Origin of the sequence: Qipengyuania sp., from assembly GCF_965277845.1 — a bacterium.
Classification (GTDB): Bacteria; Pseudomonadota; Alphaproteobacteria; order Sphingomonadales; family Sphingomonadaceae; genus Qipengyuania.
In genome coordinates this window covers 1,627,286-1,740,900 of record NZ_OZ255844.1, presented here as the reverse complement: position 1 = coordinate 1,740,900, position 113,615 = coordinate 1,627,286, and the positions used below count along the sequence as shown (strand labels likewise).

The 113,615-nt window shown below is 63.2% G+C and carries 107 protein-coding genes and 2 tRNA genes (2 of these 109 running past the window's edge); 62 read left to right on the top strand and 47 right to left on the bottom strand.

Annotated elements, in window-relative coordinates; translation table 11 throughout:
- The 6 genes from ACQY4G_RS08480 to ACQY4G_RS08455 all read right to left on the bottom strand — a co-directional run.
- Positions 1-226 carry the 5' portion of a hypothetical protein gene (locus tag ACQY4G_RS08480; protein ID WP_067696764.1) on the bottom strand. 212 nt of this gene lie to the left of the window's left edge, so 226 of the gene's 438 nt are visible here — the first part of the coding sequence; the start codon lies at positions 224-226; its stop codon lies off the left edge, out of view.
- 38 nt (positions 227-264) lie between these two features.
- Positions 265-600: a hypothetical protein gene (locus tag ACQY4G_RS08475; protein WP_421990227.1), complete on the bottom strand. Its 336-nt coding sequence runs from the start codon at positions 598-600 to the stop codon at positions 265-267.
- Positions 601-643: 43 nt separating this feature from the next.
- Entirely contained in the window at positions 644-1,147 is a 504-nt protein-coding gene (locus tag ACQY4G_RS08470; protein ID WP_421990225.1) for a helix-turn-helix domain-containing protein, read from the bottom strand.
- 208 nt (positions 1,148-1,355) lie between these two features.
- On the bottom strand, positions 1,356-2,006 hold the full coding sequence (locus tag ACQY4G_RS08465; protein ID WP_067696863.1) for an N-acetylmuramoyl-L-alanine amidase: 651 nt from the start codon (positions 2,004-2,006) through the stop codon (positions 1,356-1,358).
- A 95-nt stretch (positions 2,007-2,101) separates the two neighbouring features.
- A complete protein-coding gene (locus ACQY4G_RS08460) occupies positions 2,102-2,761 on the bottom strand; it encodes a histidine phosphotransferase family protein (RefSeq protein WP_067696755.1) in 660 nt (219 codons plus the stop codon).
- A 35-nt stretch (positions 2,762-2,796) separates the two neighbouring features.
- The gene (locus ACQY4G_RS08455; RefSeq protein WP_421990223.1) at positions 2,797-3,192 is read right to left on the bottom strand and encodes a M67 family metallopeptidase; all 396 of its coding nucleotides are present in this window, start codon (positions 3,190-3,192) and stop codon (positions 2,797-2,799) included.
- Positions 3,193-3,208: 16 nt separating this feature from the next.
- On the opposite strand from ACQY4G_RS08455, the gene ACQY4G_RS08450 reads away from it, so the two are divergent.
- Together ACQY4G_RS08450 and rpoH are read left to right on the top strand one after the other, a co-directional pair.
- A complete protein-coding gene (locus ACQY4G_RS08450; protein WP_421990221.1) occupies positions 3,209-4,153 on the top strand; it encodes an RluA family pseudouridine synthase in 945 nt (314 codons plus the stop codon).
- Between the two features lie 122 nt (positions 4,154-4,275).
- Positions 4,276-5,181, top strand: a complete 906-nt coding sequence (gene rpoH / locus ACQY4G_RS08445) for an RNA polymerase sigma factor RpoH (protein WP_198147747.1) — start codon at positions 4,276-4,278, stop codon at positions 5,179-5,181.
- A gap of 4 nt (positions 5,182-5,185) precedes the next feature.
- On the opposite strand, the gene ACQY4G_RS08440 is transcribed toward rpoH, so the two are convergent.
- Positions 5,186-5,902: a hypothetical protein gene (locus ACQY4G_RS08440; RefSeq protein WP_421990219.1), complete on the bottom strand. Its 717-nt coding sequence runs from the start codon at positions 5,900-5,902 to the stop codon at positions 5,186-5,188.
- Entirely contained in the window at positions 5,903-7,237 is a 1,335-nt protein-coding gene (locus ACQY4G_RS08435; RefSeq protein WP_421990217.1) for an amidohydrolase, read from the bottom strand.
- A 110-nt stretch (positions 7,238-7,347) separates the two neighbouring features.
- On the opposite strand from ACQY4G_RS08435, the gene mtgA reads away from it, so the two are divergent.
- The 5 genes from mtgA to ACQY4G_RS08410 all read left to right on the top strand — a co-directional run bounded on the left by mtgA (position 7,348) and on the right by ACQY4G_RS08410 (position 10,881).
- Positions 7,348-8,016 (top strand): monofunctional biosynthetic peptidoglycan transglycosylase, encoded by a 669-nt coding sequence (mtgA, locus tag ACQY4G_RS08430; RefSeq protein ID WP_421990215.1) that lies wholly within the window; start codon positions 7,348-7,350, stop codon positions 8,014-8,016.
- Positions 8,017-8,021: 5 nt separating this feature from the next.
- Complete coding sequence (locus ACQY4G_RS08425; protein WP_421990213.1) at positions 8,022-8,933, top strand: cation diffusion facilitator family transporter; 912 nt, start codon at positions 8,022-8,024, stop codon at positions 8,931-8,933.
- A complete protein-coding gene (locus ACQY4G_RS08420; RefSeq protein ID WP_421990211.1) occupies positions 8,933-9,502 on the top strand; it encodes a sigma-70 family RNA polymerase sigma factor in 570 nt (189 codons plus the stop codon). Before ACQY4G_RS08425 ends, ACQY4G_RS08420 begins: the two co-directional genes overlap by 1 nt.
- Complete coding sequence (locus tag ACQY4G_RS08415; protein WP_421990209.1) at positions 9,499-10,218, top strand: anti-sigma factor; 720 nt, start codon at positions 9,499-9,501, stop codon at positions 10,216-10,218. The genes ACQY4G_RS08420 and ACQY4G_RS08415 overlap by 4 nt, the downstream gene beginning before the upstream one ends.
- A gap of 93 nt (positions 10,219-10,311) precedes the next feature.
- Positions 10,312-10,881 (top strand): fasciclin domain-containing protein, encoded by a 570-nt coding sequence (locus ACQY4G_RS08410; protein WP_421990207.1) that lies wholly within the window; start codon positions 10,312-10,314, stop codon positions 10,879-10,881.
- Between the two features lie 177 nt (positions 10,882-11,058).
- Here ACQY4G_RS08410 and clpX read toward each other — a convergent pair whose 3' ends face one another.
- Both clpX and ACQY4G_RS08400 read right to left on the bottom strand, forming a co-directional pair.
- Positions 11,059-12,330 (bottom strand): ATP-dependent Clp protease ATP-binding subunit ClpX, encoded by a 1,272-nt coding sequence (gene clpX, locus ACQY4G_RS08405; protein WP_067696735.1) that lies wholly within the window; start codon positions 12,328-12,330, stop codon positions 11,059-11,061.
- A 187-nt stretch (positions 12,331-12,517) separates the two neighbouring features.
- Positions 12,518-13,213, bottom strand: coding sequence for an ATP-dependent Clp protease proteolytic subunit (locus tag ACQY4G_RS08400; protein WP_067696732.1), 696 nt, complete (start codon positions 13,211-13,213; stop codon positions 12,518-12,520).
- A 300-nt stretch (positions 13,214-13,513) separates the two neighbouring features.
- On the opposite strand from ACQY4G_RS08400, the gene ACQY4G_RS08395 reads away from it, so the two are divergent.
- From ACQY4G_RS08395 to ACQY4G_RS08385, 3 genes are read left to right on the top strand one after another with little or no spacing between them, the layout of a single operon-like run.
- Positions 13,514-15,571: a TonB-dependent receptor plug domain-containing protein gene (locus ACQY4G_RS08395; RefSeq protein ID WP_421990205.1), complete on the top strand. Its 2,058-nt coding sequence runs from the start codon at positions 13,514-13,516 to the stop codon at positions 15,569-15,571.
- A 44-nt stretch (positions 15,572-15,615) separates the two neighbouring features.
- The gene (locus tag ACQY4G_RS08390; RefSeq protein ID WP_421990203.1) at positions 15,616-17,184 is read left to right on the top strand and encodes an amidase; all 1,569 of its coding nucleotides are present in this window, start codon (positions 15,616-15,618) and stop codon (positions 17,182-17,184) included.
- 6 nt (positions 17,185-17,190) lie between these two features.
- A complete protein-coding gene (locus ACQY4G_RS08385) occupies positions 17,191-18,558 on the top strand; it encodes a cation:proton antiporter (protein WP_421990201.1) in 1,368 nt (455 codons plus the stop codon).
- 68 nt (positions 18,559-18,626) lie between these two features.
- Here ACQY4G_RS08385 and tig read toward each other — a convergent pair whose 3' ends face one another.
- On the bottom strand, positions 18,627-20,192 hold the full coding sequence (gene tig / locus ACQY4G_RS08380) for a trigger factor (protein WP_421990199.1): 1,566 nt from the start codon (positions 20,190-20,192) through the stop codon (positions 18,627-18,629).
- A 63-nt stretch (positions 20,193-20,255) separates the two neighbouring features.
- Positions 20,256-20,340, bottom strand: a tRNA-Leu gene (locus ACQY4G_RS08375).
- 164 nt (positions 20,341-20,504) lie between these two features.
- On the opposite strand from ACQY4G_RS08375, the gene ACQY4G_RS08370 reads away from it, so the two are divergent.
- Complete coding sequence (locus ACQY4G_RS08370; RefSeq protein ID WP_067696721.1) at positions 20,505-20,789, top strand: DUF3297 family protein; 285 nt, start codon at positions 20,505-20,507, stop codon at positions 20,787-20,789.
- Here ACQY4G_RS08370 and ACQY4G_RS08365 read toward each other — a convergent pair whose 3' ends face one another.
- Positions 20,790-21,368, bottom strand: a complete 579-nt coding sequence (locus ACQY4G_RS08365; protein WP_421990197.1) for a CHAP domain-containing protein — start codon at positions 21,366-21,368, stop codon at positions 20,790-20,792.
- A gap of 120 nt (positions 21,369-21,488) precedes the next feature.
- Here ACQY4G_RS08365 and der point away from each other — a divergent pair, with 120 nt between their 5' ends.
- From der to ACQY4G_RS08350, 3 genes are all read left to right on the top strand, one after another.
- Positions 21,489-22,922: a ribosome biogenesis GTPase Der gene (gene der, locus ACQY4G_RS08360; protein WP_067696718.1), complete on the top strand. Its 1,434-nt coding sequence runs from the start codon at positions 21,489-21,491 to the stop codon at positions 22,920-22,922.
- Positions 22,922-23,428 carry a DUF2721 domain-containing protein gene (locus ACQY4G_RS08355; RefSeq protein ID WP_067696715.1) on the top strand — a complete coding sequence of 169 codons (507 nt, stop codon included), beginning with the start codon at positions 22,922-22,924 and terminating at the stop codon, positions 23,426-23,428. The genes der and ACQY4G_RS08355 overlap by 1 nt, the downstream gene beginning before the upstream one ends.
- 106 nt (positions 23,429-23,534) lie before the next feature.
- On the top strand, positions 23,535-23,741 hold the full coding sequence (locus ACQY4G_RS08350) for a hypothetical protein (RefSeq protein ID WP_421990195.1): 207 nt from the start codon (positions 23,535-23,537) through the stop codon (positions 23,739-23,741).
- A 6-nt stretch (positions 23,742-23,747) separates the two neighbouring features.
- Here ACQY4G_RS08350 and bfr read toward each other — a convergent pair whose 3' ends face one another.
- From bfr to ACQY4G_RS08330, 4 genes are all read right to left on the bottom strand, one after another.
- Entirely contained in the window at positions 23,748-24,239 is a 492-nt protein-coding gene (gene bfr / locus ACQY4G_RS08345) for a bacterioferritin (RefSeq protein WP_067696711.1), read from the bottom strand.
- A 126-nt stretch (positions 24,240-24,365) separates the two neighbouring features.
- Positions 24,366-24,554: a (2Fe-2S)-binding protein gene (locus ACQY4G_RS08340; protein ID WP_291172810.1), complete on the bottom strand. Its 189-nt coding sequence runs from the start codon at positions 24,552-24,554 to the stop codon at positions 24,366-24,368.
- Positions 24,555-24,625: 71 nt separating this feature from the next.
- Positions 24,626-25,915, bottom strand: coding sequence for a DUF418 domain-containing protein (locus ACQY4G_RS08335; protein WP_421990193.1), 1,290 nt, complete (start codon positions 25,913-25,915; stop codon positions 24,626-24,628).
- Positions 25,916-25,975: 60 nt separating this feature from the next.
- On the bottom strand, positions 25,976-27,088 hold the full coding sequence (locus tag ACQY4G_RS08330; RefSeq protein WP_425061739.1) for an SPOR domain-containing protein: 1,113 nt from the start codon (positions 27,086-27,088) through the stop codon (positions 25,976-25,978).
- A gap of 232 nt (positions 27,089-27,320) precedes the next feature.
- Between ACQY4G_RS08330 and ACQY4G_RS08325 the strand changes: the two genes are divergently transcribed.
- Genes ACQY4G_RS08325 through ACQY4G_RS08315 form a run of 3 tightly spaced genes read left to right on the top strand, consistent with a single transcriptional unit; the run spans position 27,321 to position 29,925 of the window.
- Positions 27,321-28,037: a ParA family protein gene (locus ACQY4G_RS08325; protein ID WP_067696699.1), complete on the top strand. Its 717-nt coding sequence runs from the start codon at positions 27,321-27,323 to the stop codon at positions 28,035-28,037.
- Between the two features lie 24 nt (positions 28,038-28,061).
- Positions 28,062-28,574, top strand: a complete 513-nt coding sequence (locus ACQY4G_RS08320) for a hypothetical protein (protein WP_291167204.1) — start codon at positions 28,062-28,064, stop codon at positions 28,572-28,574.
- A gap of 37 nt (positions 28,575-28,611) precedes the next feature.
- Positions 28,612-29,925 carry an SPOR domain-containing protein gene (locus ACQY4G_RS08315; RefSeq protein ID WP_421990189.1) on the top strand — a complete coding sequence of 438 codons (1,314 nt, stop codon included), beginning with the start codon at positions 28,612-28,614 and terminating at the stop codon, positions 29,923-29,925.
- Between the two features lie 66 nt (positions 29,926-29,991).
- Here the strand turns inward: ACQY4G_RS08315 and ACQY4G_RS08310 are convergent, their stop codons facing one another.
- Complete coding sequence (locus ACQY4G_RS08310; RefSeq protein ID WP_421990187.1) at positions 29,992-31,221, bottom strand: dihydroorotase; 1,230 nt, start codon at positions 31,219-31,221, stop codon at positions 29,992-29,994.
- Positions 31,218-32,243, bottom strand: coding sequence for an aspartate carbamoyltransferase catalytic subunit (locus tag ACQY4G_RS08305; protein WP_067696692.1), 1,026 nt, complete (start codon positions 32,241-32,243; stop codon positions 31,218-31,220). The genes ACQY4G_RS08310 and ACQY4G_RS08305 overlap by 4 nt, the downstream gene beginning before the upstream one ends.
- Positions 32,244-32,345: 102 nt before the next feature.
- Here ACQY4G_RS08305 and sppA point away from each other — a divergent pair, with 102 nt between their 5' ends.
- Positions 32,346-34,226 (top strand): signal peptide peptidase SppA, encoded by a 1,881-nt coding sequence (gene sppA, locus ACQY4G_RS08300; protein WP_421990185.1) that lies wholly within the window; start codon positions 32,346-32,348, stop codon positions 34,224-34,226.
- Between the two features lie 77 nt (positions 34,227-34,303).
- Positions 34,304-34,378: transfer RNA gene (locus tag ACQY4G_RS08295), tRNA-Val, on the top strand.
- Positions 34,379-34,449: 71 nt separating this feature from the next.
- Here ACQY4G_RS08295 and ACQY4G_RS08290 read toward each other — a convergent pair.
- On the bottom strand, positions 34,450-34,713 hold the full coding sequence (locus tag ACQY4G_RS08290; RefSeq protein WP_421990183.1) for a hypothetical protein: 264 nt from the start codon (positions 34,711-34,713) through the stop codon (positions 34,450-34,452).
- A 53-nt stretch (positions 34,714-34,766) separates the two neighbouring features.
- A complete protein-coding gene (locus ACQY4G_RS08285) occupies positions 34,767-35,387 on the bottom strand; it encodes a TetR/AcrR family transcriptional regulator (RefSeq protein WP_421990181.1) in 621 nt (206 codons plus the stop codon).
- A gap of 127 nt (positions 35,388-35,514) precedes the next feature.
- Between ACQY4G_RS08285 and ACQY4G_RS08280 the strand changes: the two genes are divergently transcribed.
- On the top strand, positions 35,515-37,845 hold the full coding sequence (locus ACQY4G_RS08280) for a TonB-dependent receptor (RefSeq protein WP_421990179.1): 2,331 nt from the start codon (positions 35,515-35,517) through the stop codon (positions 37,843-37,845).
- Positions 37,846-37,893: 48 nt separating this feature from the next.
- Here the strand turns inward: ACQY4G_RS08280 and ACQY4G_RS08275 are convergent, their stop codons facing one another.
- A complete protein-coding gene (locus ACQY4G_RS08275; RefSeq protein WP_421990177.1) occupies positions 37,894-39,195 on the bottom strand; it encodes a sulfotransferase family protein in 1,302 nt (433 codons plus the stop codon).
- 131 nt (positions 39,196-39,326) lie between these two features.
- On the opposite strand from ACQY4G_RS08275, the gene serS reads away from it, so the two are divergent.
- The 3 genes from serS (at position 39,327) to ACQY4G_RS08260 (ending at position 42,660) form a co-directional block, all read left to right on the top strand.
- Positions 39,327-40,604, top strand: coding sequence for a serine--tRNA ligase (gene serS, locus ACQY4G_RS08270; RefSeq protein ID WP_421990175.1), 1,278 nt, complete (start codon positions 39,327-39,329; stop codon positions 40,602-40,604).
- A 114-nt stretch (positions 40,605-40,718) separates the two neighbouring features.
- A complete protein-coding gene (gene surE / locus ACQY4G_RS08265; protein ID WP_421990173.1) occupies positions 40,719-41,483 on the top strand; it encodes a 5'/3'-nucleotidase SurE in 765 nt (254 codons plus the stop codon).
- A gap of 52 nt (positions 41,484-41,535) precedes the next feature.
- Positions 41,536-42,660 carry a potassium channel family protein gene (locus tag ACQY4G_RS08260; protein ID WP_421990171.1) on the top strand — a complete coding sequence of 375 codons (1,125 nt, stop codon included), beginning with the start codon at positions 41,536-41,538 and terminating at the stop codon, positions 42,658-42,660.
- Here the strand turns inward: ACQY4G_RS08260 and ACQY4G_RS08255 are convergent.
- Entirely contained in the window at positions 42,657-43,055 is a 399-nt protein-coding gene (locus tag ACQY4G_RS08255; protein ID WP_421990169.1) for a DUF1761 domain-containing protein, read from the bottom strand. The genes ACQY4G_RS08260 and ACQY4G_RS08255 overlap by 4 nt on opposite strands.
- A 77-nt stretch (positions 43,056-43,132) precedes the next feature.
- On the opposite strand from ACQY4G_RS08255, the gene rimO reads away from it, so the two are divergent.
- From rimO to ACQY4G_RS08215, 8 genes are all read left to right on the top strand, one after another.
- On the top strand, positions 43,133-44,506 hold the full coding sequence (gene rimO, locus ACQY4G_RS08250) for a 30S ribosomal protein S12 methylthiotransferase RimO (protein ID WP_421990167.1): 1,374 nt from the start codon (positions 43,133-43,135) through the stop codon (positions 44,504-44,506).
- Positions 44,507-44,858: 352 nt separating this feature from the next.
- The gene (locus ACQY4G_RS08245) at positions 44,859-47,114 is read left to right on the top strand and encodes an EAL domain-containing protein (RefSeq protein WP_421990165.1); all 2,256 of its coding nucleotides are present in this window, start codon (positions 44,859-44,861) and stop codon (positions 47,112-47,114) included.
- A gap of 211 nt (positions 47,115-47,325) precedes the next feature.
- Entirely contained in the window at positions 47,326-48,123 is a 798-nt protein-coding gene (locus ACQY4G_RS08240) for a transglutaminase-like domain-containing protein (RefSeq protein ID WP_421990163.1), read from the top strand.
- 85 nt (positions 48,124-48,208) lie between these two features.
- Positions 48,209-49,651, top strand: coding sequence for a glucose-6-phosphate dehydrogenase (gene zwf, locus ACQY4G_RS08235; RefSeq protein ID WP_067690720.1), 1,443 nt, complete (start codon positions 48,209-48,211; stop codon positions 49,649-49,651).
- Positions 49,641-51,458, top strand: coding sequence for a phosphogluconate dehydratase (gene edd, locus ACQY4G_RS08230; RefSeq protein ID WP_421990161.1), 1,818 nt, complete (start codon positions 49,641-49,643; stop codon positions 51,456-51,458). The genes zwf and edd overlap by 11 nt, the downstream gene beginning before the upstream one ends.
- Positions 51,459-51,460: 2 nt before the next feature.
- Complete coding sequence (gene glk / locus ACQY4G_RS08225) at positions 51,461-52,432, top strand: glucokinase (protein WP_291175184.1); 972 nt, start codon at positions 51,461-51,463, stop codon at positions 52,430-52,432.
- The gene (gene eda / locus ACQY4G_RS08220; protein WP_421990159.1) at positions 52,429-53,040 is read left to right on the top strand and encodes a bifunctional 4-hydroxy-2-oxoglutarate aldolase/2-dehydro-3-deoxy-phosphogluconate aldolase; all 612 of its coding nucleotides are present in this window, start codon (positions 52,429-52,431) and stop codon (positions 53,038-53,040) included. Before glk ends, eda begins: the two co-directional genes overlap by 4 nt.
- An 84-nt stretch (positions 53,041-53,124) precedes the next feature.
- Positions 53,125-53,784: a L,D-transpeptidase family protein gene (locus tag ACQY4G_RS08215; protein ID WP_421990157.1), complete on the top strand. Its 660-nt coding sequence runs from the start codon at positions 53,125-53,127 to the stop codon at positions 53,782-53,784.
- Between the two features lie 6 nt (positions 53,785-53,790).
- Here ACQY4G_RS08215 and tilS read toward each other — a convergent pair whose 3' ends face one another.
- From tilS to ACQY4G_RS08190, 5 genes are all read right to left on the bottom strand, one after another.
- Positions 53,791-54,618 carry a tRNA lysidine(34) synthetase TilS gene (gene tilS, locus ACQY4G_RS08210; RefSeq protein WP_421990155.1) on the bottom strand — a complete coding sequence of 276 codons (828 nt, stop codon included), beginning with the start codon at positions 54,616-54,618 and terminating at the stop codon, positions 53,791-53,793.
- A 112-nt stretch (positions 54,619-54,730) separates the two neighbouring features.
- Positions 54,731-55,639, bottom strand: coding sequence for a tetratricopeptide repeat protein (locus ACQY4G_RS08205; RefSeq protein ID WP_291175175.1), 909 nt, complete (start codon positions 55,637-55,639; stop codon positions 54,731-54,733).
- A 102-nt stretch (positions 55,640-55,741) separates the two neighbouring features.
- Positions 55,742-56,575 (bottom strand): helix-turn-helix domain-containing protein, encoded by an 834-nt coding sequence (locus tag ACQY4G_RS08200; protein WP_421990153.1) that lies wholly within the window; start codon positions 56,573-56,575, stop codon positions 55,742-55,744.
- Positions 56,576-56,715: 140 nt separating this feature from the next.
- A complete protein-coding gene (gene ptsP, locus ACQY4G_RS08195; RefSeq protein WP_067690695.1) occupies positions 56,716-58,986 on the bottom strand; it encodes a phosphoenolpyruvate--protein phosphotransferase in 2,271 nt (756 codons plus the stop codon).
- A 71-nt stretch (positions 58,987-59,057) separates the two neighbouring features.
- Entirely contained in the window at positions 59,058-59,213 is a 156-nt protein-coding gene (locus tag ACQY4G_RS08190) for a YdcH family protein (protein ID WP_083508180.1), read from the bottom strand.
- Positions 59,214-59,378: 165 nt separating this feature from the next.
- Between ACQY4G_RS08190 and ACQY4G_RS08185 the strand changes: the two genes are divergently transcribed.
- Entirely contained in the window at positions 59,379-59,588 is a 210-nt protein-coding gene (locus tag ACQY4G_RS08185) for a YdcH family protein (RefSeq protein WP_067690758.1), read from the top strand.
- Positions 59,589-59,680: 92 nt separating this feature from the next.
- The gene (locus ACQY4G_RS08180) at positions 59,681-60,136 is read left to right on the top strand and encodes a DUF1465 family protein (RefSeq protein WP_421990151.1); all 456 of its coding nucleotides are present in this window, start codon (positions 59,681-59,683) and stop codon (positions 60,134-60,136) included.
- Here the strand turns inward: ACQY4G_RS08180 and ACQY4G_RS08175 are convergent, their stop codons facing one another.
- Positions 60,137-61,600 carry a glycerol kinase gene (locus ACQY4G_RS08175; RefSeq protein ID WP_421990149.1) on the bottom strand — a complete coding sequence of 488 codons (1,464 nt, stop codon included), beginning with the start codon at positions 61,598-61,600 and terminating at the stop codon, positions 60,137-60,139.
- Between the two features lie 62 nt (positions 61,601-61,662).
- Between ACQY4G_RS08175 and ACQY4G_RS08170 the strand changes: the two genes are divergently transcribed.
- From ACQY4G_RS08170 to ACQY4G_RS08145, 6 genes are all read left to right on the top strand, one after another.
- Positions 61,663-62,535, top strand: coding sequence for an MBL fold metallo-hydrolase (locus ACQY4G_RS08170; protein WP_421990147.1), 873 nt, complete (start codon positions 61,663-61,665; stop codon positions 62,533-62,535).
- Positions 62,520-63,203 (top strand): DUF4230 domain-containing protein, encoded by a 684-nt coding sequence (locus ACQY4G_RS08165; RefSeq protein ID WP_421990145.1) that lies wholly within the window; start codon positions 62,520-62,522, stop codon positions 63,201-63,203. The genes ACQY4G_RS08170 and ACQY4G_RS08165 overlap by 16 nt, the downstream gene beginning before the upstream one ends.
- A gap of 80 nt (positions 63,204-63,283) precedes the next feature.
- Complete coding sequence (locus tag ACQY4G_RS08160; protein ID WP_421990143.1) at positions 63,284-64,054, top strand: hypothetical protein; 771 nt, start codon at positions 63,284-63,286, stop codon at positions 64,052-64,054.
- A 69-nt stretch (positions 64,055-64,123) separates the two neighbouring features.
- Complete coding sequence (gene nadA / locus ACQY4G_RS08155; RefSeq protein WP_421990141.1) at positions 64,124-65,110, top strand: quinolinate synthase NadA; 987 nt, start codon at positions 64,124-64,126, stop codon at positions 65,108-65,110.
- Positions 65,111-65,135: 25 nt separating this feature from the next.
- Positions 65,136-67,256, top strand: coding sequence for a prolyl oligopeptidase family serine peptidase (locus tag ACQY4G_RS08150; RefSeq protein ID WP_421990139.1), 2,121 nt, complete (start codon positions 65,136-65,138; stop codon positions 67,254-67,256).
- A gap of 59 nt (positions 67,257-67,315) precedes the next feature.
- Positions 67,316-68,632 (top strand): DUF2254 domain-containing protein, encoded by a 1,317-nt coding sequence (locus tag ACQY4G_RS08145; protein WP_421990137.1) that lies wholly within the window; start codon positions 67,316-67,318, stop codon positions 68,630-68,632.
- Between the two features lie 3 nt (positions 68,633-68,635).
- Here the strand turns inward: ACQY4G_RS08145 and ACQY4G_RS08140 are convergent, their stop codons facing one another.
- Positions 68,636-69,544 carry a DMT family transporter gene (locus ACQY4G_RS08140; RefSeq protein ID WP_421990135.1) on the bottom strand — a complete coding sequence of 303 codons (909 nt, stop codon included), beginning with the start codon at positions 69,542-69,544 and terminating at the stop codon, positions 68,636-68,638.
- A 54-nt stretch (positions 69,545-69,598) separates the two neighbouring features.
- On the opposite strand from ACQY4G_RS08140, the gene ACQY4G_RS08135 reads away from it, so the two are divergent.
- Together ACQY4G_RS08135 and ACQY4G_RS08130 are read left to right on the top strand one after the other, a co-directional pair.
- A complete protein-coding gene (locus ACQY4G_RS08135) occupies positions 69,599-70,711 on the top strand; it encodes an alkene reductase (protein ID WP_421990133.1) in 1,113 nt (370 codons plus the stop codon).
- A 31-nt stretch (positions 70,712-70,742) separates the two neighbouring features.
- A complete protein-coding gene (locus ACQY4G_RS08130) occupies positions 70,743-71,618 on the top strand; it encodes an HpcH/HpaI aldolase/citrate lyase family protein (RefSeq protein WP_198147644.1) in 876 nt (291 codons plus the stop codon).
- Here the strand turns inward: ACQY4G_RS08130 and ACQY4G_RS08125 are convergent.
- Together ACQY4G_RS08125 and lipB are read right to left on the bottom strand one after the other, a co-directional pair.
- On the bottom strand, positions 71,615-71,929 hold the full coding sequence (locus ACQY4G_RS08125; RefSeq protein WP_421990131.1) for a hypothetical protein: 315 nt from the start codon (positions 71,927-71,929) through the stop codon (positions 71,615-71,617). The genes ACQY4G_RS08130 and ACQY4G_RS08125 overlap by 4 nt on opposite strands.
- The gene (lipB, locus tag ACQY4G_RS08120) at positions 71,926-72,597 is read right to left on the bottom strand and encodes a lipoyl(octanoyl) transferase LipB (RefSeq protein ID WP_291175136.1); all 672 of its coding nucleotides are present in this window, start codon (positions 72,595-72,597) and stop codon (positions 71,926-71,928) included. Before lipB ends, ACQY4G_RS08125 begins: the two co-directional genes overlap by 4 nt.
- 59 nt (positions 72,598-72,656) lie before the next feature.
- Between lipB and ACQY4G_RS08115 the strand changes: the two genes are divergently transcribed.
- The gene (locus tag ACQY4G_RS08115; protein WP_421990129.1) at positions 72,657-73,481 is read left to right on the top strand and encodes a glycerophosphoryl diester phosphodiesterase membrane domain-containing protein; all 825 of its coding nucleotides are present in this window, start codon (positions 72,657-72,659) and stop codon (positions 73,479-73,481) included.
- On the opposite strand, the gene ACQY4G_RS08110 is transcribed toward ACQY4G_RS08115, so the two are convergent.
- Entirely contained in the window at positions 73,478-74,086 is a 609-nt protein-coding gene (locus ACQY4G_RS08110) for a class I SAM-dependent methyltransferase (protein WP_421993590.1), read from the bottom strand. The genes ACQY4G_RS08115 and ACQY4G_RS08110 overlap by 4 nt on opposite strands.
- A gap of 121 nt (positions 74,087-74,207) precedes the next feature.
- Between ACQY4G_RS08110 and ACQY4G_RS08105 the strand changes: the two genes are divergently transcribed.
- Positions 74,208-75,554, top strand: a complete 1,347-nt coding sequence (locus tag ACQY4G_RS08105; RefSeq protein WP_421990127.1) for an MFS transporter — start codon at positions 74,208-74,210, stop codon at positions 75,552-75,554.
- A gap of 4 nt (positions 75,555-75,558) precedes the next feature.
- Here the strand turns inward: ACQY4G_RS08105 and ACQY4G_RS08100 are convergent, their stop codons facing one another.
- Positions 75,559-75,903 carry an arsenate reductase family protein gene (locus ACQY4G_RS08100; protein WP_421990125.1) on the bottom strand — a complete coding sequence of 115 codons (345 nt, stop codon included), beginning with the start codon at positions 75,901-75,903 and terminating at the stop codon, positions 75,559-75,561.
- Between the two features lie 162 nt (positions 75,904-76,065).
- Here ACQY4G_RS08100 and ACQY4G_RS08095 point away from each other — a divergent pair, with 162 nt between their 5' ends.
- Positions 76,066-78,183: a TonB-dependent receptor gene (locus ACQY4G_RS08095; RefSeq protein ID WP_421990123.1), complete on the top strand. Its 2,118-nt coding sequence runs from the start codon at positions 76,066-76,068 to the stop codon at positions 78,181-78,183.
- A 3-nt stretch (positions 78,184-78,186) separates the two neighbouring features.
- Here ACQY4G_RS08095 and ACQY4G_RS08090 read toward each other — a convergent pair whose 3' ends face one another.
- Positions 78,187-78,729 carry a (2Fe-2S)-binding protein gene (locus ACQY4G_RS08090; protein ID WP_421990121.1) on the bottom strand — a complete coding sequence of 181 codons (543 nt, stop codon included), beginning with the start codon at positions 78,727-78,729 and terminating at the stop codon, positions 78,187-78,189.
- 25 nt (positions 78,730-78,754) lie between these two features.
- Complete coding sequence (locus tag ACQY4G_RS08085; RefSeq protein WP_067690638.1) at positions 78,755-79,522, bottom strand: class II aldolase/adducin family protein; 768 nt, start codon at positions 79,520-79,522, stop codon at positions 78,755-78,757.
- 131 nt (positions 79,523-79,653) lie between these two features.
- Between ACQY4G_RS08085 and ACQY4G_RS08080 the strand changes: the two genes are divergently transcribed.
- From ACQY4G_RS08080 to ACQY4G_RS08040, 9 genes are all read left to right on the top strand, one after another.
- Positions 79,654-81,009: an MATE family efflux transporter gene (locus tag ACQY4G_RS08080; RefSeq protein ID WP_421990119.1), complete on the top strand. Its 1,356-nt coding sequence runs from the start codon at positions 79,654-79,656 to the stop codon at positions 81,007-81,009.
- A gap of 51 nt (positions 81,010-81,060) precedes the next feature.
- The gene (locus ACQY4G_RS08075) at positions 81,061-83,451 is read left to right on the top strand and encodes a chemotaxis protein CheA (RefSeq protein ID WP_421990117.1); all 2,391 of its coding nucleotides are present in this window, start codon (positions 81,061-81,063) and stop codon (positions 83,449-83,451) included.
- On the top strand, positions 83,448-83,882 hold the full coding sequence (locus ACQY4G_RS08070) for a chemotaxis protein CheW (RefSeq protein ID WP_421990115.1): 435 nt from the start codon (positions 83,448-83,450) through the stop codon (positions 83,880-83,882). The genes ACQY4G_RS08075 and ACQY4G_RS08070 overlap by 4 nt, the downstream gene beginning before the upstream one ends.
- 56 nt (positions 83,883-83,938) lie before the next feature.
- Positions 83,939-84,304, top strand: a complete 366-nt coding sequence (locus ACQY4G_RS08065) for a response regulator (protein ID WP_067690630.1) — start codon at positions 83,939-83,941, stop codon at positions 84,302-84,304.
- Positions 84,305-84,315: 11 nt separating this feature from the next.
- A complete protein-coding gene (gene cheB / locus ACQY4G_RS08060) occupies positions 84,316-85,413 on the top strand; it encodes a chemotaxis-specific protein-glutamate methyltransferase CheB (protein ID WP_421990113.1) in 1,098 nt (365 codons plus the stop codon).
- Complete coding sequence (locus tag ACQY4G_RS08055) at positions 85,404-86,267, top strand: CheR family methyltransferase (RefSeq protein WP_421990111.1); 864 nt, start codon at positions 85,404-85,406, stop codon at positions 86,265-86,267. The genes cheB and ACQY4G_RS08055 overlap by 10 nt, the downstream gene beginning before the upstream one ends.
- Before the next feature lie 106 nt (positions 86,268-86,373).
- Entirely contained in the window at positions 86,374-87,912 is a 1,539-nt protein-coding gene (locus ACQY4G_RS08050) for a putative bifunctional diguanylate cyclase/phosphodiesterase (RefSeq protein WP_421990109.1), read from the top strand.
- Positions 87,909-89,717 (top strand): methyl-accepting chemotaxis protein, encoded by a 1,809-nt coding sequence (locus ACQY4G_RS08045; RefSeq protein ID WP_421990107.1) that lies wholly within the window; start codon positions 87,909-87,911, stop codon positions 89,715-89,717. The genes ACQY4G_RS08050 and ACQY4G_RS08045 overlap by 4 nt, the downstream gene beginning before the upstream one ends.
- 56 nt (positions 89,718-89,773) lie before the next feature.
- Positions 89,774-91,117: a methyl-accepting chemotaxis protein gene (locus ACQY4G_RS08040; RefSeq protein WP_067690619.1), complete on the top strand. Its 1,344-nt coding sequence runs from the start codon at positions 89,774-89,776 to the stop codon at positions 91,115-91,117.
- A 68-nt stretch (positions 91,118-91,185) separates the two neighbouring features.
- Here ACQY4G_RS08040 and ACQY4G_RS08035 read toward each other — a convergent pair whose 3' ends face one another.
- Together ACQY4G_RS08035 and ACQY4G_RS08030 are read right to left on the bottom strand one after the other, a co-directional pair.
- Positions 91,186-94,509, bottom strand: coding sequence for an amidohydrolase family protein (locus ACQY4G_RS08035; protein ID WP_421990105.1), 3,324 nt, complete (start codon positions 94,507-94,509; stop codon positions 91,186-91,188).
- 29 nt (positions 94,510-94,538) lie between these two features.
- Positions 94,539-95,501 (bottom strand): substrate-binding domain-containing protein, encoded by a 963-nt coding sequence (locus tag ACQY4G_RS08030; RefSeq protein WP_421990103.1) that lies wholly within the window; start codon positions 95,499-95,501, stop codon positions 94,539-94,541.
- Positions 95,502-95,751: 250 nt separating this feature from the next.
- On the opposite strand from ACQY4G_RS08030, the gene ACQY4G_RS08025 reads away from it, so the two are divergent.
- Genes ACQY4G_RS08025 through ACQY4G_RS08010 form a run of 4 tightly spaced genes read left to right on the top strand, consistent with a single transcriptional unit; the run spans position 95,752 to position 99,993 of the window.
- A complete protein-coding gene (locus ACQY4G_RS08025) occupies positions 95,752-97,260 on the top strand; it encodes a flavin-containing monooxygenase (RefSeq protein WP_421990101.1) in 1,509 nt (502 codons plus the stop codon).
- Positions 97,261-97,293: 33 nt separating this feature from the next.
- Positions 97,294-98,052, top strand: a complete 759-nt coding sequence (locus tag ACQY4G_RS08020; RefSeq protein WP_421990099.1) for a competence/damage-inducible protein A — start codon at positions 97,294-97,296, stop codon at positions 98,050-98,052.
- A gap of 52 nt (positions 98,053-98,104) precedes the next feature.
- Positions 98,105-99,073, top strand: a complete 969-nt coding sequence (locus ACQY4G_RS08015; RefSeq protein ID WP_421990097.1) for a hypothetical protein — start codon at positions 98,105-98,107, stop codon at positions 99,071-99,073.
- Positions 99,074-99,084: 11 nt separating this feature from the next.
- Positions 99,085-99,993 carry a GNAT family N-acetyltransferase gene (locus tag ACQY4G_RS08010; RefSeq protein ID WP_421990095.1) on the top strand — a complete coding sequence of 303 codons (909 nt, stop codon included), beginning with the start codon at positions 99,085-99,087 and terminating at the stop codon, positions 99,991-99,993.
- On the opposite strand, the gene ACQY4G_RS08005 is transcribed toward ACQY4G_RS08010, so the two are convergent.
- The 3 genes from ACQY4G_RS08005 to rplK form a co-directional block, all read right to left on the bottom strand.
- Complete coding sequence (locus ACQY4G_RS08005; RefSeq protein WP_067690601.1) at positions 99,990-100,169, bottom strand: hypothetical protein; 180 nt, start codon at positions 100,167-100,169, stop codon at positions 99,990-99,992. The genes ACQY4G_RS08010 and ACQY4G_RS08005 overlap by 4 nt on opposite strands.
- Positions 100,170-100,330: 161 nt before the next feature.
- Positions 100,331-101,023, bottom strand: a complete 693-nt coding sequence (rplA, locus tag ACQY4G_RS08000) for a 50S ribosomal protein L1 (RefSeq protein WP_421990093.1) — start codon at positions 101,021-101,023, stop codon at positions 100,331-100,333.
- A 4-nt stretch (positions 101,024-101,027) separates the two neighbouring features.
- The gene (rplK, locus tag ACQY4G_RS07995; protein ID WP_067690596.1) at positions 101,028-101,459 is read right to left on the bottom strand and encodes a 50S ribosomal protein L11; all 432 of its coding nucleotides are present in this window, start codon (positions 101,457-101,459) and stop codon (positions 101,028-101,030) included.
- 306 nt (positions 101,460-101,765) lie between these two features.
- On the opposite strand from rplK, the gene ACQY4G_RS07990 reads away from it, so the two are divergent.
- Positions 101,766-102,992, top strand: coding sequence for a sensor histidine kinase (locus ACQY4G_RS07990; protein ID WP_421990091.1), 1,227 nt, complete (start codon positions 101,766-101,768; stop codon positions 102,990-102,992).
- Positions 102,993-103,203: 211 nt separating this feature from the next.
- Complete coding sequence (locus ACQY4G_RS07985) at positions 103,204-104,238, top strand: retroviral-like aspartic protease family protein (RefSeq protein WP_421990089.1); 1,035 nt, start codon at positions 103,204-103,206, stop codon at positions 104,236-104,238.
- Between the two features lie 182 nt (positions 104,239-104,420).
- Here the strand turns inward: ACQY4G_RS07985 and nusG are convergent, their stop codons facing one another.
- Both nusG and secE read right to left on the bottom strand, forming a co-directional pair.
- On the bottom strand, positions 104,421-104,957 hold the full coding sequence (gene nusG, locus ACQY4G_RS07980) for a transcription termination/antitermination protein NusG (protein ID WP_067690587.1): 537 nt from the start codon (positions 104,955-104,957) through the stop codon (positions 104,421-104,423).
- A gap of 43 nt (positions 104,958-105,000) precedes the next feature.
- On the bottom strand, positions 105,001-105,204 hold the full coding sequence (gene secE / locus ACQY4G_RS07975) for a preprotein translocase subunit SecE (RefSeq protein WP_291167400.1): 204 nt from the start codon (positions 105,202-105,204) through the stop codon (positions 105,001-105,003).
- Between the two features lie 252 nt (positions 105,205-105,456).
- Here secE and ACQY4G_RS07970 point away from each other — a divergent pair, with 252 nt between their 5' ends.
- Complete coding sequence (locus ACQY4G_RS07970; RefSeq protein WP_421990087.1) at positions 105,457-106,980, top strand: alanine/glycine:cation symporter family protein; 1,524 nt, start codon at positions 105,457-105,459, stop codon at positions 106,978-106,980.
- Between the two features lie 82 nt (positions 106,981-107,062).
- Here the strand turns inward: ACQY4G_RS07970 and ACQY4G_RS07965 are convergent, their stop codons facing one another.
- From ACQY4G_RS07965 to ACQY4G_RS07950, 4 genes are all read right to left on the bottom strand, one after another.
- Positions 107,063-107,212, bottom strand: a complete 150-nt coding sequence (locus ACQY4G_RS07965) for a hypothetical protein (RefSeq protein ID WP_421990085.1) — start codon at positions 107,210-107,212, stop codon at positions 107,063-107,065.
- A 47-nt stretch (positions 107,213-107,259) separates the two neighbouring features.
- Entirely contained in the window at positions 107,260-108,423 is a 1,164-nt protein-coding gene (locus tag ACQY4G_RS07960) for a glycosyltransferase family 87 protein (protein ID WP_421990083.1), read from the bottom strand.
- A gap of 104 nt (positions 108,424-108,527) precedes the next feature.
- On the bottom strand, positions 108,528-110,351 hold the full coding sequence (locus tag ACQY4G_RS07955) for a DUF885 domain-containing protein (RefSeq protein ID WP_421990081.1): 1,824 nt from the start codon (positions 110,349-110,351) through the stop codon (positions 108,528-108,530).
- Between the two features lie 121 nt (positions 110,352-110,472).
- Positions 110,473-111,312: a MipA/OmpV family protein gene (locus ACQY4G_RS07950; protein WP_421990079.1), complete on the bottom strand. Its 840-nt coding sequence runs from the start codon at positions 111,310-111,312 to the stop codon at positions 110,473-110,475.
- Positions 111,313-111,427: 115 nt separating this feature from the next.
- Between ACQY4G_RS07950 and crtY the strand changes: the two genes are divergently transcribed.
- Positions 111,428-112,615: a lycopene beta-cyclase CrtY gene (gene crtY, locus ACQY4G_RS07945; protein WP_421990077.1), complete on the top strand. Its 1,188-nt coding sequence runs from the start codon at positions 111,428-111,430 to the stop codon at positions 112,613-112,615.
- Positions 112,612-113,615: the 5' portion of a phytoene desaturase gene (locus ACQY4G_RS07940; protein WP_421990075.1), read on the top strand. It continues 547 nt past the right edge of the window; only the first 1,004 of its 1,551 coding nucleotides appear in the window; its start codon is at positions 112,612-112,614; its stop codon lies beyond the right edge, outside the window. The genes crtY and ACQY4G_RS07940 overlap by 4 nt, the downstream gene beginning before the upstream one ends.

Below are 113,615 nucleotides of genomic sequence, written 5' to 3'. Positions count from 1 at the left end.
CCGCGGTAACGCCAAGGAAGGCGCAAAGATCGACCGCGAAGCGGAAGGTCTGCAGCGAGGCGTAACCGGCCTCGCTCCAATGCCCGGTGACCAGCCAGCGGGCGATCCCCGAAAAGACCACCGCGAAATAGATTGTTGCGACATAGCGTTCAGGCTTTCCGCCTCTGCTCCAAGCAAAGGCGAGAACCGCAAGCGTCAGTGCCACCTGGATCAGGAACCGGGTCATCGCACACGCCCTTGGGCCCTCGCCGTTGCTAAGGCAAGTCAGGCTACGATGGTGGTTACATGCTCGGCGGAGGTGAAGCCGTCGTCGGGGCAGGTCGGTTCCTCGCCCGCGCCGGTTTCGATAGCGATCTTCCGCAATTGGCCGTGAGCGCGGTTGGCTTCGCCGCGAACATCGATGAGGCCGCCTACGATTCTCTGAAGCCGCATCAGCGCGCGCTGGCTTTCGAGATCGGGAGCTCCTGCGACGTCGCGGCTGGCAAGCGCAGCGCTGTGCAGCAGGGCGGTGCTCTTCGCCAACGCGTCGGCGATGGCGAATTCGGAATCGCTCAACTCGCGAGCGATGCGGGCGGTTGCGGTAGGCAGATCAAGCGACATTCACATTCTCCTCTGGCGAGTGGGCCGAGGAGTAGTTTGAACCCTACAGCATCGTGGCCAACGCGTTCGCAAAAGCCATCGAAAGCACGGCAACGGCCATGATAGCCACCGCGCCCAGCGCGATCAGCAGCAATTTGCCGCTAATTCCCAGGTCCGAAGGTCTGATCCTCGGCTGCAACCAGTCAGAGGACCTGTCCCAGGGAGCCCTTGCATCGAATGCGAGGGAATCTTCGAAGACAAAGGGTCGCTCTTGCGGCTGCGCGGTCGTAGATGCAGCGGAGGATGGAGGAGGGGTTAGTATGGTTGGATCATCTATGGTCCGATCATATGCTTCGGCCCAGGCGCGATAGTGCCGCAAGACCTCGACCCGCGACATGTGGCCCAGCTTGGCGCGCACCGCATCGATGCGCTTGTCGATTGTGACCGGTGCAACACCCAGTTCCTGCGCGATCTGCTTCGAGGTCAGGTGCTGACAGGCCAAGCGCAAGGCCTCCTCCTGCTTCTCGGTAAGCGATACGAATACGGAATGGATAGCGCCGTGATCCATCGGTCCTGTTTAAGCCATCAGGGCTGCAGGGGCAAACCGCGCGAACGAGCGGCGCGCCCGGGATGATACCGGCCTGACTTGGCAGGCAGGTTTTTCATATCCCTGCAAAGGCTTGGCAGCCCGCGGGGCTGGACCGCTCCGCATTCAGGCCACGCGAATTTCAGTATGGATTAGCCATTTTAGCCCTGATTCGCGGCGAAATGCGTGCCTAACGCGCATTGCCCCGGTCACGGTCGAGCAAGAGCTGGAACAGGATCGCGCGCACCTCGCCGTCGATCTCGCCATTGATCTTCTCCGGGCGCCAGCGGCGCTGGAAGGCTTCGACCGCCTTGTGCCCGTCGGTGATATCGTAGCCGAATCGCTCCAGCGCGAGATAGAAGCTTGCATCGTTGTCGAATGGGTCGCCCCGCTCGAGCTTCTGGGGGCGTGGGAGGCACAGGCCATACTCGGCCAGCCGGTCCCAGGGGAAAAGCTCGCCCGGGTCGATCTTTCGTGCCGGCGCGACGTCGGAATGGCCCACGACATTGGTTCGCGGAATATCGTAGCGTTTCACTATTCGCGCCAGCAGCGGCACGAGCGCCTCGAACTGCGCATCGTTGAACTCGCGATAACCATATTTATGGCCCGGGTGGTCGAGCTCGATCCCGATGCTCGCCGAGTTGACGTCCTTGTGCCCACGCCAATAGGACACGCCGGCATGCCAGGCGCGCTTTTCCTCCGGTACCAGCCGCACGACCTCTCCCTGTTCGCCGATCAGGTAATGCGCCGAAACCTTGGCCTCCGGATCGCATAGCCTTTCGATGGCGAAGCCTTTGTCCTCCATCTCGGTATAGTGGATCACCACCATTTCGATGGGCATAGTACGTTCGTCGTGATTGGGTGATAGGACCTCGCGGTCGACGAGTTCATCCTCGCTTACGGGCAGGCCCTGGCCAAGCTTGCCGAAATCCGAGCTCAACCGATCAGCCCTTCGCCTTGTGGCAAGACCGCGCCCAGCACCAGCGCATCCGCCCCCTTGTGGAACTGCAGCCCGCCGCCGCTTTCGGTGGCAAGCAGGTTGATCATATGCGCCGCCGCCGTGCGACTGGTCAGGTCGCTGCGATCGAGCGTGCCGTCGAGTGCCTTGCCGATGGTCTCGTCGAAGGCGATTTTCGGCCCCGCGGCGCGGACCACGATTTCGCAGGACCCGTCGCGCACTTCCGCCCCGATATCGAGCGTGCCGCCGCGCACCAGCGCGTCGATGGCGATCTGCGCGAAGTTGAGCAGTACCTTGACCGCAGGCTTGCCAAGGGTTGGCTCGGCCAGTGCCCAGTTTATCGAGATGTTCGGCTTGTCGGCGACAAGCGCCTCGATCAGCGCCTGCGGTTCGGCCACTTCGACACGTTCGCCGAAACCGCCCGCCGCACCGAAGGCGAGCCGAAAGAACTTGAGCTTATTGGTGCTGATATGCGCGCTCTGCTCGAGCAACTGCATCACATTCGTGCGCATTTCCGGATCGGTTTCCACCGCGAGCAGCTCGAGCCCATTGGACAGCGCACCGACGGGGCTAAGCATATCGTGGCACAGGCGCGAGCAGAGCATCGCTGCAAGATCGATCGATTGGCGGTCGTCCATTGGGGTCCCGAGTGGTGAATTATGCGGTAAGGGTCTTAGCGAGGGCGCGTTACATAGGGAAGCGCCTCGAACCCTGCATCCCCCGAACGCCAAAAGGTGATTCGCCCTGCCGCGATAATCGCCCAGATCGCCCCGTCGGGTGCAGCCATGGCGCGATCGGTAACCGATGGCTCGGCGAGGCCGTTGGGGTGCGAGTGGTAATAGCCGAGCACCTGGGCGCCACCGTTGCGAGCGGAGCGATGCGCGTCGATCAGAACTTGCGGGTCGATCTCGAAGTGCCGGGACGGTTCGGGATGGACATTGGCGGCGGGTCGAGCGGTAATGATTTTGTTATCGGTGCCCAACAGTACACCGCAGCATTCTAGCGGATGCGCCTCCTCGGCCTCGGCAAGTAGGCACTCGACGACATCGCTTGAGACTTCGGCCTGCATCGCGCATGGCCCTAGCATGGGTGACGGCGAAATCATCAGCGGAACGCTCCTCAGCGCGGGTCGCCTCGACAAGGCATTGGCCGAGGCGAGCGGGCTCTCGCGCGAGCGGGTGAAGGGGCTGATCGCGGAAGGTGCAGTCGAGATCGCTGGAACCTCTGCCAAGAGCGGGTCGGCAAAGGTCGAGGCTGGAACCGCCTTCTCCATTGCCCTGCCTGCTCCCGAGCCGCTTGCCGCCGAGCCGCAGGATATCCCGCTCGACGTCGTGTTCGAAGACGAGCACCTGATCGTGGTCGACAAGCCCGCCGGAATGGTGGTGCACCCGGCTGCGGGCAATCCGGATGGCACGCTCGTCAATGCGCTGCTCCATCACTGCAAGGGACAGCTCTCGGGCATCAACGGCGTGGCGCGTCCGGGGATCGTTCACCGGATCGACAAGGACACCTCCGGCCTGCTGGTCGTCGCCAAGTCGGATGCCGCGCACGAAGGCTTGGCGAGGCAGTTTGCCGATCACTCGATCATTCGTCGTTACCTCGCGGTGTGTGCAGGACACCCCAACCCGCCTTCAGGCACGATTTCGAGCCGCATCGGGCGGTCGGACCGCGACCGCAAGAAGATGGCGGTGCTGCCCGACGATTCGTCGCGCGGGAAGCATGCGGTAACGCATTACGAAACCGTGCGCCGCCTGAACCATGCCGCGCTGGTCGAATGTCGGCTCGAAACCGGGCGCACGCATCAGGTCCGCGTTCACTGTGCGTCAATCGGTCATGCGCTATTGGGAGACCCTGTCTATGGACGCACTCCCAAGGCCCTCAGGGCCCTTCTCGACGAGCTCGATTTCCGGCGTCAGGCGCTCCACGCCGCACGTCTCGGATTTAGTCATCCTATCAGCGGTGAAAGCCTGGATTTCCGCGCCGAACTGCCTGCCGATATGCGGGAACTCATCGACCAAACCGCTCGTTGAAATCGACGAAACGCGTGTGCAATTTGGGCTGCGTTCGCTATAAGTAACCATGGTGGCCCGAAAGACGGATGCCCAGCAGGGGTCCGCCAACCGAGGTCGACGCAAGAAAGGTCAGGGTACAAGTGAGCAATACCAAAACTTTGAGCGTTCCGGCGCTCGGCGGTGAGCAGAGCCTCAACCGCTATCTTTCCGAAATCAAGAAATTCCCCGTGCTGACGCAAGAGCAGGAATACATGCTCGCGAAGCGCTACGAGGAACATGACGATCCCGAAGCTGCCGCGCAGCTCGTCACCTCGCACCTGCGGTTGGTGGCCAAGATCGCCATGGGATACCGCGGCTACGGCCTGCCGGTGTCCGACCTCATCTCCGAAGGCAATGTCGGCCTGATGCAGGGCGTGAAGAAATTCGAAGCCGATCGCGGCTTCCGCCTTGCGACCTATGCCATGTGGTGGATCAAGGCGAGCATCCAGGAATACATCCTGCGTTCGTGGAGCCTCGTGAAGATGGGGACCACCGCCGCGCAGAAGAAGCTGTTCTTCAACCTGCGCCGGATGAAGAAGAACCTTGACGCCTACGAGGATACCGACCTCCATCCCGACGATGTGAACAAGATCGCAACCGACCTCGGCGTGCCCGAGCAGGAAGTGGTCAATATGAACCGCCGGATGATGATGGGCGGCGACGGTTCCCTGAACGTGCCGATGCGCAATGGCGAGGAAGGCTCGGGCGAATGGATGGACTGGCTCAAGGACGATGGTCCGCTGCAAGACGAGCTGGTCGCCGATGCGCAGGAATCCGAAGTGCGCCACGACATGCTGGTCGAGGCGATGGACAGCCTCAACGACCGCGAAAAGCACATTCTCACCGAGCGTCGCCTGACGGAAAATCCGCAGACCCTGGAAGAGCTTAGCCAGGTCTATGACGTCAGCCGCGAACGCATCCGCCAGATCGAGGTGCGCGCATTCGAGAAGCTGCAGAAGGCGATGAAGGCGATCGCTGGCGAAAGGCTGCTGCCGGGCGTCGCCTGATCAGTCAGTTCTTTGGATTATCGATAGGGTCGGGAGCTTCGGTTTCCGGCCCTTCTTCTACGCCTTCTATCAGTTCCAAAGTCCCATAGTCAGGTTCGCGCAGCATTCGGCGGGCAAAGCGTAAGAGCTGGTGACGGTCGTTGATCTTGCAATACCTCGTTTGCCAGACATCCAAATTGCGCGCTTTCAGCAGATTGGACTTCGGACAACGCGATTGGAGCACTCTGAAGGACCGGATAAGGTCGTCCTTACCTCCATTCCGGGCAAGAAGGGTGTATTCGCTTCCCGGGATCATGCCCTGCTGGAGGACCCAGATTTCGAACGTCCGGCCGTCCCGTCGACCTTCTCCGATCCGGGCGAAGAATCCCCGGGAGAAAGGACCCTCGTCAAGTTCGTCGCGTTTGGGAGCAGTTCGAATGTTGGTCGCACAATGGAAGGCGCCGTAACTCGACAGGTGATACCAGACAGGATCGTGGGGAAATTGATCTGCCGGATTTGGAGTGAATTGCAAGTCGCCAAAGGCGACGCGCGTTTCGCATCCAGCGATGATATCCTCGCCGACCATGCCCCTAGGCCAAAAGTCGTCCCACTCGAAATCATACAAGGGCAGGTCCGAGTGGATGAGAGTGTACTCCCACTCGTATACCTTCTCATCCTCGCCACCCACGGCCGGAACTGCGGATAGCAAGAGCAGAGCCGCCAGCCCGAGTGGTCTCAGCACCTACTGCGTTCCCGCCAAGTCGAGCACTGCCGCAATCATCGCCTCGGTACCCAGCGTCACCGATTCGCGCGGGGCGATCTTGAACAGCGGAGAATGGTGCGAGGGGACTGGCGGCCCGCCATTGGCCGCGGCATCGAAATCCGCTTGCGGCGTTCCGCCGACTGCGAAGTAATATCCCGGCACGCCGTGTTCATCGGCGACGAAATAGGCGAAATCCTCCGCTCCCATGCCGCGCTGTTCCCAAGGGATCAGCACCTCCTCGCCGAGATCGCGTTGCATCACCGCATTGAGGCGCCGCGCGAGCACAGGATCGTTATTCGTCACCGGGGTGCCTTCCGAAACGGTCACCTGGATTGGAAGCTCGTCCGGCAGGCCATGCGCCTTACCGATATTCACTGCGATCCGCTCGATCGCCGCGAGCAATTGCGCACGCGTGTCCTCGTCATTCGCGCGCACGGTCAATTGCAGGTCGGCGCGGTCGGAAATTATGTTGTGCTTGGTGCCCGAATGGAACGCGCCCACGGTGATGACGACCGGAGACAGCGGCATCACCTCGCGGCTGACGATCGACTGCATGGCGGTGACGATCTGCGACGCGATATAGACCGGATCGCGGCCCATATGCGGGCTGGCGCCATGCGCCCCGACGCCCGGCACCACAATGTCGACCGAATCCGCGCTGGAATACTGGATCGATTCAGAGGCGGAAATCTTGCCGGTGGGCAGGATCGAGGCGACATGGAATGCCAGCGCGTAATCCGGCGTGCCGAAGCGTTCGTAGAGCCCGTCTTCGAGCATGGCCTTCGCGCCGCCGACGCGCTCTTCGGCGGGCTGGACGACGAACATCAGGGTTCCCGACCACTCGTCTTTCATCGCCATCAGGCGCCGTGCGGTGCCGACCATCGAAGTAATGTGCACATCGTGGCCGCAGGCGTGCATGACCGGATATTCCTTCCCATCCAGTCCCACCTGCGTCGCGGTCGAGGCATAATCGAGCCCGGTCTTTTCCGGCATCGGCAGGCCGTCCATATCGGCGCGCAACAGGATCAACGGTCCCGCGCCGTTGCGTGCCATCCCGACGACGCCCGTGCCGCCCACGCCCTCGGTCACGTCGAGCCCTGCAGCCCGCAATTCGGCCGCCATCCGCCTGGCGGTTTCGGTCTCGAGGAAGGAGAGTTCAGGATTGGCATGGAAATGCTTGAATAGCTCTTCGAGATGGCTGTCGTAATCCGCTGCGACTGCCTGTTTCACTGTTGCGGGATCTGCGGTTGCAGGTGTGCTCGCCAGAGTGAGTGCCATGGCCGAAGCGGCCAGCCCGAATACGATCTTGCGCATAGTCCCTCCCTCGCGGCCATCCTTGGCCGAGGCGAAAGGTAAGCATGGCGAGGCGTCTGCGGCAAGCTGGCAGATTGCGCGGAGGCCATGCCCCCGCTAGACGCGCTGGAATGCGCTGGCTGGTCCGCTTTCTGTTCAAAGCCCTGATCGGCTTCGTCGGCCTCAGCCTCCTGCTCGTGCTGCTGTTTCGATTCGTTCCCGTACCGGTCACTGCGACCATGCTGATGGACGCCAACGGCATCACCAAGGACTGGACCAGCCTCAACAATATCGACCGCAATATGGTCCGTGCCGTGATCGCGGCGGAGGACGGAAAGTTCTGCACCCATGACGGGTTCGACCGCGAGGCAATCGAGCGGGCGATCGAGAGCAACGCCCGCGGTGGGCGCATTCGCGGCGGCTCGACGATCAGCCAGCAGACCGCGAAGAATGTCTTCCTGTGGCAGGGCGGCGGTTATGTCCGCAAAGGCTTCGAAGCCTGGTTCACCGTGCTGATCGAACAGATCTGGGGCAAGCGCCGGATCATGGAAGTCTATCTCAACGTGGCCGAGACGGGCATCGGCACCTATGGCGTGGAAGCCGGGGCGCGGCGCTATTTCGGTTCCTCCGCTGCTTCGCTCACTCCGCTGCAGGCAGCCCGGATGGCGGCGGCGCTGCCTTTGCCGAAAGAACGCTCGGTTAAGAACCCGCGCGGCTGGCTCGCGCGCCACGGCAACACCATTTCGGCGCGGATCGGCTCGGTTGCCCGTGACGGGCTCGATTCCTGCGTATATCAGTAGCTTTTATGGGATCGGGTCACAGCCATTCGCATGATCACGGGCACGGCCATGGCCATGCCCCGGCGGACTTCGGCAACGCATTTTTGATCGGGATCGTCCTCAATACAGGCTTCGTGATCGTCGAGGCGGTCTACGGCTGGATTTCGGGTTCCATGGCGCTTATCGCCGATGCCGGTCACAACCTCTCCGATGTCCTCGCGCTGCTGTTGGCATGGGCCGCAAGCGTCGCCGCCAGACGGCCACCGTCAGAGCGGTTCACCTATGGCTACAAGAGTTCGACCATACTGGCAGCGCTCGCCAATGCCGGCCTGCTGCTGGTCGCGATTGGCGCGATCCTCTTCGAAACGCTTCATCGGATCGCCGAACCCGCCCCCGTTCAGGGCGAAACGATGGTCGTGGTCGCCGGGATCGGTATACTAGTCAACGCCGGCACCGCAGCGCTGTTCATGCGCGGCCAGCACGATATCAATATTCGCGGCGCCTTCCTGCATATGGCAGCCGATGCGCTGGTTAGCCTCGGCGTGGTCTTGGCCGGCCTCGCGATCATCTGGAGCGGCGAGCAGTGGATCGACCCTGCAGTCAGCCTGGCAATCGTGCTGGTGATCGCCTGGGGCACTTGGGGCCTGCTCAAGGACAGCGTGGCGATGAGCATGCTCGGCGTGCCCAAGGGCGTTTCCGAAGCCAGGGTGCGGGCCTATCTGGCGGGGCTGCCTGGCGTCGAGGCGGTTCACGACCTGCATATCTGGCCGATGAGCACCACCGAAACCGCGCTGACGGCGCATCTGGTGATGCCGGGCGGGCATCCCGGAGATACCTTCCTGCGGGAACTTGCCGAAGGGCTTGAGCGGCACCACCGCATCGGCCATCCCACCGTGCAGATCGAAACCAGCCGCGCGGCATGCGCAGCGGGGTGCTGATGCAACCGGCAAGCAAGCAAGCACGCGAAAAGCTCAAGGCAGCCATGGTCCGGCTGGCGGGCGGCGATCGCGACGCTCTGGAGGAGATCTACCGCGCCACCTCGGCGAAACTATTCGGCATCTGCTACCGTATCTTGGGCGACGAAAAAGAAGCCGAGGACGCATTGCAGGACGTCTATCTCACCCTCTGGCGCCGCGCCGACCGCTATGACGCGGACCGCGCGAGCCCGATATCGTGGCTGGCGACGTTCGCGCGCAACCGCGCGATCGACAGGCTGCGCACGGGCAAGGTGCGCCGCGGGGCAGTGCCCGAGGACGAGGCTGCACCGATAGCCGACGAAACGCCGCTCGCGGACACAATGATGATCGACGCAGAGCGCGAGGCGCGCGTCCACACCTGCCTCGAAACGCTCGACGAAACGCCGCGCGGCGCCATCCGCACCGCCTTTTTCGAAGGCCGGACCTATGCCGAACTTGCCGAGCGCATGGACGTCCCGCTGGGCACGATGAAAAGCTGGATCCGCCGCGGCCTCGCCAAGCTCAAGACCTGCATGGAGGCGGGCGAATGACGTCAGACGAAACCCTCGCCGCAGAATATGCGCTCGGCCTGCTCGAGGGCGAGGACTTGCTCGCCGCGCGCGCGCGCGAGGTCCGCGATCCTGCATTCGCCGAAGAGGTCGCACGCTGGCAGGAACGCCTCGCCCCGCTTGCCGATGCCATCCACCCGCGCATGCCGCGCGAGGAAGTGTGGCAGCGCATCGAGGCAGAACTGGCCAGCGACAATGGCAGCGCAGACGTCGTATCGCTCCGCCGTAGCCTGCGCCGCTGGCAATGGGCGGGCGGACTGAGCGCCGCGGCGGCGGTTGCGTTGGCCTTCCTTGCCCTGCCGCAGCTCACGGGGCCGGGCGAGCCTGCCCCTGACATCGCGACGGCACCGGACAGCGATGCCCCGCTCCTTGCAGCCAATATGCCGATCGAAGGCACGCCGCTCAGCCTCGATTTCACTTATCTGCCCGAGAAAGACAGCCTGCTGGTTGGAGCGGTCGGGCTGACTGCCGATGGCGTCCACGACCATGAAATCTGGTTCGTGCCCGAGGAAGGCGATCTCGTTTCGCTCGGCATCGTGACCCCAGGCAAGGTCGTCGCGCATACCGTGCCCGAAGACGTCGCACGTGCGCTGGAGAACGGTTCGCAGCTGGTACTTACCCGCGAGCCGATCGGCGGAAAGCCGGAAGGCGTGGATGCTGGACCGGTCGTGGCTGAGGCACGCTTCACCACTATTTGACGTTTTTTCGCAGCCGCTCTGCATCCGGCGGACAGGAGCCCTCGTAACTCGATGCACAGGCAGGACGGGGCCTTGTGCAAAGGAGAGTTACGAATGACGTTTTCCAGCAAGCTCAAAGCCGCGGCCCTCGCCTCGGCCGCCACTCTCGGGACTTTCGCGCTCGCTGCCGGTTCCCCCGCTTTGGCGCATGATCATGGCATGAAGGCCGAGAAGAGCCAGCCCAATATCGTGGAAGCCGCGATGGGCACCGGCGTGCACGAGACGCTGGTCGCCGCAGTCAAGGCCGCCGGTCTTGTCGACACGCTGGCCTCGCCCGGCCCCTTTACCATATTCGCGCCCACCGACGACGCCTTCGGCAAACTGCCGGCCGGGACGGTCGACACACTGCTGCGACCGGACAACCGCGACGCTTTGCGCAACATCCTGACCTATCACGTCGTCCCGGGCAGCGTGACCGCAGCCGATCTGGTCGGGCTGATCGATCGGCATGGCGGGGCCGTGACGATTGAAACCGTCGCGGGCGAGGAACTCACCGCATCGCGTTTCGGCGACACGATTGCAGTTACCGACGCGGCAGGGCGCACGACAGTCGTGGCGACTGCCGACGTCGAGGTGTCGAACGGTATCATCCATGTGACGGACGGCGTGTTTCTTCCGGGATAGATTGTTCCCCGCGGGTGCCGACCGGGCCACCCCATCGCGGCTCGGCACTCGTACCGTCCCCGCCCGGCGCTCACCAGAGGCCGGGCGGGGATTTCGCTTGGTCGGGAATCGAAACGCGCCGCGTGACCGATAATCACGCGGCGCGCTTGAGTGGTTATCTTGCGTTGCGGCGCAGTGTCAGGCTGCCTCTTCCTTGTCCTCGGCCTTCTTGCCGCCGTGGACCTGGATCGGCTCCTTCTTGCCGTCGACAACATCCTTGTCGATCACGATCTCGGATACGCCCTCCATGTCGGGCAGGTCGAACATCGTATCGAGCAGGATCGCCTCGACGATCGAACGCAGGCCACGGGCTCCGGTCTTGCGCTTGATGGCCTTCTCGGCGATTTCCTTCAGCGCGTCGTCGGTGAAGGTGAGCTCGACATCTTCGAGCTCGAACAATTTGTGATACTGCTTAACGATCGCGTTTTTCGGTTCCTGGAGGATAGTCACCAGCGCATCGACGTCGAGATCGTGAAGCGTGGCGATGACCGGCAGGCGGCCGACAAATTCGGGGATCAGGCCGAACTTGAGCAAGTCTTCCGGCTCACTCTTTTCAAGCAGTTCGCCCACGCGGCGCTTGTCCGGGTCGGCAACATGCGCGCCGAAGCCGATCGAGCGCTTCTGCAGGCGATCGGCGATGATCTTGTCGAGGCCGGCAAAGGCACCGCCGCAGATGAACAGGATATTGGTCGTGTCGACCTGCAGGAATTCCTGCTGCGGATGCTTGCGTCCGCCCTGCGGCGGAACGGAAGCTGTCGTGCCTTCCATCAGCTTCAAGAGCGCTTGCTGCACGCCCTCGCCCGACACGTCGCGGGTGATCGATGGGTTTTCGGCCTTGCGGGTGATCTTGTCGATCTCGTCGATATAGACGATCCCGTGCTGCGCCTTCTCGACATTGTAGTCCGACGACTGAAGCAGTTTGAGGATGATGTTCTCGACGTCCTCGCCGACATAACCCGCTTCGGTCAGCGTGGTGGCATCGGCCATGGTGAAGGGCACGTCGAATGTGCGCGCCAGCGTCTGCGCGAGCAGAGTCTTGCCCGAACCGGTCGGGCCGACGAGCAGGATGTTCGACTTGGCCAGTTCGACGTCGCCAGCCTTCGCGCCATGCTTGAGCCGCTTGTAATGGTTGTGCACCGCAACCGAGAGGACGCGCTTGGCGCGGTCCTGCCCGATGACGTAATCCGCCAGCGTGGCGCAGATTTCGGCGGGCGAGGGTACGTCGCCTTCCTTCTTGCCGGTCAGCCCCGCCTTGGTCTCCTCGCGGATGATGTCGTTGCAAAGCTCGACGCATTCATCGCAGATGAACACGGTCGGGCCCGCGATGAGCTTCCTCACCTCGTGCTGCGACTTGCCGCAGAAGCTGCAATACAGGGTCGATTTGCTGTCGGTACCGCTCAACTTGGTCATATCCTAACGTCTTTCCCGCGTCGCCGTCGGCAGATTACCGACTGTAGGGGCCACGGGGTATGGGTCAATATCCTAGATAACACGGGCTCCTTGCAACAAGCTGAAGCGGCAAGGTTGCCCAATTCCTACGACATTCTTGCAACAGTCCCGCTGGGGAACAGCTCCCAAGGCGGAACCCGGTGCGAGTTTATTCCGGCGCGCCGCCCGATCCGTCGGCCTCGCCGCCTTCGGATTCGGGACGGGTCTCGAAGACTTTGTCGACGATGCCGAACTTCATGGCCTCGTCGGCTTCGAGGAAGGTGTCGCGATCCATCGCCTTCTCGATCTCTTCCAGGTTCTGGCCGGTGTATTTCACATAGAGATCGTTCATGCGCTTCTTGATCCGCAGGATCTCGCGCGCCTGAATTTCGATGTCCGAAGCCATGCCGCGCGCACCGCCCGATGGCTGGTGGACCATTATGCGCGCGTTGGGCAATGCGATGCGCATGCCCGGTTCACCCGCCGCGAGCAGGAACGAGCCCATCGAGGCCGCCTGCCCCATGCACACGGTCGAGACGCGCGGCTTGATGTATTGCATCGTATCGTGGATCGCCATGCCGGCCGTCACCACGCCGCCAGGCGAATTGATGTACATGCTGATCGGCTTGGAGGGGTTCTCGCTCTCGAGGAAGAGTAGCTGCGCCGTGATGAGCGACGCCATGCCGTCTTCCACCTGACCGGTGACGAACACGATGCGTTCGCGCAGCAGGCGGCTGAAGATGTCGAAGCTGCGTTCGCCGCGGCTGGTCTGTTCCACGACGACCGGGACGAGCGCGCCGGTTTCGGGGTCGGTGGTGAACTGGCCCTGGGCGCCGTGGGCGTCGCTGCCGAACAGGTCGATCATGAATAGTCCTCTTGTCGGGTCAATTGGCCGCCTATGTCGCCATGCATTCCCGGATGTTCAAGGGGCTTAACCTTGGAAAGCGGAGGATATGTCGCAAGCACCCGGGATCGGACCGAATTCGCGTTCTATCGGGACCAGCACGTCGTCCGTCCCGACCCGGAATCCGTTTGTCGGATGACAAACGTCATCGGTCGAAGCAGGATTGGCGTTATCGGCTACAACCGTAAACGGAATGGCGCGAAAACAACGAAAGATATAAATAACATGAACTTACGCTCTCTTGCCTATGCCGCTTCGTGTGTGGCACTTGCTGCGGGCGCGGTAGCTCCCGCCCATGCGCAGGGCGACGAGAGTGAGTCAAGTGCAAGCCAGCTCCCCGCAGCGACCGAAGGTGCCCAGGTGTTCGAACCCGCCTACTTCGCCCAGTTCGCGCCGCGCAACGCGTTCGACATGGTCAGCCGCATTCCTGGTTTCTCGATCAGCGGCGGGAACGACCAGGGGCAGCGCGGCCTTGGCCAGGCGACGCAGAACGTGATCGTCAATGGCGAGCGGCTGTCGAGCAAATCGGAAAGCGTGCGCGACCAGCTACGTCGCATTCCCGCTGCGGACATCATTCGCGTCGAGATCCTCGACGGCAATGCCACCGGCATTCCCGGCCTCACCGGTCAGGTCGCCAATGTGGTCTATACCAGCAACGGTCCGTCGGGGCAGTTTCGCTGGACCACCGGGTTTCGTCCGCACAACACCGAGGCCCAGCTTTATGGCGGCGAAATCTCGCTCACCGGAAGCAGCGGCGCGCTCGACTACACGGTCTCGCTGACCAACAGGAACAACCGCTTCGGCGCCGATGGTCCGGTCATCATCACCGATGCCGACGGAGCTTTGATCGAATCGCAGGACACCAAGTTTTCGGGCAAGTTCGACAATCCCAAGCTCGCCACCATTTTCGCCTACGACTTTGGCGGCGGCGTTCTCGCAAACCTCAACCTCAGCTACCGCGAGGACTACTTCAAGCGCCGTGAACCCGAGATCGCGACGCCGGTCAGCGGGCCTATCCGCACCCGCGATGCGCGTCGAGAGGAAGACGGCCCCGAATACGAGATCGGCGCCGATATCCAGTTCCCCTTCGGTCCGGGCACGCTCAAGCTCATCGGCCTCGAACGGTTCGAACGCGACAATTTCGTGTCCAGCGTGGTCGACAGCTTCTCCGACGGCAGCCAGTCGAAAGGCTTCCGCTTCGAACAGGTCAATGAAGCGGGTGAGAGGATCGGACGGTTGGAGTACAATTGGAACCTGTGGGATGCCGATTGGCAACTGTCGGGCGAAGCGGCCTTCAACCGCCTCAACCGCGCCTCGAAGCTGTTCGAACTGGCTCCCGGCGGCGACTTCGTGGAGCTTGCCTTCCCGCAAGGGACGGGCGGCGTGACCGAGGATCGCTACGAAACCAGCCTCAGCTTCTCGCGCGGGCTTTCGAACACGCTTTCGGTCCAACTGATCGGGGCAATGGAGTTCTCCAAGATCGAGCAGACCGGTGCGGCCGCCAATACCCGCAGCTTCAAGCGGCCCAAGGGGTCGTTCGCGGCGACATGGAAGCCCTCGGATGATTTCGATGTCTCGGTCACCCTGGCCCGTCGCGTCAGCCAGCTATCCTTCGGCGACTTTCTCGCCAGCGTGAACCTCAACAACGAGAACGCGAATGGCGGCAACAACGAGCTCGTGCCCTACCAGAGCTGGAATGTCGAAATCGAAGCCAACAAGACGCTGGGCCCCTGGGGTTCGATCCAGTTGCAGGCGCGCCAGGCCTGGTTCGAGGATTTCATCGACTGGTTCCCCCTCGCCAGCGGCGGCGAAGCACGCGGCAATATCGGCGATGCCGACCGTCTTCACCTGCAAGCCAATGCCACGATCAATCTCGACCCGATCGGGTTCAGAGGCGCCCGACTCGACATCGAAGCGGTCAAACGCTGGATGAGCGTGACCGACCCCTTTACCGGTCTCGACCGACCATTCTCCTTCGATCAGGAGGGCAGCTTCGAAATCGACTTCCGGCACGATATTCCGTCGACCGACTGGGCGTGGGGCGGCAGCCTCGAGCACTTCGACAACGCCCCCTACTCGCGCCGATTCGAGGAAGGCCGCGATTGGGAGGGGCCGGTGTGGGGATCGCTGTTTGTCGAGCACAAGGACGTGTTCGGTTTCACCATTCAGGCGCGCGCGAACAACCTGCTCGGCGCACGAAGTTTCTTCCGTCGCACCGTCTTCGACGGACCGCGTCCCGACAGCGACATCCTGTTCCAGGAATACCAGGATCGCCGCATCGGCCCGATCTTCCGGCTCACAATCAGCGGAGATTTCTAGCTAACGCCTTTGTTTTCGAACCGTCCGATGGCAGAACCTTGTGCATGCGCATGACATTGCCCTTGGCTGCTTCGCTCTGCTTCCTCACAACTCCGCTCGCAGCGCAGGGGGAAGAGAGCCCGACCGTCGCAATCGAGGCTCCCGAAGCGGAGCTCCCGGACGGCCTGGAACCCCCAACCAACGCGGCCGAAAAGGCTGCAGTCGCCCAAGTCTACCGGATCGCCCGCTACGATGGGGGCCCCGATGGCCTGAATGCCGTAATAGCGCTCGCGCCCGATATTACAGCGCAGATCCGTGCAGCACGCAGCCGGCACACGACCTTGGGAGGCCGCACGGTGTTGGTGAAAGACAACATCGAAACCCGCGAGCTACCGACCACAGCGGGCAGCCTCGCCCTTGCAAACAACTGGACCCGCCGCGACGCACCGCTGATCTCCAACCTTCGCCGCGCGGGCGGTGTCGTGCTGGGCAAGGCCAATCTTTCCGAATGGGCGAATATTCGTGATGAGAATTCAACCAGCGGATGGAGCGCGGTGGGAGGGCTGACCCGCAATCCGCACGCCATTGATCGAAACACCTGTGGCTCGTCCTCGGGAAGCGGTGCGGCTGTTGCTGCGGGCTTCGCCTGGGCCGCAATCGGGACGGAGACCGACGGCTCCATCACGTGCCCGGCCAGCATCAACGGCGTGGTCGGGTTCAAGCCGACTGTCGGCATGATCAGCCGCACGCATGTCGTACCGATCAGCCATTCGCAGGACACCGCAGGGCCGATGACGCGCAATGTCTTCGATGCCGCCTTGCTGCTTGGCGCGATCGCGGGAAGCGACCCGGCCGACCCTGCGACGGCGGAAGCGGATGCCCGCATGATCGACTTCACTGCAGGGCTAGAAGGTGCGACAATGAAAGGCGTTCGCATCGGCGTGCTCGTTAATCAAATCGGTAATCGCAAAGATGTCCGCAAGGTGTTCGACGCCGCGCTGGCCGACATGCAGCGAGCCGGAGCCGAGCTCGTGGAGATCGAATATGACGTGCCCGGCGAGATGTTCGGGGCTGAATTCACGGTGCTGCTTTACGAACTGCGCACAGACATGGCGGCTTATCTTGCGTCCTTGCCAGGCGAGGACATGCCGCGCGACCTCGCTGATCTGATCGCCTTCAATCTCGAGAACGCGCGCAACGAATTGCGCTGGTTCGGCCAATCGATTTTCGAACAAGCGCTCGAAGCGACGGATGAAGCCGCATACCGCGAAGCGCGAGCCATATCGCTGCGCCTGGCAGGGGAAGAGGGAATCGACCGGTTGATGCGCGAGCACAATGTTGATGTCCTCGTCGCCCCGACACGCGGTCCAGCCTGGACAAGCGACCTCGTCAATGGCGACAACTTCAACGGCAACATCGGTGCCGGATCGCTCGCGGCAATCGCCGGCTACCCGCATCTCACCGTTCCGATGGGCGCGGTCGAACGGCTACCAATCGGCATCAGTTTCATGGGTGGCGCCTGGCAGGATGCACGTGTTCTCGCAATAGGCGCGGCCTATGAGCGGGCGCGAACCACCGCGCTTCCCCAGCCTTCTTTCGAACGCTGGGAACCCGAGCCGCTACCCTTGGACTGATTTCCTGTGGAATTCGACCCGCGGATACTTCTGTTCGTCATCTTCGGCATCGGACTGACACTCGCCGTCACGCTCGAACGCTGGCTCGCGCGGTATTGGCTGTCGCTGCCGATCCTCTATGTCGCGGCTGGTTTCGTCACCTGGTCGTTGCCGCTGGGCCTGCCGCATTTCAATCCGACCGTGGACGGTTTCGATGCGATCACGCTCGAATATGCTACCGAGTTCATCGTCATCGCCTCGCTGATGGCCGCAGGCATCGCGATCGACCGGCCGGTGAGCTGGGCCAACTGGCGCCAGATCTGGCCGCTGCTGGTCGTCGCCATGCCGCTGACGATCACCGCGGTGGCGCTGCTCGGCTGGTGGGCGCTGGGGCTGGCTCCGGCGAGCGCGATTCTGCTGGGTGCGGCACTCGCTCCGACCGATCCGGTGCTTGCGCGCAGTGTGCAGGTCGGTCCCCCGGGGGAAGACCAGCGGCATGATGTGCGCTTCAGCCTGACGGTCGAGGCCGGGCTCAATGACGGGCTGGCCTTTCCCTTTACCTACCTTGCGATTGCCGCTGTGGGCATGACCGCCCTGGGTGGCTGGACGCTGGAATGGGCTGCCATGGACCTCGGCTGGCGGATCGTCGCGGGTTGCGCGGTTGGCTGGGCAGTGGGCAGGATCGGCGCATGGTACGTCTTCGAACGCGTTGCCGACCCGCCCATGAAGGATGACGGCGAGGCGAGCGAAGATCAGGGTCAACCGATCTATTCGACCAGTGAGGGCCTGATCGTGCTCGGCACGCTGCTTCTCGCCTATGGGCTGGCCGAACTCGTCGAAGGCTACGGGTTTCTGGCGGTATTTGTCGGTGCGGTAACCGCTCGCCAGCGCGAAAACCGCAGTCGTTATCACAAGATCAGCCATCATTTCATCGACCAGATCGAGCAAATCGTGCTCGTCGCGGTGCTATTCGGCTTTGGGGCGATGCTGGCGAGCGGCGTACTCGCAGCGCTTACCTGGCCTGCCGCTTTGGTCGGTTTGGCGCTGGTTTTCGTGATTCGGCCGATTTCGGGATTGCTTGCGGAGTTGAACTGCGACCTGCCGATGGTCGGCAAGCTGGCGGTTGCCTTCCTCGGCGTGCGCGGAATGGGGTCGATCTACTATCTCGCCTATGGCCAGAACCATGCGGATTTCGCGCAGATCGACCTGCTATGGGCGACCGTCAGCTTCGCGATCCTCGTGTCGATCCTGGTCCATGGCGTGGTGTCCGGCCCCTTCATCCGCCATGTCGAAGACCGCCGCGCGCATGTCCATGCCGGGCAGGATACGAGCATGGCCTCGCTCTCTCCCGACGGCCCTGAGCTCGAGGTGGAACGGCCCGCCAAGCCCGAATAGCCCTGCCCCAACGACAAGGGGCGGCCGACCGCAGTCCGCCGCCCCTCGCGCGTCCTAATCGATAGGATTCACTTCTTGGCGTCGGCCTTCTTGGCCGCTGGCTTCTTGGCAGGAGCCTTTTTCGCAGCAGGCTTCTTGGCCGGAGCCTTGGCGTCGGCCTTTTTAGCCGCCGGTTTCTTGGCGGCAGCCTTCTTGGCCGGGGCCTTCTTCGCGGCCGGCTTGTCGTCCGCCTTCTTCGAATCCGCCTTCTTCTTCGCCGGAGCTTTCTTGGCAGGCGCCTTCTTCTTCGGCTTCTCGTCCGTGCTTTCTTCCGCCTCGATCGCGGCTTCGAGTTCCTCGCGCGTCACTTCGCGGTCGGTGATTTCGGCCTTGTCGAAGAGGAAGTCGACGACCTTGTCTTCATAGAGCGGCGCGCGCAGCTGTGCGGCGGCCATCGGTTCCGACTGGACGTACTGGACGAACCGTTCGCGGTCTTCGGCGCGATATTGCTGGGCCGCCTGCTGGATGAGCATGTTCATCTCGTTGGCATTGACCTCGACGCCGTTCTTCTGGCCGATCTCCGACAGCAGCAGGCCGAGGCGGACGCGACGTTCGGCGATCTTGCGATAGTCGTCCTTCTCGTCTTCCATTTCCTTGAGCATGGCTTCGGCATCGTCGGACTGCGCGGCTTCCTGCTGCAGCTGCGCCCAGATCTGGTCGAATTCGGCATCGACCATGCCCTGCGGGACGGCAAAGTCGTGACCGGCGGCGAGCGTGTCGAGCAGCTGGCGCTTCATCTGCGTGCGGGTGAGACCCGAGGTCTCCTGCTCTAGCTGTCCGCGCAGCAGTTCCTTGAGCTTGTCGAGACTGTCGAGGCCGAGGTTCTTGGCGAACTCGTCGTCGATTTCGGTCTCGGACGGGACCTTCACCTGCTGAACGGTGACATCGAATTCGGCTTCCTTGCCCTTGAGGTTTTCGGCCGGATAATCCTCGGGGAAGGTGACCGTGATGGTCTTCGTGTCGCCAGTCTTCGCGCCGGTGAGCTGTTCCTCGAAGCCGGGAATGAACTGGCCCGAGCCGATTACCAGCGGGGTGTTCTCGGCCTTCCCACCTTCGAACTCGGTGCCGTCGACGCGGCCGACGAAATCGATGATCAGCTGGTCGCCATCGGCCGCTTTCTTCGTCTTCGCGGCGTCCTTGTAGCTCTTGTTGTTCGACGCGATACGCTCGACCGCTTCGGCGACCTGCTCGTCGGTGACCGGAACGGTCAGCCGCTCGAGCTCGAGGCCATCGGTATCGGGCGCTTCGATGTCCGGCAGCACTTCGACTTCGACGGTGAGCGAGGCATCCTTGCCTTCCTCATAGCCTTCGTCGAGCTCGACCTTGGGCTGCATCGCGGGGCGCAGCTTGTTTTCCGCCATCACCTTGTCGACCGATTCGCGGATCATGTCGTTGACCGTCTGCGCGTGCAGCTGCTCGCCATGCATCTTGCGCACGAGATTGGCGGGCACCTTGCCCGGGCGGAAGCCGGGCATCTTCACCTGCGGGGCGATCTTCTTGACTTCGCTGTTGACGCGCTCGTCGATTTCCTTGGCCGGAATCGTGACGGTATAGGCGCGCTTGAGGCCCTCGTTGGCGGTCTCTTTGATTTGCATGGGTTGAAACTCGTGACTTTCCAAATGCGACATGTGCGATGGGGTATCGCGCTGCGGCGGCACTGGTGCGGGCGAAGGGACTCGAACCCCCACATCTTTCGATACTGGTACCTAAAACCAGCGCGTCTACCAGTTCCGCCACGCCCGCAAACCCGAACGAAGCTGCGCGAAAGGCGCCAAGGTTCTCACCCGACCCTCCGCGTGTAGGCGCGTGCCTCTAGTAGAGAGCGAGGCATTGCGCAAGCGCGGCGGGTGCACCTCTCGTCCAATTGCTCTTGCGAGGCGCCGCGCCGCGGATTAGGGGCGCGCGCCATGAGCGACGAAACGAAGAGCCAGACCCCGCCCGACCGCCTTTCGGTCAATCCGAAGAGCGAGCATTTCCAGATGGAGGTACTCCAGCGCGGCGTGGGCATCCGCTTCAAGGGAAGGCAACGCACCGACATCGAGGAATATTCTATTTCCGAAGGCTGGGTGCGCGTTCAGGCTGGCAAGACCGTCGATCGCCACGGGAATCCGCTGACGCTCAAGCTCAGCGGCCCGGTCGAGGCCTGGTTCGAGGACCTGGGCGACGATCCGCCCGTCGCCAAGGCGGAATGATTACTCGGCGTAGGCAGCAAAGGCGCTGAGGAAGCGCTTCGATGTCTGCTTGCGGGCGGGAGCCATGGCGTATTGCGTGCGCGACTGCGCATTCCGATCCGAATAGATGAAGCCTTCGACCGGCCAGGCGGTGGTGCCGACCTTGCCCAGGGGAGCATACCAGACCCGCACCTCGCTCCAATCGTTTGCCTGAGACACGTCGATCGCCAGCACGTCCTTCTCGACCTGCCCGCGGCGCCCGTTGATCGGCGACCAATTGGCGTGGTCGAGCAGCACGCGGCGCGAATCGAGCACCCGGCTGACCGCGGCGACATGGCCTAGTTGCATGCTCCGATGCGGACGGAAGGCCATCACTGCGCCGGGACGCGGCGTGGTACCGGTAGCATAGCGCCCCTGGGCCTGTTCCCACCACGTATGCGCATCGCCGTAGATCTGGATTCCCGATACCTCGCGGGCATAGGGTACACATTGCAGGTAGGCTTCCAGCTCCGCTTTCCGATCGGCAAAACCATCGAAGTCTTCTGCCTGGGCGGGTGAGGTGCAGGCGAGCAGGGCGAAAGCGGCAAGATTCTTCCTCATGGCGGCACGATTATGCCGCTTGTCCTTGCCGCGAGCCTGCGGGTTACGGTTAATGCGAATTAACCCTGATGGCGCTGCCGCTTGCAAAGCGGCTCGCAAAGCGCCACTTGCCGCGCCATCATGGTGCCCTCCTCCTCCAAACCCACGGTAATCATCATCGGCCGACCGAACGTCGGAAAGTCGACGCTATTCAATCGTCTCGTGGGCAAGCGCCTGGCTTTGGTCGACGACCAGCCCGGTGTCACGCGCGACCGCCGCTTCGGCGATGCCGAGATTGCCGGGCTCGAATTTCAGATCGTCGATACCGCGGGCTGGGAAGACGAGGATGCCCAATCCCTCCCGGGGCGCATGCGCAGGCAGACCGAAGTCAGCCTGGAAGACGCGGACGCCGCGCTATTCGTATTCGATTCGCGCGTTGGCCTGACCCCCCTCGACGAGGAAATCGCGCGTTGGTTGCGCGAACAGGAAGTCCCGGTCGTTCTCGTCGCCAACAAGGCCGAGGGCACGCAGGGCGATGCCGGCATACTCGAAAGCTTCTCGCTCGGTTTCGGAGAACCGGCTGCCATTAGCGCCGAACATGGCGAAGGCATCGCCGACCTCTTCCACAATCTGTGGCCGATCATCGGCGCCAAGGCGGAAGCCGCCGAGATCGAGGCCGACATCGACGAGGAGGACGAGGAAGCACTGTTGGCAGGCCCGCTTAAGCTCGCCATCGTCGGCCGGCCCAATGCCGGCAAGTCGACGCTGATCAACCGCCTGGTGGGCGAGGACCGTCTGCTTACGGGACCGGAAGCCGGGATCACGCGCGACTCGATCGCGGTCGACTGGGAATGGAGAGATCCCAAGAGCGGTGAGACGCGCGAGATCAGGCTCATCGACACCGCCGGCATGCGCAAGAAGGCTCAGGTCACCGACAAGCTGGAACGTCTATCGGTCGCCGATGCGCGGCGCGCGGTCGACTTTGCAGAGGTCGTCGTGCTGTTGCTCGATGCGACGCGCGGGCTCGAATCGCAGGATCTCAAGATCGCCAATATGGTGCTCGAAGAAGGCCGTGCGTTGATGATCGCGATCAACAAATGGGACGTCGCCGAAGGAGCAAGCGCCTTGTTCAACGGCATCCGCAATGCGTTGAACGAAGGTCTCGCGCAGGTCCGCGGCGTGCCGCTGTTCGCGGTCAGTGCCAAAACCGGCAAAGGCCTCGACCAGATGCTCGGCGCCGCCTTCGAGCTGCGCGAGGCATGGAGCCGCCGCGTGCCCACCGCCGCGCTCAATCGGTGGTTCGACGATGCGCTAGAGGCCAATCCGCCGCCCGCTCCCGGTGGCCGTCGGATCAAGCTGCGGTATATCACGCAGGCCAGCATCCGCCCGCCGCGTTTCGTGGTTTTCGGCACGCGGCTCGATATGCTGCCCAAGAGTTACGAGCGCTATCTGGTCAACGGTATTCGCGACAAGCTGGGCTTTGAAGCGGTGCCCGTTCGCGTGGTGCTCAAGAGCCCGAAAAACCCCTACAATGCCAATAAGGGCGGTGGCGGCAATTACAGCGGGGAACGGTGATGCTGCTCGATATCCTGGCCCCTCTTCCCGGGATCGAGATCATCGAACGCACCAGCTCGACCCTGCGCGTTCAACAGGTCGTCCAGCTCAGCCTTGCTCCAGCCTTCCTGCTCGCGGGCATCGGTGCCGTCATGAACGTAATGACCAATCGGTTGATCTGGGTGGCCAACAAGATCGAACGCATCCTCAATGCCGGCGAGGAGGGCGACGTCGATGCACTGCGCGCCGAACTGCCGGCACTCGAAATGCGCCGCATCCACGCTCAGCGGGCGGTAATGTTCAGCACCGCCTCGGCGCTGGCCATCAGCGTGGTGATCGTCCTGCTGTTCGTCAGTGCCTTCGTGACCACGCCGCTCGGGACGCTGGTCGCCGCGACCTGGGTGATCAGCATGGGCTTGCTGGTGGCTGGCCTTGGATCATTCCTGAGGGAAACGCGCACCGCCGCCCGACGCAATCGCGAGCGCATGCGCGAACGCCGCAATGCGGCGAATTCCCAGGGCGACTAGCCCAACAGCGACACATGAAGTCATTTGCGCGACGAGTGACACGATCGTGTCGGCTGCGGTTCATCTAACTCTGCCATAAGCCGCTCTCGGGGCAAGGAGATGAGAGATGAACAAACTCCGCGTTTCGATTCACAGACAGGCAGGGCAAAATGACAAGCCCTTCGCCCTGGAAGCTCTCGACATCGCCACGGCATTGACCATCGCCGATATAAATGTCGGCAGGGGCGATGCGGAAATTTGGGACGGCGAGCAACGCCTCGCCCGCCTCTCCAAACATGGCGGTGTCCACGCGACATTCTGGCGCGTGAACTGAGAGAGGTCAGCCGTCCTCGCCCTCGCCGGCAGGCTTGCTGTTGAGCTGGACGTAGTTTTCCAGTCCCATGCGCGCGATCATGTCGAATTGCGTTTCGAGGAAGTCGACATGCTCTTCCTCGCTCTCGAGGATGCGTTCGAAGATTTCGCGCGTAGTATAATCGCGCACTTCTTCGCAATAGGCGATGGCGTCCTTGAGCAGCGGGATGGCTTCCATCTCCACCGCGAGGTCGGCCTTGAGGATTTCCTCGACCGTCTCGCCGACCTTGAGCTTGTGGATCGCCTGGAAATTGGGGAGGCCATTGAGAAACAGGATGCGCTCGGCGAGCACATCGGCATGCTTCATCTCGTCGATCGATTCGTGGCGTTCGTATTCGGCGAGCTTGGTGACGCCCCAATCGGCCAGCACGCGGTAGTGAAGCCAGTACTGGTTGATCGCGGTCAGTTCGTTGGTGAGCGCCTTGTTGAGGAACTCGATGACCTTTTGATCGCCTTTCACGGCCCTGACTCCTTGGCTGCTGAACAGGGCGCCCCTATGCGCCCTCAAGCGGCTGCTTGGCAAGGGTCAAGACGGTAAAAAATGGCGGAAATCCGCCAGTTGCGAGCGATTTGCGTTAGCGGCCACTCAGGCCGCGGCGGGGACGAAACCGAGCTCGCGCTCTTCCTGCAGGATGCCGTCGGCCTCGTCGAGGCAGGTTCCGCAGCAGGCTGGCTTGCCCAGCGCCGCGTAGCACGCCTCCGCGTCGCCCGAAACGTGGCGCGCGGCGCGGCGCAGCTCGGTCTCCCTGATGGCGTTGCAGATACAAACGTACACTCAAAAACTCCTGCGACCGATTCGCAAGTGCAGGTTTAGTGAGAGTCGTTCTCAATAGCAAGCCCCGAATGTCATCGCCTAAGCGCAAAAAGCTTTCTGTAAGTGAGGCAGCGCCAAAGCCACTCCAGCGGGCCGAAACGATAACGTTCCAGCCAGGGCTTGGACCACAGCAGCATCAACACCCAGGCGGCCAGCATGACGAGATACAGCTCGCTACGGCCCAATTCGCCGAACAATCCGCCCGCCCAGCCATGGAATACCAACAACATCACGACCGACGTGCCCAAGTAATTGGTAAAGGCTGCGCGACCAGCGGCGGCGATGCGCTCGGCCAGCCAGCCTCCGGCGCTCTGCCCCCACAGGGCCAGCAACGCGACGAGGCCGAGGATCACGAGCCCGCGCGGCAGCATCGAATAGCCGACCATTGCCGCCAGCGTGCCGTAATAGGTCAGCCCGCCATCCTTGGCCCACAGGGCCACCGGAACCGTCAGGGCCGTACCGATCACCAGCAGCCCCCAACCCCATCTGCGCTGGCGTCCGGGATCGACGCCGCCATCGAACAGGCCATAGCGATAGGCAGCCATGCCGATCAGCATCAGTGGCAAGGTCTCGAACCAGAAGAGAAAAAGAAAAAACGGCAAATCGCCGGCGTGTGCGGAAAAATTGTGCGATACCCAGCCAGCGTAGTCTCCACTCGAGATCAGCTCCGTTTCCAGTGCCCCATCGGCGAGGTCGGCCTGTTTCTCGGTCTCCAGATCCTCGGCCATTTGCGCATAAGCCGCACGCTCTCCGAGTTCGGTATCCGCAACAGCTGGAAGCAAGCCGACGAAACCGCCATAAAGCAAGACGCCGCCGAGATAACCGAGCAGGCCGAGGACAAGCTGCTTGCGCCGGGACAGCCCGACGAACAGCAGTGCCGCGAGTCCGGCGCATCCGTAAAGAAACAGGATATCGCCGCGCCAGATGAAGAAATAGTGCAACAGGCCGAACAGGCCGAGCCAGAACAGGCGCTGCGCCTGAAGCCAGCGGCCCTGCCCGCGCGCCCAGGCTTTCTCGAGGAACAGATACATCCCCGCGCCGAACAAAAGTGAGAAAAGCCCCCGCATTTTCCCGTCGATCAGGACGAATTGCGCAACCCACATCCAGTCTTCCGCCTCGCTGTGCGGGACGGTGAAGGCATCGGGATACATGTAAGCCGTCATCGGCTGCCCGAAGGCCACGATATTCGCTGCCAGGATACCCATGACGGCGAGCCCGCGGATAAAGTCGAGGCTGCCGATTCGACCGGTGCCCGATGCCGCGATCGGCGCAGCGGGTTTGGTATCCTTCATATCGGGCGTGATCGTGGCTTCAGCGCTCATGCGGACCTCCCTGCGTATCGCCGCACTAGCACAGCCAGTCACATTGCCAAGTGACTTGGCCTAACGTGTCACGATGCATTCCTGTCCACTGCGCTTGAGCGAGGCGCAGGCCGCGCTGGCCTCGTCGCGCGTGGCATAGCCGCCCGCCAGGAGCTTGGTCAGCCTGCCCGCCGGAACCAGCAGGCGCGTACGTCCGGCGATCTCGGCTCGATCCTCCAGCCGGCTCCACAGCCGCTGGGCATTGCCGGCAATACCGAAGGCGCCAAGCTGGACCTTCCACGGTCCCGTCGAAGCAGCAACGCGCGTTGCCGGTGCGGGCGCAGCGCTGACGGCGGGCGGCGAATTCGAAACCGCCACCGCCGCGCGCGAAAGCGCCTCCTCCTCACGCCGCGCCACGACCGTCGGGGCAGGCGTAGGGGTAGGGATGGTGAAGTCCGCCCCCGCAGTGCTCGCAGGCGGTGCATTGCCGGATACACGCGGCGTTCCCGCAGGCCGCGCCACGGGCGGCTGCTGCGGCGCAGTGACCACGGGCCCCGCCGGCGCGTCGGTGCCCAGCGCAAGGTCGACCGCGGCAAGCTGGCGCGCGCGCGCGGCTTCGGCTTCCGATTTGAGCGATGCGGCAAGCGGCTGGGCCGCCTGACGATCCTCGAGGGAAATATATTGGTCCATCTGTGCCAGCGCGCCGCGGGCCTGCGGCAGGCCCGCCGAATTGGCCAGTGTCAGCAAGGCATAGGCCCGTCGCCAGTCCTTCTCCACGAGATCGCCATTGAAATGCGCGATGCCGAGAAGATATTGCGCCCGCGGATCGCCGCGCGTGGCGGCTGCCGCAACATAAGGCATGGCCTCCTCGCGCGCGCCGCGCTGGAACAGCAGCAATCCGTAATTGTCGGCCGCCTTGACGTGCCCCTGTGCCGCTGCCCTGGCATAGAGTGCTTCGGCCTGCGCAAGGTCGGTATCGACCCCGCGTCCGAGGCGATAGGCCTGCGCCATGTTGAACTGTGCATCGGGATCGCCCTGCGCGGCCGGCCCCGCCCATTCGCGCACCGCAGTCGCGAAATCGCCATTCGTCCAGGCATCCACCCCTGCCTTGACGTCGGCCCGCGCCGGCGACGAGACAAGGCACAGTGACGCCATCGCGCCCGCCATCCATGCCGCTTTCGCCCATAGTCGCATTGCCATTCCTTCCCGTGCAGCGGCACGCCGGAGCGCGCCGGATTGGGTGCATCCTATAGTAAATCGGTCGTTAGCAAAGTGTTGCTGCCGTTCCGGCCCGATTCACACCGTCCCGAAGCCGCGCCGGATTAACCCTAAATTAGGGGTAGTCTGCGATTGCCATGGCAAGATCGCTGCATTCGCTTGCGGCGAAGATGAAATCGACTCCGGCGCAAACCAGGGGGACCAAGTCTTGCGTGTACTGGCATTGGCATCGCAGAAGGGTGGATCGGGCAAGACCACGCTCTCGGGACATCTGGCCGTCCAGGCGCAGCGCGCCGGCGCGGGGCCGGTCGTCCTTATCGACATCGATCCGCAGGGCTCGCTCGCCGACTGGTGGAACGAGCGCGAGGACGAGTATCCCGCTTTCGCCCAGACAACCGTTGCCCGCCTCGCCTCCGACCTTGCCATCCTGCGCCAGCAAGGATTCAAGCTGGCCGTCATCGATACGCCGCCCGCCATCACGATGGCGATCCAGTCGGTCATCTCGGTTGCCGAGCTGATCGTCGTCCCCACGCGCCCCAGCCCCCATGATTTGCGCGCCGTCGGCGCCACGGTCGATTTGTGCGAGAGGGCCGGAAAGCCGCTGGTGTTCGTCGTCAACGCCGCGACCCCGAAGGCCAAGATCACCTCGGAAGCCGCAGTCGCGCTGTCGCAGCATGGCACGGTCGCCCCGATCACGCTCCACCATCGCACCGATTTCGCCGCCTCGATGATCGATGGCCGCACGGTGATGGAAGTCGACCCCGAAAGCCGAAGCGCCGCCGAAGTCACCGCGCTGTGGAAATACATCGCCGACCGTCTGGAAAAGAATTTCCGTCGCACGGTCTTCGCCGCGCCCCAATCGCAATCCGCGATGCCGGGCGTCCATCGTCCCGCCGGTGGCTTCGGTCGCCGCGTGGCGCAGTAGTAGTGGAAGGGCGGAGACTGCCGAATGTCTGACGCCAATTTCGCCTCGCTTTCCTCGACCCTGCTCGCGCGCAAGGGCGGCGCGAAGCCTGCCATGCGCCCGCAGTCGGGTATCGTCGGCCCGGTCGATGGCAAGGAAGCGGCCGCCAATCTCGAGGACCTCGGCTGGAACGACATGGGCGACGACGAGCAAGGATCGCCAAAGCCGTCCGAGGAGAAAGTCGTGGCGCTCGCGCCGCCTGCGGCCAACGAGACCGCTGCACCCAACCAGGTGCGCGAATCGCTGACCAAGATTCAGGCACAACTCGAAAAGCCCGCCCAGTCGAAGCCGGTGGCGCGCAAGCCCGCTGCCGCGCAGGGCAAGCGGGCCGCCTTCACGCTGCGGCTCGATCAGGAACGCCATCTTATGCTGCGCCTCGCCTGTACCGTGCGTGGGCGCAGCGCACAGCAATTGGTGACCGACGCGCTGGACGCGCTGCTCGCCGAAATGCCGGAAATCGCCAGCCTCGCTGCCCAGGTCCAGCGCGGCAAGAACTAGACTTTAACGACGTGGGATCGCCTTCAAGGGGGTAAGAATGAGCACCGAGACGAAAGCAAGGAACAAGCGGTTCGTCCAGCTCGCCGTCACCACGGCGCTGGCGACCACCGCGCTTACCGCGTGCACCGGCAAGGTCGCGCCAAGCCATGCCTATTCGGCCGAGCACGCGGAGAAGGCGCTCGCCAAGGGCAAGGCGTCCAAAGCCGTGCAGCATGCCGAAGCAGCCGTGCTCGCCAACTCGCGGGATGCCTATACGCGCACGCTGCTGGGCAATGCCTATCTGGAGGATGGGCGCTTTGCTTCTGCAGCCACGACCTTCGCCGAAGCGATCGAACTGGGCGATACCGCGCCCCGAACCGTCATCAGCTATGCACTTGCGCAGATCGCGATCGGCGACCAACCCGGCGCTCTGGGCACGCTCGCAGAGTTCGAGACCGCGCTCGATCCGGCCGATTTCGGGCTCGCCATTGCCCTTGCCGGTCACCCCGACCGGGGCGTCCATGTCCTGAGCAATGCTCTTCGCGCAGGCCAGAACACCGCGAAAGTCCGCCAGAATCTCGCTTATGCCTACGCCCTGACGGGTAATTGGCGCGCCGCGCGCGTCATGGCGGCGGAAGACGTCCCGGCCGGCGAAGTCGGAAATCGCATGGCCGAATGGGCGGCGATGATCCGTCCGGAGGCTTTCACCAGACGCGTAGCCAGCCTCCTCGACGTCATGCCGCAAGTCGATCCGGGCCAGCCGCAGATGCTCGCCCTGTCCAACCATCCCAGCGTCGATATGCTCGCCGCGCAGGAAGTCGACGAACTTGCGCCGGCCGCCGAGGCGCGGATGACCGATTTCGCACTGGCGCAGGAGCTCCCGCCCGTGGCCACTGCCCCCGCCGCAGACGACAGCGCGGATGCGGCCCTGGCCGATGCGAGCATCGCCCCGGTCACCGGCAGCGTGCGTTTCGTGTCGAACGAAGTGGTCCAGGAAACCCCGGCCAAGGCACGCGAGCGGGTTGCCCCGCGCGTGGCCGGTGCGGCGACGCCAGCCAACCGCGCTCGCGGCGGCGACTACAATGTCCAGCTGGGCTCCTTCTTTTCGATGTCGGACGCCCACGAAGCCTGGAAGACATTCCGGAAGCGGTATCCCGAACTCGGCGATGCCGAGCGCGTGATCACCAAGGCGCGCGTCAACGGCAAGATCTATTACCGCGTGGCCGCAGCCGGCTACGCCAAGTCGGACGCGCAATCGATGTGTCGCTCGGTCAAGGGCAAGGGAGGCGGCTGCATCGCTTATGCCTCGTCGCGCCCGCTGCCGGGCGCCATCGACGTAGTCAGAAACGACGTACGGGTCGCAGCGCGCTAACAGGCGCACCTAACCGTACCATCGAGCGACCCCGTCCGGACGATCCGGGCGGGGTTTTTCGCTTCGCTAGGGGTTGATGCGCATGCCGCCCTTGTAGAGCTTCGTAACGCGTCCCTGGGTGGGCTGGCCATCGAACGGCGTATTGCCGGCAGTCGCTTCCATTCTGGCGCTCTGGATGACCCAGGGCTTGTCGGGATCGACGATGGCGATGTCCGCTTCGAAGCCGCTGGCGATCGCACCCGCCTCGACTCCGAGAATGCGCGCCGGGGCCGTCGCGACCAGTTCGAAGGCGCGCTGCACGTCGATCAGCTCGTCGCGCACCAGCGACAGGACCATGGCAAGCAGCGTTTCCGCTCCTGCCATGCCCGGCTGGGCATCGGAGAACGGCAAGCGCTTGTCCTCCGGCCCGCGCGGATCGTGGCCACTGGCGACGACATCGATCGTTCCATCGGCGATCGCCTCGCGTACTGCCTGCCGATCAGGCTCGCTGCGCAGCGGCGGAGACAGCCGCGCAAAGGTGCGGAAATCGACGGTAGCGAGATCGGACAGCATGAAATGCGCCGGGGTAATACCGCAGGTCACCTTTACGCCGCGCGCTTTTGCGCTCCGGACGATGTCCAGTCCCGCCCTCGTCGTTACCTGGCGAAAGTGAATGCGCGCCCCGGCCATTTCGGCAAGCGCGATATCGCGCGTCAGCGCGATCGCCTCGGCTTGGGCCGGGGCACTCGGCAGGCCCCTGCGCGTAGCAATCTCGCCCGCGGTGGCCACCGCACCGGCGACCAGCGTCGCGTCCTCCGCATGAGCGACGACGACAAGATCGAGCATCGCTGCATATTGCAAAAGACGCAGCATGACGCCCGAATCCGCAATCCATTGCCGCCCGGTGGCGATCCCGCGCGCACCGGCCTCGCGCATCAAGGCCAGTTCGGCGATCTCGCGCCCTTGCAAACCGCGCGATGCGGCAGCCAACGGATGGACCCAGAAATCGGGTTTGCCGCTCTTGGCGATATAGGAGACGCGGCTAGGCAGGTCCAAGGGCGGCGACTGGTCGGGCATCAGTGCCGCGCGTGTGATCCCGCCGAAATGGAAAGCAGGTTTGTCGATCGCGAATACGCCGAGATCGACGAGGCCCGGGGCGACAAGGAGGCCCTTGGCATCGACGATGTCATCGCCGTCTCGCGGTTCTTGCCCCAGAGCATCGATACGCCCGTCGACCAGCCGCAATGTCGCATCGCGCGGGCCGTCGGGCGTGATCAGTCTTCCGCCGGTAATCGCCAGGGGACGCTGCTGCTTCATGCCGCTGCTCCCCAGCCCTCGACACCGCGGGCGCGGCGAGTGAGGATATCGAGCGCCACCATGCGGATCGCCACTCCCATCTCGACCTGCCTCGTAATAATGGAACGGTCGATCATGTCGGCGACTTCGCTGTCGATCTCGACTCCGCGATTCATCGGGCCGGGGTGCATGACGAGCGCATCCTCGGCCGCTCTGTTCAGACGCTTTTTCGTTAGGCCGTAGAGGTGGTGATACTCGCGCGCCGAGGGAATGAACTGTCCGCTCATACGCTCGGTCTGCAAGCGCAGCATCATGACCACATCCGCGCCGTCGAGCGCGGCGTCGAAATCGTGGAATACCTCGGCGCCCATGGCTTCGATCCCAATAGGCATGAGCGCGGGCGGCGCACACAAACGAACGGTCGCACCGAGCGCCTGCAGGCACAGCAGGTTGGAACGCGCGACGCGGCTGTGCAGGATGTCGCCGCAGATCACGATTTTGAGGCCGGTAAAGTCCTCGGCCGCTTGCCCGCGATCGCGCAGGGCATGGCGCAATGCCAGCGCATCGAGCAACGCCTGCGTGGGGTGCTCGTGCTGGCCGTCGCCCGCATTGAGCACCGGGCAATCCACCTTGTCCGCGATCAGTTGCGTCGCGCCGCTCGACCCGTGGCGGATGACGATCGCATCGGCGCGCATGGCGTTGAGCGTTATCGCCGTGTCGATCAGCGTCTCGCCCTTCTTCACGCTCGATTGCGCGGCGTGCATGTTCACCACGTCCGCGCCCAGCCGCTTGCCCGCGATCTCGAAACTCAGCAGCGTGCGCGTCGAATTCTCGAAGAAGGCATTGATGACCGTAAGGCCGGAAAGCAGGTTCTCGTGCTTGTCGGCCTGGCGATTCAGGGCGACCCAGCGTTCCGCTTCGTCGAGCAGGAAGAGAATTTCATGCCGCTCGAGCTGGCCGATGCCAATCAGGTCGCGGTGCGGGAATGCGAGCGCACCCGCCGGATAACGGGCCGCATGGGGCGAGGATTCCGTCGATGTCATTGAGGCCACGCCCTTAGTCGACCCGGATGAGGCGCTCAAGCGCTTTCCAGTGGCAATGCGGTGCTTGCTTCCCTAACTCGGGAACAACAGGAGATTTGACGCATGAAATTCGCCGGGAAAGTGTGGCGCCTGCTCGTGGGCATCAAGGATGGGCTGGTGCTCGTCTTCATGCTGCTGTTCTTTGCCGCGCTGTTCGCCGTGCTGACCGCGCGGCCGAGCCCGGCGGCAGTTCGCGACGGGGCATTGCTGCTCGAACTCGACGGCATCGTAGTCGAAGAGCGTACCGAGATCGATCCCATCGAGGCCCTGCTGTCGCGGCAGACGCCGATGGGCGAATACCAGGCGCGCGACCTCGTCCATGCGCTCGACGAGGCGGCGAAGGACGAAAGAATTTCCGCGGTGGTGCTCGACCTCGATCGCTTTCTCGGCGGCGGGCAGGTCCATATGCAGGAAATCGGCGAAGCGCTCGACCGCGTACGGGCTGCCGAAAAGCCGGTGCTCGCCTATGCCACCGCCTATACCGACGATGGCATGCTGCTCGCCGCGCATGCAAGCGAGGTCTGGGTCAATCCCCTGGGCGGCGCGGTCGTCACAGGCCCTGGCGGTGAGCGGCTCTATTATGCCGGCCTGCTCGAGAAGCTGCAGGTCAATGCGCGCGTCTACAAGGTCGGCGAATACAAGAGCGCGGTCGAACCCTTCAGCCGCAGCGGCATGTCCGAAGCCGCGCGCGAAAACGCCCGTGCGCTCTACGACACGCTTTGGGAGGAGTATCGCGCGAACCTGAAGAAGGCCCGGCCCGCCGCGGATATCGAGCGTGTCACCACGCAACCGGTCGAGTGGGTTGCAGCTGCTCGCGGCGATCTTGCCAGCGCCGCCTTGCAAGCCGGGCTGGTCGACGAGCTGGGCACCCGTGCCGATTTCGAAAAGCGCGTGGTCGAGCTGGTCGGCGAGGACGATTGGAGCGAGGGCCCCAACGCCTATCCGCACACCGAATTGGCCGCCTGGCTGGAAGACAAGCCGCTCCCGACCTCGGGCAAGCCGATCGGCGTCATCACTGTGGCGGGCGAAATCGTCGATGGCGATGCCGGTCCGGGCGTCGCCGGGGGCGACCGCATTGCCGAATTGCTCGACGAAGCGCTCGACGACGACCTGGCGGGGCTGGTCGTGCGGGTCGATTCTCCCGGCGGCTCGGTTCTGGCGAGCGAGCTGATCCGCGAGGCGATCCTGCGGCACAAGGCACGCGATATCCCGGTGGCGGTCTCGATGGCCAATGTCGCGGCAAGCGGCGGCTATTGGGTGTCTACCCCCGCCGACCGCATCTTCGCCGAGCCCGAGACGATCACCGGTTCGATCGGCATTTTCGCGGTCATTCCGACGTTCGAGCAGACAGCCGCCATGGTGGGCGTGACCAGCGATGGCGTACGCACCACGCCGCTGTCGGGCCAGCCGGATCTCGTCGGTGGCTTGACCCCGGAAACCGACGCGCTGGTACAGGCTTTCATCGAGGACGGTTACGAGGATTTCCTCGTCCGCGTCGGCGCAGCGCGCGACATGACCCGTGCACAGGCCGATGCCGTGGCGCAGGGCCGCGTCTGGGATGGTGGCACTGCCCGCCAGCTGCGCCTGGTGGACGAATATGGCGGCATGGAAGAGGCACTCGCCTGGACCGCCGGACAGGCCGGGCTGGGTGCCGATTGGCACGTCCAATACCTTGGCACCCAGCCGTCGACTTACGATACGCTGCTGCGCCAATGGTTGATCGGTGATGGCGAGGAAGCCGGCTCCGGCGGCGATGTCATTGCGCATATGGCACGCGGGCAATCTGCAGTGGTCGCGCAAATCGCGTCGGATGCGGAGCGCTTGCTCGACGCGAAGGGAGCGCAGGCCTATTGCCTCGCCTGTCCTTCGCCGACGCCCTCCCGAGGACAGATGCCGGCACCGAATGGCTGGGTGGCCCGGATCGTCGCCCTGCTGTTCGGCTAGGGCGCTTGCCACGTCGCGATTCGCACAGTAAAGGCGCGCCCTGCCCTGCGGCTGCTTTGCAAGCCGCGACACCGGGCGGGCGCGTAGCTCAGTGGTAGAGCACACCCTTCACACGGGTGGGGTCGCAAGTTCAATCCTTGCCGCGCCCACCATGTCCTCCGATGCGGAACGACCAAGACCGCCCCTGGCGAGGCGGCCTTTCGTTCGCCTTATGCGAAAACGCTCAGGCGGCCTTCCTGCCGTTGTCTGTCTTGGGCGCGGTGGAGGTCTTGGACGGCGTCTGTTCCGGGCCTTCCGCCTGCTTCTTGTCGAGGACCTTCTTGGCGACATGGCCGCCGACGCCGAGCGCGACCATTGCTGGAAGGCTCATCCGGCGTAGCACGCTGGTCGCGATCACGCCCAGCGCGGCTCCGCTGGCGCCGCCCATGCCGCTGGTCCTGCGGGCGATCCGATCGCCCACGAATGCTCCGATTACCTTGCCGATCATGTCGAATTCTCCTTTGGGAGATCAACGACATCGCACACATGCGGTTCCGCCCGTCATGCGTTGCTTCCGGCTATTCCCCTGGCGAGAAATGCGTTTGCCCGGCGCGCGACCTCCGCAAAATCCGGGTCGCCTTCGCGCGCCCAGATGACGTAACGCAGCCCCAGAAATACGTTCATGCCCATCAGCGCCCACGCCTCGGGCGGGCCGAGATCGGGACGGTATTCACCACCCTCGGCCCCTACCCGCAACCGTTCCTCGATACGTGCTCCGATGGTTTCGTAATGCGCACGATAGCTCTCGGGATCGACGAATTCCGCCTCGTCGATGATGCGGTAAATTTCCTTGTGCTCGGCGGCGAATTCGAGAAAGGCGCACAGCGCGGCCCGTTCGACCTCGAGTGCGCCCATCGAGGGTTCGATCGCCTCGCGCGCCGCTTTGCCCACGCCCGCACTCATGTCCGAAACCAGCGCGCGGAAGATTGCATCCTTGCTGTCGAAATAGGTGTAGAAAGTCCCCAGGGCTACCCCGGCACTGCGCGTGATGCCGCTGATCGACGCCTCGTGAAAACCCTTCTCGGCAAATTCGGTAGCAGCCGCATCGAGCAGCTTGCGCAGCGTCCGTCTGCCCCGCTCCGTCCGCGGCGTCTTGTCGCTTGAAACGTCCGTCGCAGCCATTGGTCGATCCCCCCGCAAACTGCGCAAACCTACCAAAACCGACCTGCCGTGCAACAAGAAACTTGAAAGGTGGTTCAACTTTCAGTATTGCTCCTGGCAGATAACAGTTTGGGAGGGAGAAACCGCAATGCGTTCGATCAGGATTCTTGCCGCCAGCCTGCTGTGCGGTGCGGCCACGACGGCATTCATCGCCGCGCCGGCGCAGGCACAGTCGGATGACGATCCAATCGCCGAGGCAGCACCGGCCGACGATGACAACATCATCATCGTTACCGCACGGCGCCGCGAGGAACGCTTGCTCGACGTGCCCGTGGCCGTCAGCGCCCTCAGCGGCGAAGAACTGTCGCAGCGCGGGGCGCTCGACATTACCGATGTCGGCCAGACCGTGCCCAATGTGACGCTGGAAGCGAGCCGCGCGACCAATTCCACCCTTTCCGCCTTCATCCGCGGTATCGGCCAACAGGATCCGGTTTCCGGCTTCGAGCAGGGCGTCGGGATTTATCTCGACGATGTCTATCTCAACCGCCCGCAGGCCGCGGTACTCGACATTTACGACGTCGAACGGATCGAGGTGCTGCGCGGACCGCAGGGCACGCTTTACGGCCGCAACACGATCGGCGGCGCGGTCAAATACGTGACCCGGCGCCTGCCGCAGGAGACCGCGCTCAAGGTGCGCGCGACCTACGGCACGTACGACCAGGCGGAAGGCGTCATCACCGCTTCGACCCCGCTCGGCGACCTTGCCCGTATCGGGGGTTCGTTCGCACGACTCTCGCGAGGCGGCTTCGGTGACAATCTCACCACCGGTCTGGAGAATTACAACAAGGATATCTGGGCGGGCCGCGCAAGCCTCGAGCTTGGCGGCTATGGCGAGCCGGTCTTCATCCGCGTCCAGGGGGATTACACCAAGGACAAGAGCAATCCGCGCGGCGGCCATCGCCTGATCCCGGGCCTGAACTCCGGAGCACCGGTGCTCGACAATGTCTTCGATACGCGCGGCGGGCTCAACGACCCGGAACAGGACGTCGAGTCCTACGGCGTGTCGCTGCACGCCGAGGTCGAGCTCGGCGATGCCCTGACGTTCCGTTCGATTTCGGCCTGGCGCAAGGACGACAGCTTCACCCCGATCGATTTCGACGCGCTTCCGGCGGTCGATCTCGATGTGCCGGGCGCCTATTTCAACGAGCAGATCAGCCAGGAATTCCAGCTCGTCTGGGACGATGGCGGGCCCTTCAGCGGGCTGCTCGGCTTCTATTACCTCGACGCCAAGGCAGACACGCTGTTCGACGTACGCATCTTCACCACTTTCCCGGGCCTGACCGCCTTCACGCAGGCGAATGTCGACACCGAAACCTACGCAATCTTCGGCGATTTCACCTACGATCTGACCGAGCAGTTCAGCCTGTCGGTCGGCGGACGCTACACCTGGGACGAGCGCAGCGCGGAGATCCTGCGCCAGAACTTCTTAGGCGGGGGGTCACCGATATTCGGCGGAGCCGGCGTGCCCTTCGGCGGACCGAGCACCAATTTCGACGGCAGCCGCGAATTCAAGAAATTCACCCCGCGCGCCTCGATCAGTTTCAAACCGACGCCCGATCATAACATCTACGCAAGCTATTCGAAGGGCTTCAAGGGCGGCGGCTTCGATCCGCGCGGCGTGGGCGCCAACGCCCCGGCCGCCATACCCGGCGCACCCACCGATGCAGAGGTGGCCGATTTCCTCAGTTTCGCACCCGAGGAAGTCGACAGCTACGAGATCGGCTACAAGGGCAGTATCGGTATTCTCAACATTGCCGCGGCGGCTTTCTATGCGGACTATACCGATGTGCAGATCCCTGGCTCGGTCGCGTGCCAGGTTGCCGGGCTACCGACCTTCTGCGGCGTCGTGTCGAATGCCGGCAAGGCCACGTTCAAGGGGCTCGAACTCGAAGCGAATGCGCGCTTCCCCGGCGGGTTCGGCCTTGCCGGATCGCTCGGCTATATCGATGCCCAATATGACGAATACATCACCAATATCGGCAATACTCCGACCGACGTCGCGGACTTCCGCGTGGTGCAGAACACACCCGAATTCACCGGCAGCATCACTGCCAGCTATGAAACGCCCGTGGGTCCCGGCGACCTCTATTTCGGCACGACGCTGTCCTATCGCAGCAAGACCAGCCAATTCGAGATTCCCAACCCCTTCCTCGATCAGGACGGTTTCGCGCTGCTCGATGCCAGCGTGGTCTATACCGCGCCGGGCGATCGCTGGAGCGTGGGGGTTTACGGCAGGAACCTGTTCGACAAGGAATACAAGACCAGCGGCTATACCTTCGTAGCCACCGATCCGGTGACGGGTGCCATAGTCAACGGCGCGAACGGGTTCCCCATTCCGACCTTGGGCCCCGAAGGCACCTTGACGGCCTTCTACGGCAATCCGCGGCAGGTCTTCGCCACGGTTACCTTTACCTATTGATCTGGTAGAACGGCGCGCGGGGTCGGGAAGATTGCTCCCGACCCCTTGCTATTTGGCGGCGCGCTGGCGCGCAGGCAGCGCCTGGTTTTCGACCGGGATGCCGAATGTCTCGGTATAGTCGGCAAAGCGTTCGTTTACTTCGTCTTCGCCGAGGCCGAACTCGGCCAGGCTATAACGATGCGGGTTCCGCTTCAGCTGTGCCGAACGGTCGAGATAGCGCTGCATCCCCGGCACCGCCGGTTCCATGTCGAGACCCAGGAAGCGATAAACCCGCTCCATCGTCGCGCGCCAGTCCTGCTCCATGTCCTCATACTGCACATCGATCATCCGCTCGCGCGGAATGGCATCGCGCGCGCAGCGCATCTTCGCGATCATCTGGTCGGTCTTGTCGAGCCACTGCCGCCCGGTTTCCTGCGGCGAAACGTGATCGGTGTAGATCGTCGTCTGGTTCCACGCCAGCGAGGCCGCGCTGCCGACCACCTGCCGCGGATCGCGATGGGTGAAGATCAGCCGCGCATCGGGAAACACCTCGAGCAGCGCGGGCAGATCGAGCATGTGTTGCGGGGTCTTCAGTATCCACGGCCGCAGCGAGCTTTCCTGCTGCGACCAGCCTATCAGCCGCAGCAGATTGGCCATATGGCGATAGGCAGGCACGGCGGATTCGTCTGCGCACCAGGCGGCATATCCCGGCACATGCCACTGGGCCTCCCACTTCATCCCGTACATCGAGGCAGCAACCAGGCCGAGCTCCTCCTCGGGTTCGAACGCCCCTGTCGGGTGGATCGACAGCGTGCGCGGATTGGCCAGCCGTGCGACCTTGAGAATGCGGCTGGCGAGCTTGGGCCGGAAATCCTCCGCCTCGCCGGCCAGCACAGCCTCGAACTCGGGCCGTGGCACGGGGCTGATCGTCTCGAAGCTACGCAGATGGGCGAAACGCTTGTCGCTCGCCAGCAGCCGGTGAAGACGCGTAGTGCCCGACCGCATCGGGCCGACGATAACCACCGGGTTCTTGAGCGGCCGGGCAAGGATTTCGGGATGCCGCTTGAACCACATCTGCGTATAGAGCCGATCGCGCAGCACGTGATGGAACATCTTCATGGCGGAAAAATCGCCCGCCGCATTGAGCTGCGCTTCGCTTCCGACGCTGTCGAGCAGGACATCGAACGGGCGTTCGAACCAGCGGTCGCCGAAATCGTCGAGGCCGGTCGAATCGACCGCCTGTTCGAGCAGGAAACCTTTTTCGAGCCGCGCCGGGTCGATCACGCCAAGCCTGCGCCCACCCTGGATCACGCCGTCCGCGACATCGATGAAACGCGTTCGGCGCGGCGGCTGGATCGGCTGGTCGTGCAAGCTGGGTGGCCTTTCAAGCTCTTGGAATTGCCCCTCAACGTATGGACGCTAGAAGCGTGCCCGCAAAAGGACAAGGCGCGCCGGTCCGAAGTATCTGGCCAAGGCGAATGCGAAAAGGCATAGGCCCGGCCATGCACGATATCGCGTTTATCAGAGCCAATCCGTCCGACTTCGATGCCGCCCTCGCCCGCCGCGGAGCAGAGCCGGTGGCCGACCGCATCATCGCGCTCGACGCCAAGAAGCGCGAGGCCGCGACCAAGGTCCAGCAGGCGCAGAGCCGCCGCAACGAGGCCTCCAAGGCGATCGGTCAGGCAATGGGCCAGGGGGACAAGGACAAGGCCGCAGCGCTCAAGGCCGAAGTTGCCGAAATCAAGGCGAGCATGCCCGAATGGGAAGAGGCCGAGCGCGCTGCTGGGAAAGAACTGAAGGACCTGCTGGCTATCCTGCCCAACCTGCCTGCCGAAGACGTGCCGCAGGGTGCGGATGAGACCGACAATGTCGAGCAGCACCAGTGGGGCACGAAGCGCGAGTTCGATTTCGACCCGAAGGAACATGCCGACATCGGCCCCGCACTGGGGATGGAATTCGAAACCGGCGCCAAGCTCTCGGGCGCGCGCTTCACCTTCCTGCGCGGCGATATCGCCCGCCTCCACCGCGCGCTCGCCCAGTTCATGCTCGACAAGCAAACGCGTGAGAATGGCTATACCGAATGCAATCCGCCCGTGCTGGTGGGCAACGAGGCGATGTATGGTACCGACAAGCTGCCCAAATTCGCCGAGGACAGCTTCCGAACGACCGACGATCGCTGGCTTGTCCCGACCTCGGAAGTCCCGCTCACCTATTCGGTTGCGGGCGATATCCTGCCCGATTTGGCCGAGCCGATCCGCATGACGGCACACACCTTGTGTTTCCGCTCCGAAGCAGGCTCGGCCGGACGCGATACGCGCGGGTTCATTCGCCAGCACCAGTTCGAAAAGGTCGAGCTGGTCAGCGTCTGCCGCCCCGAGGACAGCGAGGCCGAGCACGAGCGCATGACGAAGTGCGCCGAAGGCGTCCTCGAAGCGCTGAACCTCCCCTATCGCCGCATGCTGCTGTGCACCGGCGATATGGGTTTCGGGGCGCGCAAGACCTACGATCTCGAAGTCTGGCTGCCCGGCCAGGGCGCCTGGCGCGAGATTTCGTCCTGCTCGAACACGGGCGACTTCCAGGCCCGCCGGATGAATGCGCGCTATCGCCCCGAAGGCGAGAAGAAGACCGCCTTCGTGCACACGCTGAACGGTTCGGGGCTTGCCGTCGGTCGGACGCTGGTCGCGGTGATGGAGAACTACCAAAACGCCGACGGTAGCGTCGAGGTGCCCGACGTGCTCGCGTCCTATATGGGCGGCATTTCGAAATTGGTACCACGCTAGAATTCCGTTCGCCCTGAGCTTGTCGAAGGGCTGTCCTTTTCTTTGAGTGCTGTGCCTGAAGTGAAGAACGGTGCTTCGACAAGCTCAGCACGAACGGATAGAGAGAGTGTCGCTTTGAGAATTCTCCTCACCAATGACGACGGCATCCACGCACCGGGCCTCGAAGTGCTCGAAGCGATTGCGCGCCAGTTTTCGGACGATATCTGGATCTGTGCGCCGGACGAGGAACAATCGGGCATGGGCCATGCGCTCACGCTCACCCGCCCTGTCCGCCTGCGCAAGCACGGCGAACGCCGCTTTTCCGTCACCGGAACACCCACCGACGCAGTCACCATGGGCCTGCGCAAGGTGATCGAGGCACAGCCCGATGTCATCCTGTCGGGCGTCAATCGCGGCGCAAACCTGGCCGACGACATCACCTATTCGGGCACCGTCTCAGCGGCCATCGAGGGAGCGCTGGCCGGGGTACGCTCGATCGCGCTGAGCCAGGTCTACTCCAAGGAAGTAATGGGCGAGGACGGCCCCTTCGCACCGGCCATCAAATGGGGCGCGAAAGTGCTGGCGCCCCTGCTCGACACTCCGCTTCCCAAGCGCACGCTGGTCAATGTCAACTTCCCGCCCGTGCCGCCGTCCGATGTGAAGGGCATCCGCGCCGTGCGGCAGGGATTTCACGACTATTCGCGCGGTACGGTGGTCGAAGGCCGCGATCCGCGCGGGTTCCAATATTACTGGTTCGGCCTCGAAGCGATCGAACACACGCTCGACCATGGCACCGACCTCGAGGCTATCGACGAAGGGTACATCTCGGTCACGCCGCTGCAGCTCGACCTGACGCATCACGCCTCGCTCGGCGCGCTGGCGGATCGCTACGAAGGGTGAACGACCGCATTCCTATTGACCCCAAGGGGTTGCGGGCGCACCAAGGCGCGCGATGAGCAGCGACAAGCAGGTCGACAGGATCGCTCCTTCCAATCCGCCCCGCACCTATCGCGGGCCGCGGTTCCAGCCGCTCAGGCGCGCGGTCAGGCTTCCGGTCTGGGGCGATCTCGGCATCCGGCTTGGCGCCGCGCTGTTCCTGATCTTCATCGTCATCATGGTCCACTGGTGGGACCGCGAGGGACTGGTCGACAATCTCGACGGCGAGGTCAGCTTTCTCGACGTCATCTATTTCACGATGATTTCGATCACCACCACCGGCTTTGGCGACATCGCACCGATTTCCGACCGCGCCCGCCTGGTCGAGGCCGTGATCGTTACGCCAATCCGCTTTGCCGTGTTCTTCATATTCGTCGGCACGGCCTATAACTTCATCATCAAGCGCAGCTGGGAGAAATGGCGCATGGCCCGCATCCAGGAACAGCTCTCCGATCACATCGTAGTGCTCGGCTACGGCATTTCCGGCTCCGAAGCGGTCAGCGAACTGATCGAACGGGGCACCGATCCTTCGTGCATCGTGGTGATCGATCCCAGCGAAGACCGCCTGCAAGAGGCCGAAGCGCTGGGCTGCAATGTCATGGCCGCCGATGCCACGCGCGACCAGACCTTGAAAGCGGTTCGCATCGCGCAGGCGCAGAACGTGCTCGTCTCCGCCGGGCGCGACGATACTACCATCCTCATCACGCTGACCGTGCGCGCGCTTGCCCCGCAAGTGCCGATCAGTGCGGTGGTTCGAGCAGACGACAACGAATCGCTCGCCCGGCAGGCGGGGGCGGACAATGTCATCAACCCGGTTCGGTTTACCGGCCTATTATTGGCCGGCAGCGCCAAGGGTGAGCACATCGCCGAATATCTCGCCGACCTCGCCAGCGTCACCGGCCGCGTGCAATTGGTCGAGCGCACGATCACTGAGGAGGAATGCGGTTGCGCGATCAGCGAATTGCGCACCGGTGGCAGGGGCCTGCGCATCTATCGCAACGGAAAGGCACTCGGCTTTTGGGAAGAGGAGTGCCAAAATCTGCAACCCGGGGACGTGGTCGTCGAGATCGTGCCTACCACCAATGGCGAAACCAAGGGCGACGGACATGACCGCGACGATCGCCTCGACGCCCAAGTCTAGCGGAAGTACAGGAATACACCGCCCATCGCGGCCATGCCGACGATGAAGTGCCCGGCATCGATCAGGAAATGTGCCAACGTCTTGCGCAGATAGAGATAATTGATGCCGATCGCCGGGACCATGATCGTGGCGCCAAAGCCGACCGCCATCATCATGACCGCCCGGTCGCTGGCCCCGGTACGCTGGATCGCATGCCACAGGGCCGAAGCGATGATCACTTCGGCCAAGAAAGTGAGAGCGAAAATCACCGCCATATTGCCGCCCTGAAGCTGTTCGTCACTCACTCCCGCCGCCTTTTGCCAGGCCTTCGCGAACAGTACCCCGTACCAGATCGACCCAACAAGGAAGAAGGCCAGCGCGCCGAGCAATACGGGCAACCAATTGATCTCGCCCATCTATGTTTCTCCCCGATCTTCTCGATACGTTCGACGCTAGCCTAAAGCCGCGCATAGGTGTAGAGGCGCGCGCAATCATGACTACCCAGACGACCCCGATCCCCGACCAGAAGAAGGTCGGCATGGTTTCCCTCGGCTGCCCCAAGGCGCTGGTCGACAGCGAGCGCATTCTCACGCGCCTGCGCGCCGACGGATATGCGATGAGTCCCGATTACGCCGGCGCCGACGTGGTGCTGGTCAACACCTGTGGCTTTCTCGACTCCGCCAAGGAAGAGAGCCTTCAGGCGATCGGCGAGGCGATCGCCGAAAATGGCCGAGTGATCGTGACCGGTTGCATGGGCGAAGAAGCCGATGCGATCCGCGCGGCGCACCCCAGCGTGCTCGCAGTGACTGGAGCGCATCAGTACGAGGCAGTCGTGGACGCGGTCCACGAGTACGCTCCGCCCTCGCAAGGCCCCTATATCGACCTGATTCCGCAGCCGGATGTCAAGCTGACGCCCCGTCACTACAGCTATCTGAAAATCTCCGAAGGCTGCAACCATTCCTGCGCCTTCTGCATCATTCCCGATCTGCGCGGGAAGCTCGCGAGCCGCCGGATCGATGCGGTGCTGCGCGAGGCAGAAAAACTGGTCGCCGCGGGCACCAAAGAACTGCTGGTCATAAGCCAGGACACCAGCGCCTATGGCGTCGACACACGTCATGAGGAACGCCTCTGGAAGGGCGAGCCGGTGCGCGCGCACATGACCGATCTGGCGCGTGAACTCGGCAAGCTCGACACCGGCGATGGCACGCCGCCGTGGGTGCGGCTGCATTATGTCTACCCCTACCCCCATGTCGATGCGGTCATCCCGTTGATGGCCGATGGGCTGCTGACGCCCTATCTCGACATCCCGTTCCAGCACGCCAGCCCCAAGGTACTGCGCGCCATGAAACGCCCGGCCAACGAGGCCAAGGTGCTCGAACGGCTCAAGCGCTGGCGCGAGATCTGTCCCGAGATCGCCATCCGCTCTAGCTTCGTGGTCGGCTTCCCCGGCGAAACCGAAGAGGATTTCCAATACCTGCTCGATTGGCTCGAGGAAGCGCAGCTCGACCGTGTGGGCGCGTTCCGCTTCGAGCCGGTGGAAGGTGCACAGGCAAACAGCCTCCCGGATCCGGTGAACGAAGAGGTCAAGGAGGAGCGCTACGCCCGGATCATGGAAGTGACCGAGCGGATCAGCGCGGCCAAGCTCGCCGACAAGGTGGGCTTGCAAATTCCGGTGATCATCGACGAAATCGGCGCTCCCGACGAGGATGGCGATGTCGGGGCCACCGGCCGCAGCCAGGCCGATGCACCCGAAATCGACGGCGCCGTCTACCTTCGCAACGTGCCAAAAGATCTCGCTCAGGGCGATATTTTAACTGTTTCGATCGAGGACAGCGATGCGCACGACCTCTACGGCGCGGTAGCCTGATACACCGGGGAAAACGGTTAACTGTGAACGCTCACTGCGTCATCCTGCAGCTATCCTCCTCAACCGTAACGGAAATTCGCGCGAAATGGCGCGAGTTTTTTTTGATCCCTGCCAATGCGCCTTTACCCAAAACCCTAAAGCACTGTTTACCTTCGCAAGCCGCAGCAGCCTTGGGCTGTGGGGTTCTTCCATTGCCGCCATCAAATCTTTCTTAAACTTAAGAGCGCCATAAGGGCGTTCGATGGGTGAGAAACGCATCTCGAAACTTGCCGGGCCGATACTCGGTAGCGGGCGCGCGCTGTTCGGCGGGCGCCTGTTCGAACGCTTGCGGCACGTGCTGTGGGCGGGGTTGTTGAGCCTTGCGATGTATGCAGGTCATTTCCTGGAACCTGCAGATCAGTTGCTCTGGCTGATCCAATCTCGGATTGCGGATCGGAGTCCGTCGGGCGACATTGTATTCGTGTCTTCGGACGAAGCATTGAATGATCCAAAAGCTCCGCAACGACGCTACGAACTCGCCGCCGCTCTAGACGAACTCGACCGGCAGGGAGTCGGGAAGGTGTTTCTCGACATTACCTTCGCGGAATCGAGCGACCCTCGAGCCGATGAGCGACTGGCGCAGTCGATTGCCGATTTGGGTCCACGGATTACCCTGGTCGACCGAATTGTCGAGGGAACCTCCGTCGAGGAAGTGCACCGTTCGACCTCCCCCGCTATAGCCGGGCGGGGAAACCGGGTGGTGGCGGACCAGACCGATCGCAACTGGGCGGGTTTCGCCTGGTCGTTGCCATATGCGTACGATATCGGCGGTAAACCCGTACAATCGCTTGGAGCTGCGATCGGAGGAGTGCAAGGACGCCCTGACGAGAGGTTCTCGGTAGACTACGGCTTTGGCCACGAACAAGTGTCGGTCGTTCCCGTTGCGGCTTTGGCCTTCGCCAATCCCGAATCGAGCGACATACCGATCGAAGTGACCGGCAAGACAGTAATTGTCGGCCACACCGGTAACGTTGCCAGAAGTCAGCGGACCATCCCGGGGAAGATCGACGCGCCAGCAAGCTACGTCGATATTTACGCGGGCGAGACGCTAAAGTCAGGTTCGACAAGTCACTTAAGCGGCCCAACCATCCTTTCTCTCTTCGTGGCGCTGATACTCATTGGCCTGACGCTGGGCACAACACGGAAGCGCCGTTACACCGCGTACGCGGGAATCGTGCTTCTTACGCCCGTCCTGCTAGTAGGTTTCGCAAAGGTCGGTGCACGAATAGATCTATCTTATGCGATCCTATTTCTGGCGGTCTATGCCGCGCTCCGTTCCCGGATGCGTTGGAAGCGACGCGTCGAAATGGTCAATCTGGAAACGGGATTGCCGAAGCTTCGCGCGCTCGAAGCGCGGCTTCTCCGCGATTCGATAGGCAATGGTCACATCGTCATCGCCAAGATCCAGAATTACGAACGCGTGTTGAAAACGCTCAGGTCGGACGAAAAGGGCAGCTATGTCCTAAAGCTCGTCGACCGGCTGCGCGCGGCGGATCCGCATCTGGCCGTCTACAGTGAAGGTCACCATCTCGGCTGGCACGTGGCGAGCGACGAAACCGACGCGGTCGTCGAACATCTCGAAGGTCTTCGCGCGATCTTTGCCGCTCCGGTCCAGGTCGGTGGGTTTTCGGTCGACGTGGGCATTACGTTCGGAATTGCTTCGATCGAGGGCGATCCTCCGGCACGCCTCGCCGCGGCAGTCGCTGCGGCAGAAGAAACTTCCGAGGCTCACAATCCCATAGCGATTGCCGAGACCGGATCGCAAAGCGACCTCCTCTGGGATATCTCGCTAAGAGCGCGCATCGACGAGGCGATGGAAGCGGGCGAAATCTACTGCGTCTACCAGCCCCAGATCGATCTGAACTCGAAATCGATCGTCGGGGTGGAGGCGCTGGTGCGTTGGCACGATCCCGCGCGCGGTTTCATTTCGCCCATGCATTTCATCCAGCAGTGCGAAAAGGCTGGGAGGATGGAGCATCTGACGCGCTACGTTCTCCAGAGTGCCTGTTCGGCCGGCCAGCTGCTGCATTTCCGCGGCCGGAAAATCTCGATGGCGGTGAACATCTCGGCCACTCTGCTCGGCGACATGCGGATTGCCGGAATCGTACGAAATGACCTTCAGGCGACACGCTTCGATCCACAGTGCCTCGTCCTCGAGATCACCGAAACGGCCCGTATCTCGGATCATACGGTAGCGGCGAGCATCATCGAGGAACTCAAGGCGATCGGCGTCAAGATCTCGATGGACGACTTCGGGATCGGCTCGTCCAGCTACGAGGCATTCTACGAACTGCCGTTCGACGAACTCAAGATCGACCGCTTATTCGTGACGAACATGGCACGCGACCCCAAGGCGCGGGCAATTGTCGCGAGCATTGCCGCGATGGGACGCGAGGCGCGAATCACCGTAGTCGCCGAGGGCCTCGAGAACCCCCAGGATATTGGTTTGCTGGAGGAAATCGGCTGCGAGCAGGTGCAGGGCTTCGCCTTTTCTAGGCCCGTTTCGCTATCTAACTTATTGGAATTGAAAGACTTTGATAAAAGCAGAGCGGCGGCAAACATGGTTTAGACTTTACAAACAGACATGGTTAATGAATAGTTACCTCCGCACTCAAAGGAGGTACGACCATGTGGAATTTCTGGGAATGGCTTATGGGCGACGGCTAAGCCTCGCTTAAGCTTAGAATGTAAAGGGCCCCTTTTGCGGGGCCCTTTCTCATTTCCGGCACATTCCCATTGCCTCCCGAAACGAACCTGCTCGTGCCTCGTTGACCGGCCATATGCCGATCTCGATCGAATCCCGCTTCGCCTTCCAACTCCCCTCCCCGACCGATGTGCTGCTTCAATTCGAGGCCGCATCGATCCCCGAACAGAATATTCTGTCGCATTCGACACGGCTGAGCCACAGCGATCACTGCGCCAGAGTGCCCGCGCAGGACGAAATCGGCGAACGGATCTGGATTCGCGCAGCGGGTGAATTCGAGGTCGATTATCAGGCACGTGTCCAAGTTGATCGCCAGCTCGGCAAGCTTGAGGAACTGGCCGCCCTTTCACCGCACGCCTTGCCTGGCGAAGCGGTCGAATACCTTTTCGACAGCCGCTATTGTCCCGCGGACAATTTCCAACCCTTCGTCGAGGCAGAGTTTTCGGGCACCGATGGCGGCGCCCGAGTTGCGGCGATCCGCGACTGGATCGCTGCGAATTTCAGTTACATTTCCGGCAGTTCGAATAACGAAACCGGTGCTGCCGAAAGTTTCATCGCCCGTCGGGGAATTTGCCGCGACTATGCGCATGTTCTGGTGACAATGGCCCGTGCCAGCACGATCCCTGCGCGCTACGTTGCCTGCTATGCCCCCGGGGTCGATCCGCCCGACTTCCATGCCGTCGCGGAAGTGTTCCTTGCCGATCCAGAATCCCGAAAGGGCGGCACGTGGCAATTGGTCGATGCAACCGGAATGGCCGACCCAGCCGAAACCGTAAAGATCGGCATCGGTCGGGATGCGGCCGATGTGAGCTTCCTGACGAGCTTCGGCCCCAGCACCTTCCGCTCGAGTGAGGTCAGAGTAAGGAAAGAATAGGAATGCAGCCGACTGGATTGCTTTCGTTCGCGCTGTTACCCGCTCTCGCGAGGAGACAGACAACGATGATGGCGCGGCCCCCGGCATGAGCGTTTCCGCAGACCGCCTGCTTCTGTTCGGCGCAACCGGCGACCTCGCCCAGCGTATGCTGCTTCCTTCGCTATGCGCACTGGATGCGGACGGGCTGTTGGAACCGGACCTCCGGATCGTCGGCACGGCGCGGTCGGAGATGACCACCAAGGCTTATCGCGATTTCGCGCGAGAGGCGCTGGAGAAATACCTTCCCGATCATCGCCGAGGAGGTGTCGCCGAATTTCTCAATCGGCTGAGTTATGTGCCCGTCGATGCAACGAAACTCGATGGCTATGACGAGCTGGCCAGGGAAGTCGGCGAATACACCAAGGGCTTGGCGATCTTTCTGTCGACCGCGCCCAGCCTGTTCGAAGCGACGATCGATGGCCTCGTCCATGCTGGACTGACCGAAGGCAATGTTCGCATCGGCCTCGAAAAGCCGCTCGGCACGGATCTCGCTTCGAGCGAAGAGATCAACACCGCCGTCGCCAAGGCGTTCAACGAAGACCGCATTTTCCGAATCGACCACTATCTCGGCAAGGAAACGGTCCAGAATCTTCTGGCCCTGCGCTTTGCCAATCTCCTGTTCGAGCCGGTCTGGAACGCGACCTATATCGATCATGTCCAGATTACCGTCGCCGAGACGGTCGGGCTGGAATCGCGCGTCGCCTATTACGATGACAGCGGGGCGCTGCGCGACATGGTCCAGAACCACATGCTCCAGCTGCTGGCGCTGGTCGCGATGGAGCCGCCCACCAGTTTCGATTCTACTGCCGTGCGCGACGAAAAGGTGAAGGTGCTGCGCGCCCTTCGCCCCATTTCCAGGGATGAGACAGTGACCGGCCAGTACCGCGCCGGTGCAGTGAACGGGCAAGCCGTGCCGGGCTACGATGACGAACTCGGCAAGGACAGCGATACCGAGACTTTCGTGGCGCTGAAAGCGCACGTCGACAATTGGCGCTGGAAGGGCGTTCCCTTCTATATGCGCACCGGCAAGCGCCTGCCCGAGCGCGTAACCGAGATCGTCGTGCAATTCCGCTGCATCCCCCACTCGATTTTCGAGGGTCGGGGCGCGAGCACGCAGCCCAACCGGCTCGTCATCGGCATCCAGCCGGAGGAAAACGTCCAGCTATCGATGATGGCCAAGGTACCCGGCCTCGATCGGGAAGGGATCCGCCTGCGGCAGATCCCGCTCGATATCGCGATGCCCGATGCCTTCACCGGCACGGTGCGGCGGATCGCCTACGAGCGCCTCCTGCTCGACCTGATCGAAGGAGACCAGACGCTTTTCGTGCGCCGCGACGAGGTCGAGGCGCAATGGGAATGGATCGACGCGATCCGTGCTTTGTGGGAGCAGGAAGACGTCAGGCCCAAAACCTATGGCGCAGGCAGCTGGGGGCCAAGCGCGGCCATCGCCCTCGCCGAACGCGACGGAGTGAGTTGGCATGACGAATAAGCCGCTGAACGACACGATCCACCGCGTAACCCAGCGGGTGATTGCCAAATCGCGCGATAGCCGCTCCGACTATCTCGACCTGATGGACCGGGAGGGCGAGCGGCAGGTCAATCGCGGTTCGCTGTCCTGCTCGAACCTCGCCCACGCGTTCGCGGGCGCGGAAGAGGATCAGGAAGCGATCAAGGCCGCCAAGGGACCCAACCTGGGCGTGGTCACCGCTTACAATGACATGCTCTCCGCGCATCAGCCCTATTACCGCTATCCCGAGCGGATGAAGATTTGGGCGCGCGAGGTCGGCGCCACCGTGCAGGTCGCGGGCGGCACGCCCGCCATGTGCGACGGAGTGACACAGGGCGAGGCGGGTATGGAGTTGTCGCTGTTCAGCCGCGACACCATCGCGCTGTCGACCATCGTCGCAATGAGCCATGCCATGTACGATGGCGTCGCGCTGCTCGGGATTTGCGACAAAATCGTGCCTGGATTGCTGATGGGCGCGCTGCGCTTCGGGCATCTTCCGGCCATTTTCGTCCCTTCCGGACCGATGGGGACCGGCATCTCGAACAAGGAAAAGCAGCGGACGCGCCAACTCTATGCCGAAGGCAAGGTCGGCCGCGAGGAATTGCTCGCCAGCGAGATGGGCAGCTACCATTCGCCCGGCACCTGTACCTTCTACGGCACCGCCAATTCCAATCAGATGATGATGGAGATGATGGGGCTCCACGTGCCCGGCGCGGCCTTCGTCCAGCCCGGTGCCAAGCTGCGGCAGGAGTTGAGCCGTGCGGCCACGCACCGTCTCGCCGCGATCGGCAAGTCGGGCGAGGATTTCCGCCCGCTGTCGCGCGTAGTCGACGAGAAGGCCATCGTGAACGCGGCCATCGGCCTGCTCGCGACCGGCGGGTCGACGAACCATGCGATCCATATCCCGGCCATGGCGCGCGCGGCGGGCATCCGGTTCGACTGGACCGACCTGTCCGAGCTGTCCAGCGCCGTACCGCTGATCGCGCGCGTCTATCCCAATGGTTCGGGCGACGTGAACCATTTCCACGAGGCGGGCGGCATGGGCTATGTCATCGGCACGCTGCTCGAAGAAGGTCTTGCGCATCCCGACATCCTGACGATCTGGGATGGCGGCTTCGAGAGCTATAGCCGAGAACCGGGCATGGATGGCGACGCGCTTGCCTGGCGTGATCCGGGTCCTTCGGGCGACACGGAGATGCTGCGCCCGGCGTCCGACCCGTTCCAGCCCGATGGTGGCATGCGGCTCGTCGAAGGCAATCTCGGTCGCGCGTGTTTCAAGTCCTCCGCCGTCAAGCGCGAACGCTGGACCGTCGAGGCCCCCTGTCGGGTATTCGAGACGCAGTCCGCCGTGAACGAGGCGTTCAAGAAGGGCGAACTCGACCGCGATGTGGTCGTCGTGGTCCGCTTCCAGGGCCCGCGTGCCAACGGCATGCCCGAACTGCACAAGCTCACCCCCGCCCTCGGCGTCCTGCAGGACCGCGGCTACAAGGTCGCGCTCGTCACTGATGGCCGCATGTCGGGCGCATCGGGCAAGGTGCCCGCAGCGATCCATTGCACGCCCGAAGCGCTGGGCGGCGGGCCACTGTCCAGGCTGCGCGACGGTGATGTAGTGCGGGTCTGCGCAGCGACAGGCGACCTGTCGTCCGACGTCGATCTCGATGCGCGCGATCCGGCGCTCGAGCCTGCGCCCGAAACCGGCATGGGCCGCGAACTCTTCGCCATGTTCCGCAGCAATGCGGACGGGGCGGAACGGGGAGCCTCCTCGATGATGGCGATGGCAGGGCTTTGAGCATGGATCTCGTCAGCGTCGATATCGGCGGCACCCACGCCCGTTTCGCTATCGCGACGGTGGCCGATGACGGCACGATCTCGCTGGGAGAGCCCGAAACGCTGCACACCGAGGATCACGCCAGTTTCCAGACCGCGTGGGAGGACTTCCGCGAGCGGATGGGTGGCAGCCTGCCCCCCCGCGTTTCGATGGCCATCGCAGGTCCTGTGGGCGGCGATGTCATCCGCTTCACCAACAACCCGTGGATTATCCGACCGGGCTTGGTGAAGGAGAAGTTGGGCGTCGAGCGTTACTGCATCGTCAATGATTTCGAGGCGGTGGCGCATGCCGTGGCCCGCGTTGGCGAGGATCAGTTCATTCACCTGACCGGACCCGATAAACCGCTGGCCCCGACCGGTCGCCTCAGCGTACTTGGCCCCGGCACCGGTCTCGGCGTCGCCCATCTATATCGCGAGCCCGACGGGACCTATCGCGTCTCGGCCACCGAAGGCGGCCATATCGACTTCGCCCCGCTCGACCAGATCGACGACGCCATTCTCGCACGCCTACGCAAACGCCATACGCGCGTTTCGGTCGAGCGCGTCGTCGCAGGACCCGCCATCTCCGACATCTATCAGACGCTCGCCGCCATGGAGGGCAAGCCGGTCGCCGAGGAAGACGACATCGCGATCTGGACGCGCGGGCAGGATGGCAGCGACAGCCTCGCCGCCGCGGCAGTCGATCGCTTCTGCATGTCGCTCGGCAGCGTGGCAGGCGATATTGCACTGGCCCAAGGCGGGTTCGGCGGCGTCGTGATTGCCGGCGGCCTCGGTTACCGTATTCGCGAGACGCTGCTGAAATCGGGATTTTCCGAACGCTTCAAGGCCAAGGGCCGTTTCCAGGAGCTGATGGCATCGATCCCGGTCAAACTCATTGTCCACCCGCAACCGGGGCTGTTCGGCGCCGCTGCCGCTTTCGTCAGGGAACACGGATGACCATCGCCGACATCATGCAGACTGCGCCGGTAATTCCGGTCATCGTCGTCGACCAACTGGAACAAGCCGAGCCGCTGGCTCGCGCCCTGGTGGCGGGCGGCCTGCCGGTACTCGAGGTAACGCTGCGCACGCCCGCTGCGCTCGACGCCATTCGCGCGATGCGTAAGGTCGAGGGCGCAATCGTCGGTGCAGGCACGGTCACCAACCAGCAGGATTTGGCCGATGCGATCGAGGCAGGCAGCCAGTTCATCGTTTCGCCCGGCCTGACCGAGCCGCTAGGCAGGGCGGCAATCCGTGAACGAATCCCGTTCCTGCCCGGCATCGCCAATGCGGGCGACATCATGCGCGGGCTCGATCTGGGTTTCACCCATTTCAAATTCTTCCCGGCCATGGCGTCAGGTGGGTTGCCGGCCTTGAAGGCACTTGCGGGCCCATTCGGCCAATGCCGCTTCTGCCCTACCGGTGGCGTTTCGCTTGCCAATGCCCCGGAATGGCTCGCATTCGATCCGGTTTTATGCGTCGGCGGCAGCTGGGTCGCCCCGAGCGGTGTTGTCGACGAACCTGCGGTTGAGGAACTGGCCAGAGAGGCGGCAGCGCTGGCCGGTTAGCAAACCCGCCTTACACTGTTCCTCCATGGGACGGATTCGGGACCCTTGCTGGAAAATTCATGGGTTTGGGCCCATAAGGCACTCATGGACGTGATTCTGAAGTGGATCGGCGGGGGGACCGTGGCGGCAGCGCTCGTTTTGGCGGGTGTCGCCATTGGCGGTCGCGCGACGGCGGAGAACCAGCTGCCGGAAACCGCATCCCTGGCCCAAGCCGCGCCCGCGCCCCAGCCCGTGTTTGCTCACGGCGCGATCGCTGCCAAGGCTGCTGCCGATGCCGAGCGCCTTTACACGGTGCGCCGGGTGCTGCCGATAGAGGGCCCGATCAAATATGGCGAATGGCATTGGGATGACGAGGGCGTGCCCGACGGCCCGCTCCTGGTCACCGTCGACTTGCAGGCACGCGTGATCTCCATTTTCCAGGGCGGCTACGAGATTGGTGCCGCGGCGGTCATGCTCGGCACCGACGAGCACCCGACCCCGACCGGCACTTTCCCGATACTGTGGAAGCAGCGGCACAACGTGTCGGAGAAATACGGCAATGCGCCGATGCCCTGGAGCATGTTCCTGACCACGGACGGCATTGCGATCCATGGCGGGAGCGAAGTCGAGAACGGTTATGCCAGTCACGGCTGCATCGGCGTGCCCGACGACATCGCCAAGCGCCTGTTCGCCATCGCGAAGAAGGGCGACAGGGTCGTAATCACCGATGGGAAGCGCATGGGCCTCGGCGACAGCATCATCTGATCGTCGCTAGCCGCTGCGTCGCGGCGGTTCAGGCGTGCAAACAAAGGTCTCCTCGCCGGCCTCGATCAGAACTCCGGCCAGATTGCCCCGTTGCACTCCGGTCTTGAGAAACGCCGCTACCTCGCCATGCGAGGTCCGGCCCCCGAGGACGCCCACGGCCCTGGCGACAAGGCGGGCCGACGTATCGAGCAGCGCCGCCTTCGGAACGGATACGCGCCCATCCTCAACCGACGCACGATCGTCCCAGAGCCGAAGCGCGAGACTTTCCAGAGCCTTCTCGGTCTCTTCGAGATGCCCGGCGGAACGCGCAATGGCCAGCGGATCGAGCCAGTCCGCATTCTCCAGCGCGCGCCTGATGCGGACGCGATCGTAACTCTCATCCCGATTGCTCGGGTCTTCCACGTGAGGCAAGCCTATCTGCTCGACAATGTCGCGCAACTCGCGCTTGCGGAATCCCAGTAACGGGCGGACCACTGGCACCGCCCCCCCTTCGATCAGTGTGCAAGAGCGGATGCCCGCAAGGCCCGCCAACCCGCTCCCGCGGTTGAGCCGCATAAGAACCGTTTCCGCCTGGTCGTCGGCATGATGCGCTGTGGCGATGGCTGCCAACCCACGCTCCAGCGCCCAGGCGCCCAGCGCGGTGTAGCGTGCTGCGCGGGCCCGGTCCTGCACGTTCCCCGCGCCGACGTTTACCCTGAGGATGTTGCATGGAATTCCGCGCTCTTCGCATACGCGTACAACCAAAGCACACTCCTCGGACGCTTCGGGTCGCAAGCCGTGATCGACAGTGGCGACCTCGACCTTCTCGCCAAGCAATTCGTGCGCAAGCGCCAAGAGCGCGATGCTGTCGCTACCACCGGAAACGGCCAGACCAAGCTTGTTGCCATGCCACAGGCTGCCAAGCGCAGCCTCGAAACGCGTCAGCAGCGCCGGGTCGATATCCCCATCAATTGCAATTCACCTTGCCGCGATTGGCTTCGTACTGGCTCTGCAGGCGTCCTGCAGCCAGCGCCGGATAGGTCTCGGAAAACTCGGCGAGCGCAATGCATGCCCGGCGCGTATCGTCGAGCGCGATCATCGCCTCGGCCAAGTAAAGAAGGCTGTCGCCTGCGCGCGCGCCAGTCTTGTCTTCCTGGTAGTTCTTGAGGAACCAGGGCGCGGCTTCCTTGGCCTTTCCGTCGTCGAGATAGGCCCGGCCCAGCAGGTTGCGTCCGTAGGTGGTGCGCCAGTGGTTGGGGTTCTGCTCGACGAACAGGGTCAGCTGTTGCTGCGCCTCGGGATAGAAGCCTGCATTCCAGAGGCGATAGCCATAGGAATATTCGTCGTCCGCCGGGTCTTCGGTTTGCGGCTTGGCGATCGACTGGACCGCGGCAAGGCGCTCGTCGCTCGGACCGGAAGGTTCAGCCGCCGCGACCGAACGCGCTGCGCCGCCCGCTGGTTGGGCGGCGGTTTCCGAAGCCGGTGCCGTCGCTGCGACCGCGCTCGCCGAGCTCTCCAGTGTTGCAACCCGCTCGGTCAGCAGGCGGATTGCATTCGCGCTTTCCTCATTCTGCGCGGTTTGCCGTTGCAGCTGCGCTTCGAGCGCGTCGAGCCGGGCGAGGATATCGGTAACCGCGCTCGTCGAGGGATTGGTCACCGTCGAATCGACCGAGGGCGGCGCGCTTATTTCAGGCTCGAAGAAGCGCCCGTCGCCGCCCGGGAAGACCCTGCGCTGCAACGCCCGCACCTCGGCTTCGAGGCGGCGCAGACGCGCCTCTTCATTTCCATCCTGCGGCAGCGCCGGGGCGGAAGTGGCGAGCAGGGCGAAACCGGCCCCGAGAAAGGACAGGTTGCGGGTGATCGATCCGAATGTCATCCGGTGGCTCCTCGTGGGATATCCGTAGGTTGCGAAAGTGCCCTAGCCCCGCGAATCTGTCGAGGCCATGAAGCGGGCTTATCCCCTTCCACAGGGTAAAAATCAGCCGCCGTTGGGAGGAGTGGCCCCATTTGGAGACGCAGGGCGATCGGCGCGGGCGAGCAGCGCCTCGGCGGTGATCGGAACGTCCTTCACCACCTCGTCTTCTTCCGAGAGCTTGGGCACGGCGCGACCGCCGATGGTTATCGCCAGTGCATATGGTCTCCCGGTCCAAACCTGTGGACCTTCGGCATCTGCGGGAACCGTGAAGCTGTCGCCCACCGCCATCTGGGCTTCATAGAGCCGTTCGCCATTGGCATCGTAGAACTTGACCCAGGTACCATCCATTTCGCTGGTGAAGACGACCGGACCGGTCGGCGCAGGTGCCGCTGCCTGTACCGGTTCCTCCCCGTTCTCCTCCACCTGCGCAGCCACCTCTTCGCGCGGATCCTGCAACGGCGCGGGCCCCAGGCCGGGCGCGAAATAGCTGTTGTAGAATGCGTAAATGCCACCGATGAGCAGTATGGCAGCGAACAACGCAAACCACGCCAAACCACGTCCCGGCACGCGCGCAGGATCGCCAGGTTCGAATTTCGCTGGCGCCGCGCCGTTCTCGTCTCCTTCGGCGAGTTCGTTGCGAACCTGCTCCACAATCTCCCGCTCATCGAGCCCGACCAGCCGGGCATAGGTTCGGGAAAATCCGACCGCATAGGTCCGGGCCGGCAGGTCGGCGAGCGAGCCGTTCTCGATCGTCAAAAGATGCCGCTGAGGAATGCGGGTTTCGGCCGCCACTTGCGCCAGTTCCAGGCCGGCGGCCTCACGGGCCTGCTTCAGCCGGGCGCCGACACTGCCGGATTCCTCGAGCTGTTCCTGATCAAGCGTTTCTTCGTTGCTCATGCGATCCCCGATAAAGCAGTCCCGCGGTTTTGCCGCATGTGGTCTTGACGCAGGAAAAGCGAACCGGCGGCATCCCTGTCAAGCACGCATCCTAACACAGGTGGTGCCTACCGATGAACAGAGGCGCTTTCGCGACGAAATCAGTCGCATTCGATTTCGCGCTCTGCGGCCCATCGTTGCAGTTCGCTGCGCATGTCGTCGGGCGGTGCAGCCAGCCAGCGGTCCATCTGTTCGGTCAATTCACCCAGATCGACCTTGCGCACCAGCTCCTTTATGGGCCCGACGGCCGCAGGCGTGATCGACAGACGCCGATAGCCGATGCCGAGCAGCGCCAGCGCCTCGAGCCTGCGTCCGCCCATCTCTCCGCAAACGCCGAGCCGCACGTCATGGCCGACCAGCGATCGCGACACCCGCGAAAGAAACCGCAGGATCGCAGGGCTCAGCCAGTCGTAGCGCTCCGCCAGCTTGGGATTGGCGCGATCGGCCGCGAAAAGGAACTGCGTCAGATCATTCGTCCCGACAGAGATGAACGACAGTTTCGGTGCGAGCAGATCGAGCATGTCGGCCAAGGACGGCACTTCGAGCATGCAGCCATATTCGATCGTCTCGGGCACGAGTTTGCGCCGCTTGCGCAGAAACGCGAGCTGGTCTTCGAACACCTGCTTGCCGGCATCGAATTCCCACGGTTCGCTGACCATGGGGAACATGACCGAGAGTGTCCGACCGGCCGCAGCTTCGAGCAGGGCCCGGGCTTGCGCCTTGAGCAATCCCTCGCGTTCGAGCGATAGCCGCAGGGCACGCCAACCCATTGCCGGGTTCTCGTCGCGATCGGCTTCCGCATCACCGATATAGGGCACCGCCTTGTCGCCGCCGATATCGACGGTGCGAAATATCACGGGCCTGTCACCCGCCGCGTCCAGCACGTCACGGTAGAGCCGCAACTGGCGATCGCGCTGCGGCAGTGTGGAAGACACGAGAAACTGGAATTCGGTGCGGAAGAGCCCGACCCCGTCCGCCCCGCTCATCGCCAGCGCGCTCATATCGTCGCGCAGCCCGGCATTCATCATGACCGTGATGCGCGTACCATCGCGGGTAAAGGGTTCGACCTCGCGCAGCTCGGCATAAGCGGCCTGCTTTTCGCGTGTTCGCGCAAAGCGGGTCTCGAATGCGTCCAGCACTTGCTGGTTGGGCCGGAGCGTGACCGTAGCGCTGTCGGCATCGAGGATCACCTCGTCGCCTTCGGCCACACGCGTACGGATTCCCGGGACGCGGCCCAGCACGGGTACACCCATCGCGCGGGCGACGATGACGACGTGCGCCGTGAGCGAACCTTCCTCGAGCACCACGCCCTTGAGCCGTCGCCGGTCGTATTCGAGAAGTTCCGCCGGGCCGAGATTGCGCGCGAACAGGATCGTGTCGCGCCTCAACCCCTGCGTCGCGGCGGTGCCGAGCTGGCCGGATACGATCCGCAACAGCCGGTTCGAAAGGTCCTCGAGATCGTGCATCCGATCCTGCAGCAGCGGATCGTCGATTTCGCGCATCCGCATGCGGGTGCGCTGCTGGACCCGTTCGATAGCGGCTTCCGCGGTGAGGCCGCTATCGATCGCCTCGTTGATCCGACGGCTCCAACCTTCGTCATAGGCGAACATCTTGTAGGTTTCGAGCACTTCGACATGCTCACCGCCCTTGCCGAACTCGGGTTCCTTGCCGAGTGCGTCGATCTGGTCGCGCATCTTGTCGAAGGCGCGATAGACACGCTGGCGCTCGGCCTCGATATCCTCGGCCACGACCTGGTCGATCTCGATGCGCGGCTGATGGAACACCGCCTGTCCGGCCGCGAGGCCTTTCACGAGGGTCAGACCTTCGAGCACGTCGTTTTCGACATGCGCGATCTCGAGATCGATCTGCTCCTCGTCGTCGACCAGCTCCTTGTGTGCGATCAGCTCCGAGAGAACCATCGCGGTGGTCTGCAGCGCTTCGATCTCGACATCTTCGTAGCGGCGCGGCTCGACATGCTGGACACACAGCACACCCACCGCGCGTTCGCGATAGACGATCGGCACGCCGGCAAAGGAATGAAACTTTTCCTCACCCGTTTCAGGGCGATAGGCGAAGTCGGGATGTGCCTTGGCCTCAGCGAGATTGAGCGTCTCGATATTGTTGGCGATCGTGCCGGTCAGACCCTCGCCCACCGCTAGACGGGTAAGGTGAACCGCCTCCGGGTTAAGACCTTGCGTGGCGTAGAGTTCCAGCGCACCTTCGCGCAGGAGGTAGATCGAGCAGACCTCGCTCGTCAGGCTTTCGGCGATGATTTCGACAACGCGGTCGAGCTTGTGCTGGGCATGCGTACGCCCAGCCATGATCTCGTGCAGGCGGGTGAGGATCTGGCGGGCAGAAGCTGCGGCTGACATGGCGGCAGCCTATAGCAAATTCATCGGAAGGCGGAAGCGGGACACGCGGCCCCGCCTCCTGATTGCCATTTTCAGCAGGAAGCGAGCTCTTCCTTGATGCGGAGCTTCTGCTTCTTGATCTGCTGGATCATCGCGATGTCGGGCGCCGGTCGGGTTTGCTCCTTGTGCAGGCGGGCCTCGAGACCGGCGTGCTTGGCTTTGAGCGCGTCGACATGGGATGATTGCATCGGGCTGTCTCCTTGACGGTTGTGCGACCCCAGGAGCGACTCGTGCCGATGTGCGGCACGGGCCGCAGATCTGGTATCAAACCACAGGATTGATAATTTACAAAGGGCGATCTTGAAGGCATGCGGCAAAACGGTCGCGAGAAGCGATTTTCCGGGAAGGTCGGCGTGAACGAACAGGAACTGCGCAAGAGACTGGCTCTGCTCCGCAGCGAACACCGCGATCTCGACGTCGCGATCGCCGCGCTGACCGAGGCGGGTGCGCAAAGCGGTTTCGTCGACCAGTTGCAGATGGCCCGGCTCAAGAAACGCAAGCTGGCGCTGAAGGACCGGATCGCTGCGATCGAAGATGTCCTGCTACCCGATATAATCGCCTGATATCGGCATCTTGGGTCAGGGCACGTGTCAGCGCGGGACAAGCATGGTTAATCCGCTGGCGGCATTCTGCCCCAAGGCGTATCCCCCGCGCCATGCCAGCTCGGGACATCAACGAAGAAATCATCGAGGATCTCTATTCCGAAGCACTGGTGCTCGCGGACGATGCGCGGGCGGCCTTCGATCTGCGTGTCCAGGACGCTCGGTCACACATGGGGGACCTGACCCGCGTGGCGCTGTCGATCGAAGGACTTCGTACGACGACGCGGCTGATGCATGTGCTCGCCTGGCTGCTCAACCAGCGCGCCTATCTTGCGGGCGAATTGTCCGAACGGCAGCTCAAACGTTGCGGCGCCCTTCCCGAAGAGCGCGAAGCCGATGCCGACAATCTCGGACGGCTCGAGTCCGAGACCCGCGCTCTGATCGAAGAGAGCGAGCGGCTTCACGCCAGGGTTGCCCGGCTCGATCGCGACTGGCGCTTGCAGCGGGATGAGGCAACGTCCGTGGCATCGCTGCAGGGCCGCATTGCGCAGGCATTCGCAACTGCCTGATCAGGCTGCGGAAAGTGCCTTGGCATAGCGGGCCAAGCGTGCCTCGCGTACCTCCTCTGCCATTCCCGGAGTGAACGTATTTGCACCGCCGCGCATGGCCAGCGCAGCGTCTTCGAGTGAGGCATGCAGTCCGCAACCGACCGCCGCGAGAATGGCGGCGCCCAGTGCCGTCGTCTCGATGAACTCGGGCCGCTCGACTTCGAGGTCGAGGATATCCGCCAGATCCTGTGCCATCCAGTCGTTGGCGCTCATGCCTCCATCGATCCGCAGATGCGACCACGGCGCGCCGTCGGCAGCGAAGGCGCTCGACAGGTCATGGGTCTGGTGTGCCATCGCCTCCAGTGCCGCCCGCGCGATCTGTGCTCGCCCGCTTGCGAAGCTGAGGCCCGAGATCACGCCGCGGGCATCGGGTTTCCAGTGCGGAGCGCCGAGTCCTGCAAGCGCCGGAACGATGACCACCTCGCCGCTATCCTCGATCGATCGGGCCAGTTCCTCGGTCTCTTCGGCGCTCCCGATCAAGCCCAGCTGATCGCGCAGATACTGGACGAGGCTGCCGGCGACGAAACACGCCCCCTCTATCGCATAGGTTCGCTCGCCGTTTTCCTGATACAGCACGGTGCCAAGCAGGCGATTGTCCGAACGCGGAATGTCTCGCCCCTTATTGGTCAGCACGAAGGCACCCGTACCGTAAGTGGCCTTGGTTTCGCCAAAGGACAGACAGCCCTGACCGATGGTGGCGGATTGCTGGTCGCCCGCCAGACCGCAGATTGGAATAGCGCTACCGAGCCATTGCGGGTCACATTCCGCCAGCGCTCCATGCGTATCGACCACCTCGGGCAAGGTCGCGCGCGGGACGCCGAACAGCTCGCACAAATCCTCGTCGAATTGCGCACCATCGAGTGCCAGCAAAAGGGTGCGGCTGGCGTTGCTTGCATCGCTCAGATGCGCCCCACCCGACAGTTTGTAGACCAGCCAGCTCTCGATCGTGCCGAAGGCGAGCGTGCCCGTGTCGGCAGCCGCCCGCACCGCTTCGTCATGATCGAGCATCCAGCGCATCTTGGTACCCGAAAAATAGGGATCGAGCAGCAGGCCCGTGCGCCGCTGCACTTCCGGCTCATGGCCGTAGTCTCTCATACCCGCACAGAACTGCGCCGTACGCCGGTCCTGCCAGACGATCGCGCGCGCCAGCAGCTCGCCCGAATTGCGATCCCAGGCGACCACCGTTTCGCGCTGGTTAGTGATACCGATAGCGGCGATCCGTCCTGTATCGTCACCGACTACCTCGCGCGCGCAGGACAGTGTCTTCTCCCAGATCTCGGCAGCATCGTGCTCGACCCAGCCCGGTCTGGGATAATGCTGCGTCAGCTCCGCCTGAGCCACCGCCTCCATCTTGCCGTCGGGAGCAAATATCATCGCTCTTGTCGATGTGGTTCCGGCATCGAGGACGAGGATACGATCGGCCATGCTTTCTCCCTGACAAGCGGCGGGACGTGACATGGCGCAGCCTTATCCCCATATGCAAGGGCATGGCTGGACCTCCTCCCAAACCGTGGCCGACCGGCAAGGCGATGCAAGTTGAACCGCTGGTGCGGCGCGTGCTCGCGCCGAACCCGTCGCCCTATACCTATACCGGCACGCAGACCTACATCGTCGGCCTCGGCGATGGCTGCGCAGTGATCGATCCCGGACCGGACGAGAAAGAGCACCTGCTCGCACTCGATGCCGCGATCGGCGAGGAACACGTCTGTGCGATCATGTGCACCCATACGCACCGCGACCATTCGCCCGCGGCAAGGACCCTGTCCGCCCGGACCGGCGCACCGGTCGTGGGCTGCGCTCCGCTGGTGATCGATAGCGACCTGCCGCGCTCGGACGAGGCATTCGACCCGACCTATGAGCCGGATCGGGTGATGGAAGACGGCGAGCAGATGACCGGCCCCGGCTGGACGCTCACCGCCATTGCCACGCCGGGCCATGTTTCCAATCATTTGTGCTTCGCTTTGGAAGAGAGCGGTGCGCTGTTCACCGGCGACCACGTGATGGGCTGGTCGACCAGCGTGGTGATCCCGCCCGATGGGGACATGAGCGATTACATGAAGAGCCTGGAGAAACTCCATGCGCGCGAGGACCGGGTCTATTACCCGGCGCATGGCGAAGCGGTCGACAAACCGCGCCAGCTCGTCCGCGGCATGCTCGGTCACCGGCGCCAGCGGGAAAACCAGATCGTTCGGCACCTGAGCGATGGCCCACATAAAGCCAGCGATTTCGTGCCCAAGATGTACAAGGGCCTCGATGCGAGATTGCACAAGGCGGCCGAAATGTCGGTCACCGCGCATCTCATCGATCTGGAACAGCGCGGCCTCGTCGCCCGTTCTGGCGATGTATGGCAAACGATCTGAAGACTGGCGCAACCACCATCCAATCCGATGTGCGGCGCGAGCAGCCGCTGGCGCGCATCCAGGCTGTGCCGTGGCTGATCGTGGTCGTCCTGCTGGCCGCCGTCGCATGGCTCGGCTGGCGCGCGTTCTTTTATCAGGAAGAGGGCGATCCGGTAGGCAGCGCGATGCTGGCCTTCGAGAAGCAGAATTCGCTCACCGTCTTCTCATCGCGGTTCGAAGTGGTTGCGGAAAGTGTCGACCGGCGCGGCGTGCTCAATCTCGACCTGCTTGAGAGCCGACAGGCGGCGATCATTCCCGCGACGGTCGAATACCGGCTCGATCTATCGAGCATGGACCGCGACCGCTTCGCCTGGGACGAGGAAGGCGAGGAACTGACCGTGACCCTGCCACCATTGCGCATTTCGCGGCCCAATCTCGACGAAGCAGCGCAGAAGACGTTTACCGAGGGCACTTATGTCAGCCGCGATGCGAGCGCGGACCTGGCCCGCAACAATTCGCAGCAGGCCGAGCGCAAGGCAGCCGAATTCGCGAAGAATCCCCAAGTCCTCGCGCTTGCGCGGCAGGCAGCGAAGGAAGCAGTTCGTCAGAACCTTGCCATTCCTTTGCAGGTAGCAGGCTATGGAGACGTCACGGTCGACGTGCGTTTCGACGGAGAAGCCGCCGGCTGATTTGACGACGCTCCCGGGAATTTTTATCCTCTGCAAAACGAAATCGATGGTCGCTTGGCTTTGAGGGGGGACTTGGGACCATGGCGACCATTGCCGATACACCGCCACGCACGGCAGCGGGCGAACACCGCTTTTTCCTGATTGCGACCTGGCTGCTCGCCGCGATGACGGTGGGTGGTTTCGCGCTCAATGCTGCGACAGGGCGGTCGAGTTTCGACGTTCCACTGGTCTACCACCTGCACGCATTCGTCTTCATGGGCTTCATCGGCCTCTACGCGCTGCAGGCGACGCTGGCAGCGAAGGGGAACACCGCGCTGCACATGCGCCTCGGGCAGGTCGCGGTCGCCTATATACCGCTCATGCTGATCATGGGCGTGTGGCTGACCTTTGCCACGCTGCAGTTTCTCGGCGGACCGCCGTTTTTCGCGCAGAGCGAGTTCCTCGTGGTCAACCTGTTTCACTTGGCCGCCTTCGCCGCGCTTGCCGTCGCCGCACTGTGGATGCGCAGGCGAAGCGACTGGCACAAGCGGCTGATGTTCGGCGCGATGGTCACCGTCAGCATTCCCGGCATTGCGCGCCTGCTGCCGCTGCCGTTCCTTATCCCCTGGGCATTCCCGATCATCTTCGGCGTCGCCTCGCTGTTTATCCTGGCGGGCATGATGATGGATCGCCGCGTCCGCGGCTCGGTACACGCGGCCTGGTGGTGGGCGCTGATCAGCCCGATCGCGGCCATGGGAATGGGTGAGGTCATCGGTGCGACAGGCTACGCCAAGACCTGGGTCGCGGGCCATGTCGCAGGCACGCCGGGAGGCGAGCGATCGCCCGATCCGTTTCTGCCTCCGGGTTTCTAGAACGGAACGCCCTCGCCTTCCCGTCCGTTCGGTCTATAGAGGCCCCACCAGGACCAGACGGGACACACAATGACCGCACAGACCGACCTGCCGACCGGACAGGATTTGCTCGCTGAGATCGATCGCCTCCGCAAGGAGAAGAACGCGATTATCCTGGCGCATTACTACCAGACCGCCGACATTCAGGACCTTGCCGATTTCGTCGGCGACAGCCTCGAGCTGTCGCGCAAGGCGGCGGAAACCGACGCCGATGTGATCGCCTTCTGCGGCGTGAAATTCATGGCCGACACGGCAAAGATCCTCAGCCCCGAAAAGATCGTCGTCCTGCCCGACATGGACGCCGGATGCAGTCTCGAAGACAGCTGCCCTCCCGAAAAATTCAAGGCGTTCCGCGAAGCGCACCCCGACCACATCGCGCTGACCTACATCAACTGCTCGACCGAGGTGAAAGCGCTCAGCGATATCATCGTCACCTCGTCGAGCGCCGAAACGATCATCAGCCAGATCCCCGAGGATCAGAAGATCATCTTCGGTCCCGACCGGCACCTCGGTGGCTACATGAGCCGCAAGTTCAACCGCGAGATGCTGCTGTGGCCGGGGGTTTGCATCGTCCACGAGGCCTTCAGCGAAACCGAGCTGCTCAAGCTCAAGGCGCAGCATCCCGATGCGCCGGTCGCCGCACACCCAGAATGCCCACCCACGATCGTCGACCATGCCGATTACGTCGGATCGACCAGCGGTATCCTGCAGTTCGCGCAGACCTTCGAAGGCGACACGCTGATCGTGGCGACCGAGCCGCATATCATCCACCAGATGGAAAAGGCGCTGCCCGAGAAGAATTTCATCGGCGCGCCCGGCGCAGACGGCAACTGCAGCTGCAACATCTGCCCCTACATGGCGCTCAACACGATGGAAAAGCTCTACGCCTGCCTGCGCGATCTCGAACCGCGGATCGAGATCGAGGAAGGCCTGCGCCTCAAGGCCAAGCAAAGTCTCGACCGCATGCTCGAAATGGCCAGCGGCACGATCGGCAAGGGCGATCTGGGCAAGGTCTAAGAAAACACTTCAGGGAGAGAGTATCATGGTCGCACGCTTGGCGTTTGCCGCTGCGCTTTGCTTCACCGCTGCACCGCTCGTCGCGCAGGAGACCGATGCGGACGACCCCTATATCTGGCTCGAGGAAATCCAGGGCGAGCGTGCGCTGGCCAAGATCGATCAGTGGAATGCCGATACGGAAACCGTGCTGACGGCGCAGCCCGAATATCCGCTCGCCAAGGCATGGGCGAAGCAGATCCTCGACGATACGCGCCAGATTGCGATGCCCGATGCAATCATGGGCGACCGTGTAACCAACCTGTGGCGCGATGCAGACAATCCGCGCGGGCTGTGGCGCATCGCGACGCTCGAAAGTTACCAAGCCGGCGCCCCCGAGTGGCGTGTGCTGATCGATGTCGACCAGCTCGGCCGTGATGAGGGCCAGAGCTGGATCTGGCACGGCGCCAATTGCCTGGCGCCCAAATACCGGCGTTGTCTCGTATCGCTCAGCCCGGGCGGGACCGATGCCGACATCGTGCGCGAGTTCGACGTGATCACCGGCGAATTCGTCGAGGATGGCTTCGCCCTGCCCGAGGCCAAGTCGAACGTCGCCTGGTTCGACGAGGACACACTGTTCGTGGGCACCGACGAGGGTGAAGGCTCGCTGACCGATTCCGGCTATCCACGGCTCGTCAAACTGTGGCAGCGTGGGACCGATTTCAGCGCGGCCGAGCTCGTCGCGGAAGGCGAGCAGACCGATATCAGCATGAACGGCTTTTCGGTGCTCGACGGCGACACGCGTTGGCGCTTCGTGCGCCGGGGTCCCGACTTCTGGACCGCCGAATACAAGCTCGTCCGTGATGACGGCACACTGGTCGAGCTGCCCCTGCCCCTGGACGCCGAATTCGAAGCCGTGCTCGACGGGTACGTTATCGCCAAGATGAATTCCGCCCAGGAACCGGGCCGGGGCTGGAGCGCTCCCGTCGGCTCGCTGGTCGCCTGGTCGCTCGAAGATATTGCGGCTGGCCGTGGCAGCACGCCCTCGGTCATCTTCGAGCCGAGCGAATCGCAGGCGATCGAAGAGGTGGCGTCCTCCGAAACCAAGCTCTGGGTCAAGGTGCTCGACGACGTATCGGGCAAGCTGATCGAGCTAGCGACCGGGGTCGATGGCTGGGCCGCGCGCATCATGGACCTGCCCAGCAACAGCACGATCCAGATCGCCGAAACCAGCGGCAAGGGCGACACCGCCTTCGTCACTGTCGAGAGCATGCTGACCCCGCCGACGCTGTGGGCTGTACCGAGCGACGGCGAGCCCGTCGCGATCGCCAGCGAGCCTGCGCAATTCGATGCGAGCAAGTTTGCGGTCGAACAGAAGTTCGCGACCTCGAAGGACGGAACGAAGGTTCCCTATTACCTCGTCCGCCCGAAGGGCGCGCAAGGTCCGCTTCCCACGCTGATCCATGCCTATGGCGGTTTCCGCGCGGCGCAGACGCCCAAATACCTCACCGCCGAACCCTATCGCAGCGGACCGCTGGGCCTGTTCTGGGTCGAGAGCGGCAATGCCTATGTGCTCGCCAACATCCGTGGCGGCGGCGAATACGGGCCGCGCTGGCACGAGGATGCGTTGCGCGAGAAGCGTCAGAACAGCTTCGACGATTTCCATGCCGTGGCCGACGATCTGGTCGCGAACCGTCTCGCCGATCCGGGGCGCATCGCTGCTTCGGGACGTTCGAACGGCGGCGTCCTAGTTGGCGCGGTCGCCAACCAGCGACCCGACCTTTACGGCGCGATCATTTCGGGCAGCCCGCTTATCGACATGCGGCGTTACAACAAGCTGCTCGCTGGCGCATCGTGGATGGCCGAATATGGCAATCCAGACGTGCCCGAAGACTGGGCCTTCATGCGCGAGTGGTCTCCCTATCAGAATATGAGCGACGCGCCCGATGTCCCGGCGGCCTTCTATTATCTCTCGACGCTAGACGACCGGGTGCACCCCGGCCATGCGCGCAAGGCGGCGGCCAAGCACGAAGCCTGGGGCCAGACCTTCTATTATCACGAGTATCGCGAGGGCGGGCATTCGGTCGGTTCCGACCACGAGGAGGACGCCAAACGCGCCGCCCTGTTGCTCGGCTATCTCAACCGAGAGATCGGTAGCGGAGCGGAGTAAGGCACCCAATCGCAATTCGCGCGTTCATCCCCTGACCGCAACTGGCAGGGGATGCGCGCTTGACCGCCGACATACGCTTTTTCTGGGCACGGCTTAACGCGAATTACTGGTTCTATCCGGCGCTGTTCTCGATCATCGCGGCAGTGCTGGCCTTCGGCATGGTCGGGCTGGACCGTGCCGGCTTCGCCGAGTTCCTGAACGACGTCGACTGGCTAGTACCGGCCCGACCCAAGGGTGCATCGGACATGCTGACCGTGATGGCGGCCAGCATGATCGGGGTGGCATCTACCGTATTTTCGATCACCATTGCCGCGGTCGCCTATGCCAGCGGGAATTACGGGCCGCGCCTGCTGACCAATTTCATGGAGGACCGCGGCAACCAGTTGAGTCTGGCGACCTTTATCGGCAGCTTCGTCTACGCGCTGATCGTATTGCGCGCGGTGCGGGCAGAGGACGAAACGCCTGCCGCTGCGACCGATGCAGCGGCCACGGCACTCCCGGGCTTTACACCGCAACTCTCGCTGCTTGTCGCCTATGCACTGATGGGCCTGTGCGTTGCGGTACTGGTATTCTTCCTCAACCACATTCCGTCCAGCATTCGCATCAACAAGGTGCTGGAGGGCATCGGCGAACGGCTGCTTCGCATCATTCGGGAAACCTATCCGGTCGAGGATGAATTCGGCGACGCGATCGAACCCCGCGGTGGCGAGGCGCTCACCGCCTGGGGGACGGGGTATGTTCAGCTGATCGACTTCGAGGAACTTGAGGCCATCGCCCGCGATTGCGGCTGCACTTTCTCGCTGCGCGTTCGCACAGGCGATTTCGTTCACCGCGACATGCCCTTGATGGATATCGATGGATGCACTCCCGACAGCATTGAGGGCAGGACACGCGATTGCTTTACGCTCGGCTCCACCCGCACGCCCGAACAGGACCCGCAATTCCTGATCGACGAACTGGTGGAGATCGGCTTGCGCGCGCTGTCGCCCGGGATAAACGATCCCTTCACCGCCATCACCGCGCTACACTGGCTCGGAGCGGCAACAGCGGAGATCGGGCGGCGCGACCTGCGCAAGGACATCTGCGGCAAAGATGCCGACGATTGCCCGGTGATCCCCCTGCCCGACAATTTCGATCATTACGTCAGCCGCGGCTTCGGCGCGATTCGCAGTGCAGTTGCCAGTTCGCCGACGGCAGCCGAGGTCATGCTCGATACGCTGGCCAATGCTGCCGTACCGATCCGCGACGCTCGGCGGCAGGCCGTGCTCAGGGAACAGGCGGAGAGCCTGGCCGATCAGGCGAGACTGGTCCTCATCGGACCCGATCTCGAGCGCTTCGAATCCCATGTGGCCCAGTTCAACAAGGCCTTCTGGTGATCGCTAGCGAACCCGCCCCGGCCTGCCCCGTGCTCGCGCGAGAACCAGCGCCGTACCTACAAGCACCATGCCGAGCACATCGAGCGGCACCAGCAGCTCATCGAATGCGAACCAGCCCACAAGAGCCGCTATCGCGGGCTGCGTCAGCAGCGCCATGCCGATGATAAGCGGCGAAAAGTGGCGCAAGGAGAAGACGAGCAGGCCCTGTCCGACGATCTGGCTGCTCAATGCGAGGACCAGCACCGGCGTCCACCCCGCCGCACCGGGCAGCACGGGCTCGCCGGCCGCCACCGCGATACCGAAAAGCAGCGGCGAGGCCGATAGGCTCACCAGCAGCAAGACCATCCACGGCCCGAGAACGGTCCGTGCGCGCTGGGCGGGCAGAAGGTAGCAAGCGTAGAACACCCCTGCGGCAAGACAGAACAGATCTCCGACGAATGTCGCTGCCGATATCTCAAGGCTACGGCCAAGCAGAATCGCAGCACCAGCCAGGGCCGCCAGCACGCCCCCGGCCTCTTGTCCCGTAGGTGCGCGGCGCGCTGCGACAAGCCCCCAGACCATCAGGATTACGCCTCCCGAATTGCCGAACAGTACTGCATTGGCGAGGCGTGTCCGCTCGATCCCGACATGCCAGCTGGCAAGATCGAGGGCAAAGAACCCGCCGGCAAACACGCACAGCAACGCGAGTTTCCGGTCCAACGGCGCCGCCGAGCGTGCCCGCCAAGCCAGCAAGGCCAGGATCGGCACCGGTAGCAGCAGGCGCCAGAATGCGGCCGCGACCGGTCCGGTATCGGCCAGGCGAACGAGCCACGGCCCCAGCGCCAGGGCGACGTTCCCGGCGATCAGCGCAGCAAAGTGCCATGCACCGGGCTGAAAGCCATTCTTGTCCGGCGTGGCGGTTGCGCTGCCCATGGCCCGCACCTAGCTCACTGGCCAAGCCGCGCCAGCAAAAAGGATTTGTCCCGCATGCACGATACTCTGTTCCAGCCGCTCACCATGGGTGCCCTCGAAGCCAAGAACCGCGTCTTCATGGCGCCACTTACGCGCGGTCGCTCGACCCAGCCGGGATCGGTGCCGAACGAGATGATGGCGACTTACTATCGCCAGCGGGCAAGCGCAGGGCTGATCATTTCCGAAGCCACCGGCATCAGCGTGGAAGGACTCGGCTGGCCCGCCGCCCCGGGTATCTGGAGCGAGGAACAAGTCGAAGGCTGGAAGCAGGTGACCGATGCCGTCCACGAGGAAGGCGGGCTGATCGTCCTTCAGCTGTGGCATATGGGCCGCCTGGTCCACCCGCTGTTCCTGGGCGGCAAACCGCCGGTCTCGGCCAGCGCGACAACCGCGCCCGGCCATGCGCACACTTTCGAAGGTCGCAAGGATTACGAACAGGCACGCGAGGCGAGTACCGAGGACATCAAGCGGATCGTCGAAGACTATCGCCACGCCGCCGAGAACGCGAAAAAGGCCGGCTTCGACGGCGTCCAGCTTCATGGCGCCAATGGCTATCTCGTCGACCAGTTTCTGCGCGACAGCACCAATCTTCGCACTGACGAGTATGGCGGTAGCCCGGAGAATCGGACGCGCTTCCTGCGCGAGGTACTGACCGCATTGATCGACGTCTGGGGGGCCGATCGCGTCGGAGTGCGCCTTTCGCCCAATGGCGAAACGCAGGGCTGCGACGACAGCAACCCGGCGGTCACCTTCGGCGCGGCGGCAAAGGTGATCGAGGAGCTGGGCGTGGCCTTCCTCGAACTGCGCGAGCCGGGGCCCGACGGAACCTTCGGCAGCACCGAGGTGCCCAAGCAGAGCCCACTCATCCGGCAGGTCTATTCAGGCGCCCTCATCCTCAACAGCGATTACTCACCCGAACAGGCCGTGTCGGATATCGAGGCCGGTCGGACCGACACGGTCAGTTGGGGCCGCGATTTTATCTCCAATCCAGACCTGCCCCGGCGATTCCGCTTCGGCGCCGAAATCGCACCCAATGTAAACGTTCCGCATAGCTGGTATGGTCAAGGTCCGGAGGGTTATATCGATTACCCGACGCTGACCGAACAAGAACCCGCTGCGGCCGAGTGATTCGCCCTGCGGCATTCGACTGGAGACGATGATGCGCTCGTGGATCCTGGTCCCGCCGGATAACGACAAGGCGCTCGACTCGATAGCCGGGTCGGGCGCCGATGCCGTGGTGCTGGATCTCGCGCGCGCAATGCCGCCCGCGCACCGGGCAAAGGCGCGGACCGAGGCGACAAACTGGTTGCGATCGCACCGTGAACAGGTCGTCGCTGCGCGCAAATTCGAGCGTTGGGTTCGGATCAGCGCGATGGATTCCGCCGACTGGCGCGAAGATCTCGATGCCGCAATGGAAGGTACCCCGCATGGCGTGGTTCTGTCGCATTGCCGTGGATCGGAGGACATTCGCCAACTCGCCTCGGTACTTTACGAGATCGAGGACCGCCACGGCATCGCGGCCAACATCACCTGCATTTTACCTGAACTGGGATCCACGCCGGCCAGCGCGCTCGCGATCGGGCGGTTGGCGGATGAGCTCCACCCCCGCGTCGCGGCGCTTACGTGGGATGCGGTGAGTCTGGCCCACACCTTCGGCGCACGGCGCTTGCGCGGTCCGGCGGGGCGCTGGAGCGACGCCTTGGCCTATGTCCGCGCGCAGGTGCTGCTCATCGCGCATGCCCGCGGGATCGGCGCAATCGAACACCCCTTTCGCGATATCCGCGATACCGACGCCGGGGTCCGCATTGCCGAGACCGCGCGTGCCGACGGCTTTACGGGAATGTTCGCCATTCATCCCTCGCAGCTCGCCGGGATCAATGCCGCCTTCGCTCCTCTCGAAAGCGAAGTTTCCGAAGCGCTCAAGATCGTCTCGGCCTTCGCCACCAATCCCGGCGCGACATCGCTGGCCATAGGCGACCGGCTCGTCGACCGGGCCGAACTGGAACGCGCCAAGCGCCTGATCGGCGAAGACTAGTCCGCGGCGGGTTCCACGCTCGCCCCATCCTCTGTATCGGAGAGGGAAAGGCTCTCGGGCTCCGGCTCGGGTGAAATCTGCTCGCTGCTCGTCGGCGCAGCGGATGACGATGATTGCTCTTGGCGCACCGGTGGCGACTGAGACCGCAACCGGTCGAGCGGGATCATTTCATCGCTGATCGTGCCGCCGATGACCTCACCCTTGGCGCCGCGCTCGGCCTCTGCCGCAGACTCCTCGGCAGGCCTGTCGCCTCCGCAGGCCGATAGCAGCAAAGCTCCTGCGAGGAGCACAGCGGTGGGTCTAGACATCATGGCAGTGCGCAGCCCTTTCCTTCAAGCGCCCCGAGGAAATCGCCGAAGCGGGCCTGCAATGCCTCATCGAATGCAGCGGGTGCAAGATCGATTCCGAGCCGCGCGAGGCTGGTGACGCCGAATTCCTCGATTCCGCACGGCACGATTCCCGCGAAATGCGCCAGATCTGGGGCTAGGTTCACCGAAAAGCCGTGCATCGTGACCCAGCGCCTCACGCGCACGCCGATCGCTCCGATCTTCGCTTCCCCTCCGTCGATATCGCGCGTCCAGATCCCGATCCGCCCCTCGCTGCGCCAGCTTTCGACGCCGATATCGGCGAGGGTCGCGATGACCCATCCCTCGAGCGAATGGACGAAACAGCGTACATCGCGGCCGCGTTCCTTGAGATCGAGCATCACATAGCCGACGCGCTGGCCCGGCCCATGATAGGTATAGCGCCCGCCACGCCCAGCCTTCACCACCTCGAAGCGAGGATCGAGCAATTCAGCCGCGTCGGCGCTGGTGCCGGCGGTATAAACAGGTGGGTGTTCCAGCAACCAGACCATTTCGCGCGCCTTGCCTTCGGCGATCGCGCGATTGCGGGCTGTCATTTCGTTCAGCGCATCGCGATAGCCGATCCGGCTCTGCTCGGCGCGCCACTCGATCGTTTCGGGAACATGGGGCGACATGCGCGATTGCGTGGCAACTGGCGAAGCGCTTATCAAGGGGCAAACGGGAGTACCACTGAATGAAATTCGATCTCGACACCGCCTGGAAGGATACAACCGGGCTTATGTCGCGCAATCTGGGACTGCTGGCGGTTATAGCCGGTGTCTTCATCTTCTTGCCCAACGCCGGGATTGCCATCGCGCTTCCCGAAATGGGAAATCTGGAAGATGCGCAGGCGAGCGGCAATTTCGATGCCATGATGGCCGCGATAAATGATCTTTACGCCAGCTACTGGTGGGTGTTCCTCATCCTTGCTCTGATACAAGGCGCAGGGCTCCTGGCCATGCTGGCGCTGGTACGGCGAAGGGCCAATCCAACCGTGGGCGAGGCCTTGTCGACGGGCGCGAAATCAGTGCCGTCTTATGTCGGCGCTCAACTGCTGCAAACGGCCCTCATCGCGATTGCCGTAACCCTACTCGTTGGCCTCGGCGCCGTTACGGGATTGCGCGCGCTGGCAGTGCTCGGGGCAGTGATCGCATTCGTGTTGGTCTGCTACATCGTGACAAAGCTCTCTCTCGCGGCGCCGGTGATCGCGATCGAGGGCGAACTCAATCCCATCAAGGCGTTACAAAGGTCATGGTCGTTGACCGGCGGCAACAGCCTAAGGCTGTTCTTCTTCTACCTGCTCTTGATCGTCGCGTTCATCGTGCTGTCGACGGTCATCTCGCTGGTGCTGGGGCTGATCTTCGCGCTTGCGGGTGAACAGGCGGCTTTGCTCGGCGAAGCAGTCATTTCGGGTCTGCTCAGCGCGGCGATGATCGTGGTGACTGCCTGCGTTCTCGCCGCGGCGCACACCCAATTCAACAGGCTGAAGGCCGCACCGCTTCCGCCGACCAACAACTAGCCCCGACGATCCTTCCAGCCCCAAAAAAGCTGGCAGGGGAGCACGTTCCACAGCTCGAATCCGCGATCGATCCGGCGGAAGTGCTTCGCCATGAGGTCGCGCGCCTTGGCCGAGAACTGGTAGACGAGAAATGCTCCGCCCGGGCGGATCACTTCGTGAGTCGCCTTGGCAATCGCCGGACCAACCCCTTCGGGCAGCGTCGAAAATGGCAATCCCGACAAGACATAATCCGCATGGTCATGGCCGTGCGCTTTGACGATCTCGACGACATCCGCCGCCGAGCCGTGGACCGCATGGAACCGGCTGTCGCGGAAATGTTTGCGCAGATAGTCGATGTAGAGCGGATTGGTATCGATCACGATCAGCGTTGCATCGCGCCGCATCCGATCGAGTACGGGCTGGCAGAAGGTACCCACGCCCGGCCCGTATTCGACGAAGATTTCGCACTGTTCCCAGTCGACCGGCGCCAGCATCTTGCGGATGGTGAACCGCGAGGAGGGCATGATCGAGCCGACCATGCGAGGCTCTTCGAGAAATCCGCGAAAGAACACGCCCCATTGGCCGAAAAAGCGTGCCGCGCGTTTGCGCAAACTTGTGCGCTCGATGACGCCAAGGCCCTGTTGTCCGGTCAAAATCGCAAACCCTGTGGTTGTTTCATTGGCCCGCCGGTCTGGCAGGCCCGCTGCGCCATTGCAAGCTGACGGGCACCGGCCTACCGCCGGTGCGATGGCCGATATCGACCCTACCAGCTCCGCAGCGCCGCCACGGGAAGGATCGAGAGCCATCCCGCGTGCGCGCATGGCGCTGCTCTTTGCGGTGATGCTGACCACTGCTGCGGGGAACACCGCGATGCAGTCGGTAATGCCATCGATCGGAACGTCGCTGGGGGTCGAGGACGTGTGGATCAGCCTCGCCTATAGCTGGTCGGCTCTGCTTTGGGTGATCTGCGCACCGATCTGGGCGCAGCGCTCGGACAGGCGCGGGCGCAAAGCGATGATGGCCCTCGGCATGCTCGGCTTCATCGCCAGTTTCCTGCTGTGCGGAATCATACTGTGGCTGGGCCTCGCCGGCTTCCTCGCGGCATTCTGGGCCTTGCTGCTCTTCGCTGCGGCAAGAAGCCTCTACGGCGGCTTCGGCAGCGCCGCACCGCCCGCGGTTCAGGCCTATGTCGCCAGCCGCACGCCGCGATCGGAACGTACGCAAGCCCTCTCGCTGATCGCGTCCAGCTTCGGCCTGGGGACGGTCATCGGACCTGCGCTCGCCCCGCTGATGGTGCTTCCGTTCTTCGGTCTTGCCGGCCCCTTCCTGATCTTTGCGCTGATCGGGACTGCCACCCTGGTCGCCCTGCGTCTGCGGCTGCCCAATGACGAGCCGCAATTCCCCGCCAGGGGCAGCGCCTTTGACGCGCCCTATTCCGGCAGTCCTACCGCCGAGGTTTCGAAGGACGAGCAGGAAGAGGACGAGAGCGCCCCGGCAAAATTGCGCTGGTTCGAACCGCGGCTGCGCCCATGGGTCGTATCGGGCCTAATCGGCGGGCACGCCCAGGCAATGATTCTCGGAATTGCCGGCTTCCTCGTGCTCGACCGGCTCGGATTGCGCGGCGATCCGACTGCCGGGGCAGGCCCGGTCGGGCTCGTCCTCATGTCCGGTGCCATTGCCACCCTGCTCGCCCAATGGGGGCTAATCCCGCGGCTCGATCTCGGCCCGCGCGCGGCATCGCTATGGGGCATTGCGATTGCGGCCCTCGGCACGATTGTGTTGGGCCTGGGGCAGAACCTGCACACGATCGCGCTCGGCTATTCGATCGCCTCGCTGGGATTCGGCCTGTTTCGCCCCGGCAATACGTCGGGCACATCGCTGGCGGTCACGCGCGCCGAGCAGGGGCAGGCCGGCGGCGTCACAGCCTCGGTCGCAGGGGCGAGTTTCATCTATGCCCCTGCGCTCGGCGTCTTGCTGTACAATGTCTCGGACTGGCTGGGCTTCGGCCTGATCGTCGCGCTTTGCGCAATCGTTTTCGCTTATGGGTGGAGCGCGCTCCAGGCCGACAGCATGCTGACGCGAGACAGGCGCTGACGCCTTAGATGATTTCCAAAACGCGATCCTGCGGGCGACACAGGCGAACGCCCTTTTCGGTTTCCACCAGCGGGCGTTCGATCAGGATCGGTTCTGCCGCCATTGCGGCGAGCACGGTTGCGTCATCTGCGTCAGGGAGGCCACGCTCCTCGGCATCGGTCCCGCGCATACGCAAGCCCTGCTGTGGCGTGATCCCCGCATCGGTATACAGCTGGGCGAGCTTTTCCGCGCTTGGCGGATCTTTGAGATATTCGACTATCGTCACATCCACCTTCGAAAGGTTTTCGAGAATCGCGAGCGTCTTGCGTGACGTGCCGCATTTGGGGTTGTGCCAGATGGTCGCTTTCATGAGCCTAATCTCCTCCGTGTCGGGCGACGACTAAGCGAGTGTTGCGATCAGTGAAAGTCACGCTTGCGATTTTTTCATGCAGACAAGACTTGCAAGTGCGAATGGCTCTCAATAGCAGGCCTGCATCGATTGAGAATCACTCACAACATAAGAAAGTCTTCCATGAGGGATCGTTTTTCGCGCGCCGCGCTCCTCGCAGGTGCCGCCTTCGTCTTCGCCGCAACCCCCGCTCACGCCGATGAGAGCGTGCAGCCCGAACGCGACTATCTGCCGACCGACATCGTGGTTACCGGCGATCGCGGCACGGGCTACGACAATGAGGACGGCTCCACCGCGACCAAGACGCCGACCCCGCTGATCGACGTTCCGCAGGGCGTCAGCTTCATCACCGAAGACCAGCTCGAGGATCAGTCGATCCGCCAGCTGAACGAAGCGCTGCGATATGTCCCGGGCATCAGCATGGAAACCGGCGAAGGGCACCGCGACGAGGTTTTCATTCGCGGCCAGGAAACCACCGCCGACTTCTATATCGACGGCCTGCGCGACGATGCGCAATATTACCGCTCGCTCTACAACATCGAGCGCGTCGAAGTGCTCAAGGGCGCCAATGCGCTGATCTTCGGTCGCGGTGCGGGCGGCGGCGCGATCAACCGAGTGTCCAAGCGCGCCGATCTTGCCGGTCAGGCGATTTCGGGCGAGGCCTCGGTCGACAGCTTCGGCGCCTTCGCGCTGCTCGGTGACGTCAACCAGCCGCTGTCCGACAGCGTAGCGCTGCGCGTCAACGGAACCTATGAAGAGTTCGACAGCCACCGCGACTTTTACGAAGGCCGGTTCATCGGCATTTCGCCGACCATCACCGCCCAGCTCGGTCCGCAGACCACGCTGATCGCCACTTACAGCTATGACGACGACCAGCGGGTCACCGATCGTGGCGTGCCCTCGGATGGCGGCACCGGCCCGCTGCGCGGCTTCGACGACACCTTCTTCGGCGATCGCGACTTTAACGAAGCCGAAGCGCAGGTCCATATCGGACGCATTCGTCTCGAACACGACTTCGGCAGCGGTCTGACCGCCAATGCCACAGTGCAATATGCCGATTACGACAAGGTCTATGCCAACATCCTGCCGACCGGCGTGGACACAGCCGCCAACACCGTCTTCCTCGGCGGCTATCGCGACTACACCGATCGCGAAAACTGGATCGGCCAGGGGAACCTCGTCTGGCAGACCGGAAGCGACACGATCGAATCGACCCTGCTGCTCGGCTTCGAGGCCAGCCGCCAGGACACCCTCAACGGTCGCGACACGGTCAGCTTCACCCGTGCGCCGGACCCGAATGGGCTGGATCCGAACGAAACGCCGCTGGCCGATACGATCTTCGTGCCCCCCTTCGCGCTCAACATCGGCGCGCGTGCGCGCGATTCGCAGCTCGAGACGCTCAGCTTCTACATCCAGGAGCAGCTCCAGATCGGCGATCACATCGAACTGGTCGGCGGCCTGCGCTGGGATCGCTTCGACCTCGAGACCGTCAATCTGAACACCAGGGTCAGCGGCGACCGCGTGGACGAAAAGGTCAGCCCGCGCCTCGGCCTGATCGTCAAGCCGAACGCGGACCTTTCGATCTACGCTTCCTATGCGGAGAGCTTCCTGCCACAGGCAGGCGACCAGTTCCTTCTGCTCAGCCCGACCTCAGCGCAGTTCGAACCGGAAAAGTTCACCAATTACGAGCTCGGTCTCAAGTGGGCGCCGCTCGACAAGGTGCTGGTGACGGCGGCGATCTTCCGCCTCGACCGCAGCAAGACGCCCTTCACCGACAGTCTCGGCAATACTACGCTGACGGGTGAGAGCCGCGTCGAGGGCTTCGAGATCGGCGCAGTCGGCGAGATCACCGACTTCTGGAAGGCCAATGTCGGCTATACCTATCTCGACGGCGAATTGCGCACGGCCAGCCGCTTCGGCCCCGCCGGTCAGCGCCTGCAGCAGACGCCAAAGCACCAGATCGCTGCCTGGAACCGCTTCGACGTGACCGAAGCGCTGGGCTTCGGCCTTGGGGTGATCCACCAGTCGGACCAGTTCGCGAGCTTCTCGAACACGGTCGAACTGCCGAGCTACTGGCGTGTCGATGCGGCGGCCTATTATACGGTCAGCGAGCGGCTCAGCGTGCAGCTCAACATCGAGAACCTGTTCGACGAGACCTACTATCCGAGCGCGCACGGCAACAACAATATCCAGCCCGCCGAACCCTTCAGCGCACGGATCGGTGTGCGGTTCGAAATCTAGCCGCTAATCGTCGGGGGCGCTGATTGCGGGAACTTCCCGCGCGGCGTCCCCGGCGCTTATTCCGGGTGCCGGCGCAGCGCTGATCGTCTCGCTGCGGCGCGCCACACGGGCTGCCCGCTGCACCGCACGGACCAGACGGGGATAGACGCCGCAGCGGCACAGGTTCGGGATCGCGGACTTGATCTCCTCGTCGGAGGGCGCCGCGGTCTTGGACAGCAGGGCGCTGGCAGCCATGACGATCCCCGGCGTGCAATAGCCGCACTGGATCGCCTGCTCAGCGACCATCGCCTGCTGCACCGGATGCGACCGGTCGCGGCTCAGCCCCTCGATCGTGGTGATGAACCGGCCCTCGGCTTCGGCGATGGTGATCAGGCAGGATCGCAGCGCCTCGCCATCGACATGGACCATGCAGGCCCCGCAATCGCCCTCGCCGCAGCCGTATTTCGTGCCCGTCAGATTGGCCGCATCACGCAGTGCCCACAGCAGCGGCGTGTCGGGGTCCATCAGGAAGCGCACCGGCTTCCCGTTGACGGTCATGCTGGTCATGCAGCGGGCGCCTTGGCGCTAGAGCTCAGTACTTCCAGCTGTCGTCGATCTTCGACACGCGGCGTTTCCACGCTTCGAAATCAAACACGCCGGCCCCGCCCTGCGACTGCATCACCGACAGGTCGCGCTGGTGCACGTCGACCACCTCCTGCGGGACGACATTGGCCGCGCCCTGACTGAGCGTGGCGATCTGGATCTCGCAGGCGCGCTGCAGCGCCCACATCTTCACGAACATACCGGGGATGGTTTTGTCCATCACCACCGGCCCATGATTGCGCAGCATCAGGATCGAGTGATCGCCAAGATTCTCGACCAGCCGCTCGCCCTCTTCCGGGCGAACCGTGACGCCTTCGAAATCGTGATAGCCGATCTGGTTCTGGAAATTGCAGGCGTAGAAATTGGTCGGCACCAGCCCGTCCTTGTGACTGCATACCGCCATGGTGGCAGTGGTGTGCACATGACAGATCGCATTGGCGCGTTCGCCCAGGTGCTTGTGGAAGTAGGCATGCTGGGTGAAGCCGGCCTTGTTGACCATATATTGCGACGGGCCGACATTGTTGCCCTCGACATCGATCTTGACCAGGTTCGAGGCCGTCACTTCGTCATAGAGCAGGCCGAATGGGTTGATGAGGAAGGTGTCGTCCTCGCCCGGCACGGCAACCGAGATGTGATTGTAGATGCTTTCGCCCCATCCGAGATGCTCGAAAATGCGATAGCATGCCGCCAGGTCCTGCCGCGCCTGCCACTCGGCATCGCTGCATTCGAAATCGCGGGACTTCATCTGGGTGGCCATGGCGTCGTCTCTCCGTAAGGGGTTTTGTTTCGAGACCTGTATCGCATGAGGACGCCGTGGTCCGCAAGCAGGCAGGACTTCATGCTAGGCAAGCTTGTCGTCGCCCGCTAACGCCCCGTCCGATGAGCGAGATGGCAAAACTCACCCGCGGCAGCATTCGCGGCCATCTCCTCGGCCAGACCATGCCCATGGTGTTCGGCGTCGCGGCGATCATGTCGGTCGGTCTGATCGATGCCTATTTCATCGGTCAGCTAGGGGCAAAGGAGCTGGCCGCGGTCAGCTTCATATTCCCGATTACGATTGCACTATCCAGCCTGGGCGTCGGCGTCATGGTCGGAATCAATTCGGTCATTGCCCGCGCGTTGGGCGAAGGCGATGTCGCACGTGCGGAGCGGCGAGCGAATTTCGGTGCGGTCTTCGCGCTGGGAACGGGCGTCGTCATGGGGCTGGCACTCTACGTCCTGCTCGACCCGCTGTTCCGGCTGATGCAAGCATCCGAGCAACTGCTCCCGCTGATCGGCGAGTACATGCGCCCCTATGCGCTGGGCCTTCCCGTCATGCTGTTGCAAATGGGGCTCAACGGCGTGCTGCGCGGGCAGGGAGAGGCACGGAAGACCAGTTACGTTTCGATCACCTATTCCCTTGCCAATTGGGTGCTCGATCCGATCCTGATCACCGGCGCCTTCGGTTTCGGCGGTTTCGGCGTAGCGGGCGCGGCCTATGCGACGATCGCGGGTTTCTTCATCGCGATCCTCGTCGCGCTGTGGCTGATCAAGGGCGCGCAACTGCAGATCCATCCCGCGGCGATCCGCGAATGCGATGTCGGCGCATCGAGCCAGGCGATCCTGTCGGTCGCCGGCCCCGCCGCCTTTTCCAATGCGATCAACCCGATAGGCCTTTCGGTGCTGACCGCCTTGCTCGCCAGCCAAGGCGAGGCTGCGGTGGCCGGGTTCGGCGCGGCAGGAAGGCTTCAGAGCTTCGCTGTCGTGCCGCTACTCGCGCTGTCCGGTTCGATCGGGGCGATCGTCGGCCAAAACTGGGGCGCGCGCCGGGCCGACCGGTCGCGCCGGGCAATGTGGTGGTCGGGCTTGTTCTGCATCGGATACGGCCTTGGCACGGCGGTCCTGCTCTATGCGACCGGGGGATGGTTCGCGCGCTTTTTTACCGAAGATCCCGCGGTCATCGAGCAGTTCACACGGTATCTCGAGATTTCGGTCTGGGGTTATACGGGTTTTGGCCTGCTGATCGTCGCCAACGGCGCGCTCAATGCGGTCGACAAGGCCAGCTTCGCCCTTGGCCAGAGCGCGGCGCGCGTGTTTCTCGTGATGCTCCCCTTCGGTTGGATCCTGCGCCCGGACTGGGGGCCGGACGCAATCTATGCGGCAGAACTCGTCGCCAACCTCGCGGGCGGGGTTTTGGCCGCTTTCGTTGTCTGGAAAGTCCTGCGTGCGGGGCCGGAAGATGCTCGCCCCCGGCCAAACCAATAGTTAACCATCTTGGTCCATAGCCTTTCGCGATCGTACGAGGGGCCTTGTATCATGGATGACCTGCTGGCGGATTTCGTCGCGGAAACCCGGGAAATGCTGGAAGCGAGCGGCGGCGAGATCGTCGCCTGGGAAGCCGATCCGACGGACAAGGCGCGGCTCGATACCATCTTCCGTTTCGTCCATACCGTGAAGGGCAATTGCGGCTTCTTCGATTTTCCGCGTCTGGAAAAACTCAGCCACGCAGCGGAAGACGCGCTGGCCGATTGCCGCGCCGGTCGCCGCGAGCCCGATGCCGCTCTGGTTTCCGCCGTTCTCGCGATTATCGACCGCATCAGTGAAATGACCGATTCGATCGAGGCCGGTGAAGACCACCCCGAAGGCGGAGACGAAGACCTGATCGCTGCGCTTCAGCCGGGCGAACCGGCTGCCGCAGAAGCCTGCGAAGCTCCCGGTTCACCTTCCCGGCAAACGACCTCGGATGCCGGCGAGGACGACGTCGCCGCTAAGCCAAACCGCAGCACTGCGGTCCAGCGCTCGATCCGCCTCCCGACCGAACTGCTCGACGAGGTCATGAAGGGCGTGTCCGACATGGTTCTTGCCCGCAACGACCTGGCGCGGCGACTGCGCGAGGCCGGGGAACAGCCCACCATCGACGGCCCCTTCGATCGCCTGAGCACCATCCTCGCCGATGTCCGTAGTGCCATCACGCGTATGCGCATGCAGCGGCTCGAACATCTGTTCAGCTCGCTACCGCGCCTCGTTCGCGACCTTTCGAACGAGCTCGGCAAACAGGTCACGGTCGAATTCGAAGGCGGCGAGGTCGAACTCGATCGCGAAATGGTCGAAATGGTCCGCGACCCGCTGACACATATCATCCGCAACGCCCTCGACCACGGCCTCGAGGGTCCCGGCGAGAGGATCAAGGCGGACAAGCACGAGAGCGGCTTGCTCAAATTCGCGGCGCGGCAGGCAGGCAACCAGATCACCCTGGTGATCAGCGACGACGGGCGAGGCATCGACACGGCTCGGCTTGCGGCCAAGGCGGTTGCAGCGGGCATCTACAGCCAGTCGGAAATCGACGAAATGTCGGAGCGCCGCAGGCTTTACCTCATCTTCGAACCGGGCCTTTCGACCGCCGATGCGGTCAGCGCGGTTTCCGGACGCGGCGTCGGCATGGATGTGGTGCGTGCCAATATCGAACGCGTCGGCGGATCGATCGATGTGACCAGCAAGCCCGGGGAAGGCACCAGCTTTCATCTCAAGTTACCGCTCACGCTCAGCATCATCGCCGCGCTGACGGTGGGGAGCGACGGCCAGCGCTATGCAATTCCGCGCAGCTATGTCGAGGAAATCGTTTTCGGTTCGAGCGACCATGTCGAATTCGCTCAAGCCGGCGAGCGTCGTCTCGTGACATTCCGCGGCATGCGCGTGCCGTGCCTTGCTCTGGGCGAGATACTGGGCACCGAAACGAACGCCGAAGTCGTCTGGGAAAGCAAGACACTGGTCCTGGTCCGCCTCGCCTCGAACGATGTATTCGCGCTCGCGGTGGACCGGGTCTTCGACCACGAGGATGTCGTCGTCAAACCCATCGCGCCGGCGATCATGGAAACCGGCTTCTATGCCGGCACCACCCTGCTCGACGATGGACGCCCCATGATGCTGCTCGACCTGCCGAGCATCGCGCAGAAGCACCAGCTCGCGAACGAAATGCGCAGCGCCACGCGGGTTGTCGAAGAAGATACGGTCGAAGAACGCAAGACGCATCCGATCATGCTCTTCACCGGCCTCGATGGTCGCCGCCGCGCAGTCCGACTGGACCTGGTCCGCCGGATCGATACGATCGCCCGCGACGCCATCGACATCGAGGGCACACGCACTCAGGCCGTGATCGACGGCGAGATATTCTCGCTCGTCGGGCTCGAATATGGCGAGCTGCCCGAAGAGAAATGCCGCTTGCTGCGTCTCTCCGATGGCGATTGCGAGGTCGTCTATGCCGTGCGCGAAGTCCTCGACGCCGCCGAAATGGACGGCGAGATCGTTCCGTCGAGCGCCGATCCCCACGCCGAAGGCGTCGCGCTGATCGGCGGTCAGCCGGTTCCGGTGATCGACGGGCACGCGCTGTTCGCCAGCCACCGCAAGCCGAACGCGCACGCCCGACCGGTTTCTTGCCGCCTGCCGTCCGATAGCGATTGGGCGCGCACGATCCTCGAGCCGCTGGTCGCGGCGGCCGGCTACAAGGTGTCGACCGACAAGGATGAAGAAACCGACGTGGCGATCGAACTCGTCGAGAGCGAGACGCCCCTCGCTGCCCGCGCTCGTCATGTCATACGCCTGCGCTCCGATCCCGAAGCGGATGGAAGCGGGAACGACAGCATTTATCGTTACGATCGAGAGGGGCTGCTCGACGCGCTCAAGCAAGCCCGCATGGGGAAGACCGCATGAACGAACTTCTTCTCATGTGCCTGATCGCCGGGCGTCGTGCCGCAATTCCCGCGGCCGAAGTTCAGTCGGTCATCGAAATCGACGAGATCACGCCCATACCCGGTGTAGCCCCGTTCATCCTCGGCCTCACCGCTCTGCGCAGCCAGGCGCTGACCGTGATCGACTGTCAGGTCGCCCTCGGCTTCGATAGCCGGCAGGATGTACGCGGCCAGCGCGCTGCCGTGGTGCAGGTCGACGGCCATCCCTATGCCTTGCTGGTAGATGCAGCCTACGATGTCGGCGAGGCCCGAAGCGAACCGATCGCCGTTCCCGGCGGTTTCGGCGCCGGATGGCAGACCGCCGCGCGTGGAGTGGTGGAAACGGACGGCGGCCCCACTCTCATCATCGATGTCGAAGCGTTGGTATCGGGGCCCATCGCACGGGCAGCTTAAGCGATTAGTTACCTAACGCCGATAGACGATACTCGAAAACACCAGAGGTCATTGCAATGAAATCCTGCCTTATCGTCGATGATTCGCGCGTCATCCGGAAGGTTTCGCGCCACATTCTCGAAACGCTCGGCTTCAGTGTCGAGGAAGCCGAGAATGGCCGCGAAGGCCTTGAAAAATGTGCCGAAGACATGCCCGACGTTATCCTTCTCGACTGGAACATGCCGGTCATGACGGGGATCGAGTTCATCACGCAGCTGCGCCAGCGCGACGGCGGCGACAAGCCTAAGGTCGTGTTCTGCACCACCGAAAACGACGTCGCGCACATTCGCGAGGCGATTAGCGCGGGTGCGGACGAATACGTCATGAAGCCGTTCGATCACGAAACCTTGCAGATCAAGCTCCAGCTTGTCGGCATGGCCTGAGGAGGCGTGACATGGGCGCACTCCTCCGTTCCGAACCCTTAGAATCGGGTACTGACACCCGACCATGCAGCGATCCCGTGCGGGTGATGATCGTCGACGATTCACTGACCGTGCGCACCGTTTTCTCGCGCATGATCGAGCAGGAACCCGATATGCGGATCGTCGCGACCGCCAATTCGGCGGAATGCGGCCTTGCCGAACTCGCCACGGCCACGCCCGATGTCATGCTTCTCGACCTCGAGATGCCGGGCATGGGCGGTTTGGCGGCCTTGCCCAAAATCATGCAATCGGCGCCCGATACGCAGGTGTTGGTGATTTCCTCACTGACCGCCGATGGAGCCGAGGCGACGGTCACTGCGCTGTCGCTGGGGGCCGCCGACACCATGCTCAAGCCGCGCCCGGGCGGCTTCAACGACGACTATCGCTCCACCCTTCTTGGCAAGATTCGTGCGCTCAGGGGTGACACGGCGGACGATGCCGCAGGCCTCGCGGTAGCGAAAACCGCCGCCGATCGCATTGGCAAGCCGCCGCAGCTCGTCGCCATCGGCGCGTCGACCGGCGGGATTCACGCGCTCAACCTTTTCCTGCGTCAGGTGCCGAAGAATTTCGACCTGCCGATCCTGATCACGCAACATCTGCCTGCCAGTTTCATCCCCGTTTTCGCACAGCAAATGGAGATGGCTGCGGGCCGTGAAGCGGTCCTTGCCGACGATGGCATTCAGATCGAGCGCGGCAAGATCTATATCGCGCCGGGGCATGGTCACATGGTGGTGCGCAAATCGGGCGGACACCATGTTCTCGGACTGGCCTATCATCCGGTAAAAAGCGGATGTACGCCTTCAGTCGACCCGATGTTCGAAACTCTTGCCGAGGCGTATGACGGGCACGTCGCCGGCGTGCTGCTGTCGGGCATGGGGCGCGATGGTACCGACGGAGCCCAGTCGGTGGTGTCAGCGGGCGGCACGATATACGCGCAGAATGCCGAGACCTGCGCGGTATGGGGGATGCCGCGTGCCGTTACCGAGTTGGGGCTGGCTGCGGCCGTTCTGCCACCGGCCGAACTGGCGGACCGCCTCCTTGCAAACGCAGGAGCCGCCGCATGGCGGTAGATGACGCGTCGCACCGCATCATCGGTGACCTTCTTGCGCAGCGAACAGGGCAGCAGCTTACCGAAGGCCGTCGCTGGCGTGTCTCCGGCGCATTGTCCGGCCTCTTCCGCGAATTCGGTATCGAGAATGTCGATCAGCTCGCCTGCATGCTCGAGCGCCCCAGTGAGCATCGCCTCGCCACGCGGGTGGTCGAGGCGCTGCTCAATAACGAAACCTATTTCTTTCGCGATCATTCCTATTTCTCGGCTCTGTCGAACCAGGTCCTGCCCGATCTCGCACGCAAGCGCGAAAGCACGAAGCGGCTGCGGATCTGGTCGGCTGGCTGTTCGACCGGCCAGGAAGCACTCAGCCTTGCAATGATCTTTGCCGAGCAACCCAATCGGTGGAAGGACTGGCGAATCGAAATCCTCGGCACCGACGTGTCGAACAAGGCGATCGAGACCGCACGCAACGGACGCTATACCCAGTTCGAAATTCAGCGCGGGATCAGCGTCGCGCAGATGTTGAACTTCTTCACCGAGGACAAGGGACACTGGCAGGCGGCGGACAGGATTCGTGCCATGATCCGCTTCCAGCAGCACAACATTCTCGACTATCCGCCCGCGCCGGGCCGGTTCGACCTGGTCATGTGTCGCAACGTACTGCTCTATTTCGACCCGGAGACGAGGGCCAAAGCCTTCGACAGGCTAGCCAGCGGGATCGCTGCCGACGGGTGGCTCATGCTGGGTGCCGGCGAGACGGTGGTTGGGCAGACCGACAAGTTCAAACCTTCCGAGTTCGGATCCTCGCTCTACTCTCCGATCATGGGTAATGTTTCGCGCGCCGAACAGCGATTGCGGGCTGCAGCCTGCTGAATCGTCCTTGGCAGCTGCGGGACAAGGTAAACCGCCGATTTACGCTTCTTTAGCGAATGCGCTCTAGTCCGACATGAAGGGTCGCAAAGAGGGGCGTGTGTCGAAAATGACTGTGGGTACGTATACGTCTCACGAAAGCGGCAGCACGCGGACCATCCTCTTCGGGCCGATGGCTGCGCTAGGCGGGAGTTTCATCCTGACCTGGTCGATCGCCGTTGCCAATCGCTTCCTCGACTTCGCAACGTCTTCCACGATCCTCGTCATCGGTGCCATCCTGTTCAGCTTGGCGGCGGCGATCTGCGCCCATCTGACCGTCCGCCATTTGCGCCGCATCGAACAACTCTCGCGCAGCGACAGCCTGACACTGCTGCCCAATCGCCGCGCGCTCCATTTCGACATCCGTCACGAATACCGGCAGGGCCACGAAGTGGCATTGGCGATGATCGACCTCGACGGTTTCAAGCTGATCAACGATCACTACGGCCATTTCGTCGGCGATGTCGCAATTCGCGAATGCGCTGATATTTTCAAGCAGGTCAGCGATGGCGAAGCCAAAGTGTATCGGCTGGGGGGCGACGAATATGCAATGATGATCGGCGGGCCGGTTGCCGGCACGCTGCTGGAAGGGCTCTGCCGGCGCATCATCGAACGGCTTGCCAAACCCGTTCACGTCGAAGACCGGCGCCTCACGCTGGGGGCAAGCATCGGCCTCGCTCGCCGGGCTGCGCAGGACGATGTCAGTTCCTCCGAGCTGCTGCGCCGCGCAGACATTGCGATGTATGCCTCCAAGCGCGGCGGCAAGATGCGCTGTACTTGGTTCAGCAAGACGTTCGACAAGAGCCGCGAGCAGCTCAAGGAAATGGACGACGATTTGCGCAATGCGCTCGCCAAGGACGAATTCCGGCTCAATTACCAGCCACTGGTGGACAGCAACACGCGCATGATCGTCGCGGTCGAATGCCTGCTTCGCTGGGATCGCCCGGACGGCAAACAGGTCGGCCCGAACATCTTCATTCCCGTTGCGGAAGAGAGCGGGCTGATCAATTCGATCGGCTTGTGGGTGCTGCGCCAGGCTTGCTGCGACGCCCTCGATTGGGACGGCATCACGCTGTCGGTCAACATTTCGGCGGCGCAATTGCGCAACCCCGAATTCCCAATCCAGCTGGGCCACATTCTAGAGGAAACGCAATTCGACCCCGAGCGACTCGAGCTCGAAATCACCGAAACCTGCCTGGTTCTCGATCCGCTGGTTGCAGAACGCAGCCTCGCGGTGATCCGCGGTTTCGGGGTCAGGATTTCGCTTGACGATTTCGGTACGGGTTACGCTTCCATCGGCTTCCTGCGGCAATTCCGCTTCGAAAAGCTCAAGCTCGATCGAAGCCTTGTGGTCCAGGCGAGCGAAGACGACGGCAGCCGCGCCATGATGCTGTCCAGCATCACGGTGGCGCGCGCCATGAAAATGGCTGTGACCGCAGAAGGCGTCGAAACGGAGGAGCAGGCCGCCATGGTCCGCGCTGCCGGTTGCGACCAGATCCAGGGCTGGCTGTATTTCAAGGCAATGCCAGCCGAAGAAATCGCCCAACATCTCGGCAAGCCCATCGGCTTGTCATCAGAAGAAGCAAACGAGGATAGCCAAGTCGCATGAGCGCGCTCCAGGATATGGTCAACGGCATGGTTGCCGAACACGAAGCCTCGCCCCCCGACCATACGGTGGAGGCGCCCGAGGGGCCGTTCGTTACCGATCCAATCGAAGCCGACCCCGCCGAGAGTGAGGCCCCGGGAGGGCTCAAGGGCTGGCTGGACAACAAGTCGGTCGGTGAGAAGCTGAATGCAATCTCGCTTGCCAGTATCGCCGTTGTGGTGCTCAGCCTCTTGGGTACACTTGTCGGAGGCTATTTCGCGCTCGAGGCGCGTTCGGAACGCATGGCCATCTCCGCCGCAGCGGTGACGGCCGAGCGAATGGTCGCCGATATCGATGGCGGACGCCTGTTCGTCCAGCGCTACGCGGTTACGGGCGATCCGAACGATCTGACTTCGGCCCTCGAAGCCTTCGCGGATACCGACCGGGACCTCAGCCGGCTGGAAGACGAGGTTGTCGGCGTCGCGCCTAGCGTTTTGCCCAGGATCGAGGACCTCAACAGCAAGCTCTCGCGAATTAGAATGCGTGTGACCGAGGCCCAACGCGCCCGCGGTACTCAAGCGCAGTGGCAGGACTTTTCGGACAGCGTCTATGTCGAAGGGCGCAGCTTCGTGGAAACGGCCGTGGCGACCCGGGAGGAGATCGAGCGGATGGGCGAGACTTCAGATGTCGCCTCGCAAACCATGATCATGTGGCTGTTCGTCGCCTTTTTCGGTGTTGCAGGCGTGGGAATCGCGGTTGCATGGATGACAGCGCGATATCTCGGACGCGATGTGTCATCCACGCTCAAGCGCATGACCGCGGTGGCAACGCGGCTGGCCGAGGGCGACAAGGACGTTCACATCCCGGCGACTCGCCGGCACGATGAAATCGGCGATCTCGCCCGTGCGCTCGAGGTCTTTCTGCAGGCTGCCCGTCAGTTCGAAAACGTTGCGCAGGAACGCGAGGCGCTGCGACGGGAACGCGGTCAGGAAATGGTCCGTTTCGCTCAGCGCTTCGAGACGACCGTCGGGGAAGTGGTCAATGGCGTGGCTTCGGCGTCCGCGCAGCTCAAGACGACCGCAGGCTCGATGGCCGCGGCCGCCGAACAGGCTTCGACCCAGACATCCAGCGTGACTGCCGCCATGGGTCAGGCCTCGAACGGCGTGACCGCCGCCGCCGCCGCTTCGGACGAATTTGCCATGTCGATCGGCGAGATCAGTCGCCAGGCGTCTCATTCGGCTCAGTTGGCACGAAAGGCGACGGATGCCGCAAGCGGCGCCGACGAGACCATATCGGCACTTGCCGTTTCGGCGGAACAGGTGGGGCAGATCGTCGAGCTCATCCAGTCGATCGCGCAGCGTACCAACCTGCTTGCGCTCAACGCCTCGATCGAGGCGGCCCGTGGCGGTGAAGCCGGACGCGGCTTCGCGGTGGTTGCCAGCGAGGTCAAGGAACTGGCCGCGCAGACCAGCCGCGCGACCGAGGAGGTCGCCGAGCAGATTCGCGCGATGCAGGATTCGACCGGTGCCAGCGTCGGCGCGCTGCGTTCGATCGCGGACCAGATCAAGGAACTCGAATCAACTGCCACCTCCATCGCCAGCGCTGTCGACCAGCAATCGGTCGCCGGACAGGATCTTGCACGCAGCATCGACCTTGCCGCGCGGTCGACCGACGAGGTCTCGGCCAATATCGTACAGGTTCGCGAAACCAGCCTGGCCACCGGAGCAGCCGCCAGCCAGGTGCTCAACTCCTCGACGGAGCTCGAGGCGCAGGCCAGCACGCTCAAATCGCAGGTCGCGCAATTCCTGCTGCACGTGCGCGCGGCTTAACGCGATCTCAAGCAATCGCCCTTACGGTTGCCACAACCTTAAGGGGGTGCTTGGGGATGAACGCACACAGTTCGATCATGGCCGACGAATTGGTCCGCGAAATCGCGGAAGTCGAGGTCATGAAAGCCGAGAACGGTCCGCAACTTACCGGACTGAACAAATGGTTCATGAAGCAATCGCTCGCCTCCAAAGCGAAGATTGCGTCGATATTCTCGCTCGGCGGGCTCGCTCTTGTCACCCTGATCGCGCAGATCGGTTTCTTCATCCCGTCCTTTGCCCCGATCGCGCAAGTGCTCACGCTGGTCATCCTCGGCATAGCGCTGCTGGGCGGTATTTCGAGCCTGCGCTTCGTGCTCAAGCATATCATCGAGCCCTATCTGAAGATCAACGAGGACATGTCCCGTCTCGCGCGGGGCGAACGCGATATCGAGGTATCGAATACCCATCGGCCGGATGAGATCGGCGATCTCGCCCGGACCTTCGCGGTCTTTCTCCGCTCGGGCCACAAGCTCGACGAGCTATTTGCGGGGCGCAAGCGCGCGGCCGAGGAACGCGAGGCCGAGCTGATGCGCATGGCGCGCGATTTCGAGACCGGAGTAGGCGATGTGGTAAGCGGGGTTGCCGCGGCTGCGACCCAACTCAACGCCACCGCATCCGGAATGGCGTCTACGGCCGAACAGGCCTCGAGCCAGTCCAGCCTGGTAACAGCTTCGATGGAGCAGGCGAATAGCGGCGCAACTGCGGCAGCAGCTGCATCCGATGAATTCGCCATGTCGATCGGGGAGATCAGCCGCCAGGCGGCCCATTCGGCGGAACTCGCCCGCAAGGCGACCGATACGGCGAGCGGTGCCGACGAGACGATTTCCGCACTCGCGTCGTCCGCCGAGCAGGTCGGTCAGATCGTCGAGTTGATCCAATCGATCGCCCAGCGCACAAATCTCCTCGCGCTCAACGCCTCGATAGAGGCCGCACGCGGTGGCGAGGCAGGGCGCGGCTTTGCCGTGGTAGCCAGCGAGGTGAAAGAGCTGGCCGCACAGACCAGCCGGGCAACCGAGGAGGTTGCCGAGCAGATCCGCGCAATGCAGGATTCAACCGGTGCCAGCGTGGGCGCGCTGCGCTCGATCGCGGGCCAGATCAAGGAGCTGGAGTCGACCTCGGTCTCGATCGCCAGCGCGGTCGACCAGCAATCGGTCGCCGGGCAGGACCTTGCGCGGAGCATCGACCTCGCCGCGCGGTCGACCGACGAGGTTTCCGCGCATATCGAGCAATTCCGCGAGACCAGTCTCGCCACCGGCACGGCAGCGAGCCAGGTGCTCAACTCGGCCAGCGAACTGGAAGATCAGGCCGGTGCACTCAAGAGCCGCGTCGACGCCTTCCTCCAGCAAATCCGCGCAGCCTGACGGCAACAGCGCATGTGCATTGGAGAGGACGCCGCGGCGAAGTGTTCTCCGCGCCCCCTCCCCTCAGTCTATTCCCACCAATAAGGCAGGCGGCGGGCGTTGCCCGTTTCAACCTCGTTCATCGTTCGTGCATCGTACAGCCGCCCGCCAAGCATGACACGGTCGATCCTGTCCGAATTGCGGATGCTCTCGCTCGGATCGGCGTCGAGGACGATAAGGTCAGCCAGCTTGCCGACCTCGAGGCTGCCGATATCGCGTTCCATACCGAGTGACTTCGCCGGTTCGATGGTGCCGGCTCGCAGCGCCTCGACCGCCGACATACCGCCACGGGCAAAGCTCCACAGTTCCCAATGCGCCGCGATGCCAGCCTGCTGGCCATGCGCACCGATACTGACCTTGACCCCACGATCGGCAAGCTTCTTGGCCTCGCGCGCGGCATCGTCATCGACGAAAGCCCATTCGGGCGCCTTCACTCGCCGCGCGGTCTGCGCGATCAGCTGGCGCGGCGGCGTGTGGATCATCAGCGGATTGTCGAACACGTCGGTCGCCTGCCGCCAGTAGGGATCGCCGGCAAGGCCGCCATAAGTAACGGTCAGCGTCGGCGTATAGTTCGACTGCGAGCCCGCCCAGAACTGCAGCACATCCTCGTAGAGAACTTCGCCGGGCACATTGTGTTCGATGGTCGAATTGCCATCGGCGATGAGGTTCATATCCATGCCGAACAGCGACCCGCCTTCGGCAACCACCAGCATGTTCTCCTCGCGCGCGGCAGCGACAACCTGCTGGCGCTGGTCGCGCCGCGGTTGGTTGTAGTTCTTGATCGAGATACCGCCCTGGGCCTTGATCCGCTGGATATGCGCGAGCGCATCTTCATAGCTGTCGATCCGCGCATAGACGCTAGGCGCCTTGGCGCCATAGACGATCTCGGCGGTCGAGAAGATGCGTGGGGCGAGCAGCGTGCCGGCTCGCTGACGCTCGGCAGCGGCGAATATCATGCTGGCGCGCGACGAAGGATCGTGGATCGTCGTCGTTCCCATCGCGAGGTTCTGCACCAGCGACCAGTTCTGTTGCGGGACCAGATCGCCCGTGCCCTGCGGTCCGTGCGCATGCGCATCGACAAGTCCCGGCATGATAGTCTTGCCGGCGGCGTCAATCACCGTGGCGCCCTGAGGCACTTCAATCGACGAAGCCGGGCCGACAGCGGCGATGCGGTCGCCGGTGATGACGATGGTGCCGTCTTCGATCGCGCCCGCGCCGTCACCTGCCATGGTCAGGATCTTTGCACCGGTGATCGCCACCGTGCCGCGTGGCTTGTCGGCGGCAATAGTCCGCTCGAGCGACGTCCCGCTCGTCGGGGGCACGAATTTGGGTGCATTCTTGTCCTTGGGCGCATCGGCGAACATCGAGGCCACGCTGGCGCGATAGAGCACTGGCCCCATCGTCCAGGTCAGCATGTCGCCGCCCTGCGTCCAGCCGATGTAATCGGCCCCACCCTTCGATGCGCGCACCACGGGCAGCGAGCTAGCCTTCTCGCCCACGGTCACCGCCTGTCCACCGGGCATCAGCGGCGTGACGAAGACCTCGTAATTCTCGCGGAAGGCGACGAAATCGCCGCGCGGGCTGACATGGTATTCGGTCGCAAGCTCGCCTTCGGCATGCACCTGCCGCGCCTCGCCATCGAGGTCGGCAGACAGCAGCTGCAGCTTGCCGTCCTTGCGACCGAGCATAAACACGCGGTCGCTGTCGGCACCGAACTGCGGGTTCGTCGTATCGCGCGACACCAGCTCGGCTTCGCCGCCTGCTGCGCTGACTTGGAAGATGCCTTCGTTCTCGGAAAACTCGGGCGATGTCAGGTATCCGCCCGAACGCTTCTCGAACACGATCGTGCGGCCATCGGGCGAGAATTTCGGATTGGCGTAGTGGCCGCGCATTTGCGTGACCGCGCGCGCGCCGGAGCCGTTGGCATTGGCAGTCATGACCTGACCGAGTTCGCCATCGGTCCAGCGGACATAGGTAATCCGGCGTCCGTCGCGCGACCAGGACGGCCACAATTCGAGCGCCCTGTCATCGCTCGAGGTGAAGCGGCGTGCGGTTCCGCCGGCAACCGGCTTGGAATAGAGCTTCCCGAGGCTTTCGAACACCACGGTGCGTCCGTCCGGCGATACGCTGGCGAAGCGCGGGATCTTTGCCGTGAAGTTGTCAGGCGCAACCGGGATCACCGGATGCGGCGCATGGGCAACGCCGCGCGTGTCGTTCACGGTGAACGGAATGACGCTGGCCCCACTGCCATCGGCGGCCACGCGTTTCAGCTTGCCGCCCGCCCAGAGCACGATCGAGCTGCCGTCGGGCGTCCAGTCCATCAGCGGATAGAAACCATAAACCGCCCAGGTTTCCTGCATGTCCATGTCGAGATCGCCATAGATCATGCGCTGCTCGCCCGTCGCGAGATCCTTGACCCACAGTTCGGTCTGGTCCTTGTCACGGCGGATGAACGCTATGCTCCTGCCATCGGGCGAAGGCTGCGGGCGCACTGCCCCGCCATATCCGCTGACCGCCGTAGTCACCTCGCCCGTCGCCAGCTCGTAGCGTTCGATCGCGAATGTGCCTTGCGTCGAATCCTGCGCATATTCGAAAATCGGACCCGGCGTGACATTGCGCGAATAATAGACCGCTTCACCGTCTGGCGAGTAGACAGGCTCGCCCAGCTCCTTCTGCAGCGCCTCGCTGGCGCGTGCGACCAGTTTGACGCCGCCACCGCCCGACACGTGGTAGAGCCAGATTTCGCCGGTGCCGAGCGAACGCTGGGTGGTGAAATGCTTCTTGGCTACGATGTAATTGCCATCCGGCGACCAGCTGGGCTGGTTCAGGAGACGAAAATCTTCCTTGGTCAGCTGGCGCTTGTCCGAACCGTTCGCATTCATGATCCAGATATTGTCGCCGCCGCCGCGGTCGCTGGTAAAGGCGATGCGGCGTCCGTCGGGTGAAAAGCGCGGCTGCACTTCCCAGGCGAGCCCTTCGGCGATGCGCGTAGGGGCGCCGCCCGCGATCGGCATGGTGTAGATGTCGCCGAGCAGCGCAAAGGCGAGCATGCGTCCGTCCGGCGAGACGTCGACATCCATCCACGTGCCCTCGTCGGTGCGGATCGGGACCTGTCGGATCGTCGCACCGCGCGGGGCGGAGATGTCCCACTTCTCATCTCCCTTTGCGGCTCCGGGGTTGGCGGAGGCCGGTGCCGCTTCGACTGCCATGCCGCTGCCTTCGGCGGGACCTTCCTCGGCGGAAGCATCGACTTCTTGTTCCTCGACCGGGTTTGGACTTGGCTGCGGATCCTGCGCAAGAGCCGCTTGGCCAGCGAACAGCACAGCAAGGACGGAGGCAAGGCTGGTCTTCATGGGTTTCTCCGGAATGGGAATCGGTACGGTCAGCGCACGCTGGCGCGTTCGACGAGATGGACGGCGACGCGCCGTTCCGGCCGCTCGTCTTCGGAAGCGAGCGCAGTATCGACAAGCAGCGAGCCCGCCAACGCAAAGTCGGGTTCGACCGTCGTCAGCGGCGGAGAACTGAATTCTCCCGAACCGAGCCCGTCGAAGCCGATCACGCCGACATCGTCCGGGACGGCAATGTCGCGCGCCGCGAGTTCCTCCAAAGCGCCGAGTGCCATCGCATCGCAGGCGAAGAAAAGGCCGTCGAAACTGGCACCGTCCTCGACCAGGCGGGCAATTGCATTGCGGCCCTGAGAAACGCGATCCTCGCCATCGCTCACCAGAGCATCGACGGACTTCAGGCCCGCTGCCTCCATCGCGCTACGGTAACCTTCGTAACGCTCGCGGAACTGATGCTGTGACGAGGCGGTATCACCGACGAACACAACCCGTCTCGCGCCGCTCCGCACGAGCCGCTCTACGGCAATGCGCCCGCCGTCGCGATTGTCCGACCGCACCCAGACGCTATCGTCGAAAGGCGAACCCCAGAACGCCATGCCGCTGGATTCCTCGGCACATTTGCGAAAATAGTCCCATGCGCCCTCGTTGGTCGCGGTGCCGATCACCACCACGCCATCGGCCTGGCGCCGCGCGACATAATGGCCGAACAACTCATCGGGCTTGGCCTGAAACGACACCAGCGCCTCGTACCCCCGCTCGGCGGCAGCCGCGCAGGTGCTGCCCAGCAGACTGTAATAGAACGGGTTGATCGCCGCCGGCCCCTGCCCTTCGCGACCGATGACGACGATGGCGATCGTTCCGGTCTCGCCCCGCCGCAGGCCCGCTGCGCGCGTGTTGACGTGGTAACCCAGTTCCTCCGCCGCCATTTCGACGCGGCGACGGGTCGCTTCGGTTATCGTTTCCGATCCCGCCAAAGCGCGACTGACGGTCGATTGGCTCACTCCGGCTCTCTCGGCAACGTCGATCGACGTAACACGACGCGGTCTGGGCTTCTCGCTGTTAGGCATCCTTCAAACGCACTCCCTGTGCAGCCGCACTAACGCAGGCTTTTACCGAAAGCGAGACCCAAGCCCGAATGCCAGATGGAGGCTCTTTCAAATGCGCCTACCGGATAAAGTAGGTTGCGCACTGCAACCGAGGCTGGCGCTGACACGCAAGCTGCGTTAGGTTCTCTTCACTTGGGAGAGACAGATGAACAATACGGCGACCGATTTCGATGTGATGATCGTGGGTGCGGGAATTTCCGGCATCGGCATGGCGGCGCATATGAAGGAGAAGGCGCCGGATCACGGCTTCGTCATCGTGGAGCGCCGCGAGGACCTCGGCGGGACCTGGGACCTGTTCCGTTATCCCGGCATCCGGTCGGACAGCGACATGCATACGCTCGGCTTCGATTTCGAACCATGGAAGCACGAGAAATCGATCGCCGATGGTCCCGCGATTCTCGAATATCTCGATCAGATCGTCGATGAGCGCGACATCCGCAAGCACATCCGCTTCGGCCACAAGGTGCTGGCCGCCGACTGGCGCGAAAGCGAGGCGCGTTGGCACGTGACGCTCGAGACCGAGCAGGGTGAGAAGAGGCACCTGACCGCCAACTGGCTCTATCTCGGCTCGGGCTATTACGATTACGACGAGCCCTACGACCCAGGTTTCGAGCTGGGCGAGTTCGAGGGCCAGGTAATCCACCCGCAATTCTGGCCCGAAGACCTTGACTATGCGGACAAGAACGTCGTCGTGATCGGCTCGGGCGCGACCGCAGTCACCATCGTCCCCTCGATGAGTGAGAAGGCCGCCAAGGTCACCATGCTCCAGCGCACACCTACATGGATGTTCAGTCGCCCGGCCAAGGATGCCCTGGCCAATTTCCTGCGTAAGATTCTGCCCGAAAAACTGGCCTACCGGATCACCCGGTGGAAGAACATCAAGCTACAGGATTACGGCTTCAAACGCGCACGCACGAAGCCGGAGAAGATGGCTGCGGACCTGCACAAGCGTATCCGCAAATCGATGGGCGAGGACTATGATCTTGCGCCCTTCACCCCGCCCTACAATCCGTGGGAGCAGCGGCTGTGCCTGGTGCCCGACGACGATCTGTTCGATGCGATCAAGAGCGGCAAGGCCGATGTGGTCACCGGCCATATAAAGGCCTTCGAGAAGGGCGGCGTGCGTTTGGCCGACGATCGTTTCCTTCCTGCCGACATCGTGATCACCGCTACCGGCCTCAAGCTCGCGGTGGCGGGCAAGATCGCGCTGTCGAAGGAAGGCCAGCCGATCGATCTGTCCGAACACTTCTACTACAAGGGCTGCATGTTCTCGAACGTGCCGAACCTGGCCGTGGTGTTCGGCTATCTCAACGCCAGCTGGACCCTGCGCGCGGATATCAATTCGGATTATATCTGCCGCGTGCTCAACGAGACCCGCCGCAGGGGTGTCGATGTCGCCGAACCGGTGCTGACGCCTCAGGCGGAAGCGCAGATCGAGGAGGACGATATTTTCGACTTCTCCTCCGGCTACATCCAGCGCGCCAAATCGATCATGCCAAAGAATGCGGTCGAGTATCCCTGGCGGCTCAACCAGGAATACGTCGTTGATCGCAAGCGCATGAAGGAAGACCCGGTCGACGATGGTCTGCTGCAGTTTCGTCGCCACGGGGCCAACACGCGCCGCGCCGACGAACAACTCGAAGCGGCGGAGTAGCATTCGCGCGCAACCCGCGTTACGCAATCCGTCATGACTGAACGCATCTATACTGCGGGACTTGTCGTGATCGGCGACGAGATCCTGTCCGGGCGCACGCATGACAAGAACATCGCCCAAGTCGCCAGCTGGCTGCAGGTTCAAGGAATACGCCTGTCCGAAGTGCGCGTGGTCCCCGATGTGATCGAACGCATCGTCGAGGCGGTGAATGCGTTGCGCGAAGCCTACGATTACCTGTTCACCACCGGCGGCATCGGGCCGACGCATGACGATATTACCGTCGACGCGGTGGCCGAGGCGCTGGGCGTCCCGGTCGTAATCCACCCCCAGGCTCGGGCTCTCCTCGAGAAGTACTATTCCGGCAAGCCCGGTGGGCTCAACGAATCGCGGCTGCGCATGGCGCGCGTGCCCGAGGGCGCGGAACTGATACCCAACCACATGTCGGGGGCTCCGGGGATCAAGCTGGGCAATATCCACCTCATGGCGGGAGTGCCGCATATCACCGCCGGCATGCTCGATGCGCTCACAGGGACGCTCGAGGGAGGGGCTCCCCTGCTATCGGAAACGGTCGGATGCTGGACCCCCGAAAGCGAGGTCGCCGACATCCTGCGGCAGGTGGAGCAGGCGCACCTGGAATGTCAGCTCGGCAGTTACCCCTTCTTTCGCGATGGCCGGGTCGGTGCCAATTTCGTCGTCCGTTCGACCAGCGAGGGGGAACTGAGGAGCTGCGTCGACAGCCTGTGCGACGGGCTGGCGACCGCCGGTTTCGACTTCACGCCCGGCGGAATCTGACCGGTCGGGATGGTCATCGCTCCGTTAACCCTCGCATGTTAGGGTCCGGGGCATGACGGCGGTCTATATCACCATCGATACCGAGTATTCTGCCGGGCTCGCGGCACGCCTCGGCGCCAGCGCGCGCGAGGAGGTATTCGAGCGTTCGATTACATGTCGAACGCCCGATGGCGATGTGGGCATCCTCCACCAGATGGCGGTGATGGACGCACACGGGATCAAGGGGGTTTTCTTCGTCGATCCCATGCCGGCACTGATTTGGGGCACACGCGCGGTAGCCGAAGTGGTCGAGCCGATCCTCGAGCGCGGACACGAGGTACAGTTGCACCTGCATCCCGAATGGCTTGAACTGGCCGGCGATGCCAATCCCTTGTCCGGCCGCACCGGGCGCAACATGCACGCGTTCACCGAGGAAGAGCAGGTTGAACTGCTTGCCTTCGCCCGAGACCAACTGATGCGCGCAGGCGCCCCTTCTCCCACGGCGTTTCGCGCCGGCAATTACGGTGCCGACGATGCCACGCTGCGTGCACTGGCACGTCTCGGGATCCGCTACGACAGCAGCCATGTGCCCGGCATTTTCAGCTCCGAGTGCCGCATCTCTCTTTCCGCCGAAGACCGGCAAGTCGTCCGTCACGAGGGCACGATCGAAGTGCCCGTCGGTTCGATTCGCAGCCATCGCGGCCAGCGGCATGCACAGATCACCGCGCTGTCGTCTTGGGAATTGGCAGCCGCGCTGCGCTTTAGCGTACGCGAGGGTGCGGCGATGCTCAATATCGTCAGCCACAGCTTCGAGCTGATGAGCCGCGACCGAATGCGGATCAATACGATCGTGCGCGACCGCTTCTCCCGCTTCTGTGCGAGTGTCGCGGCGACGCAAGGCGCACACAGCGCCACCTTCGGCAGCCGCCCGCCCCGGATCGGCGACGAGACCGGAGCTGCGACCATGCCGCGGAACGAAATCCGCACCGTTGCGCGGGTTGTCGAACAGCTGGTCTCGAACGCGCTCTACGGGGCCTCGTGAAAGAGGGCCTCATGCCAGCGAGTTCACACCGCATCCCGTTCACGGTCGGATCGCGCCGCCTGCTGACGATCGAGCGCGAGGTCGCCACGTTGGCGCTCTCACTCCAAGACATCCTATCCAAGCGTATCCCACCGGTGCCCGTTCTGAACAATGTCGAGGGATTACGCGTACTGTCTGTGCCACCTGTCGCCGAAACCCGCCTGCGCGAAGCCATGCCCGGCTTCCTCGTCGGCGCGCGCGAGGAGTATGCGCGCTATTACATCGACATGGCGGGAACCTTTGAGGAATACCTCGCGCGCTTTTCGGGCAAGACACGCTCGACCCTGCGGCGCAAGCGCCGTAGACTGGAGAAAGCAAGCGGGGGCGCGCTCGACCTGCGCGCCTACCGCACGCCCGAAGAGATCGATACGTTCTCGCAGCTCGCCCTGCCGCTTTCGCGCAAGACATACCAGGCGCGCCTGCTCGATGCCGGGCTTCCCGACAATGATGCGGAGCGCGCCGAAAGACGCGCCCTTGCCGGAAATGACCAGGTGCGCGCCTTCCTCTTATTTCTCGAGGGTGTGCCGGTAGCCTATCTCTACCTGCCGGTCGTGCGGGACACTCTGGTCTATGCCTACCTCGGCTTCGACCCCGAGCATGCCAGCCTGTCGCCGGGCACGGTACTACAGATGGCGGCGCTGGAGGTTCTCTTCGAAGAGGACCGGTTCCGCTATTTCGATTTCACCGAAGGCGAGGGCGCGCATAAGGCGTTGTTCGGTTCGGCCAGCGTGCGGTGCGCCAGCTTCGTGATGCTCCGCCCGACCTTAGCCAATCGCGCCCTGCTCGCCAGTCTAAAGGGTTTCGACCACGCGATCGGCTCTGCCAAACGGATCGCGCAGCGAACGGGGGCCGAGGGCCCGATCAGGCGGCTCTTGCGCTAGAGATCGACCTTGCGCTCCTGCTCTTCCTCGAGGTCGCGGCGCAGCTCGCGCGCACCGCGTTCCGCCTTCCGGTCGAGCCTGTCACTCGTCTTGCGATTGCGCGCCCACGCGTAGACGATCACGGCCAGTAGGATAAACGGACCGACAACCGTGGCAATCGGGAGAATGGCTTCCATGGAATACTCCTGCGTTCTTTGCCCTTTCAACGCATTGCGGGGCTGATCTTTCCGCCGGGCAAGGAAAAGGGCCGGCGGGTCTGCACCCACCGGCCCTTTCGCATTTTCATTCCAGAGCAGGAAAGCCTAGCCACGCCGAGGCGCGGCAAGGACCCCCGCGATCAGGCGCCTTCGACTTCGGCCAGGTCGACCTTGAGGCCCGGGCCCATCGACGAGGTCAGCGTGACCTTGCGGACGTACTTGCCCTTGGCACCCGACGGCTTCGCCTTGACGATAGCGTCGGTCATGGCCTTGAAATTGGCCTTGAGGTCCTCGTCCTTGAACGAGAGCTTGCCGATGCCCGAGTGGATGATGCCCTGCTTCTCGACGCGGAATTCGACCTGGCCGCCCTTGGCGTCCTTAACGGCCTGTTCCACGTTCGGGGTCACGGTGCCGAGCTTCGGGTTCGGCATCAGGCCCTTGGGACCCAGCACCTTACCGAGACGGCCGACAACGCCCATCATGTCAGGCGTGGCGATAACGCGGTCATAGTCGAGATTGCCGTTCTGCATGTCTTCCATGAGGTCTTCCGCACCGACCTTGTCGGCGCCGGCGGCCTTGGCCTTCTCGGCATTGTCGCCCTTTGCGAACACGGCGACCTTGACGTCCTTGCCGGTGCCGCTCGGGAGCGAAACCATGCCGCGGACCATCTGGTCGGCGTGGCGCGGGTCGACGCCGAGGTTCATCGCGACTTCGACGGTCTCGTCGAACTTCGCCTTGTGCTCGCGCAGCGTGGCGATCGCTTCGTCCACACTGTAGAGCTTCTCGCTGTCGAGCTTGGCGACGAGCTGCTGCTTTTTGGTCTGCTTAGCCATTATCTTAGCCCTCCACCACGTCGAGGCCCATCGAACGCGCGCTGCCTTCGATGATCTTGGTGGCCTGTTCGATGTCGTTCGCGTTCAGGTCCTTCATCTTCTGCTCGGCGATTTCCGCCAGAGCCGAACGCTTGATGCTCCCGGCCGAAACCTTGCCCGGCTCTTTCGAACCCGACTTCAGTTTGGCAGCCTTCTTGATGAGGAAGCTGGCCGGCGGGGTCTTGGTCACGAAGGTGAACGAACGGTCGGCATAGACCGTGATGGTGGTCGGAATAGGCATGCCCTTTTCCATGTCGCCGGTGGCGGCATTGAAGGCCTTGCAGAATTCCATGATGTTCACGCCGCGCTGACCCAGCGCAGGGCCGATGGGCGGCGAGGGGTTGGCGGTGCCGGCAGGCACCTGCAGCTTGATATAGCCGTCGATCTTCTTGGCCATGATTGGCCTCCTTTCTCACTGTCGCCACGGCACTCTCGAACCGGGGCTCATGGTAAGCGGTCACGCGGTCTGACGGATCAGACCTCCCGCACGGGTTCCCGAGGATGCCTTGGGAAGGCGCGCACATAGCGTTCTTGCGCGGAATTGCAAGCGATTCGCTAGGGCCGAGCCGCATGCGCCGCATGTCGAGAACACCCCCTATGATATTCTTGCATGCGGCTTCTCCCCAGTGACCTGGTAATAGCGCTGTTCACCTATCGCTTTGCAACGGATGTGCTAGGACCGAGCGCCACAGAAGGAGCGCACATGCAGAGTTTCGTCGATATCTGGCAATACATGCCACATGGGATGTGCCTGCTCTGGCAACCGTGGCTGGTCACGCTGTGGGCTGGCAGCGATCTGATCATCTTCCTTTCCTATACGGCCATTCCGATTGCGTTGCTGACGGTGCTGCGCAAGCGTCAAGACATCCCCTTTTCCGGCCTGGTGGTGCTGTTCTCCAGTTTTATTCTGCTGTGCGGCCTTACCCACCTGATGGGCATCGTCACGCTTTGGTATCCCATCTATCCGTGGGTTGGCATGTTGAAGCTGGCGACCGGTCTCGTTTCGGCGGCGACCGCCGTGGTCCTGTTCCGCTTGATCCCGACGCTGGTTGCCCTGCCGTCTCCGGCACAGCTATCGGAAGCGAACAGCAAGCTACAGGCTGAAGCCGACGCGCATCAGGACACTCTTGCCAAGCTGAAGGGTCTTGTGGCCGATTTGCAGGCCGAAGCGGCAGCGCATGAGGCGACACTGGCGAAACTCGAAGACTTGGTGGCGGAGCGGACCGAGGAGTTGCACGAGGCCAATACCAGGCTTGCCGTGCAAACTCGCGAAGCGGTGCACCGCAGTGCCAACCTGCTGTCGGTCGTAACCTCGCTCACCCGGCAGACGGCGCGGGGCCACGAGCGGACTGAGGATTTCATCGAGGCCCTACTCGGACGCATTCACTCGCTGGCAATGGCCACATCGACCGTCGTGCGTGGCGACGATCATCTTTCCGGCGACCTGGCGACCATTATGCGCCAGCAGCTCGATCCCGTATTGCTGACATACGGCAAGCGGGTCAATCTGGATGGGCCGCCGACCCAGATTGTCAGCGAAGCTGCGCAGCAGATCTCGCTCGCCGTTCACGAACTCGCCACCAATGCGCAAAAATACTCTCTCTCGCAGGATGCGGATTCCCAGGTCACCATCAGCTGGGGTGTCGAGGGAGCCGATGAAGACCAGCGGTTCGTTCTCGTCTGGCGCGAAACTCACCCGACGGGCGAGACGGTAAGCGACACGCCGGCAGGAGAAGGTGGTTTCGGCACGAAGCTGCTCACCCGCATCGTGCCCCAGGTGCTGCGCGGTAAAGCGACGCGCTCAATCGAAGACGGCGTGCTCGAATATCGCCTTGAGGCACCGGCCTCTGCCGTGCTGGCCAATCCCGAGGATACCGATACCGCAACGCTCGCGGCCCGCTTGGTCGATGAGAATTTCGGCTTGAAATAGCCACGACAGGTCCTGGGCGATCTAGATGACCGCGCGTCCGATACCGAACGTGAAGGTACCGAACGGACTAGCCCAGAGCCTTCGATCGCACCCGACACTGGCAAGGCTCATTCCACGAAGCGCCTTGCCGCATGGCTCGCCCGTCGAGTGCCGGCTGCTATCGGTCGACTTTCGATGACGAAGGCCGACCAGTAGTGTACGTTATTGTATTGTGATCAAAGAAGTGATCTCGACCGCTCTTGGTGCACTCTTGTGCACCGCGACCGTCGCCTCCGCGCAGGAGGCACCCGGTTCGGGAGACTCCGGTTTGCGAATCCCCGAGATATCGCCGGCGGAGTTCGATGAAAACCTCGCCATAGAGGGTGAGGAAATCGGTGCACGGAAACTGCGCAGCCGCATGACGGTGGATGTCATGGTCAATGGCACCGGCCCTTACAAGTTCGTCGTCGACAGCGGAGCGGACACATCGGTCGTCGGCGCAAGGCTGGCTGGCGAACTCGCCATGCCGCCGGGTACGCCGGCGATGTTGCACGGCGTTACCGAAAGCAAGGTGGTCGATCGCGTTCTGGTCGACGAGATCATGCTCGGCCCCACCGCGACCACCGAACTCGAATTACCCGTGCTCGACGAGCGCGACTTGGGCGGTGATGGCATGATTGGCCTCGACGCGCTGGTCGAACAGCGTTTGCTGATCGATTTCGATGAACGTCACATCAGCGTCGACGATGGATTTACTCCGGCCCCGCTGATGGACGGAATGATCATCGTGAAGGGCCGGCTGCAGCGAGGCCAATTGATCCTGACCGAAGTGACCGCGGGCAAACAAAAGCTCGATGCGGTGGTGGATACCGGCTCCGAAATCACCATCGGCAACATTGCTCTGCGCGACAAGCTGGCGCTCAGGCGTATGAGCGACCTTCGCAAGATCAAGGTTTATGGGGTTACCGGCAAGGAACTGGAATTTGACTTTCTTGTGGTCAGGGAATTGAAACTGGGCCCTGTCCTTTTGCGCAATGTTCCCATCGCCTTTGCCGACATTCCTCCGTTCGAGGTCCTAGGAATTGCTGACCAGCCATCGCTTTTGCTGGGCACCGACCTGATGGAGAACTTTCGCCGAGTGTCGCTCGACTTCAAGGACCGCAAGGTGCGCTTTCAACTCAGAAAGTGCCACAAGTCTTTGATTCAACTACGCACGGCCAGGTATGCATCGCGAATCAATGCGGACCGGCCGAGCGCCTGTAGCTGAGCCATGCGAGCGAATTGCGCGGGTGTGGATCCCTAGCAGGACTCGCGCGAAAGGCCTGGAGCAGTTGCAAGCGCTGTGTTTATGACGGCCATTTCCGCCTACAGAGCCGCGTCGAGCGAAATGCGAGGCCCCGCCCGGACCGCTCCGAGCGGGGCTTCCCGAAAAGGTACGATTTCCGTGGGTTATTTGACCAGTTCGACCTGTTCGAAATCGAGTTCGACCGGCGTCGCGCGGCCGAAGATCGAGACCGAAACCTTGACCTTCTGCTTGTCGAAATCGAGTTCCTCGACGAGGCCGTTGAAGCTGGCGAAGGGGCCGTCGAGCACCTTGACCTGGTCGCCGATTTCGTAATCGACGCTGATTTCCTTCTTGGGCGCCGCACGGGCCTCTTCCACACCGCCGAAGTAGCGCGCCGCTTCCTTCTCGGAAATCGGCTGCGGCTTGTTGTTGGTGCCGAGGAAGCCGGTCACCTTCGGGGTATTCTTGACGAGGTGGTAGACGTCGTCGGTCATGTTCAGCTTGGCCAGCACGTAGCCGGGCATGAACTTGCGCTCGACCTGGACCTTCTTGCCGCGCTTGACCTCGGTAACGGTTTCGGTCGGGACCTCGACCTCTTCAACGCCCTCGGACAGGCCGAGGCGCTCGGCCTCGGCGATGATCGAATCGCGAACCTTGTTCTCGAATCCGGAATAGGCGTGGATGATGTACCAGCGTGCCATGTGTTCTCGTTACCCTGTCGAAATGCGGCTTTGGCCAGGAAAATCAGGCCAGCGTCAGCAGCCAGCGCACCACGGCGCTGAACAGCGAATCGATGCCGAGGAAGAAGAGCGAAAGAATGACCATCATGATGAACACGAAGATTGCCGTGCGCACCGTTTCCTCGCGCGTCGGCCACACGACCTTGCGTCCTTCGGTCTGCACCTGTCGGAGGAACTCCGCCGGGCTGGTCTTCTTTTCGTCTGCCATCGCTCACGTCTCTCGCGTAAAAATCGTGCCGCCTTCCGCCACGTCCCTTTCAGGTAGGGTCTCTCGCCGCCCCGGTTCAAGTCCGGGAGGGGCTTTTATCGGGTCCCAATGTCGGAAGACGGCGCAGCGTCTACTCTCGCGCGCGGCAAAAGGCAAGCCGGGGACTCGGCGGAATCGCCTCTTTGCAAGCGCTCCGAGCGCGACTAGCGTGCGCGCTTTCCAGTTCAGGGACGCATGAGGGGAATTTTTGCAATGGCAACAAGCCAGGCACCAAGTCTGGGCGAGCGGCTGATCGAGCCGGTCACCAACCTATCCGATTTCATCTGGGGCGGAACATGGAACGGGGTCGAAGTGCTCCCCTTCCCGCCCATGACCATCATCCTCTTGGGAATCGGCCTGTGGATCATGGTCGGCCTCAAATTCTACCCGATCATCAAGCTGGGCAGTGCGTTCAAAGGTCTGTTCGCAGGTCGCAAGAGCCAGGGCGAAGGCGAAATCTCGCCTTTCGCGGCGCTCTCCACGGCGCTTTCGGGACAAGTCGGCACGGGCAATCTCGCCGGTGTCGCCACCGCGATCGCGCTGGGCGGCCCGGGAGCGATCTTCTGGATGTGGGTCACCGCACTGTTCGGCATGGCGCTGGCCTTCGCCGAAGGCTCGCTCGCCATCCGCTACCGCGAACGCACCAGCGACGGCGTGTTGCGCGGCGGCCCGATGACCTACATCATGATGGGCCTGGGCAAGAAATGGACCTGGCTTGCCATCGTCTTCTGTATCGGCACACTGTTCTCGGCGCTGGTGACGGGCAATTCGATCCAGGCGAATGCGGTAGCCGACGGCCTCAACGAACTGTTCGGCATCGAAGAGTGGCTCGGCGGCCTGATCGTCGCCTTCCTCGTTTTCATCGTCATCATCGGCGGCATCAAATCGATCGGTAGCGTGGCAGAGAGGATCGTGCCTTTCATGGCCGCCACCTATATCGTGATGGCGGTAATCGCGCTGATCCTGAATTTCGGCGATCTGGGCGAGACCTTCGGGCTGATCTTCCATGGCGCGTTCAATCCGCAGGCGGCCAGTGGCGGCTTCGTCGGCGCGGCCATCATCCTGGCGATCCGTGCCGGTGTTGCGCGCGGCCTGTTCTCGAACGAGGCAGGCCAGGGTTCGACCGCGATCGCGCATGCGGTGGCGCAGACCAACGATCCGGAAACGCAGGGCCGCATGGCCATGCTCGGCACCTTCATCGATACTATCGTGATCTGCACCATGACCGCGCTGGTGATCCTGACCGTGCGCGGCGATTTCACCGCCAGCGGCGAAGTTGTGGCCCATGCCTGGCAATCGGACCGGGTCGGTTTCGAAATGACCAGCGGCGCCTTCGCCGCGGCCTTCCCGATCGAGATTGCCGCGATCCCCATCGGTACGCTGGTCGCTTCGGTCGCGCTGATCCTGTTCGTCTTTACCACACTGCTGACGTGGAGTTATTACGGCGAACGCGCGATCACCTTCATTTACGACCGGCTGAAGGGCTCGACCCGTGCAGGCGAGAAGAAGCTGCACATGGCTTGGCGCGTGCTGTGGTGCGTGGTGATCTTCATCGGCGCGGCACAGCCGAGCGAACTGGTCTGGCGTCTGGGCGACATTTCCAACGCCGCGATGGCACTGCCCAACCTGCTCGCGCTGGCACTGCTGAGCGGAGTGGTCTTCAAGCTGGCGCAGGGTCAGAAGGACGCCGGCCCGACCCACACCGCCGATACGCCGGAAGAACCCGAGGAGTACTGAGCCTGAGTGCCTTGATGGGCTAACAAAAAAGGGCCGGGGGTCTATCCGACCGCCGGCCCTTTTCCTTGGTACGACTGAACCCTCAGCGCAACCCGAACAGACGTGCCAGAAAGCCCGGCTGTTCCATCGGCTGGATCTTGCCGTGTGTCTTATAGCGCAGCGAACTGTCGCTATAGGGCTTCGGCTGCACCCAGCCATCGGGGCGGCTGCTGTGGAAGGACAAACTAGACATGGTATACCTCCATGAAATTCTGCCCTCCGTCCTGATCAGTAAAAACACTAGGTCGACAGGGAGGTTCCCGCTTTGCGAACCCCGCCACGCGTCCAGACCAGGGCCAGCAGGGCCAGCGCGGCGAGAGACATAAGATTGATCCCGAGCGGAAAGGCCAAAGCACGGGTGGCGTAGGGCGCGAGATAGAGCAGGACGAGGCCGAGCTTTTCATAGGGCCGGAAACCGTGATCGAGCCCCTGTGCGACGAGCCATAATGTCGGGAAAATCAGGAAGGGCAGATCGTAATTGAACAGATAGGGCGAAGCGAGCGCGGTAGCTGCCAACACCGCTGCTCCCGTCGCCCCCGCATCGTAACCGAAGCGCCGCCAAGCGAGCATGGCTACCGCGAGTGCTGCGAACCCGGAGATGACCGCCAGCGCCACTGCCACGCCGTCTCCCGCCCACAGGCGCGCCTGCGCATAAAACGTCGTCATTCGCAGCAGGAAGTCGGGATTGATCCCCTCCATCAGCGCTTCGCTCGCACGCCAGCTGGTGGAATACGCGGCCAGTGTCTCCCCGCCGAAGACAAGCCACGACAGGGCAAGCAGTCCGATGGCAGCGACGCCGGCCGCAAGGAAAGCGCGCCATTTTCCGCCTGTCGCCAGCCAGAAGGGCGCCAGCACTGCCAGATGCGGTTTGATTACCAGAACCCCGATGGCCGCACCTGAAAGCAGCGGTCGCTTGCCCAGCTCGTGCGCCGCCAATACCAGCAGGGCGCCGGTCAACAGCCCGGTCTGCGCATGGCCCGCCGCGATCAGAGCGCCGGGATAGGCCACCACAAGCGGCCACAGCCTTGGGAAAGCACGAATGCTCACCCAGGCCCATAGACCCCACGTAATCGCCACCCAAGCAATCCAGGCCAGTGGGAAGGGCAGCGATCCGAAGGGCGCAAGGACGAACAGGAAGGGCGGCGGATTGACGAAGGCGAACCACCCCTCGCTTCCCGTACCGGTCTGGACGCCTTGCTGAACCGCCAAGTCGTAGGCCGCCTTCGGATCGCCCGCTGCAGCTACATGGCCCGCGCCCCAAAAGGCCAGGAAATCGGTTCCCGCCGGCCCCATGGCCTTGAGGTACGAATTGACCAGCAATCCGAGGCCGGCGAGCGCCAGCAGTAACGCGTAGCCGCGTACCCGCTCGCGCGTCAGCCAGTCCGCCTGGCGCAGCCAGTCCATCGCCGCCCGTCCCCTCGATCGCGAGAATACATGCTCGCAGGGTTAGCGCGGCGACCAGACTGTCGCCAGTTCAGCCTGGCGGCAATCCCCGCCCGCGCCAGGTTCTAGCTGGCCTTGGAGGCGATCCAGCGGTCGATCTTGGACTCCAGCACCGGCATCGGCAGTGCGCCGGTATCGAGCACCTGGGCATGGAATTCGCGAATGTCGAAATCGTCGCCCAATTGCTCTTCCGCCTTCTTGCGCAGCTCCTGGATCTTCAGCGCGCCGACCTTGTAGGCGAGTGCCTGGCTGGGGATGGCGATGTAACGCTCGACCTCGGCCACGACTTCGGTTTCGGTCATGCCGCTGTTTTCCAGCATGAAATCGATCGCCTGTTGGCGGCTCCAGCCTTTCGCATGAAGGCCCGTGTCGACGACCAGGCGCATCGCGCGCAGCTGCTCGTCCTGCAGTGTGCCATAGCGGTTCCACGGATCGTCGAAGAAGCCCATCTCGTAGCCCAGCGTCTCCGAATAGAGCGCCCAACCTTCGACATAGGCAGTGTTGCCGCCGAAACGCATGAAGGCGGGAAGATCGTCGTTTTCCCGCGCAAGGCTGATCTGGAAGTGATGTCCCGGCGCGCCTTCGTGGAGGTAGAGCGTGACGTTACCGGTCGTCAGGCGGCTCGGCAGGTCGTAGGCGTTGAAATAGAAGGTTCCCGGACGCGACCCATCGGGCGCGCCCGACTGGTAGGACCCGCCCGCCGAAAACTGCTCGATTGATTCGTCATAGGGCTTGATCTCGAGCGGGGTCTTGGGAACCAGCGAGAAGTACTCGCCGATCTTCGCATCGACCTCTTCGCCGATATCGTAATAGGTTTGCGTCAGCGCCTCGCGGCTCTCCGGCTTGAACTGCTCATCGGTACGCACGAAATCGAAAAACTCGGTGAGCGTGCCGGTGAAGCCGACCTCTGCCTTGATTTCTTCGAGGTCGTTCTTGATCCTTGCAACCTCGGCCAGGCCGAGATCGTGCAGATAGTCCGCCGTCAGCGGCAGCGTGGTGGTGCTCTCGATCATCTGCGCATAGAGCTTTTCGCCGCCCTTCATGTCGCTCAGACCGACGCTGTCGCGTGCGACGGGCAAGTATTCGTCGCGCAGGAAGTCGCGCATGCGTTCATCCGCAGCGTAGATTTCCGCGGTCTTGGCTTCGTAGGCCGCCGTCAGGCGCGCCTTGTCTTCCTCCGAAAAGTCCTCAGGGAAGTTTGTCACCGGCTTCATATATTGCGATTCCGCGATCGGGATCGCCAGCATGGTGTCCAGCTGCTTGACGACGTTTTCGATAGTCAGCCTGGTCTCGAGGACGCCGCTTTCCATGCCTTCGCGGAATCTCTCGATCGCGCGGCCGGAAATCTCGATGTAGTCATCATGGCGCGAGAGGTTGTCTTCGTAATTCTCCAGCGTCTTGAACTGCGCCGCCGCATCGCCGCTGGCGAAGTTCGGATAGAAAGTGTGAAAGCCCGAGAAATGGTTGACCGGGCGCACTTCGGTAAGCGCGCGGATTTCATCGGTCTGTCCGCGCAGTGCGGACTCCTGGTTGTACTTGAACACGTCGTAGGCGAGCTGATCGGTCTCGCTCAGCTTGCTGCGGTCGATCAGCTCCAGCTTGGCGAGGTTGAGCTGCGTGTTCAGGCGGCTGGCGTAGAACGACGAGTCGGTCAGAAAGTCACCCAGCCGATCGGCGTTCCTGTCGTCGCCGCGAAACAGCCGACCGAGCGGATTCAGCTCGAGCCCGCGTTCGTCGGCATCGGCGAAGAGCGCAAAGAGCCGGTCGTGCTCGCTCAGTTCGGCGGCAGCTTCCGAGTCTTCGTGACGATCGCGAGCAAGCGCCGGATTGGCGGTGATGATAAGAGCAAGAGCAGCGCTCGAGGCGAGCGCATGGCGGACGATTTTCATGGCATTTCCCCTGGGACCTGTGTTGCCGGCTTAGAACACATGCGCGGACAGCAGGGCAAGCGCATCGTCCGACGACGGTGCGACAGAAATCGACGAGCGGTACGTTCGACTGGAGTGGGGGCTAGAAGGTGTAGCCGATCCCCAGGGCCCCCAACCACTGGTCGGCATCGCCGCGAACCGACGTGAAGGGCGTGCGCTTGGCATCGCCGAGCATCCGGGAATAGCCGCCCAACACGATGAGCGCGAGGCCGCCATTGGCGAGGTCCCCGTCGAGATCGATGCCGGTGAGCAGGTTTACGCCGACGCTTTCCCAGCCGCCATCGGCCCGGAAGGGTGCCAGCGGCCCGCCTGCGGGAACCGAATAGTAATAGTCGGCATAATCGTCGTCGACGTAATCGCCGCCGACCGACAGCGAGATCGCCATACCGCGGCTCAGCGGCGTGAAATAGGTCACGCTGGGGCTGACGATCACCCCGTCATGGGCTCCGGCGACATCCCACAACGCGTCGACATTCACGCTGAGGCTGTCGAACTGGTTGAGCACGCCCGGAAAGCTGATACCGATGGTGGGGCCGACTTCGAATGCCGTGTCGAGCTCGCCATAGGTGAGAACCACCGGATCTTCGATCTGGACCGCTCGATTGCGATTGAGCCGCGCCGAAATCCCGCCGGATATAGTCGCACCCTCGCTATCGTCGTTGACGAAATCAAGCGCGACCCCGGCCGGTCGCGGCGAAATGCCCACCGTGCCGAGCTGGCCCTGAACGATGGGTACCGGGGAAAAGACGTAATCGTCCGAACCGTTGTAACTCGGTGAATAGATCGCACCCAGACCGATCGAAATCCAATTCTCGTCGAACACCGTTTCTTCGTCCGTGGGCAGGCTTTCGACATCCTGGGCGAGAGCGGGCGCGCCGCTCAGAAGCAGTGCAAGGCCGGAGGCGGCAACGATCGATTTCATGCAGATTCCCTCGATTTTCCTGTTTTCTATCCAACTCCTGCCATACCGCCACGTTCCCGTCATGCCCAGCAAAGCGATTGCCGCGATCACGCTTCGGCCCTAAGCCCTGCTGCCAATGAGCGGGCGCACCATCGATATGGCCATCGTCGGAGGCGGGTTGGCCGGCGGGCTGGCGGCGCTGGCCGTGCACCGCGCGCATCCCGACTTGTCCATCGCATTGTTCGAAGCGGGTGAGAGCTATGGCGGCAACCACCGCTGGAGCTGGTTCACCTGCGACGTCGACGAGGCCGGTGCCGATCTTCTCGCGGCGTTCCCAAAGGCCGAATGGGCCCCGGGCTACGATGTGCTCTTCCCCGGCTATACGCGCACGCTGTCGGCGGCCTATCGGTCTCTGGCCAGCGCGGATTTCGATGCGACCTTGCGGCGCGCATTGCCGCAAGCAGCCATCCGGACGGGCTCGCGCGTGGCCGATCTGCGTCCCGATTGCGTGGTGCTCGATAGCGGGGAGCGCATTGCAGCAAAAGTGGTGGTCGACTGTCGCGACTTCCGCGCCTCACCCCATTTGCGTGGCGGCTGGCAAGTCTTCATGGGCCGGCACTTGCGCACCAGCGCGCCGCATGACGTCGCGCACCCGATCGTCATGGACGCCCGGGTCACGCAACATGACGGCTACCGTTTCGTCTACACGCTTCCGCTCGCCGCCGACGAGCTGTTTGTCGAAGATACCTATTATGCCGACAGTCCCGTGCTCGATCGCAGGGTGCTGGCGGGGCGGATCGACCGCTATTGCGACGAAATGGGCTGGTGGGGCGAGACCATCGGCGGAGAAACCGGCGTGCTTCCCGTCATCACCGGCGGCGATTTTTCCGCCTTCCGCCGCGAACTCGGTGCGCCAGGCGTTGTGCGGGCCGGCGCCCGGGGGGGCTTCGTCCACCCGCTGACGAGTTACACGCTGCCCTTTGCCGTTGCCAATGCGCTGGTACTGGCGCGCAAGGCACAGCTTCCCGGCGAGCGGCTGGCCGAACTGTTCGAACGACGCGCGCACCGGCACTGGCGCAAGACGCGGTTCTATCGCGCGCTCGGGCGGATGCTGTTCGACGCCGCGAAACCCGATAAGCGCTATCGCGTTTTCCAACGTTTCTACCGCCTGCGCGAACCCTTGGTCGAACGCTTCTACGCCGGGCACCCGACCCGCGCCGACAAACTGCGCATCCTGACCGGCAAGCCGCCCGTAGCTATACCCTCAGCCATCCGCGCGCTGCTTGGCAAGGGCAGCCCGCTCGTCCATGAAAGATCGCCATGAACGCCGAAACGACTACTCCCGCCAGGCCCGCCGATGCGGGCGAGGCCGTGGGGCCGATCCCCAGCGGCAAGACCGCCTGCGTGATCGGCGCCGGGTTCGGCGGATTGGCACTGGCCATTCGCCTGCAATCGGCGGGTATCCAGACGACCGTCGTCGAAGCGCGCGACAAGCCCGGTGGGCGCGCCTATTTCTGGGAACGGGACGGCTTCACTTTCGACGCCGGTCCCACCGTGATCACCGACCCCGACTGTCTGAAGGAACTGTGGGCACTGTCGGGCCACGATCTCGCCGAAGACGTCGAATTGATGCCGGTGATGCCCTTTTACCGCCTGCACTGGCCCGACGGTACGCAGTTCGACTATTCGAACGACGAAGAGCAGCTATTCCGCGAAATCGCGCAGCTCAATCCCGCAGACGTCGCCGGTTACCAGCGCTTCCTCGAATATTCGGAAGCCGTCTACGAAGAAGGCTACGTCAAGCTCGGCCATAAGCCGTTCCTCGATTTCAAGTCGATGCTCAAGGCGGCGCCGGCGCTAGCCAAGCAGCAGGCCTGGCGCAGCGTTTATTCGATGGTTTCGAGCTATGTCGAGAACGAGAAACTGCGTGAGGCGCTGAGCTTCCATACGCTTCTGGTCGGCGGCAATCCTATGAAGACCAGCAGTATCTACGCGCTGATCCACAAGCTGGAAAAGGACGGCGGCGTGTGGTGGGCCAAGGGCGGCACCAACCGGCTGATCGCGGGCATGGTCAGGCATTTCGAACGGATCGGCGGCACCGTGCGGCTGCACGATCCGGTCGTTCACCTCCATACGCTGGGCAAACACGTCACCGAAGTGGAAACGCACTCGGGCTGGCGCGAGCGGTTCGACGCCATCGCCAGCAATGCCGACATCATGCACAGCTACAAGGATTTGCTGGCCGGATCCAAGCGCGGCGCGGACTATGCCCGGAGCCTGTCGCGCAAGAGCTTCAGCCCGAGCCTGTTCGTGGTCCATTTCGG

Coding starts and splice junctions, on each gene's coding strand:
- ACQY4G_RS08115 (WP_421990129.1), top strand. CDS start 72,657: ATGAAATTCGATCTCGACACCGCCTGGAAGGATACAACCGGGCTTATG.
- nusG (WP_067690587.1), bottom strand. CDS start 104,957: ATGGCACGCTGGTACATCATCCACGCCTATTCCGGATTCGAGAACAAG.
- ACQY4G_RS08240 (WP_421990163.1), top strand. CDS start 47,326: ATGCCGATCTCGATCGAATCCCGCTTCGCCTTCCAACTCCCCTCCCCG.
- ACQY4G_RS08010 (WP_421990095.1), top strand. CDS start 99,085: ATGCCAGCGAGTTCACACCGCATCCCGTTCACGGTCGGATCGCGCCGC.
- eda (WP_421990159.1), top strand. CDS start 52,429: ATGACCATCGCCGACATCATGCAGACTGCGCCGGTAATTCCGGTCATC.
- zwf (WP_067690720.1), top strand. CDS start 48,209: ATGAGCGTTTCCGCAGACCGCCTGCTTCTGTTCGGCGCAACCGGCGAC.
- ACQY4G_RS07950 (WP_421990079.1), bottom strand. CDS start 111,312: ATGAAATCGATCGTTGCCGCCTCCGGCCTTGCACTGCTTCTGAGCGGC.
- ACQY4G_RS08190 (WP_083508180.1), bottom strand. CDS start 59,213: ATGCAATCATCCCATGTCGACGCGCTCAAAGCCAAGCACGCCGGTCTC.
- ACQY4G_RS08040 (WP_067690619.1), top strand. CDS start 89,774: ATGAACGCACACAGTTCGATCATGGCCGACGAATTGGTCCGCGAAATC.
- ACQY4G_RS08170 (WP_421990147.1), top strand. CDS start 61,663: ATGGCTGGACCTCCTCCCAAACCGTGGCCGACCGGCAAGGCGATGCAA.
- ACQY4G_RS08400 (WP_067696732.1), bottom strand. CDS start 13,213: ATGATCGACCTGTTCGGCAGCGACGCCCACGGCGCCCAGGGCCAGTTC.
- edd (WP_421990161.1), top strand. CDS start 49,641: ATGACGAATAAGCCGCTGAACGACACGATCCACCGCGTAACCCAGCGG.
- ptsP (WP_067690695.1), bottom strand. CDS start 58,986: ATGTCAGCCGCAGCTTCTGCCCGCCAGATCCTCACCCGCCTGCACGAG.
- ACQY4G_RS07960 (WP_421990083.1), bottom strand. CDS start 108,423: ATGGACTGGCTGCGCCAGGCGGACTGGCTGACGCGCGAGCGGGTACGC.
- tig (WP_421990199.1), bottom strand. CDS start 20,192: ATGCAAATCAAAGAGACCGCCAACGAGGGCCTCAAGCGCGCCTATACC.
- ACQY4G_RS07970 (WP_421990087.1), top strand. CDS start 105,457: ATGGCAACAAGCCAGGCACCAAGTCTGGGCGAGCGGCTGATCGAGCCG.
- ACQY4G_RS08135 (WP_421990133.1), top strand. CDS start 69,599: ATGCACGATACTCTGTTCCAGCCGCTCACCATGGGTGCCCTCGAAGCC.
- mtgA (WP_421990215.1), top strand. CDS start 7,348: ATGCGCTGGCTGGTCCGCTTTCTGTTCAAAGCCCTGATCGGCTTCGTC.
- ACQY4G_RS07990 (WP_421990091.1), top strand. CDS start 101,766: ATGCAGAGTTTCGTCGATATCTGGCAATACATGCCACATGGGATGTGC.
- ACQY4G_RS08005 (WP_067690601.1), bottom strand. CDS start 100,169: ATGGAAGCCATTCTCCCGATTGCCACGGTTGTCGGTCCGTTTATCCTA.
- crtY (WP_421990077.1), top strand. CDS start 111,428: ATGAGCGGGCGCACCATCGATATGGCCATCGTCGGAGGCGGGTTGGCC.
- ACQY4G_RS08140 (WP_421990135.1), bottom strand. CDS start 69,544: ATGGGCAGCGCAACCGCCACGCCGGACAAGAATGGCTTTCAGCCCGGT.
- ACQY4G_RS07965 (WP_421990085.1), bottom strand. CDS start 107,212: ATGTCTAGTTTGTCCTTCCACAGCAGCCGCCCCGATGGCTGGGTGCAG.
- ACQY4G_RS08050 (WP_421990109.1), top strand. CDS start 86,374: ATGACTGTGGGTACGTATACGTCTCACGAAAGCGGCAGCACGCGGACC.
- ACQY4G_RS08175 (WP_421990149.1), bottom strand. CDS start 61,600: ATGGCCGATCGTATCCTCGTCCTCGATGCCGGAACCACATCGACAAGA.
- ACQY4G_RS08090 (WP_421990121.1), bottom strand. CDS start 78,729: ATGACCAGCATGACCGTCAACGGGAAGCCGGTGCGCTTCCTGATGGAC.
- ACQY4G_RS08450 (WP_421990221.1), top strand. CDS start 3,209: ATGGGTGACGGCGAAATCATCAGCGGAACGCTCCTCAGCGCGGGTCGC.
- sppA (WP_421990185.1), top strand. CDS start 32,346: ATGAAATTCGCCGGGAAAGTGTGGCGCCTGCTCGTGGGCATCAAGGAT.
- ACQY4G_RS08455 (WP_421990223.1), bottom strand. CDS start 3,192: ATGCAGGCCGAAGTCTCAAGCGATGTCGTCGAGTGCCTACTTGCCGAG.
- ACQY4G_RS07955 (WP_421990081.1), bottom strand. CDS start 110,351: ATGAAAATCGTCCGCCATGCGCTCGCCTCGAGCGCTGCTCTTGCTCTT.
- ACQY4G_RS08470 (WP_421990225.1), bottom strand. CDS start 1,147: ATGGATCACGGCGCTATCCATTCCGTATTCGTATCGCTTACCGAGAAG.
- ACQY4G_RS08200 (WP_421990153.1), bottom strand. CDS start 56,575: ATGAGCAACGAAGAAACGCTTGATCAGGAACAGCTCGAGGAATCCGGC.
- ACQY4G_RS08105 (WP_421990127.1), top strand. CDS start 74,208: ATGGCCGATATCGACCCTACCAGCTCCGCAGCGCCGCCACGGGAAGGA.
- ACQY4G_RS08290 (WP_421990183.1), bottom strand. CDS start 34,713: ATGATCGGCAAGGTAATCGGAGCATTCGTGGGCGATCGGATCGCCCGC.
- ACQY4G_RS08020 (WP_421990099.1), top strand. CDS start 97,294: ATGACTGAACGCATCTATACTGCGGGACTTGTCGTGATCGGCGACGAG.
- ACQY4G_RS08045 (WP_421990107.1), top strand. CDS start 87,909: ATGAGCGCGCTCCAGGATATGGTCAACGGCATGGTTGCCGAACACGAA.
- ACQY4G_RS08425 (WP_421990213.1), top strand. CDS start 8,022: ATGGGATCGGGTCACAGCCATTCGCATGATCACGGGCACGGCCATGGC.
- ACQY4G_RS08315 (WP_421990189.1), top strand. CDS start 28,612: ATGAGCACCGAGACGAAAGCAAGGAACAAGCGGTTCGTCCAGCTCGCC.
- ACQY4G_RS08475 (WP_421990227.1), bottom strand. CDS start 600: ATGTCGCTTGATCTGCCTACCGCAACCGCCCGCATCGCTCGCGAGTTG.
- ACQY4G_RS08310 (WP_421990187.1), bottom strand. CDS start 31,221: ATGAAGCAGCAGCGTCCCCTGGCGATTACCGGCGGAAGACTGATCACG.
- rplK (WP_067690596.1), bottom strand. CDS start 101,459: ATGGCCAAGAAGATCGACGGCTATATCAAGCTGCAGGTGCCTGCCGGC.
- ACQY4G_RS08420 (WP_421990211.1), top strand. CDS start 8,933: ATGCAACCGGCAAGCAAGCAAGCACGCGAAAAGCTCAAGGCAGCCATG.
- ACQY4G_RS08035 (WP_421990105.1), bottom strand. CDS start 94,509: ATGAAGACCAGCCTTGCCTCCGTCCTTGCTGTGCTGTTCGCTGGCCAA.
- ACQY4G_RS08305 (WP_067696692.1), bottom strand. CDS start 32,243: ATGACATCGACGGAATCCTCGCCCCATGCGGCCCGTTATCCGGCGGGT.
- ACQY4G_RS08080 (WP_421990119.1), top strand. CDS start 79,654: ATGGCAAAACTCACCCGCGGCAGCATTCGCGGCCATCTCCTCGGCCAG.
- ACQY4G_RS08095 (WP_421990123.1), top strand. CDS start 76,066: ATGAGGGATCGTTTTTCGCGCGCCGCGCTCCTCGCAGGTGCCGCCTTC.
- rplA (WP_421990093.1), bottom strand. CDS start 101,023: ATGGCTAAGCAGACCAAAAAGCAGCAGCTCGTCGCCAAGCTCGACAGC.
- ACQY4G_RS08355 (WP_067696715.1), top strand. CDS start 22,922: ATGCTGCTCGATATCCTGGCCCCTCTTCCCGGGATCGAGATCATCGAA.
- ACQY4G_RS08435 (WP_421990217.1), bottom strand. CDS start 7,237: ATGCGCAAGATCGTATTCGGGCTGGCCGCTTCGGCCATGGCACTCACT.
- ACQY4G_RS08205 (WP_291175175.1), bottom strand. CDS start 55,639: ATGACATTCGGATCGATCACCCGCAACCTGTCCTTTCTCGGGGCCGGT.
- lipB (WP_291175136.1), bottom strand. CDS start 72,597: ATGTCGCCCCATGTTCCCGAAACGATCGAGTGGCGCGCCGAGCAGAGC.
- ACQY4G_RS08320 (WP_291167204.1), top strand. CDS start 28,062: ATGTCTGACGCCAATTTCGCCTCGCTTTCCTCGACCCTGCTCGCGCGC.
- ACQY4G_RS08085 (WP_067690638.1), bottom strand. CDS start 79,522: ATGGCCACCCAGATGAAGTCCCGCGATTTCGAATGCAGCGATGCCGAG.
- rimO (WP_421990167.1), top strand. CDS start 43,133: ATGACTACCCAGACGACCCCGATCCCCGACCAGAAGAAGGTCGGCATG.
- ACQY4G_RS08070 (WP_421990115.1), top strand. CDS start 83,448: ATGAACGAACTTCTTCTCATGTGCCTGATCGCCGGGCGTCGTGCCGCA.
- ACQY4G_RS08100 (WP_421990125.1), bottom strand. CDS start 75,903: ATGAAAGCGACCATCTGGCACAACCCCAAATGCGGCACGTCACGCAAG.
- ACQY4G_RS08365 (WP_421990197.1), bottom strand. CDS start 21,368: ATGAGGAAGAATCTTGCCGCTTTCGCCCTGCTCGCCTGCACCTCACCC.
- ACQY4G_RS08065 (WP_067690630.1), top strand. CDS start 83,939: ATGAAATCCTGCCTTATCGTCGATGATTCGCGCGTCATCCGGAAGGTT.
- ACQY4G_RS08370 (WP_067696721.1), top strand. CDS start 20,505: ATGAGCGACGAAACGAAGAGCCAGACCCCGCCCGACCGCCTTTCGGTC.
- ACQY4G_RS08130 (WP_198147644.1), top strand. CDS start 70,743: ATGCGCTCGTGGATCCTGGTCCCGCCGGATAACGACAAGGCGCTCGAC.
- ACQY4G_RS08335 (WP_421990193.1), bottom strand. CDS start 25,915: ATGAGCGCTGAAGCCACGATCACGCCCGATATGAAGGATACCAAACCC.
- nadA (WP_421990141.1), top strand. CDS start 64,124: ATGACCGCACAGACCGACCTGCCGACCGGACAGGATTTGCTCGCTGAG.
- ACQY4G_RS08415 (WP_421990209.1), top strand. CDS start 9,499: ATGACGTCAGACGAAACCCTCGCCGCAGAATATGCGCTCGGCCTGCTC.
- ACQY4G_RS08160 (WP_421990143.1), top strand. CDS start 63,284: ATGGCGACCATTGCCGATACACCGCCACGCACGGCAGCGGGCGAACAC.
- ACQY4G_RS08055 (WP_421990111.1), top strand. CDS start 85,404: ATGGCGGTAGATGACGCGTCGCACCGCATCATCGGTGACCTTCTTGCG.
- ACQY4G_RS08125 (WP_421990131.1), bottom strand. CDS start 71,929: ATGATGTCTAGACCCACCGCTGTGCTCCTCGCAGGAGCTTTGCTGCTA.
- ACQY4G_RS08260 (WP_421990171.1), top strand. CDS start 41,536: ATGAGCAGCGACAAGCAGGTCGACAGGATCGCTCCTTCCAATCCGCCC.
- der (WP_067696718.1), top strand. CDS start 21,489: ATGGTGCCCTCCTCCTCCAAACCCACGGTAATCATCATCGGCCGACCG.
- ACQY4G_RS08165 (WP_421990145.1), top strand. CDS start 62,520: ATGGCAAACGATCTGAAGACTGGCGCAACCACCATCCAATCCGATGTG.
- ACQY4G_RS08465 (WP_067696863.1), bottom strand. CDS start 2,006: ATGCCCATCGAAATGGTGGTGATCCACTATACCGAGATGGAGGACAAA.
- ACQY4G_RS08025 (WP_421990101.1), top strand. CDS start 95,752: ATGAACAATACGGCGACCGATTTCGATGTGATGATCGTGGGTGCGGGA.
- ACQY4G_RS08255 (WP_421990169.1), bottom strand. CDS start 43,055: ATGGGCGAGATCAATTGGTTGCCCGTATTGCTCGGCGCGCTGGCCTTC.
- secE (WP_291167400.1), bottom strand. CDS start 105,204: ATGGCAGACGAAAAGAAGACCAGCCCGGCGGAGTTCCTCCGACAGGTG.
- ACQY4G_RS08150 (WP_421990139.1), top strand. CDS start 65,136: ATGGTCGCACGCTTGGCGTTTGCCGCTGCGCTTTGCTTCACCGCTGCA.
- ACQY4G_RS08015 (WP_421990097.1), top strand. CDS start 98,105: ATGACGGCGGTCTATATCACCATCGATACCGAGTATTCTGCCGGGCTC.
- ACQY4G_RS08285 (WP_421990181.1), bottom strand. CDS start 35,387: ATGGCTGCGACGGACGTTTCAAGCGACAAGACGCCGCGGACGGAGCGG.
- ACQY4G_RS08350 (WP_421990195.1), top strand. CDS start 23,535: ATGAACAAACTCCGCGTTTCGATTCACAGACAGGCAGGGCAAAATGAC.
- ACQY4G_RS08280 (WP_421990179.1), top strand. CDS start 35,515: ATGCGTTCGATCAGGATTCTTGCCGCCAGCCTGCTGTGCGGTGCGGCC.
- ACQY4G_RS08460 (WP_067696755.1), bottom strand. CDS start 2,761: ATGGACGACCGCCAATCGATCGATCTTGCAGCGATGCTCTGCTCGCGC.
- serS (WP_421990175.1), top strand. CDS start 39,327: ATGCACGATATCGCGTTTATCAGAGCCAATCCGTCCGACTTCGATGCC.
- ACQY4G_RS08180 (WP_421990151.1), top strand. CDS start 59,681: ATGCCAGCTCGGGACATCAACGAAGAAATCATCGAGGATCTCTATTCC.
- ACQY4G_RS08410 (WP_421990207.1), top strand. CDS start 10,312: ATGACGTTTTCCAGCAAGCTCAAAGCCGCGGCCCTCGCCTCGGCCGCC.
- ACQY4G_RS08330 (WP_425061739.1), bottom strand. CDS start 27,088: ATGCGACTATGGGCGAAAGCGGCATGGATGGCGGGCGCGATGGCGTCA.
- ACQY4G_RS08075 (WP_421990117.1), top strand. CDS start 81,061: ATGGATGACCTGCTGGCGGATTTCGTCGCGGAAACCCGGGAAATGCTG.
- clpX (WP_067696735.1), bottom strand. CDS start 12,330: ATGACCAAGTTGAGCGGTACCGACAGCAAATCGACCCTGTATTGCAGC.
- ACQY4G_RS08390 (WP_421990203.1), top strand. CDS start 15,616: ATGCGCATGACATTGCCCTTGGCTGCTTCGCTCTGCTTCCTCACAACT.
- ACQY4G_RS08215 (WP_421990157.1), top strand. CDS start 53,125: ATGGACGTGATTCTGAAGTGGATCGGCGGGGGGACCGTGGCGGCAGCG.
- cheB (WP_421990113.1), top strand. CDS start 84,316: ATGGGCGCACTCCTCCGTTCCGAACCCTTAGAATCGGGTACTGACACC.
- glk (WP_291175184.1), top strand. CDS start 51,461: ATGGATCTCGTCAGCGTCGATATCGGCGGCACCCACGCCCGTTTCGCT.